General features: G+C 33.3%; 85 protein-coding genes (2 of these 85 running past the window's edge). 19 read left to right on the forward strand and 66 right to left on the reverse strand.

Annotated features, from left to right (window positions below):
- Window positions 1-619: the 3' portion of an RteC domain-containing protein gene (locus tag IW18_RS02770; protein ID WP_041516054.1), read on the forward strand. Its footprint begins 212 nt before the window's first position; 619 of the gene's 831 nt are visible here — the last part of the coding sequence; its start codon lies beyond the left edge, outside the window; it ends in the stop codon at window positions 617-619.
- 8 nt (window positions 620-627) lie between these two features.
- Here IW18_RS02770 and IW18_RS02775 read toward each other — a convergent pair whose 3' ends face one another.
- Both IW18_RS02775 and IW18_RS02780 read right to left on the reverse strand, forming a co-directional pair.
- Complete coding sequence (locus tag IW18_RS02775) at window positions 628-6,051, reverse strand: N-6 DNA methylase (protein WP_041516055.1); 5,424 nt, start codon at window positions 6,049-6,051, stop codon at window positions 628-630.
- Window positions 6,038-6,475, reverse strand: coding sequence for a DUF1896 domain-containing protein (locus tag IW18_RS02780; protein ID WP_041516056.1), 438 nt, complete (start codon window positions 6,473-6,475; stop codon window positions 6,038-6,040). Before IW18_RS02780 ends, IW18_RS02775 begins: the two co-directional genes overlap by 14 nt.
- 192 nt (window positions 6,476-6,667) lie before the next feature.
- Here IW18_RS02780 and IW18_RS02785 point away from each other — a divergent pair, with 192 nt between their 5' ends.
- Entirely contained in the window at window positions 6,668-7,426 is a 759-nt protein-coding gene (locus tag IW18_RS02785; protein ID WP_041516057.1) for a Swt1 family HEPN domain-containing protein, read from the forward strand.
- 26 nt (window positions 7,427-7,452) lie between these two features.
- Here the strand turns inward: IW18_RS02785 and IW18_RS02790 are convergent, their stop codons facing one another.
- The 14 genes from IW18_RS02790 to IW18_RS02855 all read right to left on the reverse strand — a co-directional run bounded on the left by IW18_RS02790 (window position 7,453) and on the right by IW18_RS02855 (window position 20,178).
- Entirely contained in the window at window positions 7,453-8,340 is an 888-nt protein-coding gene (locus IW18_RS02790) for an ORF6N domain-containing protein (protein ID WP_041516058.1), read from the reverse strand.
- The gene (locus tag IW18_RS02795) at window positions 8,340-10,424 is read right to left on the reverse strand and encodes a type IA DNA topoisomerase (protein ID WP_041516059.1); all 2,085 of its coding nucleotides are present in this window, start codon (window positions 10,422-10,424) and stop codon (window positions 8,340-8,342) included. Before IW18_RS02795 ends, IW18_RS02790 begins: the two co-directional genes overlap by 1 nt.
- Before the next feature lie 3 nt (window positions 10,425-10,427).
- The gene (locus tag IW18_RS02800) at window positions 10,428-11,894 is read right to left on the reverse strand and encodes a DUF3945 domain-containing protein (protein ID WP_041516060.1); all 1,467 of its coding nucleotides are present in this window, start codon (window positions 11,892-11,894) and stop codon (window positions 10,428-10,430) included.
- An 84-nt stretch (window positions 11,895-11,978) separates the two neighbouring features.
- Complete coding sequence (locus IW18_RS02805) at window positions 11,979-12,287, reverse strand: helix-turn-helix domain-containing protein (protein WP_034871390.1); 309 nt, start codon at window positions 12,285-12,287, stop codon at window positions 11,979-11,981.
- Between the two features lie 24 nt (window positions 12,288-12,311).
- Window positions 12,312-12,665 carry a helix-turn-helix domain-containing protein gene (locus IW18_RS02810; RefSeq protein WP_034871389.1) on the reverse strand — a complete coding sequence of 118 codons (354 nt, stop codon included), beginning with the start codon at window positions 12,663-12,665 and terminating at the stop codon, window positions 12,312-12,314.
- Between the two features lie 251 nt (window positions 12,666-12,916).
- On the reverse strand, window positions 12,917-13,762 hold the full coding sequence (locus tag IW18_RS02815; RefSeq protein ID WP_034871388.1) for an RteC domain-containing protein: 846 nt from the start codon (window positions 13,760-13,762) through the stop codon (window positions 12,917-12,919).
- 778 nt (window positions 13,763-14,540) lie between these two features.
- The gene (locus IW18_RS22590; protein WP_052480060.1) at window positions 14,541-15,290 is read right to left on the reverse strand and encodes a tetratricopeptide repeat protein; all 750 of its coding nucleotides are present in this window, start codon (window positions 15,288-15,290) and stop codon (window positions 14,541-14,543) included.
- A gap of 15 nt (window positions 15,291-15,305) precedes the next feature.
- On the reverse strand, window positions 15,306-15,713 hold the full coding sequence (locus IW18_RS02825; protein ID WP_123902531.1) for a hypothetical protein: 408 nt from the start codon (window positions 15,711-15,713) through the stop codon (window positions 15,306-15,308).
- A 108-nt stretch (window positions 15,714-15,821) separates the two neighbouring features.
- Window positions 15,822-16,925 (reverse strand): GapS4b family protein, encoded by a 1,104-nt coding sequence (gapS4b, locus tag IW18_RS02830; protein ID WP_041516062.1) that lies wholly within the window; start codon window positions 16,923-16,925, stop codon window positions 15,822-15,824.
- A 3-nt stretch (window positions 16,926-16,928) separates the two neighbouring features.
- Window positions 16,929-17,876: a GapS4a family protein gene (gene gapS4a, locus IW18_RS02835; RefSeq protein WP_041516063.1), complete on the reverse strand. Its 948-nt coding sequence runs from the start codon at window positions 17,874-17,876 to the stop codon at window positions 16,929-16,931.
- A 187-nt stretch (window positions 17,877-18,063) separates the two neighbouring features.
- Window positions 18,064-18,921, reverse strand: a complete 858-nt coding sequence (locus IW18_RS02840) for a hypothetical protein (protein ID WP_123902528.1) — start codon at window positions 18,919-18,921, stop codon at window positions 18,064-18,066.
- A 190-nt stretch (window positions 18,922-19,111) separates the two neighbouring features.
- The gene (locus IW18_RS02845) at window positions 19,112-19,354 is read right to left on the reverse strand and encodes a hypothetical protein (protein ID WP_041516065.1); all 243 of its coding nucleotides are present in this window, start codon (window positions 19,352-19,354) and stop codon (window positions 19,112-19,114) included.
- Window positions 19,354-19,632 carry a hypothetical protein gene (locus IW18_RS02850; RefSeq protein ID WP_041516066.1) on the reverse strand — a complete coding sequence of 93 codons (279 nt, stop codon included), beginning with the start codon at window positions 19,630-19,632 and terminating at the stop codon, window positions 19,354-19,356. The genes IW18_RS02845 and IW18_RS02850 overlap by 1 nt, the downstream gene beginning before the upstream one ends.
- 291 nt (window positions 19,633-19,923) lie before the next feature.
- Complete coding sequence (locus IW18_RS02855; RefSeq protein ID WP_041516067.1) at window positions 19,924-20,178, reverse strand: helix-turn-helix domain-containing protein; 255 nt, start codon at window positions 20,176-20,178, stop codon at window positions 19,924-19,926.
- A 513-nt stretch (window positions 20,179-20,691) separates the two neighbouring features.
- Here IW18_RS02855 and IW18_RS02860 point away from each other — a divergent pair.
- The 3 genes from IW18_RS02860 to IW18_RS02870 are packed head-to-tail and all read left to right on the forward strand — an operon-like array spanning window position 20,692 to window position 27,802.
- Complete coding sequence (locus tag IW18_RS02860; RefSeq protein ID WP_041516068.1) at window positions 20,692-23,724, forward strand: SusC/RagA family TonB-linked outer membrane protein; 3,033 nt, start codon at window positions 20,692-20,694, stop codon at window positions 23,722-23,724.
- A 15-nt stretch (window positions 23,725-23,739) separates the two neighbouring features.
- Window positions 23,740-25,146 (forward strand): RagB/SusD family nutrient uptake outer membrane protein, encoded by a 1,407-nt coding sequence (locus IW18_RS02865; protein WP_041516069.1) that lies wholly within the window; start codon window positions 23,740-23,742, stop codon window positions 25,144-25,146.
- A 13-nt stretch (window positions 25,147-25,159) separates the two neighbouring features.
- Window positions 25,160-27,802, forward strand: a complete 2,643-nt coding sequence (locus IW18_RS02870) for an alpha/beta hydrolase family protein (protein WP_041516070.1) — start codon at window positions 25,160-25,162, stop codon at window positions 27,800-27,802.
- Between the two features lie 39 nt (window positions 27,803-27,841).
- Here the strand turns inward: IW18_RS02870 and IW18_RS02875 are convergent, their stop codons facing one another.
- The 3 genes from IW18_RS02875 to IW18_RS02885 all read right to left on the reverse strand — a co-directional run bounded on the left by IW18_RS02875 (window position 27,842) and on the right by IW18_RS02885 (window position 30,354).
- A complete protein-coding gene (locus tag IW18_RS02875; RefSeq protein WP_041516071.1) occupies window positions 27,842-28,135 on the reverse strand; it encodes a DUF6520 family protein in 294 nt (97 codons plus the stop codon).
- 79 nt (window positions 28,136-28,214) lie between these two features.
- Window positions 28,215-29,726, reverse strand: coding sequence for a MauE/DoxX family redox-associated membrane protein (locus tag IW18_RS02880; RefSeq protein ID WP_041516072.1), 1,512 nt, complete (start codon window positions 29,724-29,726; stop codon window positions 28,215-28,217).
- 337 nt (window positions 29,727-30,063) lie between these two features.
- On the reverse strand, window positions 30,064-30,354 hold the full coding sequence (locus tag IW18_RS02885) for a hypothetical protein (protein WP_052480061.1): 291 nt from the start codon (window positions 30,352-30,354) through the stop codon (window positions 30,064-30,066).
- A gap of 638 nt (window positions 30,355-30,992) precedes the next feature.
- On the opposite strand from IW18_RS02885, the gene IW18_RS02890 reads away from it, so the two are divergent.
- From IW18_RS02890 to IW18_RS02910, 5 genes are all read left to right on the forward strand, one after another.
- The gene (locus IW18_RS02890; RefSeq protein WP_041516073.1) at window positions 30,993-31,385 is read left to right on the forward strand and encodes a plasmid mobilization protein; all 393 of its coding nucleotides are present in this window, start codon (window positions 30,993-30,995) and stop codon (window positions 31,383-31,385) included.
- Complete coding sequence (locus tag IW18_RS02895; protein WP_041516074.1) at window positions 31,370-32,674, forward strand: relaxase/mobilization nuclease domain-containing protein; 1,305 nt, start codon at window positions 31,370-31,372, stop codon at window positions 32,672-32,674. Before IW18_RS02890 ends, IW18_RS02895 begins: the two co-directional genes overlap by 16 nt.
- Before the next feature lie 17 nt (window positions 32,675-32,691).
- Complete coding sequence (gene mobC / locus IW18_RS02900; protein ID WP_041516148.1) at window positions 32,692-34,674, forward strand: conjugal transfer protein MobC; 1,983 nt, start codon at window positions 32,692-32,694, stop codon at window positions 34,672-34,674.
- Window positions 34,675-34,879: 205 nt separating this feature from the next.
- Window positions 34,880-35,392, forward strand: a complete 513-nt coding sequence (locus IW18_RS02905) for a DUF4062 domain-containing protein (protein ID WP_160113200.1) — start codon at window positions 34,880-34,882, stop codon at window positions 35,390-35,392.
- A complete protein-coding gene (locus IW18_RS02910) occupies window positions 35,389-36,891 on the forward strand; it encodes an RNA-binding domain-containing protein (protein WP_041516075.1) in 1,503 nt (500 codons plus the stop codon). Before IW18_RS02905 ends, IW18_RS02910 begins: the two co-directional genes overlap by 4 nt.
- 138 nt (window positions 36,892-37,029) lie before the next feature.
- On the opposite strand, the gene IW18_RS02915 is transcribed toward IW18_RS02910, so the two are convergent.
- Both IW18_RS02915 and IW18_RS02920 read right to left on the reverse strand, forming a co-directional pair.
- On the reverse strand, window positions 37,030-39,021 hold the full coding sequence (locus IW18_RS02915) for a DUF262 domain-containing protein (RefSeq protein WP_041516076.1): 1,992 nt from the start codon (window positions 39,019-39,021) through the stop codon (window positions 37,030-37,032).
- A gap of 8 nt (window positions 39,022-39,029) precedes the next feature.
- Window positions 39,030-40,682, reverse strand: coding sequence for a DUF262 domain-containing protein (locus IW18_RS02920; RefSeq protein WP_041516077.1), 1,653 nt, complete (start codon window positions 40,680-40,682; stop codon window positions 39,030-39,032).
- 647 nt (window positions 40,683-41,329) lie between these two features.
- Here IW18_RS02920 and IW18_RS02925 point away from each other — a divergent pair.
- Genes IW18_RS02925 through IW18_RS23160 form a run of 3 tightly spaced genes read left to right on the forward strand, consistent with a single transcriptional unit; the run spans window position 41,330 to window position 43,000 of the window.
- Complete coding sequence (locus tag IW18_RS02925) at window positions 41,330-41,728, forward strand: single-stranded DNA-binding protein (protein WP_041516078.1); 399 nt, start codon at window positions 41,330-41,332, stop codon at window positions 41,726-41,728.
- A 19-nt stretch (window positions 41,729-41,747) separates the two neighbouring features.
- The gene (locus IW18_RS02930; RefSeq protein ID WP_041516079.1) at window positions 41,748-42,809 is read left to right on the forward strand and encodes a DUF932 domain-containing protein; all 1,062 of its coding nucleotides are present in this window, start codon (window positions 41,748-41,750) and stop codon (window positions 42,807-42,809) included.
- A 47-nt stretch (window positions 42,810-42,856) separates the two neighbouring features.
- Window positions 42,857-43,000, forward strand: a complete 144-nt coding sequence (locus IW18_RS23160) for an RsfS/YbeB/iojap family protein (protein ID WP_147281376.1) — start codon at window positions 42,857-42,859, stop codon at window positions 42,998-43,000.
- A 523-nt stretch (window positions 43,001-43,523) separates the two neighbouring features.
- Here IW18_RS23160 and IW18_RS02935 read toward each other — a convergent pair.
- From IW18_RS02935 to IW18_RS02990, 12 genes are all read right to left on the reverse strand, one after another.
- Window positions 43,524-45,911, reverse strand: a complete 2,388-nt coding sequence (locus IW18_RS02935) for an AIPR family protein (protein ID WP_041516080.1) — start codon at window positions 45,909-45,911, stop codon at window positions 43,524-43,526.
- The gene (locus IW18_RS02940) at window positions 45,911-46,882 is read right to left on the reverse strand and encodes a PD-(D/E)XK motif protein (protein ID WP_041516081.1); all 972 of its coding nucleotides are present in this window, start codon (window positions 46,880-46,882) and stop codon (window positions 45,911-45,913) included. Before IW18_RS02940 ends, IW18_RS02935 begins: the two co-directional genes overlap by 1 nt.
- A gap of 2 nt (window positions 46,883-46,884) precedes the next feature.
- Window positions 46,885-49,725, reverse strand: a complete 2,841-nt coding sequence (locus tag IW18_RS02945; RefSeq protein WP_041516082.1) for a Z1 domain-containing protein — start codon at window positions 49,723-49,725, stop codon at window positions 46,885-46,887.
- Complete coding sequence (locus IW18_RS02950; protein WP_041516083.1) at window positions 49,722-51,191, reverse strand: ATP-binding protein; 1,470 nt, start codon at window positions 51,189-51,191, stop codon at window positions 49,722-49,724. Before IW18_RS02950 ends, IW18_RS02945 begins: the two co-directional genes overlap by 4 nt.
- A gap of 39 nt (window positions 51,192-51,230) precedes the next feature.
- Complete coding sequence (locus tag IW18_RS02955; RefSeq protein WP_041516084.1) at window positions 51,231-52,514, reverse strand: hypothetical protein; 1,284 nt, start codon at window positions 52,512-52,514, stop codon at window positions 51,231-51,233.
- 6 nt (window positions 52,515-52,520) lie between these two features.
- Window positions 52,521-54,656, reverse strand: a complete 2,136-nt coding sequence (locus IW18_RS02960) for an ATP-binding protein (RefSeq protein WP_041516085.1) — start codon at window positions 54,654-54,656, stop codon at window positions 52,521-52,523.
- Window positions 54,657-54,701: 45 nt separating this feature from the next.
- Entirely contained in the window at window positions 54,702-56,351 is a 1,650-nt protein-coding gene (locus IW18_RS02965; RefSeq protein ID WP_041516086.1) for a DNA cytosine methyltransferase, read from the reverse strand.
- A gap of 130 nt (window positions 56,352-56,481) precedes the next feature.
- Window positions 56,482-56,742 carry a helix-turn-helix domain-containing protein gene (locus IW18_RS02970; RefSeq protein ID WP_205625279.1) on the reverse strand — a complete coding sequence of 87 codons (261 nt, stop codon included), beginning with the start codon at window positions 56,740-56,742 and terminating at the stop codon, window positions 56,482-56,484.
- A 3-nt stretch (window positions 56,743-56,745) separates the two neighbouring features.
- On the reverse strand, window positions 56,746-56,988 hold the full coding sequence (locus IW18_RS02975; RefSeq protein WP_041516087.1) for a hypothetical protein: 243 nt from the start codon (window positions 56,986-56,988) through the stop codon (window positions 56,746-56,748).
- A gap of 27 nt (window positions 56,989-57,015) precedes the next feature.
- Complete coding sequence (locus tag IW18_RS02980; protein WP_041516088.1) at window positions 57,016-57,420, reverse strand: hypothetical protein; 405 nt, start codon at window positions 57,418-57,420, stop codon at window positions 57,016-57,018.
- Between the two features lie 520 nt (window positions 57,421-57,940).
- A complete protein-coding gene (locus IW18_RS02985; RefSeq protein ID WP_041516089.1) occupies window positions 57,941-59,110 on the reverse strand; it encodes an IS3 family transposase in 1,170 nt (389 codons plus the stop codon).
- Window positions 59,111-59,148: 38 nt separating this feature from the next.
- On the reverse strand, window positions 59,149-60,240 hold the full coding sequence (locus IW18_RS02990) for an IS3 family transposase (protein ID WP_041516090.1): 1,092 nt from the start codon (window positions 60,238-60,240) through the stop codon (window positions 59,149-59,151).
- Window positions 60,241-60,536: 296 nt separating this feature from the next.
- Here IW18_RS02990 and IW18_RS02995 point away from each other — a divergent pair, with 296 nt between their 5' ends.
- Window positions 60,537-60,821 (forward strand): hypothetical protein, encoded by a 285-nt coding sequence (locus IW18_RS02995; RefSeq protein WP_041516091.1) that lies wholly within the window; start codon window positions 60,537-60,539, stop codon window positions 60,819-60,821.
- Between the two features lie 339 nt (window positions 60,822-61,160).
- On the opposite strand, the gene IW18_RS03000 is transcribed toward IW18_RS02995, so the two are convergent.
- The gene (locus IW18_RS03000) at window positions 61,161-62,060 is read right to left on the reverse strand and encodes a DUF2971 domain-containing protein (RefSeq protein WP_041516092.1); all 900 of its coding nucleotides are present in this window, start codon (window positions 62,058-62,060) and stop codon (window positions 61,161-61,163) included.
- Between the two features lie 176 nt (window positions 62,061-62,236).
- Window positions 62,237-63,052, reverse strand: coding sequence for a hypothetical protein (locus tag IW18_RS03005; RefSeq protein WP_041516093.1), 816 nt, complete (start codon window positions 63,050-63,052; stop codon window positions 62,237-62,239).
- Between the two features lie 248 nt (window positions 63,053-63,300).
- Here IW18_RS03005 and dcm point away from each other — a divergent pair, with 248 nt between their 5' ends.
- Window positions 63,301-64,530, forward strand: a complete 1,230-nt coding sequence (dcm, locus tag IW18_RS03010; protein WP_041516094.1) for a DNA (cytosine-5-)-methyltransferase — start codon at window positions 63,301-63,303, stop codon at window positions 64,528-64,530.
- Between the two features lie 18 nt (window positions 64,531-64,548).
- Here the strand turns inward: dcm and IW18_RS03015 are convergent, their stop codons facing one another.
- The 3 genes from IW18_RS03015 to IW18_RS03025 all read right to left on the reverse strand — a co-directional run bounded on the left by IW18_RS03015 (window position 64,549) and on the right by IW18_RS03025 (window position 67,179).
- Window positions 64,549-65,259, reverse strand: a complete 711-nt coding sequence (locus IW18_RS03015; protein ID WP_041516095.1) for a PmeII family type II restriction endonuclease — start codon at window positions 65,257-65,259, stop codon at window positions 64,549-64,551.
- A 219-nt stretch (window positions 65,260-65,478) separates the two neighbouring features.
- A complete protein-coding gene (locus IW18_RS03020) occupies window positions 65,479-66,117 on the reverse strand; it encodes a hypothetical protein (RefSeq protein ID WP_041516096.1) in 639 nt (212 codons plus the stop codon).
- A 630-nt stretch (window positions 66,118-66,747) separates the two neighbouring features.
- Window positions 66,748-67,179: a hypothetical protein gene (locus tag IW18_RS03025; protein WP_041516097.1), complete on the reverse strand. Its 432-nt coding sequence runs from the start codon at window positions 67,177-67,179 to the stop codon at window positions 66,748-66,750.
- A gap of 1,094 nt (window positions 67,180-68,273) precedes the next feature.
- On the opposite strand from IW18_RS03025, the gene IW18_RS03030 reads away from it, so the two are divergent.
- Both IW18_RS03030 and IW18_RS03035 read left to right on the forward strand, forming a co-directional pair.
- On the forward strand, window positions 68,274-74,756 hold the full coding sequence (locus IW18_RS03030; protein WP_041516098.1) for an ATP-binding protein: 6,483 nt from the start codon (window positions 68,274-68,276) through the stop codon (window positions 74,754-74,756).
- Window positions 74,710-75,396: a hypothetical protein gene (locus IW18_RS03035; protein ID WP_041516099.1), complete on the forward strand. Its 687-nt coding sequence runs from the start codon at window positions 74,710-74,712 to the stop codon at window positions 75,394-75,396. The genes IW18_RS03030 and IW18_RS03035 overlap by 47 nt, the downstream gene beginning before the upstream one ends.
- A 516-nt stretch (window positions 75,397-75,912) precedes the next feature.
- Here IW18_RS03035 and IW18_RS03040 read toward each other — a convergent pair.
- From IW18_RS03040 to IW18_RS03130, 20 genes are all read right to left on the reverse strand, one after another.
- Complete coding sequence (locus IW18_RS03040; protein WP_041516100.1) at window positions 75,913-77,391, reverse strand: recombinase family protein; 1,479 nt, start codon at window positions 77,389-77,391, stop codon at window positions 75,913-75,915.
- Entirely contained in the window at window positions 77,360-77,530 is a 171-nt protein-coding gene (locus IW18_RS23165) for a hypothetical protein (protein WP_160113199.1), read from the reverse strand. The genes IW18_RS03040 and IW18_RS23165 overlap by 32 nt, the downstream gene beginning before the upstream one ends.
- A 1,209-nt stretch (window positions 77,531-78,739) precedes the next feature.
- Complete coding sequence (locus IW18_RS03045) at window positions 78,740-79,687, reverse strand: transglutaminase family protein (protein ID WP_041516101.1); 948 nt, start codon at window positions 79,685-79,687, stop codon at window positions 78,740-78,742.
- 4 nt (window positions 79,688-79,691) lie between these two features.
- Window positions 79,692-80,645: an alpha-E domain-containing protein gene (locus tag IW18_RS03050; protein WP_041516102.1), complete on the reverse strand. Its 954-nt coding sequence runs from the start codon at window positions 80,643-80,645 to the stop codon at window positions 79,692-79,694.
- A 32-nt stretch (window positions 80,646-80,677) separates the two neighbouring features.
- A complete protein-coding gene (locus tag IW18_RS03055; RefSeq protein ID WP_041516103.1) occupies window positions 80,678-82,114 on the reverse strand; it encodes a circularly permuted type 2 ATP-grasp protein in 1,437 nt (478 codons plus the stop codon).
- Between the two features lie 672 nt (window positions 82,115-82,786).
- A complete protein-coding gene (locus tag IW18_RS03060) occupies window positions 82,787-83,530 on the reverse strand; it encodes an SDR family oxidoreductase (protein WP_041516104.1) in 744 nt (247 codons plus the stop codon).
- Window positions 83,531-83,567: 37 nt separating this feature from the next.
- Window positions 83,568-83,846 carry a putative quinol monooxygenase gene (locus IW18_RS03065; protein ID WP_041516105.1) on the reverse strand — a complete coding sequence of 93 codons (279 nt, stop codon included), beginning with the start codon at window positions 83,844-83,846 and terminating at the stop codon, window positions 83,568-83,570.
- Window positions 83,847-83,864: 18 nt separating this feature from the next.
- Window positions 83,865-84,935, reverse strand: a complete 1,071-nt coding sequence (gene namA / locus IW18_RS03070) for an NADPH dehydrogenase NamA (protein WP_041516106.1) — start codon at window positions 84,933-84,935, stop codon at window positions 83,865-83,867.
- A gap of 79 nt (window positions 84,936-85,014) precedes the next feature.
- Window positions 85,015-85,401 (reverse strand): nuclear transport factor 2 family protein, encoded by a 387-nt coding sequence (locus IW18_RS03075; RefSeq protein WP_041516107.1) that lies wholly within the window; start codon window positions 85,399-85,401, stop codon window positions 85,015-85,017.
- A 5-nt stretch (window positions 85,402-85,406) separates the two neighbouring features.
- Window positions 85,407-85,952, reverse strand: a complete 546-nt coding sequence (locus IW18_RS03080; RefSeq protein WP_041516108.1) for a nuclear transport factor 2 family protein — start codon at window positions 85,950-85,952, stop codon at window positions 85,407-85,409.
- Window positions 85,953-86,234: 282 nt separating this feature from the next.
- The gene (locus IW18_RS03085; RefSeq protein ID WP_041516109.1) at window positions 86,235-86,870 is read right to left on the reverse strand and encodes an NAD(P)H-binding protein; all 636 of its coding nucleotides are present in this window, start codon (window positions 86,868-86,870) and stop codon (window positions 86,235-86,237) included.
- 19 nt (window positions 86,871-86,889) lie between these two features.
- Window positions 86,890-87,750: an AraC family transcriptional regulator gene (locus IW18_RS03090; protein WP_052480062.1), complete on the reverse strand. Its 861-nt coding sequence runs from the start codon at window positions 87,748-87,750 to the stop codon at window positions 86,890-86,892.
- A 615-nt stretch (window positions 87,751-88,365) separates the two neighbouring features.
- On the reverse strand, window positions 88,366-89,271 hold the full coding sequence (locus tag IW18_RS03095; RefSeq protein ID WP_041516110.1) for a carbohydrate kinase family protein: 906 nt from the start codon (window positions 89,269-89,271) through the stop codon (window positions 88,366-88,368).
- Between the two features lie 24 nt (window positions 89,272-89,295).
- A complete protein-coding gene (locus tag IW18_RS03100) occupies window positions 89,296-90,852 on the reverse strand; it encodes a glycoside hydrolase family 32 protein (RefSeq protein WP_041516111.1) in 1,557 nt (518 codons plus the stop codon).
- Window positions 90,853-90,873: 21 nt separating this feature from the next.
- Window positions 90,874-92,271, reverse strand: coding sequence for a DUF4960 domain-containing protein (locus IW18_RS03105; protein ID WP_041516112.1), 1,398 nt, complete (start codon window positions 92,269-92,271; stop codon window positions 90,874-90,876).
- 19 nt (window positions 92,272-92,290) lie between these two features.
- Window positions 92,291-93,982: a RagB/SusD family nutrient uptake outer membrane protein gene (locus IW18_RS03110; protein WP_041516113.1), complete on the reverse strand. Its 1,692-nt coding sequence runs from the start codon at window positions 93,980-93,982 to the stop codon at window positions 92,291-92,293.
- Between the two features lie 14 nt (window positions 93,983-93,996).
- Complete coding sequence (locus tag IW18_RS03115; protein ID WP_041516114.1) at window positions 93,997-97,101, reverse strand: SusC/RagA family TonB-linked outer membrane protein; 3,105 nt, start codon at window positions 97,099-97,101, stop codon at window positions 93,997-93,999.
- Between the two features lie 178 nt (window positions 97,102-97,279).
- Window positions 97,280-98,896, reverse strand: a complete 1,617-nt coding sequence (locus IW18_RS03120) for a glycoside hydrolase family 32 protein (RefSeq protein WP_041516115.1) — start codon at window positions 98,894-98,896, stop codon at window positions 97,280-97,282.
- On the reverse strand, window positions 98,859-100,217 hold the full coding sequence (locus IW18_RS03125) for a sugar porter family MFS transporter (protein WP_041516116.1): 1,359 nt from the start codon (window positions 100,215-100,217) through the stop codon (window positions 98,859-98,861). The genes IW18_RS03120 and IW18_RS03125 overlap by 38 nt, the downstream gene beginning before the upstream one ends.
- 230 nt (window positions 100,218-100,447) lie before the next feature.
- On the reverse strand, window positions 100,448-103,186 hold the full coding sequence (locus IW18_RS03130) for a substrate-binding domain-containing protein (RefSeq protein WP_041516117.1): 2,739 nt from the start codon (window positions 103,184-103,186) through the stop codon (window positions 100,448-100,450).
- 144 nt (window positions 103,187-103,330) lie between these two features.
- Between IW18_RS03130 and IW18_RS03135 the strand changes: the two genes are divergently transcribed.
- The gene (locus IW18_RS03135) at window positions 103,331-103,528 is read left to right on the forward strand and encodes a hypothetical protein (RefSeq protein ID WP_041516118.1); all 198 of its coding nucleotides are present in this window, start codon (window positions 103,331-103,333) and stop codon (window positions 103,526-103,528) included.
- Window positions 103,529-103,697: 169 nt separating this feature from the next.
- On the opposite strand, the gene IW18_RS22595 is transcribed toward IW18_RS03135, so the two are convergent.
- A complete protein-coding gene (locus IW18_RS22595) occupies window positions 103,698-104,510 on the reverse strand; it encodes a formylglycine-generating enzyme family protein (RefSeq protein WP_052480063.1) in 813 nt (270 codons plus the stop codon).
- Between the two features lie 76 nt (window positions 104,511-104,586).
- The gene (locus tag IW18_RS03145) at window positions 104,587-105,135 is read right to left on the reverse strand and encodes a hypothetical protein (RefSeq protein WP_041516152.1); all 549 of its coding nucleotides are present in this window, start codon (window positions 105,133-105,135) and stop codon (window positions 104,587-104,589) included.
- Between the two features lie 189 nt (window positions 105,136-105,324).
- Here IW18_RS03145 and IW18_RS03150 point away from each other — a divergent pair, with 189 nt between their 5' ends.
- The gene (locus tag IW18_RS03150) at window positions 105,325-106,161 is read left to right on the forward strand and encodes a winged helix-turn-helix domain-containing protein (protein ID WP_240475528.1); all 837 of its coding nucleotides are present in this window, start codon (window positions 105,325-105,327) and stop codon (window positions 106,159-106,161) included.
- 203 nt (window positions 106,162-106,364) lie between these two features.
- Here IW18_RS03150 and IW18_RS03155 read toward each other — a convergent pair whose 3' ends face one another.
- From IW18_RS03155 to IW18_RS03180, 6 genes are all read right to left on the reverse strand, one after another.
- Window positions 106,365-107,393 (reverse strand): TlpA family protein disulfide reductase, encoded by a 1,029-nt coding sequence (locus IW18_RS03155; RefSeq protein ID WP_041516120.1) that lies wholly within the window; start codon window positions 107,391-107,393, stop codon window positions 106,365-106,367.
- 41 nt (window positions 107,394-107,434) lie between these two features.
- The gene (locus tag IW18_RS03160) at window positions 107,435-108,682 is read right to left on the reverse strand and encodes an amidohydrolase family protein (RefSeq protein WP_041516121.1); all 1,248 of its coding nucleotides are present in this window, start codon (window positions 108,680-108,682) and stop codon (window positions 107,435-107,437) included.
- A 76-nt stretch (window positions 108,683-108,758) separates the two neighbouring features.
- Window positions 108,759-110,159 carry a RagB/SusD family nutrient uptake outer membrane protein gene (locus IW18_RS03165; RefSeq protein WP_041516122.1) on the reverse strand — a complete coding sequence of 467 codons (1,401 nt, stop codon included), beginning with the start codon at window positions 110,157-110,159 and terminating at the stop codon, window positions 108,759-108,761.
- A gap of 97 nt (window positions 110,160-110,256) precedes the next feature.
- Window positions 110,257-113,562, reverse strand: coding sequence for a SusC/RagA family TonB-linked outer membrane protein (locus IW18_RS03170; RefSeq protein WP_041516123.1), 3,306 nt, complete (start codon window positions 113,560-113,562; stop codon window positions 110,257-110,259).
- A 98-nt stretch (window positions 113,563-113,660) separates the two neighbouring features.
- On the reverse strand, window positions 113,661-114,863 hold the full coding sequence (locus IW18_RS03175) for a FecR family protein (protein ID WP_052480064.1): 1,203 nt from the start codon (window positions 114,861-114,863) through the stop codon (window positions 113,661-113,663).
- A 100-nt stretch (window positions 114,864-114,963) separates the two neighbouring features.
- A protein-coding gene (locus tag IW18_RS03180) for an RNA polymerase sigma-70 factor (protein ID WP_084607911.1) crosses the window boundary here: on the reverse strand, window positions 114,964-115,343 show its 3' portion. Its footprint extends 163 nt past the window's final position; only the last 380 of its 543 coding nucleotides appear in the window; its start codon lies off the right edge, out of view; it ends in the stop codon at window positions 114,964-114,966.

Genomic DNA, 115,343 nt, shown 5'->3' on the forward strand with positions numbered 1-115,343 from the left:
GTCCAAATTAATTTATTACAATGCTATTTATAAGATAGAAACCAAAAAGCCTTATGGAAATGGGAAAACAATAAAGAAGTATATTGACAATGAATTAGCAAAACTAAAAAGATTTTTTGATAACAACCTCGAATTTTATAAGTATTATAGAACCAATAGCATCTATCTTGATGAGAGGTATTTTGTAAGAGGTGGTTATGATGTGAGATTAAGCATAGATACTTACTATTTTGAAACTGATCACAATTTTACAACTTCACACGACTATAAAGTAGCTAAAATAATTGCCAATGATTTGATACAAGTATATCTCGAAGACCAACTGAATAATAAAAATCAGAAAAAAGTATTTGATTATTCTTCATTAAATTGGACTGGAAGTAAAACTGCTTTAACCGAATTGGTTTACGGCCTATATTCACAAGGAGTATTTGATAATGGTAATGCCGATTTAAAACTGATTGCTAAAACATTCGAATGTACCTTTAATATTGATTTGGGGGATTTCTATCATACATTTATGGAGCTTAAATCACGAAAAGTGAACAGGACAAAATTTCTTGATAGTATGCGTGATACTTTGATCAAAAAAATGGATGAGGAGGATGAAGTAAAATAACTTTCTTATTAAATTCCTCTTGATAGATGAATTGTAATAGCTTTTGTTTGTTCATTCTCTTTTGAAATTTTTATAGTTTGCTTCTGTTTTTCGGTTTGTTCTGCTGGTTCTTCTTTAGGTTCCGGAGTGATAGACAACTGTATCTTCCGTTCAACGGCAGCCAGTTCCGTTTTGAGTTCGCTCAATCGACTCTCTTTAGACCACATACCGTTTACCACGTTCTGAAGAACAGGTAAATCCTTCTGTATTTCCGCAATTTTCTTTTGCTCCTGCTCGATATAGCCCGGCAATTTCTCCAGTGCATTAAGAAAGTTCATAGCCGCCAGCTTCTCATCTTTAGCAATTAAACCGTTGTTGTAGGTATATTTGATATTGCCCTCTCCCTGCACTAAAAAGCGGTTTACCCGTATATCCACGCCCTCCTTTTCGGACATTTCGGTTTTGACATACAAGGTAAATCCGTACAGGCTTCCTATTTCTTCATACTGACCTCCGGTGCGGGCTTTGTCCGCAAGCTGGTTAAGCTTTGCACCGATTTGTTTTATATCCGCATTGGGCGGTAAACCGTCCAACTGTACAGGATTTGCAATTGTACCATCCGAACGTTTTTGAATACGCCCTTGTAGATTATTCCAATCAAGGCTCATACGGTCAAAGCGGGATTGGGCTTTATCAAGTTCAGCCGTATAGTCTTCCAATTTGTACTTCGCACTATACTTTGAACGGTTGAACGCCTGTTTTTCGCTTTCTAACCCCGCAATCTGTTTTTCTAATTTAGCTTTATCCAACAGGTCGGTATTTCCTGATAGGATAGCCACATATTCCGAAAAATTCATTCCCGATTTTTCGTCCATACTGCCCTCGTCAATGGTTCGTTTGCCGAGATTGTTGTTTTTCAATTGGTCTATGAATAGTTGTTTATTGTATAGTAGGTTAAACTTATAGCTGTCCAATGATTTTTCTACGGCATAAATGATTACATCTACTTTATTACCTGCGAAGAACTTGGCAATTTCATTGCCTTTGCGAACAGCTCTGCCGTCCCTTTGGGCAAGGTCACTTGGTCGCCACGGTGTATCCAAATGGTGAACAGCAACGGCTCTTTTTTGTGCGTTAACTCCTGTGCCCAACATACTTGTAGAACCGAAAAGTATGCGGATTTTACCTTCATTCATTCCTTTGATAAGCTCTTTGCGTTGCTTGTCATTTTTTGCTTCCTGAATAAAACGTACTTCGTTCGCAGGGATACCGTGGTCTTCCACAAGCTTGCGTTTGATTTCGGAATACACATTCCATTCGCCTGGCTTGTAGGTTCCCAAATCGGAGAAAACAAACTGCGTTCCTTTTTGTGCATTATATTGGTTGTAATATTTAGCAATGTTGTCCGCACAATGCGAAGCCTTATTGTCGGGGTGGTCATCATACGCACCGCTTACCATCCGCATATCCAAAGACATCTTACGGGCATAATCAGTAGCGATGAGCATTTTTGCCTTTTCTTCAGATGGAGATAAAGGAGCTCTTCCTAATAAAGAAGCATTTCCCGATTTGGCAAATTCCATTAGTTTTTGAATAAACACTTCCTGATCGGGTGTAGGTGGTATGTTATATAATACCTCATTCTTGTTAGGGCGGTCAATGCCTATATCCTTAGCCGTTCGGTAATCCGTTATTTCTGAATAGAATTGCGCCAACTCCGGCACTTTGATAAAATAGCGGAAACGTTCTTTTGCAACAATATTATTGGCAACCGAAAATTCATAATCGGTTGTTTTCCTTGCGTAAATAGCAGCCCAGGCATCAAAAGAATGAATGCCCTGTTTTTCCATTGCTCTTGGTCTGAGGTATTTGAATAATAGGTACAGTTCGGTTAACGAATTACTGATGGTCGTTCCGGAAAGGAAAGTTGCTCCCATATCCGCATTAATGCGTTCCTGAATGGTGCGGATAGCAAACAAAAGGTTGATTGCCTTTTGGCTTCCGTCAACATTACCCAATCCTGCAACTCTGGAATGTCTTGTGTTAAACATCAAGTTTTTGAATTGATGGCTTTCGTCCACAAGCAAATGGTCAATGCCCATCATCTTAAAATCCACTACGTCATCTTTGCGATTTTCAATATCGTGTTGCAGGGTTTTGAGTTTAACTTCGAGGTTTTCTTTCCGCTTGATTACTCCAGCAAGCATACCCCTGGTCACTTCCTTGCCTTGTGATTGTAGTGCATCGAGGTTTCGTTCTACACTATCCAATTCGATTTGGAGAATTTCCTTTTGTATTTCGGGCGATTGCGGTATCATCCCAAATTGGTCGTGTGTGAGGATTACGCAATCCCAATCATTGTTTTTAATATCCCCGAAAATCCTCATCCGCTTTTGAGGTGTAAAATCCTCTTTGCCTGGAAACAGAATTTTAGAGTGTGGATAGGCAGTGCGGTAGGCTTCGGCAATTTCGTGAACATTGCTTTTCAGCCCGATAATCATAGGTTTATGGGCTAAGCCCAAACGCTTCATTTCCTGTGCTGCGGTACACATTACCAACGTTTTTCCTGCACCTACTTCGTGGTCGCAGATAGCACCATTGTTCAGTTTTATCATCCAAACGGTGTCTTTTTGGCTCGAATACAAGTCTTCAATACCTAATGCCTTACGGTCTAAACCCGGAAAGTCCTGATGGCTTCCGTTATAGTTCGGTCGAACGAAGCAATTAAAAGTATCGTTGTATTGGTCGGTCAGCCTGTTTTTAAACTCATCGTTTTGGGCGTGTAGCCATTCGGTAAATGCGGTACGGATTTCGTCAATCTTGGTGTTCGCCATTTGTATGGCTTCCATATCCCGTACCTTGACTTCTTGGTCGCCAACCGTAATTTTTTTAGTAATATCAGGCGTGGTATTGACAAGGGCGTGTTTAAGCAGGGCAATACCGTCAAACGTCCGGCTTTCAGCTTTGACAGCGTATTTTTCCCATATATGCAAATTCTTACGGTCGCACTTTACGGAAAAGTCATCCGAACTTTCAGAATAATGAACTAGTACGTCCGTATCAAAAAGATGTGAAGCAAAACGGGCATAAATACCAGTGGGTATCCAGCGTTCACCTAAATTAAAATCGAGTTCCTCAAACTCAATTCGTCTTGGTCGGGCTTCTTCCAAAACAGTAAGGCTTGTTTTGGCTTCGATATCATTGGGATTGTTTTCAATGTAGTTCTGTATCTCTTGGGCTTTTTCTACCACGTTCCCTGCAATCCAGCGTTCAGATATTTCATATTCTTTTTGCAAAGGATTGTAGTAAATACGACCGTGTAATGCTTCTTTTAAAGCCTCGTCCGTCATACCGCTGATTTCGGACATATAGTCCAAATCCACGCTTCCGTATTTGTTCAGCGCAGCCGCTAACGCTTCTTCGGGATTGTCCGTTGCTATGGTTATGGTAGAAAAACTAACAGGGCGGCTGAATATATCGGCTTTGTGTACCACACCACCAACCACACGCTCCAGATAAGGGATCTCCTTACCGGAGCTATCCGTTTTTATGAGTTTGATGTTATCGGCACTGTTGAGGTTACCGTACTTTTTGACAAACTCATCATAAAGACGGTTAAGGTTTTCCCTTTCTCCTTTGTGTTCGGTCTGAAACTTTGCCTCTTTGTTGTAAAGCTCTTGGTAAACATCACGTAACGCAATGTATGCTTCGGCTCTTGCTTTCTGTGAAGTCGGTAATTGCAAAGGATGAAAAATTGCTTTTTCATTTGATGTATCTATATCTTGCAGATGACCGACCCAACCATTATCTGCGACTAGGCAATCGTTACGGTAGAATGGATGCAGTTTGCCACTATAAGGAGCAGGTTCTGGAATAGTATCGGGAACGACTGGCTTATCAGTTTGACCATTCCCGTTTATTGTTGAAAACAGGTCGCCAATAGCTTCCTGTTTTTTGCCATTGGTAGATGTATTTCCATTGGTGACACTATTAGTAACAGGTGGCGCATAAGGCTGCTGCATCGAACTACCGAACAGGTCAGGTTGGCGACCTATTGCACGGCTAATTTTGTTGATGCTTTGCCTTTTAACTTGTGTTGTTCTTTTGGGCGGAGCAACAACCATAACAGGTTCGTACGCATTTTCAAACAGGTCAAAAATGCTTAGCTGTTTCAATTCCTGTGTAGTGTCTTGATTACTTGCAGGAGTTGGTACAAGCTGTGGCTGAATGGCTACGGGTTCGACAATTGGAGGCTTTACCTTTGGAGTAGCGGGAATTTGTATTATAGGTTCATCGTTCCGTTCGCCTTTGTATAAATTCAAATTAAGATGCTTCCCAAAATCATTGATAAGCATTTGTTTGAGGTCTTTAGCAATTCCCTCAACCCCGTCTTTGTGTGTATAAATTAGTGCAGATTGTCCATAAGGGTCGGTATCTAATTTCCGATCGGTATGTACAATCCTTGCGCTATCCTGAAAGAGTGCATTGCCAGGAGTATTGTATTCTGTTTGCCTGCTTTGGCAAAACAGGTCTTCCCTTTCGGTCAGACTTTGTTTCGCCGTGTTCTTTTGCAGAATAATCAGATCGCTTCCGACCTCCGTTCCTGCATATTCCGTAAACAGGTTATTGGGCAATCGAACGACTGAAACCAAATTGTTATCCTGCATCAACGCCCTGCGTATCGGTTCGTTCTTTGGGCTATTGAGAATACCCTGCGAAGTAATGTAAGCCAACAAGCCACCCTCACGCAACATATCAGCACCTTTCAGGAAAAAATAATTGTGTATGCTTCGGGAAGCCTGCACTTTTGCACTGTCCTTGCTTCGGGAGTAGGAAAGGTCGAATACAGAAGTATCGCCAAATGGAATATTACTGGCGATTACATCATAGCTGTTTTGTTCCTTTTCGGGTATTTCCTCAAAACCACTTATACGGATATTGCTATCGGGATAAAGCTGATTTAAAATCTTGCCTGTGAGCAAGTCTTTTTCATAGGCAGTAACACTGGCTTTTTGATTTTCTGAAAAGGATTGTATAAATGAGCCGATACCTGCGGAGGGTTCAAGGAACTTATTAATGTTTAAACCGCTTTCACGCAAGGTTGCGGAAATCGTATCAATGATTTGTGGTGGTGTATAAAAAGCCGTCAGAACAGAGCTTTTCATACCGTCCACATACCTGCGGTATTGCTTTTCGTCTTCGGAATTTTCCTTGAGTAGCTGGTGGAGTTCCTGCGTAATCGGGAAAAGCTCATGTTCCGTTTTTCTCCAATGATTGATGTCTATTTCGTTCGCTATGGGGTTCAGCACGAATTTAAGACCGCCAAATCCGCTGTATTGCATCATTAGCAGTCTTTCGCCTACTGTGGCTTGTCGTTTCTCCTTTTCTAGTCTAAAAGCAATTCGCAGGGCATCAATGTTCTTTTGGAGATGTTGCTTCTTACTGAAGCCCATTTTCCTCTATCCATATTGCGATGGTTCCTGTTATTTCGGTATAGAGTAGGTCGTACTCTGTGTTATAAGCGAAATCATCGGTTAGTTGATAGCCGGAGAAAGCCGGCTCACAAACAGGGAACATTTTAAGAGCGAACGGTCGCAGTTCCTCATCCGCCATTATGGTATCAAACTCATTGCATACGACTTGGAAAACTGTATCGAATTTGGAGAAGTGCAAGCCCTCAAAAAGAATGTAATTGGCTATTTCGTTGCATTGTTCAATAGTATTTCCCGAACGAAAAGCGCCCTCGTAGGCATTAGTAGCCCACAAGGAACGTTGTTCAATAAATTTTTGGTCGTTTGCTTTTTCTGGGAAGCTGGTATTTAATAATTCTTGTAGTCGTAACCTGAAATATGATAGGTCTTTTTGTTGTGTATCCATACTATAATTTATTAGAGTTTTAAAATTATAACAGTTTAGAAGAGCCTTTGTATAAGTGGTAGAGTTTGGCTTCGAGAGGATGGATTTGGCGTGTACTTATAAAATACAGGAGAAATTAATTTGTATTTTTGTAACCATAGAACCACTCATTAATACAACTTATTTCAAAGTATTGATGATTATATCAAAAAAATGAATTACACAGACAATATTGAGCGTTTAAAAATACTTCTTACCGGTGCTTCAACTGATGTTTCTATATCAAGCGAAAATGAAGCAGAATACAAAAGTTTAAAAAATGAACTTAAACAATCGACCAAGTTTCTTTCTAACCAACCGAGAGAATTTAAAACTTGTGTTACACTTCAAGAATTTAGAAGAGAGATGCAAGCTAAAGGAGGATATGCTGAGCGCAGAAAATATATTAATGAGATATTCTATCCACTAATTTCTGATGAAAATTCTCTAATGGATAGTATAGAAGAAATACAACAAAATGTAAACTTTGGCCATCTAAATCTTTTACCTCAAGATATTCAACAAAAAGGAAGAGAAATGTCGGAAGTTTACTTGTATTTATATTGTATTGAAAATTCATTAAGAAAATTCATTGAAGAGATTATGAAGACAGAAACTGTAAATATTCCAAGAAAAGTACAAGACACAATAGATAAATTAAAAAAGAGCGAACAAGAAAGTAAATATTTACCATTACGAGGTGGTAATGATTTGTTTTATTGTGATTTTATTGAATTAGGTAAAATAATAGTTGGAAATTGGTCAGTCTTTGGAAAGTATTTTCCGAAGCAAAATGAACATTGGCTAAACGTAATGGTTGATGAATTATACAAAATACGTTGTTTGGTTGCTCACAATAGTTATGTTGGAAAAGATGAGCGGGATGCCCTAAAAGTTTATTATAAGAGCATTACTGCTCAATTACAAATATAATCAATAACCCCTCCAAATTGGAGGGGTTATTGATCATTCAAAATTTGTAACATCCTACCAACCTCAATATCCATTCTCGAAAAGGCAAACCATTTCTTGCCCAGGTCTTTGAGTGATGCCCCAATATGATAAAGTTCCGTACTGTCAATAATCAAAAACCGGTCGTGGGCATCTGCAAATAATTTAACTTCAATCTGAGGATATTGGCTGTTGTACCGTTGTACATCCAGCCGTAGGTGATTGCTGATGTTTTTGGTATATACTGTTGCCGTTACATTATTATTCCGTTTACCTAATAAAGTCAACACCGTATCGTCCACATAATTATCCAGCAAGATAATAGAACTTTTGGCACTTCGTATAATATCAGAAACAAAGCTATAAGCATCGAAAATCTGTCCATCATAGAAAATCCCTTTTTCGCTGTGGAGTTTATCGCTTTCCAAAGCCTTAAAAATCTCTTCAAATTTTTGGTCAGCTTCTAATTGTTTCAGTTCAATTTTATCCAGACGATGAAAAAGCGAAGCATTGCTCATTAGCATTCTTCGCATTTCAACAAAAGCATTCATAATCTCAATGCTGACCTTTATAGCTACCGTTGAGCGGAGTACCGAAGCCAGCATTGCAATACCTTGTTCAGTGAAAACGTAGGGCAGATAACGCCTGCCACCATAATTCAAACTTGAGGTCACAAATTGTGACCTCAAGTTGATGGCATCAAATTCCTCCTGTGCCAATTGGAAACGAAAGTTTTCAGGGAAACGACCTGCGTTACGTTTTACTGCCTGATTGAAGACTTTGGTCTCTACCTGATAAATCCTTGCAAGGTCGCTGTCGAGCATCACTTGTTGCCCTCTTACAGTATAGATTTGGTTTTCTATTTCCTTGCTGGTAATGATAAGTTTATTTTCCATCACTTTTTGTAGCTTTTATTTTTATCAAACTCAAAGGAACTTTCGGCATTTTCATTCAACACGATATAAGCATCGAATTTTTTTCCTGCTTTGCTTTTCATTCCTTTGATAAGTGAAGTTTTCTTTTTATTGACAAGATTTTCAATATCGGTTATGCCGATTTGTATACCACACACATTACGGAACTGAACCCAATTACAAGCCTCATCAGTACACTTCACGATTTTATCACGGATAATGAGTTGCTGGCTTTTGCATTTCGGGCAAATGAGTTTTGGCAAGTTGTTTTGGGCAATGGAAGTCTGCAACAGCTCATTGGTAATAGATGAGGCGTAATTTTCCATTTCCTTTTGAAACACCCTTGCATCTGCTTCGTTGTTTTCGATTTTCTGCAATGTGAGTTCCCATTCGGCTGTCATTGCCACGTCTGCAATTTTGCGATTTTTGACTAATTCGTAAACCTGTAATCCTTTCTCAGTTGGTATTAAAGATTTCTTATCTCGTTGGATATAATTTCGAGTAAACAGGGTTTCGATGATGGAGGCCCTTGTAGCGGGAGTGCCGATACCGATGTTTTGCAACGCTTTCCGTTCTTCTTCATTTTCTATTTCTCTTCCAGCACTTTCCATAGCTGATAAAAGTCCTGCTTCGGTATAAAGTACAGGTGGTTTGGTTTTCTTTTCGAGAACGGAAGCTTCTTTTATTTTGAGTTCATCGCCCTTATTTAGTTCAGGTAAATCCTGTACAGGCTCAATATCATCATCGGAGAAATTCCCTTTGATGGAACGCCAACCAGGTTCAATTATCTTACAGCCTTTTGCGGTAAAATCATAATGCAATGACTGTAAAGCAACATCGGTTATCTCCTTGATGCAGGCTTGTGAAAGGGCTTCGAGCAATCGAAAGGCAATCATATCATAAACGGAATTTTCCTTTGCATTCAGTGCTGAAGGAATTTTATCTGTAATCAACAAACCGTGGTGATCGGTAACACGCAAATCGTTCACAATACGTTTATTGAAGCGACCCCATTTCATTTTTGTAATCGCTTGTTTGCAGCTTTCTCTGTCCTGTAAAGCCCTTACAAGATTGGGGATTTCTGCCCACATATCCTCAGGAATATATTTGCTTCCGGTACGTGGATAAGTGATAAACTTCTTTTCATAGAGGCTTTGAGCAATATTTAGGGTTTCGTCAGCAGACAAATTCAGTTTTTTATTGGCTTCTTTCTGCAATCCGGTAAGATCGAATAGCAAAGGCAGTTGTTCCGTAACGCTTTTGGTTTCTACTGATGTAATTGTTGTAGTTTCGTTTCGTTGAATGGCTTTCAGCGTATCAACGGCAAGTTTTTGGTCTTCCCATTTTGTTTTGGAAATACTTTTAAAATCTATCAACTCTTTATTATGCGATAGCTGTATCTGCCAATAATTCTTAACCTTGAAATTCTTGTTTTCCAAATAACGTTTGCATATCAAAGCCAAGGTAGGCGTTTGCACTCTTCCGAGGGAATAGATACCATTTCCTGCGGCAATGCTCAATGCTTGTGTTGCATTAATGCCTACCAACCAATCAGCTCGGCTTCTGCCTTGTGCTGCTTGGTATAATCCGTCAAATTCTTTTCCTTGTTTTAGGTTTTCAAATCCTTGCTTGATGGCTTTTTCGGTCAACGAACTTATCCAAAGCCGTTCAAACGGTTTGTTGCATTTCAGGTATTCGTAGATGTAACGAAATATCAATTCGCCTTCACGGCCTGCATCGGTAGCCACAATAATGCTCTCGCTTTTATTGAAAAGCTGTTCAATAATTTTTAGTTGCTTTAACGCTCCTGTATCGGCTGTATAGCCTTTATCTTTTTTTACTTTGCGAACAGTTAATAAAAAAGAATTGGGTAAAATTGGTAACGCTGTTTTATCAAATCCCGAAATTCCATAATCTTCGGGCATTCCCAACCCTATTAAATGTCCGAATGCCCAGGTAACAAAATAGCCGTTGCCTGTAAGGTAGCCCTCCTTTTTATCAGATGCTCCCAAAAGTCCGGCTATTTCCCTTGCTACGCTTGGTTTTTCTGCAATGATTGTTTTCATACTTTAAGATATTTTTTTGCCTCTGGTTTTTGCTGGAGCTTTGGGCTTTTCCTGTTGTTCCTGCTGTTGTTTGTTTTTCGGTGTTTGTTGACCAGACTTCAAAGGCTCTTTGATATTTTTGGTCGCTTCATTGGTCTTGCCCTCCGAATTGACAGCAGTTTGCGTTTTATGGGCTTCGGTTGGTTTTACTCTTTCCTTGTATTGATTTGGAAATTCAAAATTGGTTTTTCCATTTTCTTTATTGAAAGTGATATAACCTTGATATGGTTGCCCTTTTTTATCTTTCAATCCATCAATGTAGATGGTTTGACCGGCTTTAAAATCCTTATGTTGATCATCGGTCAATTCTTTACCTCTGAATGTTTTTGGAGCTTCCTGAGATTGGTTTTGCTGATTGTTTTGAGTTTGTCCATTGCTTTGGGTTTGCCTGTTAGAATTGTTGCGGTCAAACAGAAACTCCACATATCGCTTGTCTGCATTGAATTGTACTGTTGCCGAAAATTCTGTTCCTTTGGTAGAAATCATACCCTCTAACTTTAGCGGTTTACCCTCCATTAAGGTTTGTTTCTGGGCATCGTCCAATTTCACGCCTTTAATTTCATCTGGAACTTTTATAAAATCCGTCCTCAATGCAATTACATCATTCGTTAGTCTGTCTATACTGATAATGGAAGGCATCAGTTCGCCAGTTTTGGAATTTTTCAAATCTACCACACGCCCCATATTACCAGTTTCGAGCAGGTTCTTTTTGTCTTCATCCGTAAACTTGTGCCCGAAAAATTCAAAATGCAAATTGGGTTCTTTTTTGATGCCGTGTATTCCTACCACAACTTTTCCGTCTTCGGCTTGCTGTAAAGACAAGCGGGCATCTGTACGAAGAATTGTACCACCGAGGTTGACACCAATCGGTAAGAGTTCATTCGTTTTGTAACCTTTCAATAAAGGTTCAAGTAGGTTTCTCTTTTCAAGGTATTCCTTGCTTAATCCGAGATTGGTCATAGTATCCCAATCAATCTGCTCCGGTTTGTAGCGGTATTCGCTTGCTTGCTGTGTTGTTTCTGTTGTTGCCATATTATTTTGATTTACTTGTTTTTTATCCGATTGCTGTTCTATTTTTACTTCGTGATCTTTCATTATTTTTTCGCCTTCAGGAGTTGGCTTGTCAACCTGCTTTTGCATTTCCTGTGCTTTTTCAACAGCGACAGGTGCAGGCACTTTAAAGAATGAAAAATTGGTAGGGTTCTTTAGCTGGCTGAAAAAATTGGAGAAGAAGTTCGAAAAGAAATCACCACTTTTGTCCACACGCATAAACTGGTTTTGGTTTTTCTTCGTGGGATCAACAGTTTCCATTTTCCCGTTTTCGTCTATACTCTTTACGGCTTGGATTTTCATTTTTTCTTTATCCAGCACCAGCAATATGTCCGATAACTGTTCGGGCATTTCCTGCTTATTTGTTGTTTCTTCACTCATAGTCTGAAAATTTTAAAATTCAATGCCGAATGTAAAGGAAGCCTTCACTGAATTGCATTACTTGGCACTCAAAGGCAGTGTTTGTCACTTATTGACGTTCATCTTAATTGTGGGTGGGTTAAAGCTATCTCTGATGAATTGATGAACATCAGACAATTTGTAATAAAGCTTTCCACTAATAGTATAATAGGGCAGTTTGCCGATGGAGCGATACCGTTGCAGGGAACGGTTGCTGATTTTCAGCATCTGAAGTAAATCCTGGTTATCGAGCAGTTCCTCGCCATCTATGCTATTACGTTTCTTCTGTAAATCATCTATATTATCGCCCAGCATATCAAGACGTCCCATTAAGCGTTCCATCCACGCCAAAAATTCCATTCTGTCAATATTCATAATGATATTTTTAAGGGTTCATACCTATTTTTTATCTGTCTTTAGCTTTCTGCCTTTTTCTATATAGCTTTTACCTTTTGCCATAAGCTCCTGTACAAATTCCTCACTACTCTGTATGGCGTTGGCATTAAGCATATCTTTTATGGATCCCATGGTGTAGAAATATTGACCGTAGATTTTTGAATAACTAATCTCGCCTTTGGTTCTCATACGCCATAAGGTTTTTTCGCTGATATGCAGGTATTGGCATACCTCGTGGTTATTGAGCCACAGGTCATCATAGCTTTTATCTTCCTGTCTTTTCAAATAGTCGGCAATGGCATTGATACGGCTATTTAGCTGTATCCACACGTCTTCTTCGATGGTTATTATTTTCATTGCATAGCTTTTTAAAGTTCACTATGCAAAATTGTGAAAGGTGGCAGTGTTTGTCTGCCAAGCCTTGCCAATTGGTTTGTCTGTTTTTTTAAAATTTTTACAATTAGGGAAAACCCTTGTTTAACAAGGTTTTTATGGGATTTTGGATATTTTGTAATGAAGTTTTGAGAGCATTTGCCAATTGGCAGATATGGGCAAAGAAAAAAGCAGTACGTTTTGGTACTGCTTTCAAACGGTTATTTTTGATATAGCTAAAGGTCTTTATCCATATATTCTTCGAGGGATATTTTGAGTTGGTCTAAAAATGCAGTTCTTGAACCTGCTCTTGTTTTCATTCGGTGGAAAGAATGATGAATATCATTTAAGGGAGTTCGGAATAGCACTTGAAAAATCAAAGCTAATTTTCGGATGCCTATTTTTCCGTATGCAATGGAATTTGAAGCATACAGAGCATATATCAGTTCGATAAGTGCATTTTGAGAATTGGTCCACGAAATATCCTTGTTTGTATCTAAATTTTGTAATATTGTATCGGGATTTTCTTCAGGATTTATTTTAGTAAGAGTGTAAGTATAAAGTAGTTCATTGGCAATAATATGTGCTATTTTGTTGTCGTAATATGTGGAGAAGCTAAGGTCAATTTCAAATACGCCACTCTTTAATCCATCGTGATAGTTAATCTTTCCGAGCCTGAAATAAGTGTGATCACGGTCGGTTCTGCCAGCACGGTAATATCTGTAGAAATCTTCATTGCAAATACTTTCTTTATATTCTAACTTGAGATTTTTTAAAACATTTTCATAATAACTTTGATGTATTTTACCATTACTCACGGGACAGGTAGTTTCTATCCGAAATACTTTATTGTAATAAATAAGTTTTCCAAGGATTTGCGGTTTAACATTCTTAAAGAAATCAACCTCTTGATCTTCATTTAAAAATCCAACTTGCAATACTTCAGTTTTAATAGCACACAACATTTCATTTAGAAACAAAGTCATTTGATATGCTTCATCAGATGACCTTATCATTTGAGAAGAAATTTTGTCCTCCTTATGCCGAATTTCTGATAATATTTTACTCAATATAATTTCCATAGCATAGATGTTTTTAAAGTTTACAGAATTTTATTCAGAACTCATCTAGTTCTTGGTATGCCAAAATTTGGAAATAATATTGAAACCAACACCACAGGTTCCCCCATATTGGGAAAGATTTTTTTGAATATTGTGTGCAAAAAGGGTAAAGCCTTATAGACTTTACCCTTTTATTTATTAAATTTGCAAAGATGATTTACAAGGTAATTCAATGAAAGTAAGCGCAGTGTGCACCATTACTAAATCGTTACCGATAAGGTTTTCAACTTTTGTAAACTGCTCTTTATTAGCCAATTTTGGCTATATTAATCTTTTTCAGTAAAAAATTTAAATAGTCAGTTAGTGTTTTTATGATTGTTTCTTTGTCTATTATTTGGTTGTCGGGTCCTGACCAATTTTCTCTGTCAACAGTAGCAACTGTCATATAATTTCCGTTTCAAAATCTGTATGGTCGTCTTATATTCTTAAAGCCAAATTTTTTTCAATTTTGGATTTAGATATTCTTTAAGTGTAAATATTTCCATTATAATTATGTAGTCTTCTTTTATAGTTTTAAAATTTCCTGTATTACATCGCTTTAGAATTAAATACAGGTTTTTTGATTTCTTAAGCAGTGTACTGGTCAACGCTAACTTTCTCGCGCTAAAAGCAGTTTGGGATTAAGTATGCCTAATCTTCGAATAGCACAAATTATATGGTACAAGGCCAACTCTAAATTAAGCCAAATACCCAAATTGCTTGTAATGTGCGTTAGTGGTTCGTTCTTCTTTACATTTCGTTATATTCCTAAATGTTTCAGATAGTCCAGTTTAGATTGTGCTTCTATCATCTTAATAAAATTGTTAGTTTCTCTATAACAGATTACGAGGTTTTTTAAAGCATCATCATTTATTGGGTATATTTCAAGAGCTTTATTGTAATGTATGATGGCGTTCTCAATATCATTATTTTCGTAATAATCAACTCCAATGTTGTTTAGTTTATCTGTCTTTTGAGCTAATTCTCCTTTTATATTGATAGGGAGTGTCTGAAATTTGTTTAGAAAAGTTTGAATTTCTTCAATGCCACTATTATTCGTTGAAGTAGCTTGCTTCAATGATTTTTCTTCTGACTTTAAATATTCAATGTCAACATTTCTGTCGTGCATGTGTAATGTCACTTTATTAATAGTACCATTGGATTTATGAAGTGTTAAGCCATAGTCAGCAAAAGAAGATCCCATAGCATCAGTACCAAAACCTAATAGAATGATTTTGTTATTATTATCTTCAACTAATTTCATTCGTTTTTCCGCCATTTGAATGTTATCTCCCCATACTGGATGGTTTTCATTCATATTATACATTGTCACGTAAAAAAATTTATTATCAGATGTTTTTACTCTAATTCCCCTCAAAGCTCCTTTATTGTTAGCGTTTGTTGGTCGTCCATTTTCATTTCTTGTATGGTCGTCTGATATAAATTTAAAGTCCATTAAATCAACAGATGGTTTATTATTTTCTGATTTAAAAAAGTCGAATAGCCCCATTGTATTTATTTTTGTTTATGAATAGAATTCTACAAGAGTATTTGGGTCGTGGATAGTGAAAGTAACTTTACACAAAACTCCTTGTTTATAAAAAAGAGAGGATATATCTGGATTATTTCTCTCGACTTTATCCGAAGAGTTAAAAATATCCTTACTCCACATAATGCGGTCGTTATTTGTTGAGATTTCCCCAAAAGAAAATTGACTTTTAATGTGATTATTAATCGATGCATCGTCAACGGTTACATTTAATTGTTCATTTATAACTTGCGCAATAATCTGTCCGTTTGAATTGCCAGCAAAAATACAGGTACCACCTTGCCAAACTTCAAATTTTTTGTAATTAAAAACAAATGATTTCTTTTCTATCGGTCCTAACATTTCACCGATGTTACTTGGAAATCTGTCCCAATTGTCAGCCATAATAATAGTTGTTTTTTTATGCTTACTCTGGTCGGTTTTCAGCATCCCCGTTTTTGTCAGCACGGTTGTCTTTAGCATGACCGCTAACGTGTGTTGGCAGATTTTTTTTTATTCAGTTTTGTATTCCTTATAGCTTTTCATCTTATTTTTTTCAACAAAAGGATATAGTTTTTTTCTTAAATGAGTTTCAGTTGCATCTTTTTTATGTTCTCTATTTACATTAAAATTTATTGAAATCTGTAACTCTGAATTTATATCTTTTTTACTTGAATAGTCAGGAAATGATATAACTATTGTGCAAAATCCTTTTACTCCATCAATATTGAAGCTATATTTTAGTGAAATTGAAGCAAAAATTAATTTATGATGATATTTATTATTCTTCAACAATAAATGATTTTGCAACCCTTTACCATTTAGTTTTAGAGAATCTATTTCGTCCAAAAAGATTTTAATATCTTGATGAGATTCTTCATTTTCATCTAAAATTAAATCGATATCTGTAATTGAAAGGAAATCAAGATAAATACAGAAATTTTTTGTGAAAGAATATAAAAATTGAATTCGAGATTCATTTATAAAATCGTTGAATTTAATTCTAATAAAATCTTCATTATTACTAATTAAATTTTGGTTTGAAAGTATTTTTTTTACTTCTCTGATAAATAAATCATTTGTAAATAATGTTTCTTTAGAGGTAGAGTTTTGTTCAATTGATAATTCCAAATTTCCGTCTGAAGATTTTGTAATAATAATTTCTCCTGTGTGATAAGTTTTATTATTTGTCCAATCTTCTAAAACGTTGTCTTTTTCAAGTTTATATTCAAAAATAACTTTATCATTTTCGAAATATGGATTAGGAGAACCTATTAATTTGAATGTTGGCTGATATTTGTGAGCATCAATTATTTTCTGATTTAAGTTCATATTTTCTGAAAATATTTCACTTAAGTCTATTTCTTTATTACATTTTATAGTCGCTGTTCTGAACTTTATTGTGTCTTCTTTGCTTTTTTGAGTTTGATATAACTCAATAAATTCTTCAGGACTTACAATAGTTTTCATTAAAATCGGAACTGAATTGTTTTTTTCATTTTGTCCTAAAAAAACTCCTTTTTCTCGTAACAAGTTATTAATATTCGCATTAGTAATATTCGATTTTGTTAGCAATTGTCTAATTCTATCGCCTTGAGGTAAAATTTCTTGATTCATCGACTATGATTTTTTTGTATTTCTGAAATCAGATAAATGTGTTTTTACAAATAGATTTTTTCCGTATTGATAATGGTCAAAATTTAGTAATTCAGATAAAATAATTGGTTCATCTGTCAAATCATTAAAATCAGAGAATGATAAAATAATATTATTTACAGAGTGCAATAAATCAAAACTTTTGGCGAAAGCCAAAAGTTTTGAAAAATTTTCTTTTGAGAAGTTTTCTTTTGAAAATATTATAAACTCAATCTCATTTTTATTTATAACTCTGATAGGAATAATATTTGAAAACAAGTAATTGGTTGGTAGAAAATCACCATAACTAACAGATTGTAAACCGATTGTATTTAGGTTTGAATTATGATATACAAACTTTACGTTTTCAGCTCCAAATTCTTTTTTGGCATTTTGAACAGTTTCAACAAAAAAGTTGATTCTATCGTTATCAACAATTATAATTTTATCAAATATTAAATCATTATCTAAAATTATATTTGAAACTTTTGAAATAATTTCTTCTTTTTGAGAACTTTTATTTGATGCCCAAACTAAAATTCCCGTAATATCTGTTCTGTTGACATTTGAAAATTTCTGATTTATATCTGAATATAACTTTGAGTTTTTAAAACACTCAATTGTAAATGCTAAATCAGCGAGATACTCTTTAAATAAAGTTTTCGGAGAATTTGGATAAATTGATGAAGTAAATTTTGAAGAAATAATTCCGATGTCTAATAAATTATCTTCTAATGGACTTTTCGCACTAATTAATGCGTCAATTCCGTGAGTAGTTTTATTTGATTTGGAAGAGTTTGATTTATGTTTTAAACCTTTATTACAAACTATACTTTCGTTACTTAAAATTGTTTTGTAACCTAAAATTTCGTTGAAAAAATAGTTGACAATTTCTTCTCCTTTTTCTCCAACAGTTTTTGACCATTCTCCCATATTTTTATTTTATTTTATTTTCGATTCTTGTCGGTTTTCCCAAAATATCTGCCAACGTCTTGGCGCTTTGCGTGGTTGAGGAATAAAAAAGCGAGATTTTCTATTAAACACAAATTTCCCAAGTACAAACCATCTTTAAATTCAGCCTAAAACCCCAATCACGCAACGGCTGTTACCAGCTGTTGATTTATTTCATTCCATATGTTTCAAACAGCATATAATCAAGGTCTCTTTTTTCTTCAACTAATTTAGTCCAAACCCACTGGTTATTTGGGTTATAACTTTCAGTTCCCAACGGACAATATTCGCCAAAAAAATAAGATGTTTTGGGTTTTGTATCATCAATTCCATTCATTTCCTGTAGTTTAACCTCAATAGCGTATCTCTTTGGTGTCGTGTCATCCCAGTTGACCTCAGCATTATTCACATTGAGAGTTTTACCTTTGTAGAATGAATCTTTGTTATCGAGTAAGTAATGGGTATATTGCGTAATATCATAAGTGTTTTTTTCTAAGGCAAAGTAGTAGTCATAAATAGAATCATTTTTAGGTTCATATCCTTCAGGAATCTTTGCTTTTAATACCTCTCTATCTTCTTTTAATTGTTTTATCAATATTGTTATGGAATCTAGTTTTTGTTGAATATTTTCATTGTGATAGTCGGCAATATCTTTATTACTTAAAGCCTTAGTTATGGCTATGTTCTTGATTTCGTAATATTTAAAGTATCCATTTTCTTTGATTTTGGATTTTACCTCATCAATGAGTTTGGTTTCAATTTCAATTTGTGTATATGGTTTAGGTTTAAGGGGTTCATTTTTTTTTGGTTCTGCAGCATCAAAAGCAGCAAGCCAAATTCCTTTTGAAGGAGCATCTAGTGAATTTAATTTGGTTACTAGATTTTTGGAAGCTATATTTTTTTCTGATGTTGATAATTTAGAAAACCATTGGACATATTCTTTAGCTTGTTGTTCGACAGTTTTTTTCTGTCCATAGCTCAACGAATAACAACATAAAACGCATAGAAGGAGTAATTTTTTTTTCATTATAATTTTTATAGGTTGTGTAATTTTTTTAAATAGCTGGTAACGTTCTCGCGCTACAAGCAGTTTGGGATTAAATCAGCGTTAACTTTCGGATTTACCAAATCTTCCAAATACAAACTAATTTTCCCATTAAGCCAAATCCCCAAATTGCTTGTAGCGTGTGTTACCTGCAGGCGTTTTATGTTCAACCTTATATCTTTCTGAATGTATTTGCAACTTTTTCAATTCTATCATTAGTTATACTATTGCGTTGATTTTCATAATCTTCCGCTATTTCACTTGACATATTAATTGCTCCATTAGTAAGTCTAACTGTATAACCAAAGTTTTCATTAATATAATGCTCTTGATATGAACCTATTTCAGAATTCAAATTTCTTGATAATGAAGTTATACCCATAACTCCACTTGAATTTTTAGTTGTTTTAATCATTACGAGATTTTTTTAGCGAAATATATTGTCACTTTATCAATTTGTTCTTTTATATGTTCCGCTACATAGTTTTTTTTGTATAAATATCCTAAAGTAATTTCTCTAATTTCAATAAGTGTAATTCCTTTGTCGAAAGCAAGTTTTCGAAATTCTTTTGCTCTTTCTTCATCACTTGGATGTCCTGCAAAAATACCGTCTGCAGAGCCGAAACTTCCACCTATTCTCTGTCTTAATATTTCCAAAGTATCGTGTCTTATAATTTTTTCTTCGTTAGTCATAATTATATAAATGTTTTGTTAATTATTTTTTTCCCTATTCTGCGATACGCTTGCAGGTAACTTGTTTATTCATGCCATATAATGGCGTACTACCGTACATTTTAAGATGGCTTTATGCCATTTTTAAGCTTTTAATGCCAAACTTAAAGAACCCCTTTCATTTTCTTTTACGGTTTTCCATAATTGTCACTTGATATGGCAAATTAGTTTTTTAATAAATAGAGAGACCGCGTATAAATACGTGTTTTTATAATTTCAATTAAATAAAAAAAGATGCCTAAGCATCTTTTTTTATGTATTGTCAAATATACCACTATCAAAAAAATCTTTAAGTGTAATTCCTAAAGCTTTACAAACTCTGCCGATAGAATAAATGCTCATTCCTCTTCCAATCTCCAGTTTTTCCCATGCCTGAAAATTTTGTCTATCTATCTCAACATCTTTCGATAGATTAGACTTATTTTGGCTTGCTTTTTCTCTTAACTCTTTAAGCCTTAATTTAATCTGATCCCTTAAAATTATATCCTCTGGTCTTAAATTTCCCATATAGCAATTTCATTTTTTTTTATATTTTTGACGTAATGCATTTGCATTACATATTTTTTTTCTATACTTTTGAATAGAATTATTAAATTTGCGATACTTCATTTGAAAATATTTGAAGCATTCGCTTTGAATCCTGCTCCTTAAAACTGGTAATTTTCGTACGCGCAGGACGATAAGTGTAAATGCTCACGCCTTAAAGGGCGTGGGCTCACTTATTCGCGTACGGGTATACCAGTACCTTAGGAGCAATAAGCTGAGTACCTGCCCTTTTTATTTTTAAGCAAATCCTTCAGTTTTCATTCATAGCACCAATCTTCATTGTTTTTTAGGCTCGTAAAAATTCTAATTAGTTTAACTAACCAAAATTTAGTGCCCATGATTTAACAAAAATGGTAGTCGATACCATAAACCATTCAACTTACCGCATAAAAAATGACCCTCTACTTCGTCTCGCAAACTAGTATAGAGGATCATAGCTAATCAAATCTTAGTTTAACTAACCAATCCAATATTATGAATAATTTTTCATTTTACAAGGATGGGAAAGGTCTTTATTGCCTATTCTTTATATGGCTTTGTTTTTCTTTTTCATCTCTTTATTCCAAAAACACAGTCCGGCATAGTACTATTTTTACTCAACAACATCAAATACAGGGAACTATAACCGATGGCATTAATCCTTTGCCTGGGGTAACTATTGCTGTAAAAAATAAAATTAATAATGCAGCCATTTCCGACTATAGTGGTCAATACACCCTTTCCGCCTCTGCTACCGATACCTTAATTGTTTCATTTATAGGTTTTAAAACTACCCTCGTACCAATAAAAGGACGTAAAACTGTAGATGTTCAATTGATTTATGACACAACAACTTTACAGGAGGTTCGTGTGAATGCTGGATATTATTCCGTAAAAGAAAGTGAACGTACCGGAAGTATTGCCCAAATTACTTCAAAAGACATAGAGAAACAGCCCGTAACAAATGTGCTTGCAGCTATGCAGGGCAGGATGGCGGGAGTAAATATTACCCAGACAACCGGTGTTGCAGGTGGAGGGTTTGACATTCAAATTCGTGGAAGAAACAGCATTCGAAGTGATGGAAACGCACCTTTGTATATTATTGACGGAGTTCCTTATTCTTCACAAACTGTCGGCAGCAGTCGCAGTACCGTTGTGCTTCCTTCTGCTTCTGATCCGTTAAATTCTATTAATCCTGCTGATATCGAAAGCATTGAAGTGCTGAAAGATGCTGATGCGACTGCTATTTACGGTTCGCGTGGAGCGAATGGTGTTGTTTTGATTACAACTAAAAAAGGAAAAGAAGGATTGACTCGTTACACAGTAGATGTACGGCAAGGTATAGGCAAGGTTACAAATTTTATGGATCTGTTAAAGACAGATCAATATCTGGAGATGCGCCGGGAAGCTTTTGCTAATGACGGTATTGATTATGGTCCTAGTGATTATGATGTAAATGGCACATGGGATCAAAGCAGATATACCAACTGGCAGAAAGAACTTCTGGGAGGAATGGCAAGTTATACAGACATTCAGGCATCATTATCCGGAGGTTCTTCAAAAACACAATTTCTTATCAGTTCTGCCTTTCATAAAGAAACAACCGTTTTTCCGGGAGACTACCACTATAACAAAGCAAACGTGCGTTTTAATCTTAATCATCAATCTGAAGATGGCAGATTTCAAATCAACACGACGGCAGGATTTACGGCACAGAAAAATAACCAGCCGGGAATTGACCTCTCACAATTTGTGGTTCTTCTGGCTCCAAATGCACCTTCTTTATACGATGAGTCTGGAAACCTTAATTGGGAGAACAGCACTTGGGAAAACCCTCTGTCTTATCTGGAGGGCAAATATAAAACTGCAACCAATGACCTGATTGCAAATACAATGCTGTCCTATGCAATATTGCCTAGTTTAACTGCAAAAGCAAGTCTGGGTTTTACCAATACAAATCATAACGAAACCCGCACCCAGCCTTCTACTATGTTTGATCCTGCCTATCAGCTCGGAAGCGAATATTCTATTATAACTGCAACCAACACCCAAAGGCAGTCATGGATTATAGAACCCCAAATCGAATGGCAGAAATCCTATGGGAAATTAAAAACACAGGCATTATTGGGTAGTACATTTCAAAAATTATCCGGCAGTCAGCTTATACAGGAAGCAACCGGATTTACAAGCAATGCCCTTATTTACAGTTTATCTTCAGCAACGCTTCTCAAAGCAATAGCAGATAATGAATCTATTTATAAATATCAGGCAGTATTTGCCCGTTTGAATTTTGTTTTTAACGAGAGGTATATTTTAAACCTGACTGGAAGACGTGATGGTTCAAGCCGTTTTGGTTCCAGAAATCAGTTTGCTAATTTTGGCGCTGTTGGAGGCGCATGGATTTTCTTTAATAAAAATCAAACTAAAACCAATAATCCTGTTATTAGTTTTGGTAAGTTAAGAGCCAGTTACGGAACTACGGGCAGTGATCAGATTGGGGATTATCAGTTCATGGACACGTATTCTACCGCCAGTACAAATTATGGAGGCGTAACCGGAATAGCGCCAACTCGTTTATTTAATGCAGACTTTGCGTGGGAAATTAATAAAAAAGCGGAAGCTGCCATTGAGCTTGGCTTTTTCAGGGACAGGATTTTCTTTACGGGTGCATGGTATCAAAACCGTTCCTCCAATCAGCTCGTTGGTATTCCATTACCTGGAACAACAGGGTTTCCCTCTATTCAATCTAATTTGGATGCATCAGTACAAAATAGCGGAGTTGAACTCACTTTAAGAACTGTCAATTTTGAAAAAGAGAGTTTTAAATGGATCACGAACTTCAATATCTCTTTTGCCAAAAATAAATTATTGTCCTTTCCCAATTTAAAGGGGTCGACTTACCAGAACCAATTTGTAATCGGTGCCCCCCTTACTATAATAAAAGCCTACCATTATACCGGAATAGATGCACAGACCGGAATTTACCAATTTGAGGATATTAATAACGATGGCCGTATAACATCACCCGAAGACAAGCAGACTGTTGTAGATTTCAGTCCTGATTTTTTTGGAGGATTACAGAATCAAATTAATTGGAGAAGATGGCAGGTTGATTTTCTGCTCCAGTTCTCAAAGCAAAAAAATTATAGTGAGGAATATAGTCTTGGCTTACCGGGAGCAAAGAGTAATCAAACAACCAGAATTCTTAACAGATGGCAGAACAGCGGAGACAATGCCGAATTTCAAAGATTTAGCACCAGTGCTGACGGGGAGGTTCTGGATGCCTCGGATAAATATTTCAACAGTGACGGAATCATTACCGATGCCTCTTATATACGCTTGAAGAACATCGCAATATCCTACACATTACCTGAGGACTGGATAAAAGGAGTCCGATGCCGTCTTTCTTTTGAAGGACAGAACCTGCTGACTTTTACTCCCTATAAAGGCAATGACCCTGCATTTAAGTTTGCCGGATATCTGCCGCCGTTAAAAGTATTTACAACGGGGCTTAATCTAACTTTTTAAACTAATACTAACATTATGGAAACTAAATTATATCTACGGAAGCAAATAACCCTTTTTAAAAGAATAATTATCTCTTTATTAGTGATTTCGGGTTACAGTTGTGAATCGTTTGTCGAGGTTAACAGCCCATCGGGACAACTTTCTACAGAAGCAGTCTTTGAAGATAAGGGTACCGCCAATGCAGCAGTTTCAAATATTTATGCCAGCCTGCGCGATTCGGGGATGCTAACTGGAAATAGTGTGTCGATAACCACAAAAATGGGTGCTTATACAGATGAACTGAATTTCTATGGTATTAGTTCAGGCACAACATTAAATTTTTACAACAACACACTGCTGCCTACTAATCCACAAGTTGTAAGTTGGTGGAAAACAGCTTATTCTCAAATATATGCCGCCAATTCAGTAATACAGGGAGTAACTGCTTCCGCTACCCTTGCCACTACAGATAAAAATCAGTTCATTGGCGAAGCCCTATTTATAAGATCTCTTTTACATTTCTATTTATTGAATCTATATGGTGATGTTCCTTATGTTACAGCAACAAATTACAAACAGAATACTACAATTGGGCGTAGCAGTACAAACCTGTTATATTCGAAAATAATAGAAGATCTTCAAACTTCGCATGCTCTTCTTCCTGAGAGTTATTTGTCCGCTGATCGCACACGTGCTAATAAAGCAGTAGCAATGGCACTTCTTGCAAGGGTTTATCTTTATTCCAAAGCATGGGCTGAAGCAGCCAATGCAGCTTCTTATCTCCTAAACAATACCGCAACATACAAATGGGAAAACGATCTGAATAAAATATTCCTAAAAGGAAGCACTGTCACCATCTGGCAGTACAAGCCGGGAGTTGAAGGTCAGAATAGCGCAGAGGGAGGATCAATGATTTTACTTACAGGACCACCTGCCGATGTAGCACTTAATCCAAACTTTGTCAATGCCTTTGAAATTGGTGACCAGAGAAGACAAAAATGGATTGGCTCGGTATCAAAAGGAACTTCCACATGGTATTTCGCAGCCAAATACAAAGTCAAATTAAAAACTGCCACTTCAACTGAATATTCAATAATCTTCAGGCTTGCCGAACAGTATCTCATACGTGCTGAAGCAAGGGCGCAACAGGGAGACCTGATAGGAGCCAAAGAAGACCTCAACAAAATAAGGCAGAATGCAGGATTAGGAAATACCCCTGCAGTTTCACAGCAGGAAATATTGGAAGCGGTTATCCGGGAACGCCGATTTGAACTATTTACTGAATCGGCCCACCGGTTCTTTGACTTGAAAAGAACCGGACAGCTGGATTCCCAACTTACAGGAGTAAAAAATGGATGGAATTCAACCGACAATCTTCTCCCTGTCCCTGAATCTGAACTGACTCTGAATCCTAATTTACTTCCTCAGAATCTAGGATATTAATGCCGTATAAAATATGAAAAAGGATTTAAGATTTGTTTACGGAGTGCTTTCCGTACTCATATTTGAATTAGTAACCTGTTCCGCTTCGGGACAGGGACTAATCAAAAAAAATATCAGTGATGCTGATTACAAATTGTGGAGTACCATGGAAACAAAAAAAATTTCAGAAAATGGACAATGGTACACCTACAGTTTATCTTATGAGCAAGGTTCTGATACACTGTTTGTAAAAAGTACCCAGAAAAATAAAAACTATGCCTTTTCAGGCACTCTGACAGGAACCTTTCTGAAAGAAAAATGGTTTTGCAGCCGAAACGATCAAAATGAACTTTCACTGCTTCATCTGCCTTCAGGGAAAATTGAGATTACAAAAAATGCAGATAACTACTTATTTACTTCAGACGAAAAATATTTGATTATTTTTCTGCGTACAGACAAGCAAAAAAAAATAATTATTAAACCATTAGATGGTTCTGCATCTTATGAAATAGAAAATGTCAAGGGATATGCTTATAATCAAAAATCAAATCAGCTGATCTACAGCAAATCTGTATCCAATGGTTGCAGTGTTTCTATTTTAACTATAAAAGAAAAGTTCTCAGAATCAAAAATAATAGAAAGCGACAACTTTAACTATACAAGTTTTGTCTGGCAGCAAAACACCGGATCCGCAGTATTCACAAGGTCAAAAACTGATGTAAATACAGATTCTTCAGCAGAGGTAAAAGAATTGGTTTACTACAAAACCGATACACAAAAAATGTTTGTTTTCCAGCCCGACACCACTTTTGATTTTGATAAAAAATATGTAATAAAGTCGGAAACTGTTTCAGATATGATGATATCAGAGGATGGGAAAAGCGTGTTTTTTAAAATTAAAGGCCGAAATCCGAAATCCGAAAAAGCAGCAAAAAAAATCGTGCAGGTATGGAATGCAGATGACAAATATTTAGAACCTGCTGAAAAGGAAAAAGACGGCAGTGTTAAAATGCCCAAGACAGTTGTATGGTGGCCTGAAAAAAATAATTTTAGAATACTGACAGATACTGTTTTCTCTAAATTGATGCTTGACACCAATAGAAAATTTGCAATCACATGGAATCCTGTCGCCAATGAACCACAGTCAAATCTTCATGCTGCCAGAGATTACAAAACAATCAATCTTGACACTGGACAGGAACAATATTTTTTAAAAGATTTTAATTATGAAGTTGATAAAATTGCCTTATCTCCAGCGGGAAAATACGTTACCTATTTTAAAAATAATCATTGGTGGATTTATAATATTGAGAAAAATATTCATACTAATCTCACTGCAGCTTTACAGGAATCTTTCTCTGTTGAAGATTTGGATCGCGGGGACGGTCCTCTTCCATACGGAAATCCCGGATGGACACCTGATGACCAATCAATTCTGCTCTACGACCGGTTTGACATATGGGAAATATCAATCGAAAATTTGAAAGCACTAAAATTAACACATGGAAGGAGCGAAAAAACAATATATAGGATAAGGCCAGTTTCAAATGAGCAAAAGCTAAAAGGTAATTTTGATGGTGTAACAAACGCTGTAATAAACGTAAATAAATCAATTATACTTCAATCAAAAGCTGAAAATGTGAATGGATTATGGTGGTATAAAAAAAATAGTTCCATACTTCCAATTATATTGAGCAAAAATAAAATCTCAGATCCTGTAATGGCTTTGAACACTGAAACTGTGATCTACAAAGAAGAAAGTTTTGAAACACCACCAAGGCTTGTTTTACAAGAAAAAAAAGAAAAAAAAGCACAGACACTTTATCAGAGTAATTATCATTTTAAGCATTTCAATTCAGGAACCTCCTCAGTAATTCATTACCGTAATAGGAATGGAAATAATATTAAGGCTGCATTATTTTATCCTGCAAATTATAATCCTGAAAAACTTTATCCTATGATCGTTCATGTGTATGAGAAACAATCAGAAACTGTACACGATTATATTAATCCATCGCTTTACAGTGGCAATGGTTTTAATGTCAGTCACTATACAAATACTGGCTATTTTGTTTTGCTCCCAGACATTGTGTATGAGTTTGGCAATCCGGGAAATTCTGCTGTTGATTGTGTTGTTGCAGCAACGAAGAAAGCATTGGAAATTGTTCCGGTCAACCCTAAAAGGATAGGCTTGATTGGGCATTCATTTGGAGGGTATGAAGTAGATTATATAATTACGCAAACTAATATTTTTTCCGCTGCCGTAGCGGGTGCGGCAATCACTGATCTTATAAGTGGCTACCTTTATGTTTCGTGGAATTTCAACCGCCCCAATTTCTTTCAGTACGAGTCTGGTCAGTTTCGAATGGACGGCTCGATTTTTAAAAATTTCCTTAGTTATCTGGCTAACTCGCCGGTGTATTATGCAGATCGGGTAACAACTCCGCTTTTATCATGGGCAGGTGAGGCAGACAGACATGTACATTATTATCAGACTATAGAATTTTATCTAGCCTTGCGCCGTCTTGGTAAAAAAAATGTAATGCTTCTATATCCGGATCAGCAGCATGTTTTAACTGATAAAGAACAGCAAAAACATTTAACAGAATATGTGATGCGGTGGTTTGATAATTACTTATCAGCAAAAAGTAACCCTGAATTTGTTAAAGTTAATTAAAAAATAAATGCAGTTCTTTTGGAACTGCATTTACCGTTTTTATTGTTGCGGTCTATAAACTTCGACCGTACAGGCACCATTAGCATTTTTTGCATATACCTGTTGTGAGGCTGGATTAGCTGACACTCGGCAAATTGCACCGAAATTATCAGTATCACATTCATAAGTCTGCTCCTCATTACATAATCCGGCCGGATTTAGCCTTACGTAACCATCAATCAATGCTGTAGATCTACTATTTTTCTCCATAGCATTAGTTGTAAAAGCACCTGCTATCGCAAGGGCAAATACGGCAGCAGGAATAACCACCTGTTTTGAAAAAATTGTTTTCATGATTTAAATAATTTATGGTTAATGATCTACTCTATCACAGGTTTTCGATCTTCCCCTGATACTGCGCTGTATATTATAATTACTTTTTGTAATGTATTGTAATGACACTGCTAAGCACGTAACTGACCAAATGAGTCCCGATAATAGCATACAATTGATTGTTAATCACAATAAAATCTTTTAGCTTTTTATTTTCAATATGGTAGATGTAAAAACTGGATACATAGGATCTGTCATTTAAATTGTATACATCTATTACAGAGGCCTGATTCCACATTTTTTTATCTTCATATCTTCCAATTATTCCTGAGTTTATAAACAGCAGATTTTTATGAATAGCAGCAGATTTATTGACAATTACTGGTGGAGCGGCAAACTTTTTTTCGCCTCTGCTGCTTAGATAAGCAACTTTTACTTTTTCAGGACTAAGTGTATCGATAGTATTGCTTCTAAAAGCAAGATTTAAGTTTTGATCTGCAACTATAAACTCATTACGGTAATAATAGATGTAAACATGTTTCTGGGAATAAAAGTCATAATAAAATCTTCCGTCAACATCAAACATTCCATCAACTTGCTTTTGTAATAAATCAGACTTTATAGTTATTTTAGAGGGATTTCCAAAGTATAAAGTTCCTAATTCACTTTGATTGCTTTGTTTGTCAATAGTTCTAAATGATATATGAACCGAATCAATGACCTGAGGCTGTGTGAATCGAATAGAGCCATTCCATTTATATCTTGCCTTCCAATTTGAAATACTGCCTTTAAATATTGAAGCAACATTTCCATCAATCAAATAAAAAGAAGAGTCAATAATTTTTAAGCGTACAGCGGTAGACAAAAGGTCACTATTCACTGTGATTTTATGTTTCGCATTACGTCTGAGTAAAGAATCCCATTCTGTTACCAGCAATGGACTACTTGTATTACCCAGATAGATTTTACCCTTTGAGAAACCTGAAAAATAAAAAGAATTGTATTGTATCTGTGTATCATATTTTTTTTCTGTACCCTGAGGATAGCGCCTGATAAATGAATTATCATAATGCATCATATTTTCTGACTTGATAAATAATCCGGCCATTAGCATAACTGCCAACAAAGCACAGCCTGCAAGAGAGAGAGATTTTCGTTTTTTTTCTTTTCTAAAGCCTCCCTCTGCAGGATTTTTAAATGGGATAAGCAATATTGCAACTGCGGATATAATAACAAAGAAAATATTAAAAACCAGATGCTCTTTCCAATTTAATTTTTCCAGTATGCCTCCACAAGAACAAGGTATAAAAGAACTGTAATTTAAAATAATGTATATGTAAACTGTAAACATGACCATCAGCCCAAAAGCAAAATATAATGCCAGTATTCTGGTTCTTTTAAATACAAGTAAAACTGAAATCAAAAGTTCTAAAATGATAACTCCCCAGGAAATTAGTCCGGCAAATGCACTAAGTAATGGAGATTGCGCTAATTGTATTTGAAAATTCTCAAAGTCAAGCATTTTACTTACTGCTGCATAGACAAACAATAGTACCAGCAATAAGCAAATTGAGTCCAAAATTATAGTCTTAAGTTTTGCATTTGATTTCATTATATATTGCAATTAATTAAACAAAGCATTTAGTCAGATTTAAAACAATAACAATTCTTTAGATTAGGTTTATGTAAAACCTATTTTAGTTGTAGCATTTAATAAACTTCAAGTGTAACAGAAAGTAATAAATTGTAATTAAAAAATTGATTTACAATGTTATGAACAAAATTAAATCACTTGCTGATATTAATTATTATCAAAAACAAGCCAAGATTTTTCAATAACAATCAATCGTAGTTAAAAAACAGAATAAGGTGCAGTTTATAATTAAAAAGAAGCCATTAGAAAAATAATTTCTAATGGCTTCAAGTAATTTGTTGATTTCTAACTGTCGCTACTTTATTGTATCTCCAAGTACACTTAGTTTTTCACTGAGTTCAATCAGCCCCGCTTTTTGTAAACATTCCTCTCCAAATAGTTTTAACTCCTGAAGATTTTCTTCTTGAATACTACTCATAAGAATCGATGGTTTATCATTTCCCTTCGCAGATAATCCACGTTCAATAACATGGTTTAATAGTAATACATTTTTTCGTGAAATTTTCAAATCAATCTTCACTACATCATTCATGCCTGGGATACTAAGTACAGTATCAAACACCTTGGCCACATCATTTGTTGTCATAATCTTCACGTTTTTAATTAATAATTTATTTATACAAAGGTATAAAGCCAGTCCTAAAGTGTCATGGACATAATATGTCCATCATATGTAAAATCCATTTTGCTTACCTAATTTTGTATCTGAAATGAACAAGAAAGGTTAAAATGAGCAATCAAAAACCTTCCCTAAAGCGGTCAGAATTTTGTTGTTTTGAAATTGGTTTATTGCTTTGAAAGAGCACGTTTTCAATCTAAAATTCGGAAGATAAATCGGCATAATAGCTACCAGGTTATAACAGTTCTGAATTTTATGCAGTGTGCACTTTCCTTGAGTTCTAAAAATAAAAATGAAATGGATTTTAGAAAAAACATTAAAAATTTAATGACTGTCTTTATAGTGTATTAAGTTCTAGGAACAATACAGTTAAAATATCAAATTGTCCAAAAGAGGTAATTATTGGATATTTTGAATTTTTAAAATCTTAGAAAATACTAGAATGTCTAAAGAACATTAAAGTATCAGGAGGATTGCCACGTTCCTGCAATCGGCAAGATGTCCTGTTGTTAAACAACAGCCTTCTTGCTGCTCTACACTCGGAACTCGTGAGCAGTGATAGTGAAAGGATAAATAAGGTTTGATAACAATGAAAAAGAGAGAAAATGAAAAGAGAAAATTCAAACAGAACACGCATAGTTGGGTTACGCTTTACTCCCGAAGAGTATACGAAAATTGAGAAAAAATGGAAAACTAGTACTTGCCGCAAACTGAGTGATTATATTCGCAGGCACTTATTTGAGAAATCTATAAACACCATTTACAGGAATCAGTCTTTAGATGATATGGCCCATGAAATGATGCAGTTATTCAAGCAATTAAATGGCATTGGAAACAACTTCAATCAGGCAGTAAAAAAACTACATACACTAAATCAAATTCCGGAATTTAAAGTATGGATAATAAGTGCTGAACTGGATAAGAAAATCCTTTTTGACAAGATTGATGAAATCAAAAACTACATCCGGAAAATCTCCGAAAAATGGTTGCGATCATAAAAACAGGATACTCTATCCACAAGGTTTTCTATTACAATGAAAACAAAGTAAAAGAAAATGTGGCAGAGTGTATAGGTGCCGGAAATTATCCAATTGATGTTGATCAAATGGGGCTTACTGTGAAACTGAACCGTTTTTTAAAACAACTGGAACTAAATGAAAATGTAAAGCGAAACAGTGTACATATTTCGATCAACTTTGATCCTTCAGAAAATCATTCCAAGGAAAAATTAATGGCTATCGCGGATACTTATATGGAAAAAATCGGTTTTGGTGAACAGCCTTATCTCGTGTATCAGCATCACGATTCCGGGCATCCGCACATCCATCTAGTCTCCATAAATGTTCAAAGAGATGGTAAACGAATTGACATGCAAAATATTGGCAAAAACCGATCTGAACCGGCAAGAAAAGAAATCGAAGAACGCTTTGGACTTGTTAAGGCGCAAGGGAATAAAAACAGTACTGATTTTACGCTTAAGCCAATCATCTCACAAAAGATTCAATACGGGCGAAGCGAATCGAAAAAGGCTATTACAAATGTACTCAATCAGGTGCTTTCATCGTATAAATATGCCAGCCTTCCGCAGCTCAATGCAGTGCTCAAACAATACAATGTTTTAGCAGACCCAGGCAATGAAGATTCAAAAATGTTTAAAGCAAAAGGATTGATGTATAGAATACTTGATGATGACGGTAAACCTATCGGAGTCCCCATAAAAGCCAGTCTGTTTTACAACAAGCCAACACTTAAATTTTTAGAAGAAAAATTTGCGTCTAATAAAACAAATGAAATCTCAAATATAAGAAGGGTAAAAAATGCCATTGATATGGCATTCTTTAAAACTCAAATATCGCTCGCAGAACTAGTTCAAGTACTGCAAAAAGATGGAATCAATACTGTTTTTAGAAAAAACACAGAAGGATTACTTTATGGGATTACCTATGTAGATCATACCACAAAATGTGTTTTTAATGGCAGTACACTTGGCAAACAATACAGCGCTAAGGCAATACAGGAACGCTGTGCATCCGTTAATCCGGCCGAACAAAAAATGACAGGTTCAGTTAGTGAAAAATTACACGAAATCACATTTGAAGCACCTATATCAGAAATCCTTACAACGCTGTTTGGTGATGATTTCAGGAATAACAAATACGTAGGATCCAACACTATAATGGGCCAATTAGCAGAGATACTCACGCAAGCTGAACAACCAGCTAATTATCTTCCATACGAGCTGAGAAACAAAAAGAAAAAAAGAAGGGGACAGTCCAATAATCGATAAAACTTGAAATCATGGCTATGCAGACAGGAGAAAACGAACAGGCACTGAGAAAGATCTTGGATATGACAAGACTCATCAGCATCATTATTTTACTAATCCATTTTTATTATTACTGCTATGCTGCCTTTAGACAATGGCATTTGGTCAGCGGGTTCAGTGATAAAATCATGGGTAATATTTATCATACAGGATTATTCAGTAATTTTCATAAATCCAAACTATTTGCGTTGGGATTTTTAATAACCTCGCTAATTGGAGCTAAAGGGCGAAAAGATGAAAAGCTGAATTATAAAACAGCTTTTGCTTATATAATTACAGGTATCCTTATTTACTTTATAAGTTATCTTTCACTATACCTGAAAATAGAACTGATGCTGGCGGCAATTGCCTACATGACCATAACCTCCAGTGGCTTTCTTCTGATACTTTCCGGTGGTACATTATTATCGCGTATTATAAAGAACAGGCTCAATAGTAAGGATGTTTTTAATAAAGAAAATGAAACTTTTCCTCAGGAAGAAAGACTTCTGGAAAATGAATATTCTATTAATCTGCCAGCCCGATATCACTTAAAGGATAAGATAAGGGACAGCTGGATAAATATTATTAATCCTTTTCGGGGACTGCTGGTTTCCGGTACTCCTGGAGCCGGAAAATCCTATTTTGTCATACGTCATGTGATTACCCAGCACATCCGTAAAAAATTCACCATGTTTGTCTATGATTTCAAGTTTGATGACCTGACAAGAATTGTTTATAATACCTGGCTTAAATACAAACATCTCTATCCGAAATTACCTCAGTTTTATGTCATTAATTTTGATGATCTGACCCGGACCAACCGTTGTAATCCGTTAGAGCCGTCAGGTATGAGTGATATTACGGATGCTTCAGAATCGGCACGTACCATTTTGTTGGGACTCAACAGGGAATGGATCAAAAGACAGGGGGATTTTTTTGTAGAATCACCGATTAATTTTCTTTCCGCCATAATATGGTATTTACGAAAATATAAAGACGGTGAATTCTGTACGCTTCCCCATGTAATTGAACTCATGCAGGAAGATTACGATAGTCTCTTTACACTGCTCAGAACCGAAAAAGAAATCGAAGTACTTATTAATCCCTTTGTGAATGCCTACCTAAATAATGTTATGGACCAATTAGAGGGGCAAATTGCTTCTGCAAAAATTGCCATGGCACGGCTTTCCTCTCCACAATTGTATTATATTTTATCGGGTAGTGACTTCACATTGGACATCAATAATCCGGACGATCCTAAGATCGTATGTATGGGCAATAATCCGCAGAAAATCCAAATATATGGAGCTGTATTGTCACTTTACGTAAACCGATTGGTAAAGCAGGTGAACCAAAAAAATAAACAGAAAAGCAGCTTGATCTTCGATGAATTTCCAACTATTTATCTCAATAATATGGATAGTTTAATTGCTACAGCCCGAAGTAATAAAGTAGCAACTTGTTTGGGTATTCAGGATTTTAGCCAACTGCGTAAAGATTATGGACGAGAACAGGCGGATGTGATTATGAATATTGTCGGAAACATAGTAAGCGGACAAGTTACAGGTGATACTGCCAAACAATTGTCAGAGCGTTTTGGAAAAATTATGCAGGACAGGGAAAGCCTTTCCATTAATAGCGGAGATACTTCTATAAGTCGTTCCAAACAATTGGAATCGGCAGTACCTCCATCCAAAATTTCCGGACTTAGTTCCGGTGAATTCGTGGGTATGGTAGCGGATGATCCTGATTGTAAAATTGAACTCAAAACATTTCATTCTGAAATAGTAAATGACCATAAATCATTAAAAAAAGAACAGGATCAATATGTCGATATTCCTACTATTCGCAAAGTTGATAATGCAATGGTACAGCGGAATTACTTACAGATAAAAAAGGATGTCAAGGATATTATTCATGCTGAAAAGGAAAGACTACTAAATGATATTGAATTAAGCCATTTAGTAATAAAGAAGTGATACTCTCGATTGAAAACAATGAATATACAATGGCTTGCGTACAGATATTGATTATATAAGTAATATTAGCTTAAATTGTTATATTTACAATGCAGATGAATTATTTGTTTTGATTTAAATTTCGTTGATATTGATCTTTTCTTTCTCTTAATCGAACTAAGAAATAAACAATAAAATTACCCGGATGGTTAGTAAACTTAAAATAATGGTATCGTCAACAGTCTACGGATCTGAATCTGACCTTGACCAGATCAAATATATATTAGAAAATTTTGGTTATGAGGTAATCATGTCCAAAGAAGGTAATATCTATGTTCCGATTGGTAGTAATCCGGAAGCAGCTTGTCTTAAAGCTGTAGAAAATTGTGATTTATTTTTAGGAATTATATTTCCGAGATATGGTTCCGGAATTACCCATAAGGAATTTGAGAAGGCTGTCGAACTTGATAAACCCCGCTGGTTTGTAACCCATAAATATATTGAATATACTCGAAAGTTAATGCATCAATTCATGCATGCAGAAGATGGAAAAAGAAATGGATTTGATATAAAATCAACTTCTGTTTTGGATAGTGTTAAAGTTGTAGATATGTATAATATAGCCAGAAAAGATTGGTGCCAACCCTTTTTTAATACAAGTGAGATACATCTTTTCATTAGTACACAATTTCACGATATATCACTTAGGAAGAAAGAATTACAAAATAGAAAAAAATGAACAACGAAGAACTTATAGAGAGCTTAATTAGACAAGGCAAAAGCGATCAACTAGAATTTCTACAAGTTGTGAATAAGGAAACTATTGGTAAAACCATAGGTAGCTTTTTAAATAACGAGGGAGGTCAATTACTAATTGGTATTGGAGAAAAAAAAGAAGTTCTTGGAGTTGAAAATGCAGAAAGATTGAAAGCAGAATTAACTGAATATTTAAACACAGAAATAATTCCGGAATCCCCTATTATGATATCGGTTGAACCTCTACAGAATAAGAAAATTATATCAATTAAGGTATGGACTGGTTCCAAACAACCTTATATTTTTAATGGTGGAATTTATTATAGAAAAGGTAATCAAACAATCAAAGCTACATCAACCGAAATTTCAGAATTAATCCATAATAGACAGTCAACGGAACTGCATTGGGAAAGACAGTTGGCAATGGGTATTGATCTCGAAGATTTGGACTTAGATGAACTACAGAAAACAATTAAAGAAACGATAAATAAAACCAAACTAGAAGAATATAAAAAAGAGCCGATTGCTTTTTTAACTCATTTTGGACTATATCAAAACGGAAGTTTTACCAATGCTGCTGTTATTCTTTTTGCAAAAAATCCAGCTAGGTTTATTCCGCAATCAAGAGTTAGAATTGCATTTTTGGAACAAGGTAAAACTGGGGACAAATTCCTTGATGATCAACTTTTGGAAGGTAATATTTTTAAAAATATTGAATCGATACTGAAATTTTTGGAAAAACATCTAACCACTTCAAGTAAATTTAGCGATAACGACTGGAAGCGTAAAGACAATTATATATTCCCTATGTCTGCACTACGGGAAGGTATTATAAATGCATTAGTGCATAGGGACTATTTTTCTATTTCCGGATCGGTTTCGATACTAATTTATAAGGATCGTTTAGAAATATCAAATTCCGGAAAATCTCCACTAAAAGCGGCTGAACTTAAAAAAAATCATTTATCCATGCCTGTAAATCCGGATATTGCTCATATTATATTCCTGAGAGGTTTTATGGAAAAGATTGGAAGGGGTACTCTGAAGATATTAGATGCCTGTAAAGAAGCTGGTCTTGGAGAGCCAGTATGGAGAACTAATGAAAATGATGTTAGACTTACATTTTTTAGTAATGTTTACTCTAATGGTGATAATGCTAGTATTCGTAATCCTAATAAAAAACCTGAGGGAGCAACTGAGGGAGCAATTGAGGGAGCAATTGAGGGAGCAATTGAGGGAGCAATTGAGGGAGCAACTAAATCTTTAAAACTAAAGTTAGTAATCCTATTAAAAGCTATTGCAGATAATGAAGGAAAAAGAATCCCTGATTATGAAGTACTAACTAAAATAAATAAAAAGACTATTGAGCGTTATATAAGCCAGCTTCGAGATGCAAATTTGGTAGAATTTAAAGGCGAAGCTGCTCAAACCGGTGGATACCATTTAACTACTGTTTTAAAAGAAAGAATAAAGGCGAAATAATAAAGTGACTCTCTTTATAGAAGTAGTGGATATGATATTTTCATATAAATTCCTATTGCACACAAATTATAAATCAAAAGATATTAATTGTCTTAAATTAAAAACGACACTCATGTTGAGTGTCGTTCAGAACTATAATTACTTTATTGATTTACATTTTTTTGCTCCTTCTTTATTATTCGCCACTTTACTCTCAGGAATTAACCAACAGCATTCATCTTCTTTAATAGCTATATAGTGCTTCTTACTATAATCAAGTAGCCCTTTTTCTTTGATTAATCTTTTTTTCCAATTGGGCATATCATTTGGAATTTCGTAACCTTCTATAATTTCATCTAATCCTTTCTCAGTCAACTTTTGTAACAACCCAATTAAATATTTCTTGAAATTGGATTTATAAGCAAAACTTTTTAAATCATTGATACTTCCTATCATACATCTCTTAGGGGCTCCAACAGCATATAACCATGATGTATCCCAATAATTATAAAAATGATTGTCATCAATAGTAAATAAACCTCTTCGGAAATCATTTGAGATATCATTATCGTCACTTAAATGATATTGTAATACTTTTTCAATTTTAGATAATTTATCTGATGAAAAAGATCCTATGCTATTCTTGTCAAATTCTATACAATCAAATGCAAAAGTAATTCTCCCTCTACAGAAATTTGTATCTTCTGTTTTGAAAATGATTCCTTTATAAGTATCATCAAAACCGATTATTCTTGACTTTATAATTTCTTCCTTTACTTGATCTTTAGCAAATTCAGATTTAATACTGTTTTCTGAAAGATACCTGTAGATATCTTTGCTTCCAATTGATAATTCATTTATTAATCGAATTGCTCCGGTAAAAGTTTCCGCACTATCAATAGTTGAGTTTACAACAATATTTCTCACTACTCTTATCCAATCTGAGAAATTTGTATTGTCAATTTCTTCGTTATTTAGCAGATATTGGGTTTGGGCATAAAATAATACTATTTTTTGGTATTCTATTTTATCCCCTTTTGCTATTGTATCAAAAAAGTTAATTTCATTATTTAAGTAACTCCAAAGATTGAAATCTAATTGTATTTTATCTTTTATACTTGAATATGCGTCAAGCGCTTCTTTCAAATAACAAAAAGAATTGAAGTCAAAATCTTCTGGTTTAATAACATTTGGTTGGTTTAATATTTCGCGAATACGTCTTTCTTTCGAATCTTTATCTTTTTCAGATAAAGATAAACAACTCATCAAAATAGAACTTATAATTTTTATAGAAGGACTATCTGTTAAATTGTCTCCATCTTTGACAGTCCAAAACAAATCAGTCCAGATTGTGTCTATTTTATGAGCAAATTTTTCAGTTGGGTTTGTAATTTCTTTTTCCCAAAATTCTATTTTGATTTTATTTTCAAAGGAAGCCTTAAAGTTTTCGAAATCAGTAAGAGGTTTTCCCCTTGCATTCATCTTAATGTATAAATCATCTGAAAGTCCAAAATCTTTCAGTTCGATGTAATTAAATGTTATGGTATGATCTTCGGTAAATTTAGGCCAAAGGTCTTTTATGTTTTCAAACTTTTTATCAGTTGCTTTTTGATTAATAGCATCTAACATAACGAGCATTGCTTTTATTGTCGGGTCTTTTTTCCAGGAAAGAAAAAACCAGGGAGAATCAATTATAGTTTTAGAAAGTTGGTTATTTTTAGGAACACCATTTTTGTCAAAATCAGTTTCCAATAGATTCTTGAAATTGATTCCTTTCTGTATCAGTTCAATGCAGAATTCGCGTGAAGTAGTTCTGGTTTCGTATGTGAAATTTTCAAGTATAGCTTTACCTGCCAACTTATCTTCTTTATATGCAACATACCAATGTAAAAGAAAAAGAGTAGTTAATCGTTGTTGGCCATCCAATGGCTGCATAAAATCATCTATTACACTTCCATAAATAAAATCTAATTCAAGTGGCTTATTTAAGGAAAGAGCACTAAATATCGAATTTAAAAATCTTTGTCTTATTTCTGATTTGTCTTCTCTTCCCTGAGCATAATCTCTTTGAATAATAGGTATTTCTATTTTATGTAATTGTAATAATTGCCAAAAAGACATTTTTTTTGAAGTTTCTATATCTGCCCTCATCTTTTGCTCTATTTTTTAAAAATTTCTAAAGTTGTTAAAATGTCATTTAGGTATGCATTTCTATCCTCTTTTCCCCAAATACTCATCTGACTAACATCTTTGTTATAAAACTTCATAAATACATTTTTTGTACACAAAGGAATAAATGTGCCCGTTTTTTCACGCTCTATAATGGTACTTCGTTTTAGAGGAAAAACAGCGTTTTTATAGCTCCTGTTTGTTGCGGAATCCAATAACGTAAGGTTCGATATATCATTAATATCGTTACCTTCGGTAAAAAAATCTGAGATTTCTTTTGCTGTTTTCAAAAAAGAATCTTTATCGTAATGAATCCATTCGGGTTTTATTTTTTCTTTTGGTACAAACTTTAATGTATCTCTTAACCAATCTTCCTGATGTTTCTCTGTAGTTAATTTATCTGCAATTGCTGTTATATGCTCTACATCCCATTTTTCTTTTTTGTATCTATCAAAGGGAAAACGATTAGTTTCATTTTCATTATTTAACATAGATTGTATGTTATGCAGCAGTAATATGTTTTTAATTTTCCATGTATCATTACCATATTCTAACTCATCAATGTCAACTGGCAAATTAGAGGTAATTTGAGCGTTTAATTCTTTTAAAAATTCATTCTTGGATTTGTTTTCTTTCAATTTTAAAAGTTCCTTTATCTTGATTCCGTTAACAATAAGGAAGCCAACTTTATGGTATAGTTCTCTCTCAGAAAACCATTCTTCTAAAATTTGAAAATATTTCTTAACATCCTGCCAATTAGCATTTATTTCTTGTGTTGTTTTTTTTTCGAATTTGCCACTAAAGTATCTGAAAGTAAAATGGTCGTCATCTTTATCTGTTTTGTTTGACATTAAATCGAAAATAAACTCAATCCTTGTCGATAGTTTGTTTTCTTTTTCGTTTATAAACCACCAAAAACTCTCATTTTGCAAACTGTATTCTATTTTATCCCATTCCGAAGCTATTTCTAATTGTCGCAATTTTATTTTTTCAAGATCCATCTTATTAAAATTAGAACTATTTAAAAATAATGCTTTGATTAGCTCTCCATTTGTCAAAGGGATTTTTCCACTATTAATTCTTGTGAAAATTTCTATTGAATCATCACCGACTGATTCATACCAAATCACTTTTGTGTGGTGCAGTATTTTTGATTCAAAGGAGGATATATCAAAATTTGGTACTTGTCCCTGTGTATAAAACCATTTTGAAATTGTTTGGTAGGCTTCAGAAATAAAAAAATAGTCAATATTAGAATCATCAATATAACCATCCGAAAGTTTTGCTTTTAGAAAATCAGTTGAACCTTCTCTTGTTTCGTAATCTAAATCAAATAGTTTCCTTCTTCTATTCTCTACATATCCCTGATTAAGATAATGTAGTATTAAATAGATCGTAGTTAATCGCTGTTGCCCATCTATAACTTCCCAAACACTTTCATGTTTTTTTACTACAACAGGCTGTAAACAGTACCATGTTTTATCACCTGTCACTAATTCTTTAGGAGTGAAATTAGAAATGTCATTTAATAAATCTATTACTTCTCTACCAGTCCATCTGTATCCTCTTTGATAAGATGGTATAAAAAAACTATCAGGCAATAAATGTCCGATAATCTTTAATTGTATGCTGTTTGTCTCCATTTTTATAATTTATTGTATATCCTATTTATTAAATGTAATTATTCAATTTATTTTAAATTACTCAAATACAAACCCTTATAAGTCTTTTTAGCACTTAGTACAGCGTTACGATTCAAGGGTATGTTACTCGAACAATTTAGATGTTTTAAAATATAAATCTTACAATTTCAGAAAATATTTCTAATTTTTATATCTGGCGAATCTTTAAGCTATAGCATGAGCAGTTTAAAAATAAATTGTTATAAATGAATATTACCTATTGAAATCGTCTCTCCATTTTAGCTATTCTACCATTAATTTTCTTTTAATCAATTTAGGAAAACGAGACAATTGAATCTTATTTAGGATGCCCTATTTCAGTTTTTTTTGACGATTTAAGATTCCCTTATTAAAGACACTTAAGAGATTTTACTTAAAGCTTTCACTCGAAACGGACTAAAAGGGCAGCTAAGATAGTGACTTAAGCATGCCCCGTGCGCATAATGGCGGCGCTCCCCTTGCCACCCTTTGGGACTTATAGCACGTGCACATCCTTAAGCCACTTGCATCTTGCTTTCTTTTTTCCCGTTTTTTCGTTTTGAAAACAATTTTTGTTGGAGCAGGATTAGAGAGAAAGTAAACAGTAGTAATCATTAAAAATTAAAATTATGGAAATCACAGGACGATTAACAGCAGATGCAGTAGTTCAAAAAGTGAACAGCGAAAAACAAGTGGTCAATTTCAGTATTGCTATCAATGACAATTACAAACCTAAGGGCAGTACCGAAGTAAAGGAAGCCGTTACCTATATCGATTGCTCCTATTGGTTAAATACCAAAACAGCACAGTGGCTTAAAAAAGGAACACTCGTACAGCTCTTTGGACGTATTGGTATCAGTGCATACAATAACAGCGAAGGTATAGCGGTGGGCACTCTGACGTTTCACACCAACAATATTAAAATTTTGGTTTTTGCCAAAAAGACAGAAACTGATACCGCAAAATTCAGCAGTAAAGGAAAAGAAATCAAAAAAACAGCAGACGTACCTTTTTTAATAATAGCGTAATCACTTAAAAATTAGCATCATGGCACACAATATAAATTACAACGAGAAGTGCGGAAAACACAGTTTTTTCAGTACTAAGGAAAAAGCATGGCACAATTTGGGGCAGATTATTACCGACTACCCAACAAGCGCCGAGGCAATTACCTACGCAGGTTTGGATTATGAAGTAGAAAAACGTAAACTGTTTACAGCCGGTTCAGCCGAAATTATTTTGGATAATGAAATCATTCACAATAATATAGAAGTACCAAATTACTACAGTACGGTGCGAACCGATAATGATGCTGTACTCGGTGTGGTAGGCAAAGATTACCAAATTGTACAAAACAAGGATGCCTTTTCTTTTTTTGACAGCATCGTAGGCGGTGACGGTATCCTATACGAAACTGCAGGGGCACTCGGAAAAGGGGAACGCATCTTTATAACAGCAAAATTGCCAGATTATATTAGGGTTGGTAACGATGATTTGATTGAGAAATATTTGTTCTTAACAACCTCACACGACGGAAGCGGAAGCATAACGGCTGCATTCACGCCTATCCGTATCGTTTGCAACAATACCCTTAATGCCGCTATGAACAATAAAACCAATACCGTTCGTATTCGTCACACTTCTAATGCCAAACAACGTTTGGAACAGGCGCACAAAGTAATAGGCATATCCGATATGCTCTCCGCGCAGATGGAATCCATTTTTAACCATTGGACAAAAATCCCAATCACGGACAATGAAGTAAAAAAACTAATACAGTCTGCCCTTGTTCCCAATAAGGAAGTGCTGAAAACTATAAAAGAGGGTAAGGAAGATGAATTATCAACTTGTTTTACAAATATGGTAGATAGTGCTTTTGAGTATGCTATGAGCGACCCGACACAGCTTATGGATACCACCAAAGGGACTGTATTTGGGGCATACAATTCTTTGACAGGCTATTTTCAGAATGTGAGAAATTACAAGAACGATGAAGCCAAATTAACCTCCCTTTTGATGGGGGGTACAGGGCAAATCCGTACACAGTCGGCTTTTAACCTTTGTGTGGATTTTGCCAGTAAAGGCTCGGATGCCTTGATTTTCAATTAGCTAATCAGGACAGGCAGATTATGCCTGTCCTTTTAAACCCTGAAAACATGATACAAATAGAAGATAAAAATGGAGAGAATATTGAGGTTTTAAATCTGGCAGAGGCAATCAAGCAGGCAGATTATTTCAGAAATTTTGCCCATACGGACAAACTCTTTGAAAAGTTTGACCACAAACGACAAGCCTATTAGCAGGATCTTTATGAGAAGCTAAAGAAAATTAGTGATTTAGATGTACAACAAAGTAAAAATAGGGATCAATTAAAAACTATTTTTGAGAAAATGAAATATAAATAAACATTTTATTAATACTGGGCAGTTTGCACTTGCAGGACTGGAAAAAATGGAGGAGTTACAATAAAATCAATTTATTATAAATAGAACGTGTGTACGGGAATCCTTAATATTATTTTTGGAAAGTTTAATATATTTGAAATAATGAATGATAGATATCAAGATATAATTGACCGGGAAAAAGCCAAATTAAATTTAAAATTGGCCAAAATTGATCGTATCCATAAACGTACTATGTTTACTATCTACTCAACTTTTTTAATTGTTTTAATTTGCTTGATTTGTTTTTTTTACATCGTTTTATAGATTATAATAGTAGAAAATATAGCGCTCCTTTTTTTTAGTTTAACTTTAGCTTGGAGGCAATCAGTTTCTTTCACCAAGTGATAAAACATTTTATCTATTTAACTTAAATAGAAATTTAATGATTAATTCCAAATTTTGTAAGTTTTCTTATAGATTTCAATGCGTTTATAATATTTATTTCTTTAATGCTTTCATTTTTAGAAATAGATTTATGAACTGACTTTAGATTTGAAAGTTCAAGATTATCAAATATTTTTGTTTGTTCTCCCAAATCAAAAATCTTCGTCCAATCATTCTTACTGATTAGTTTTAATCGGTCAAAAATTGCTTTTATATCGATAATTTCAATTTCAATTTCATTAGAAAGTGATTTAATTTGATCTATGTCAATTTGTTTATGCTCTATGTATACCATAAATTTATTTCCAATAGAAATATCTCTAGCATTTAGATTTTTTGAACGTTTGATTTTATTCGCAATTTCCCAAACATCTGTAGACATTAATTTGAATTCATCAATATTTAAAATATATTTAGACATTCCATCCCAAAATTTATTACCAAGTCCTAGTATTTTGGAAATATTCATCAAATTATTTTCTGATTTATTATCTACTTCTTCTATTTCAATATCTCTTGACAAAACCAAGTCTTCTGCTATAAAGCAATCACTATAATTACCGATATTAACAATATAATTCTCTTCTTTTAAAAGTTTCCAGCTTGACTCTTTTTTGGCATATTCTGAAATTAAAGAGTTGTTTGATGCTTTAACTAAGTGATTATAAACAAAAACAATCAATTTTTGTAATTCATTAATTATTCTGGCATCTAAATATTGTTCCTCATAGATTTTCCATAAATCAAGTCTATTATCAGTTAGATAATGAAAATAAGATAATGTGTAGGCAACAGTAAATGATTTTAAGTTGGTATCACCAATTGCATCAATATTTTTTCTTCCAAATAGTTTATCGACTGTTTTAAAAAGAATTGCATTTGCAATTAGCTTCTTATAAAAATTTTCACCTGGCAATTTATTCTTCTTTACTAATTCGTTGGTTTTTTTAGTAAAATGATTGAAATTTTTCTGAGCTCCTAGAGAAACAAAATGAGGCTCTAATTCCCAAATGTTAATATATTTTGCAATTTCAGATTTAACAATTTTTTGATTAGTAGGATTCTGTTCTTTAAATTTATTTTGTTGTTTTTTGTCTTTTAATTTGTTTAATGACTCTCTAAACTGCCCATTAACACGCTCAAAATACCATAATGTTGATTTTGATTTATTATTGAAGTCAGTAACATATTTCCTTCTAGATAATGATTCTATCTGGACAAAAAATGGATTATTTGATGAAAGATCTAAATCTGTAACTTTATTTTGACTGTTCGCAAATCTAGCTATATTTGGTACTTCAATATTCTTTTGATCAATATCCTTAATTACTGTCAATTTCATTTGAACAAATACTTTGCTTATATCAGCATCTTTATATTTCCTATTGGTATGAAATAATGATGCAGTCGTTTGGCCTCCATTAACAATTTGAAAATCATTCATTTTTGTTAAATGAAGTTGATTATCAATCATTTCTGTTTCAACAATTTCCGCTGTTGCAGTGATACCATTGTTGTAAGGTAAAAACATTTGAGGTTTCTCTCTAATAGTATCTCTAATTCCTTTATTATATTTTCCAGCTTGCCCTAAAAATGCTCTTACATTACTTTCTAATAATTCACTAGAATGCAAATCATACAATTTCGAAAGAACATCTCCGGGAATTATTGCTAAATAGCATTCATATAATTCATCCAAATCAGGCACTTTAAGACATTGAATTCCCAGAAGATCATTTGTTAAAAAATCTTTGAATTTAATCTCTATCGGTTCTCTATTACTAGAACTTTCATTTAATTTATAAAATCTTTGAATATCCCAAACATGAATGTAAATTTTCAAATCGTCATATCCTTTGATAGTGGTTGTGTCTAGATTATGATTTGAATTACCATTGATTAAAAAGAAAACATTTATTCTAACGAAATTTGTTTTTTGTTTTACTATAATTTTCAAAAGTGCATTTAATTCTGATTGTGCAGGATCTATATAATCGATATGCCCTTTTAACGCTGCATTTAGAAATTTTTTGATTTGATTTATATTCTTATCAAAATCACTTTTTTGAATATTAAAATCATAAGAGGTATGATTAAAATGTGTGATGAAAAGGTCTAAAGTTTCAAAATAAACTTTGTTATCATCGTCCTTGAATTCATCCTTTAAACAATATCCATTTATTTTCCAATCAATCCTTCCCTGCGAATCTGGATGAACATATGATAAAACACTCGCGCCTTCTGATTTACCTGCACTATCTAAAATTTCTAAGCAATGTTCAGTGAATTTATCTTCAAAACTAGCACCTTCACCATCTGAATAGACTAAGGCTGCTACATCAGATTGTATGGATTCAATATAATTTTTTAATCCTTTTACCATTAGTTTACTAATTCAATAAATGATTCAACATTTAACTTAAAAGTTTCGATAGCAGATAATTCAATATAATATGAAGCATTATATATTCCAGAGGCCAAGTCTGATGAAATTATTTTTGGAAAATCATTTTCTACTGAATATTTATAACACATTTTAAGAGCATATTGACTATTATAGTTTTCAAAATCTTCATCAGAGTAGCCAACTACTATTAATCTCTCATTAAAGAATTTCAGAGCATTGTGATTGCTAGATATTCTATTTCGGATTTGTTCAACAATAGAGTTAAGTGAAAACCCTCTGTCCTTTACTTGTTCGGCAACAAAAAGAATTAAATATAAGTGAGATAAATTTTGAGAGTCTAATTGCCTTTCACTTGTTATCCTAATTTTTGGAGTCTTTGAAGAAGTAAATTTTACTTCAATACCTTTAGAACCAAATAAGAAATCTTTGTCTTCATAATCTGGACCAGTCCAGCTTTCTAGCAAGTTCTCAATAGGAAATTTTTCATCTAAAAACGAGTTTATTAACAAAAGTTCCCCTATTAATCCTTTCTGATTTTCTAAAGTTAGTCCTTGAAAATTTATCTTATCAAATAATTTTTTCCACTTTAAAACTACATTTGAAGTTTCAATTAGAGCCTCATTTTCTGTAACACAATCAGCAATTTCATCCAGTATGTTTTCAATAAATAAACTAAATATATCCTTAAGTTGATTGTCTAAAAGATAAATATTAAGCTCTTTATAATCAGTAAAATCAAATACTTGAATCAAAAGCCCTTTGAATTTAAAATTTTTAAATTCAGGAATTTTAGCATTTTTTGAAGTTTCTATGATAAAAATATAATTTCCTGCTATATGGTCAGTTGCAGCAAAGCATTTGCACGGTAAAATTTCTTCAAGTCTAGTTTTAATTATAATTTCATCAGTGGGGGTTTGACTTGCCCAAATCAATTTAATATCTATCATAATTATTCGTTTTCAGGATTATCATCATCTTCCATAGGTTCATTTTCAAAATCAGCTTTCGTAGTTGCCATATAAGAAACTTTAACCTCATCGTTAATTTTTGGAAAATGAAGACTATAACCAATTACAGGTATACCAAAATCAATATTTGAAGTTCCTCTTTCGTCAAGAGCATAAATTAACAAAAGACCTTTTTTTTCTTTAGATCGTTGAAGCTTAATTTGTTCATTTGTTTTTAACTCTTGTATTGATAAGTCAACCTGTCTATCTTTCAAATCATCTATTTGATTTTTTGAGATTAAATAATTCTCGCTAGATCGTGATATACCCTTTTGATTTCTAATATTACATCCCAATTCAATTACTTCATTTTTATACGTTAATTTATATAAATTCACTTTCTCATTCGGTTTTCTACCATCTTTCGAGGCTGTTCCATTCCAGTCTATAAAAACATTTTCATCGGTATTTGATACTATACATATATTCCAATTAGAAATGCTATTATTTTTATTTTGCTCTATTATATAATCCGTTAAAGTTCCATTTTTTATGTTTGGTTGGTCAATCTTAAAATTGTTTAAAAAATCACATATTATTTCAATTTTTTGATCTCTATAAAGTAAATATTTTATCTTTTCTTTTTTCTTAATTCTGTCAATTTCTGATGGAAATCCAATTTCAGTAATTAAATCTTCATATACTTTAAAATTATTTTTGATTGCATATTCGGATTTAAGTAATTGATATGTTTGTGGATTTGAACCAGAAAATGAAATAGTTATGTTTTGGGCCCAATATAATTTTGCAACACTTGTTATTGTCATTAACCCATGATGATTTCGAACCTTTAGTTTAAAATCTTTAGGTTTTTGATGAGTTGCTGTCATTTCATCAAAATCATTTCTCATTTCTTCTGTGGCCATAGTAATGTGATTAAACCACTCGTAAATTTGTTCTGTTGTATAAAGTCTGCATAAGTCTACATAACCCGGTCTATAACCGAACCATCTCCCCATTTGCATTAAAGAATCATACATTTTTGTGGTTCTTAAATAATAACTAATTGAAAGACCTTCTAAAGTAATTCCTCTAGCGAGTCTACTACCGCCAACTGCAATTACTGACAAACCATTTTCATACCTGCCATAATCAATCTCTTCTATATTATGGTATTCTAAGTTAGTGGTAGATCTTGTTCCATGAACAGACCTCACATCAATTTTAGACACAGCACTTTTTAATTCTGTAATAACATCTTCCCAAAGATGATTTTTTATTCTTACATCAGTATAGTCTAGATTCTCTAATGTAGTTATAGTGGTTGGTTCGAAATCATTTTCAAATAGTTCTTTTAATTCCTGAATAAATTTCGAATCATTACTTTCTATTTTATTTTTAAATTCTCTGATTTTTTCATTTACTAATAATGCAACTCGATCAATCCATTTTACATATAAAGCAACGTGAACTAACATTGAATTATGCTTTTTATCATGACCTCTTAATCTTCTTATTGTACATGTCAGAATAAATGACTTAATCGCTAGCTCCAAACTTTCCGGTAAGTATTCCGGCAGATCATCTTTGTTATTTTTGTTTATTATTTTAAAAAAAGGAGGGTCATAATCATCAATTTTTCTAAATACATCAAGAGACTCATTAATTTCTCCTGTTATGGGATCTTCCAACCCAAAAACCTTTGCAGCTCCGATATAGTTTTTTGCAGCTTTAATATTTATTATAAAATCCCGAGGAAATAAATCATCACCAATTAAATATTCTTTCCCTTTTACTACTGTTTTTAATTCATAATTATATTCCTGAGAAATAAATAAGTTAGCATATGGAGTTGCAGTATATCCAATAAATGTATTTTGATCAAAAACATTTAATAAAGTTCGAATCAATTTGTTTATTGTCTTTACTTCATTGATATCTTTTGTAGTATTAACAGAAGCTGCATCTGCTTCATCATCGATTATTAATACTGGCACATCAAATAATTTTGGATGACCGTCAATTGTTTTAATTTTTTCATTTTTAGAAAACCAATCAATTAGATTTTCCAAAATTCCTTTGTTTTTTTTGACAACAAAAACTACTGGATTTTTTCCAATTGGGATATTTAACCTATTGGCAATTGCCTGATTAAAATCTCCTTCATCTCCAGTCTTATAATAAGATGAGGATAAAGAATAAATATCTGTATCCACTTTATATTTACCTGCTCCGATAATTTTTGTTTCTCCATTGTTATTTATGAAAGCAGAACTACTTCTTCCAATATAACCCTCATCAATTCTTTCTTGGGTTTGTCTTCTTAAGGAGCTTATTGTGCCTGCAATAACTATAATTACTTTATATCCTGCATCAGTTGCTTTATTTATTAGTCCAACATAGTTTGATGTTTTACCTGATTGAACGTGCCCAACAACCATCCCTCTTCTATCCCATGAACCTTTATTATTTGGATTGACGCATTTGTCTAGAATTTTTTCTGTAAAATCGTCTAAATCATTAACTGGAAAAGACGGATCTTTTTCAGCCATATAGGATTTGTATCTATGCCATAATTCCCAATTAATATTTGTTTTGTTTTCTTTCACCCAGGGCTCAATATCTTCTGACAACATTGTTATTGACCCTTTACCAATACTGAAATCCGCCATTAATATTTCAAATAGCTCATCTTTATCAATTGGCTGTGTTGGGTCAATGTTAATTATACTAACCTTTTCAATAATTAGTTTAATTATTTCTGGAGTTAATTCCCCTTTGCTTTTCTCATGATTAAGTAAGGTATGCGAGATAGCCCTTGCAGAATGCTTTATATCGTTCATTTTAAATGATCATTGATTAATGGAAAAAGATTAAATGGGGTTGAATTCATTATTTGTTGTCTTGATAAAGATTCAGGTATTCCTTGAGATTTATAAATTTCAAATAATTCAACTGCTAATTTTATTAAATCATCACTAGGCGTTTCTATCATTTTTTCTAATTCATGAAATGATGGGTCTTCATTTTGATTGTATAAAATCAGCTCTAATGGAATGTTTTCTTCTAGTAACTTTATAGCTTTTGAAAATAGTTTATTAGTACTATCTGTTTGAAGGAGCTGCTTTATTATAGGATGCTTTTTGTTTATTTTATATTTTTTAATTCCCTCTCGGTTTGTTTCGTCTTTCCATAAACTTTCAAATGAAGTATTTCTAATATCATTAGTAATTGTGTTTGGACCTCGCCAATTGTAAATCCTAGCAGATTTCATAACTGCTATCTTTGCTATTCTTCCTAATTCCCTTCTAATTTCAATTGGTGGAGTTGCGGTAGATTTTTTTATGTCTAAATTCCAATCAAAATCATTTGCATTAGGAAAGTTGACCGCAATTCTTGCCAATTTTGAATATTCACGTTTCTTTTCAATTCCTAACCAATCTCCTGAAACTAATAGTCGATCTCCTCTGTACACATAAAATCCTTGTTGTTGATACCAGCCTAATGGACCACCTGATTTTTCATAATCTTCAATACTTATTTTTGACATATGAGGCAATATGAAATACGTAACTTCAACATTATTAATAAGTAATTCTGTTTGTCCCATTTCCGGTTTGGGATTTAAATTTAAAAGAAAGGGATTCCAAGGAGCAATTTCATAAGTGTTTGAATAAATTTTTATTTTTTTATTTTCTATGAATTTATGAAATACAAGACCAAGGTGTTCTTTAACAGTAATCATTTCCTGATAAAAAGCATTTTTCACCGACTCATTTTCTTCTTTTGCATTTCCTACAATTCGATCTAAACATTCCCAAATTATAAGTGTACCACTTACTAATTCATCAATTTTTTTTAAATAAGTATCATCTGAAATATAATCCAATAATATCCATTCTTCTTCTTGGTTTATAAAATCAATATCCCAGCATCTTTTTATTGTATTGAATCCTTCTTTTTTAGTAACAACTGTTAATCTTTTGCATTGGGAAAACGAAGCCGTTTTCAATCCCATTCCAAATCTACCCAAGTCTTTTTCATCTCTCAAATCTTCAGGGTCTTTGCTTCCTGGAGTCATTGCAATAATTAACTCTTCTAAATTCATTCCTTTACCATTATCAAGTATGGAAATGAATGAATCTTTCCCTTTCCACAAATAATCTATAGTTATTAGGCTTGAAGATGCAGAAATACTATTGTCAAGTATATCTGCTATAGCAGTGGATAAATTGTAACCAAAACTTCTATAAGAATTGATAGTGGATTTTGGATTAGGCTTAGCGTTTTCGGCTTTGTATTGGTGCATAGTACTTAAAATTATCTTTTAATTCAATATTTTAATTACTTATAAAAATAAAATACCTTGTCTACTAATGTGTCTTGCCAATTTTGATTGAATTTCTGATAATATCTGTTGTCGCAACCTGAAAATAGGCTTTATATTATCATTTGGTTGAATATCATCAGTGAAGAAATGTCTAAAGTCAATTACAAGAAAATATGAAATATTGTTATATTGAAAGTCAGGTGAAAAAAATAAAGCTTCAGATTTATCATCTAAGTTCATTCTGAATTTTGTTTTTATTAAAATACCTCTAATTAACCTATCTGTTTTTTGTTTTTGTTGAACAAAATCACAAAGGGGAGTAACATTTACAATTACATTTAATAAATTTTCTCTGAGTTCATTATTGAATGCTTCTAAATTTATTGGTTTAATTTTTTGAATAGTTAATTCATCAACTACATTTATCGTTTCTTTAATTTCGTATAGAACAACACCAGAATATTTTAAATTATCAGTGTCTTCAGAGCATAGTAATTTTTTATTTAATTCCGGAACAATATCTTTATTAATAATTTCAGATTCTAATGACTGTGAATTTTGGATATTATTTAAATTTACATTATACTCTAAAGTATCTAAAAAAATAGAGCTCATTGCGTGAAAACAACTATTTATTTTTTTACTTGGGGAAGATGAATCAAAATGTTTTCCAGCATAACTTTTTCCTAGCTTATTAAAAATGTAATTTGCTTCTTGTTCCCATGGGTTTATTGAATTGGGAAAACTAAAAATTTCTTCGAGTGTATTATCTGCAGATATGTGTATTAAATTTTCCCAATGTAATAAATATGAAAAAGCAGGTTTCTCATTTAATAAACCATCAATTTTTCCAAACAGTTGATTTATGGATTGTTCTTGCTCTTCTGTTGGTGATCCATCTCCATTAAAATAATTTAATTTGCTTTCTTCTAAATAACCTATTGGTTTTCTATCTTTTAAATCAGTATCAAAAATATCATTTATTAAATGTTTATGATTTTCATGTCTACTCCAATAAACTATTACAAATGGAAAATTTACTGGAGATATAACTCTCTGTAAGACAGGTACTAATTTTGCTTTTAAGACTTTGTCTTCGTGCTCTCTATCATCAATTAAATTTATATCTAGAAAAACAACTCTAATGTCATTACAAAAATCTTCTTTTGAAGGTAAATATTTTAATTCACCAGAATAATATGTGAAAGGATATTGTTTACTTGACAAAACGTCCATAAGAGGTTTTGCTTGAATTATGTTATCGTCTATAATTGCTATTCTACCGTTTATTGGAAAACTCATATGTGGTTATTTTTTTAAGGCAAAAACTATTGTTGCTCCATTTTTAAATTCATCTGGCACTTCAAAATCACCCACATTAGGGAAGATTAACTTACCTTTTTGCGCTAACATTATTTCATTAGAAATATGTAAACCTAATCCTATACCATTAGGTTTTGCTGAGACAAAAGGTTCTACAATATCTTCTGTTGGGATTAAAAATCCTGTTCCATTATCAGTAAAAACTAAATTTAAATAATTCTCTTCCTCAATAATATTTATGAATATTGATTTTATTAGACTTGGTTTGGCATCATTTGCTTTATCTAACCAATAAATAGAATTATCAATGACATTCATTAAGCTGCCTATCAACAGATTTTTGGCAATCTTAACTTTAGTTCCGCCATTGTAATTTTTATATTCTTTTATTATTTTTATTTTATGTGCTGCTAATCTATATTCAGTATTAAATAGAGCCTGATCAATAATTTCAATAATATTCTCGTTATTTTGATTTGATTTTCTAATGATTTCTGCATAGCCATCTATTAAAGAAGACAAGTGTTTAACAAGTTTTAATACTCTGTCAGAAGCATTTTCCGCTGTCAATACCTTCATTACTTCCCCGATAATTTTATCAACTTCATGGACAACAATACTCATACTTAAACCAGCTCCCGCTGCCTTGAGTAGATTTTCGTTAACTCTTTTATAATCTGCTTCAATCTTATCTAAAAATTTTACAATTTCTTTCTTAACACTTTCATCTTTTACATTATTTTCAACATAGTCTTGTGCATCGGCCAATAGACTCATAACTGGTGCTGATTTAGGTGTCGGACCATAAATCTCTTTCAATTTTCTTTTATCACCGATTCTTAATATTTCTACGCAGTCAAAAATATGAAGTATGGAATTTTTAAAAGCTTTATAAGCATCGTTCTCAATAAAACCTTCTCGATTTGTTTTTTCAATCAAATCTTTACTATCTTTTCTATTAATAAATACTGCTCCTAAAATTAAATTATTACTAATTGATTTAGTTGGAGAATTAAATCTTCTATAATCTAAACCAAGCCAGTCATTTTCTGGCTCTCCATAATCATAAACTCTTAAACCATCTCTAAATACACTAACTCCTCCAGCATTCTTCATATATTTCCTAAAACCAGTCTTATCTGAAACACCTAAACTCAAAATATATGAATCCAGATCAAATACATAACCTTCGAATGTTATCTCTCCTATACTAAAGTCATCTAAAGAAAAACCGATTTCTTTATTTTTTTCATTAATGTATTTCAAGTTTTTGAATGATTTTACTAACTTGTCGTCTAATCCTACTTCCTTTAATTCCAACTTTGGCATTGAAGCCCAAGGTGTAAATTCATATTTAAAACTTGAAATTTCATTACCCTTCATTGAAGCTTTGAAATGGTATAATGACAACTCTTTTACCTCTTCCCATTTTAACAGACCGTCAAACCAATCAGGTCTATTAAGAATATCAAACTCAGGCTTAAAAGAATCTTTTGTTTCAAAAGGAGAAATTAAAGATGTTATTGCTCTTTTGATTTCACGAGCAACACCTCTTTCCCATGTTTTATGAAGATTACTTATTGTTAATTGTGTTCCTGTTTTCCCATTAGTAAAGTAAAGGGGGATATCTCTTTCAAATATTTTAATTGGAACATCTTCCAAGTATTTATATTCGTTAAAGGTCGACCAATCAATTTTAACATATACCTCCTTAGAATTCTCAGCTTTTGTAACTAACTCAATAATATTACCAAGCTTATGAACTCCAAATCTTCCTATACCTTTTTCCCCAATAGGTAACCTCTTATATTTAGGTGAAACTTCATTGTTCTCAATTTTCTTAGTTTTGAAATCACTACCAGGTTCCAGCCAAACATTTTCAACAATATCTATAGGCATACCATAGCCATCATCTTCAATAATAATTGTACCATTGCTATTATCATCTGGAATATCCATTAAAACATTTACAACATTAGCGTCTGCATCATAAGCATTCTTGACTAATTCAATTAAAGCGATACTTTCGTTTTTAATTAATTGATCTCCCAGTTGCAATAAAAGTCTTGCTCTGGGTTTAAATTTTGCATTAATGAATGTTCCTTCAATTTTATTAGTCATATTTTTTTAATATTCAAGTTATGGATATCTTTCTTTTATAAAGTTTTATTTTTCCAGAATATGTGGATCCTTTTGTATATTGGTAATTCCTTCTTTAATATTATATTTTATAAATACATTATTGACTATTTCAGCAATTTGATAAGCCAAATAAGGAGGAACTGCATTTCCAACTTGATGATATTGTGCCGTTCTTGGCCCGCAAAACAGGTAGTTATCTGGAAATGTTTGTATTCTGGCAGCCTCTCTAACTGTTAGACTTCTGCACTGATCAGGATCATAATGAATAAAATAATGTCCATCTTTTGAAATATGACTTGTTACTGTTGTAGCAGCACAATCAGGCATTTGAACCCTAAATCTATCTGCAAATTTTCCACTTAATGCACTAACGTGATCAGGCATTAGTTCAGTACTATGAACTTCATAATCTCGAAGTCTTGGAAATCGCTTAAATTTTTCGGCATATAAACTACCAAATAAATAGCGTTTTAAATCTTCAACTAAATGTGTTCTTGTTTCATGATTACTTACTCCTTTTAAATTTTCATCAGAATACCATTCTAATAATGGATTATCCTTTGACGGTGTTTTGTATTCAATGTATTCTGACCCTAAGCCATAAGAGGAGACCTTCACTTCTTTGAAAGGTAATTTTGATTCAAATCCTTTCCACGAAAGTATCTCGCGTTTTATATCGTTGATTTTCTGTTCCCAATTCAGATCTGAATCTATCTCATTTTTATATATTCTTTTCTTTGTTCCATTGACAGTTTCACTTGATATTATGGATCTTCCTAACCCACTTCTTACCTTAGGAAGATCACCAATAACACTCTTTAGGTCAGTTTCTTTTAAGCCTTCGTTCAAAATCGAAGGTAATACATCAACATCTTCTCGAATACCTAGTAAAATTACTCTATGTCTTTTTTGTGGTATTTTGAATTTTTCAGATTGAATTAAGTAATCTCTATCGTCCTTGTATAGAGGATGACCTAAATTATCAATACGCTCTGGCTTACTTGAGAGTGAATATATTTTGTACTTTGGAGAATTCGTATCTTTAAAAACTGACGAAGGGTCGCGAAGATCATTTAAAATCCAGTCAAATACTTTTTCTCCGTTAACATTTGCAGATAAAAGTCCTTTTACATTTTCCATTACAAAAACTGTCGGGTGATGAACTGCTATAATTCTTAAATATTCTTTGTAGAGATAAACACGATGATCTTCGTCATCTATTCCTCCAACTCTTGATCTTCCAACCAAAGAAAAGGCCTGACAAGGAGGCCCACCAATTAAAAGCCAGTCTTTTTGCCCGTTCAAGGACTCTTTAATTCTTTTATCTATTTTTGAGGATGGAAAATTATCGCTCCCTAATTCAGCTAGCCAAGCTTCTTTTTTTGCCTCGAATGATTCCTTAGGGAATTTTTCATATAAGTCTAAAATTAAGCTTTCTCTTTTAAGTAGTTTTTTTTCTTTTAAAACCTGATAATACTCATTTGGTACTTTTCCTTTTTCGAATTTTCTAAAAAAACTTCTTAATTCTAAAGTTTTGTGTGCATTAGCATCCTTTTCAATTGAAAGTTTTATATCAAAAACCCTTATTTTATTGCTAAAAACAGAAGAAAATCCTTCCCCTAGACCTCCCGGTCCGGCAAATAAATCAATTATAGGAATTTTATTATCTATCATAATTAGTTCACGTGAAAGTGAGTTTTTTTTAACCGTAAGGTTTAGAAAAAAGTGAAACACACTATTTTCACCTTGTAAATGGAATTTTATTTGTATTTCAGACTAAATATTAAAGTAAAATTAAATCTGATCATTTTCTATTAGTAAGTATAGAGATGTTGAAATCTAAAAACCATGAGAATTTAGAAAGATAATCTATACTGAAATTAAATTTACCATTTTCAATTTTAGATATAGTAGTTCTGCTCACATTCATAATGTCAGCTAATTGTTCTTGATTATATCCTTTTTTTTCACGGATTTCACGAATAGTTTCCCCTATCTTTAAGCGACAATCATGGAGATGTATTTCCATATTGTTATCTAACTCTTTAGCACTTCTATTGATCATTTATTATGCTTGTGTAATTTGTCTTGAGATTATTTCAATAGCTTCTTCTTTACTAACAATATTACCAAATTCTTGCAAAGAATCTTCATCTTTATATACACCATTGCGATCATTCCAACAAAGCCATTCTATTAAATCTAATCGGGACCAAGAATTTAATTCAGTTTCCAATAAATCCCCACGTAGTTCCATGAGCTTATAGTATGGATGATTCAATTTTTCTTCTTCAGTGATAATTGTACTCATTATTTTTACTTTATTTGGATAATAATTTTAGTCTTGATTAATCAGCAACGTCCCTAAATGTTCAACTCCCTTATTATCAACAACTGTAAGCCAAACATTAGTTTCTACACCTTTTGCCCCAGTAGATAGATTCAATTCTATCTTTTGTTCACTAACTTTGATTACTCTTCCTTCTACTTGTGAGTCGTCTGATTTATTTATAGTTACTTTGTGTCCCATTAGATCACCAGTACCTACCTCAACAACCTCTAAATCAGATAATTTAACTTTATTTATCGGAGGAAAAGGTAAGCCTGTATTTAGTGCTTGAATTTCTGCTCTAGAGCTTTCTTGATCTTCAATAACTTCTAGTACCACATATAACTGGTTTGGGTTTTCATGTGCCAATGGGGTATGAAATTTTACAATTTGCCCTTCTTTAACTGCTTTCATGATTTTAATTTTACTTATAATTTATGCATAAAAAATATAAATCAAATATAATAAAAAAGTTCTTCCAAAGGTGCAATATATTGAACATTTTTAAAAAGCTAACTTGTGTAATTAAAGTATAGATTTACCTAAGTAATTTATTTGTTGCAGAGAATTTAATAAATAAAATAATTACAGCAAAAAAGAAAAACAGATCATAAGTCTAAAAATATGAAAAAAGTAAAATAAAAAATATGCTTAATTGTTAGTATTCGTTATCTATTTGAGTCAACTTCAATTTTAGCTTTATTTTTTGTGATCAATATTTCAAAGATATTAAATTGATTAAATTTTCTTTTACGGATTCCCATAATCGGAAAGATTTTTTTGAATATACTCTAAGTTGTCTGGAAATTTTTCATGCTTCTTAAGCACTTTTTAAAAAATAGATTTGCTCAAAAAAAAATTTAAAGAAGTTCTGCGGAGAATAAAATAGCTGTTTATATGTATATTTTTCTAAAGCAAAAGTCAAGAATTACAATTACAAATTAAAATAAATTTCATCAAATTCTTCGATTGTTTTATATCCTAAAAATGAATGCCTTCTTTTTTTATTATACCAATTTTCGATGTATTCTTTTACTTGTATTTTCATTTGTTTCCTCGATACCAGATTATTTCCAACAAGCAATTCAGTTTTAAAATAATAGAAAAAACTTTCACAAACTGCATTGTCAGTAGAATTTCCTCTACCACTCATACTTCGTCTAACCAATTTATAAGAGTCCAATTTATTGGTAAACATTTTATTTGCATATTGAACACCTCTATCGGAATGGAATATTAATTCTTTGGTAATTTTCCTATTTTTAACAGCCATTTTCCAAGCACGGAGAGTAGTTTGTCTGGTACTCATTCCGTAGCTTAAACTCCATCCAATAATTTTCCTGTCAAATAAATCCATAATAATTGTGAGATACATAAAGCCTATGATAGTTTGTATGTATGTGATGTCTGAAACCCAGGCACTAGCAGGCTCGCCAACTGTGAATACTCTATTTAATACATTTGGAGATACATAATGATTATGGTACGAATCAGTTGTTACCTTAAATTTTCTTTTAACTTTGCTGCGAAGACCTAGCATTTTCATGTAAAATTTTACTGACGGGTATTGTATTTTAAATCCCCTTCTTTGAAGTTCTTTTGTAATTTTAACACCGTCATATTTTTTCTTAAATTCATAAAATATAGATGTAATTTCTTCTTTATATAAAATTATTCGGGTTTCTGTATCTGTAAGCTCTTGATTTTTTCGATTATAATATGTAGTTCTTGATACTTGCAATACGTTACATATTTTAATTATTGAAAATTTAGATTTATTATTTTCAATGAAATCTTTTGTCTTTACATAGCCTTGAGAAACAGATTCAGTTCCTTTTTTTAAAATTTCCAGTGTTATTTTTGAATCTTTAATTTTCTTTTCAAGGTTAGTAATTATGGTTTGCTCAGGAGTTAATTTTAAATAACCCGTTCCACAAAAACTTCCTGTTCCAAATTTTTTATATTCCTGTCGCCATCTGGATAAAATCTTTGCGGTTATTCCAAGCTCTCCTGCAATAACTTTAGTTTGACTCTTGCCTCGCTCATAAGTTAATTTAACTGCGTTCTCTTTGAAAGTCCGGTCGTAAATTTTACGTTTTTTCATAGGCTTAAAGTTTGGTAATTTATAATAGAATGCCTTTTTTAGTGTAGATATTCAAATATTTTATTCCTCATCTGTTTTTTTGTTAGAAGAATCTTTGAATCTATGAGTTCAGATTTAAGGGAATTAAAAAAGCTCTCAGAAATAGCGTTGTCAGAATGATTTCCTTTGCGACTCATACTGCGTCTTATAAACTTGTAAGAGTCTAATATACTACTTAGCATTTTGTTAGTATATTGAATTCTTCTATCAGAATGAAATAGTAAATCCTTCTTTATTGGTCTATTTTGAACAGCCATTTCCCAACATGGTATAATAGTCTCTTTGATAGTTAATCCATTACTAAGGCTCCATCCAATAATTTTCCTGTCAAATAAATCCATAATAATAGTCAAGAATAAAAGTCCATTCGCCGTTTGCATTTGAGTTATCCCGGAGACCCAGACCATAGATCGTTTTTCAACATTGAATTGCTGATTTAAAACATTAGGAAATGCATAAGGATTAGCGGGTAGAATTCTTTTAAATTTAGCATTTCTTCTAACTTTGCTAACCAGACCTAGTTTTTGCATATGTACAGAAACTTGGCCTGTTTTTATTTTAAACCCTCTACTTTGTAATTCGGCAGCAATTTTTGAACATCCATATATCTCATGGTATTCAAAAAATATGGAAGTTATCTCTTCATGTAACAAATTTACTCTACGTTGTATTGTCGATATTACCTGATTGTTCCAATTGTCATATGTAGTTTTTTCTGTACCTAAAACTTTACACATTTTTGTAATCGTGTACTTATCTGTATGGTTTTTAATAAAATCGTAAATTGTAAGTTTTCCACCAAAAGTATATTTACTTGCATTTTTAAAAATTTCAAGTTCAAGTTCTGATTCTTGAAGCTCATGTTTAAGTTTCCTTTTTAGTTTAGAAAATTGTTTTTGTTCTGGGTCTAATCTTGTGGAGCTACGACCACAAAAACTTAATGTTCCAAATTCAAGAAATTCCTGTCGCCATCGACTCATAAACGCAGTCCTAATACCCAGTTCTCTTGCACCTTTTGTAAGACCTATTTCAAATCCTAATTGGACTGCTTTCACTTTAAATTCTCGGTCGTAAAATTTACGTTTCTCCATTTCTTAAAGTTTAGGTTCTGTTTCCATGTGAATTTAAGAAATATAATAACGTATATGTAAACAATATAAGATAACAAAACGCACTTTATTTCATTATCTTTTTATCAAGCAACTTCCTCAGTATTTAAAAATTAATGTATAACGTAGGTATTATTATATAAAAGTATTATTAAGGAAAACAGAAAATTTCCAATTCAATTGATTAAATAGTTAAATTTGTATGATCGTTAAATTTGAATATACATCGTTGATATTTAATTTAATTAAAATTTTATTTTAACTTTAAAACAAACATTATGATAACTAAAATTCTAACAATAGAGGATGTTAAGCAATTTGCAAAACAATTGACAGCTGAAGGATTAAGTTTTCATCCAGATGATGATTTTAATGATTATATAAATTTTACGACTAACACACCTTCTTACAATAAAGAAGATGCTCAGTTAAGAAATGAATTGATGAATGAATGTTTTGATGTATGTGAAAACGAGGGAGTTGATATATATGAAATTATGATGGAAGAACTATTAATAGAATCAGGTTTGGATAAAATAATACCATTGCCGTCAAAGCAATAACATAATCGTGAACTAATTATATAGATTTATTGTATTGTAGGACTTAATCAAAATTATTAATGATTGACAGATAATTAAGTTGCGAATGAAGACCGAGTGCAAAAATCGCTAACATTAACCATCTTGTATCAAAATCAATTGACTACCGAAATTGGTCCTATGTAACCATCTATCTATTCTTGATTTCACTAAAATCCGTACCAAAACCGTTCTGGTACGGGTTTGGGACTAAATTAGCCCATTATGTCAGATTTTCGAAATCATACCAAATATAAGCCATTTTTTCAATTAAGCCAATTGCCCAAATCCGTTATAGTGACTATATAGGTGACGTTATTTTTATTCAGTAAATTCATTAATTATTACACCAAATTTACCTGGAATTCGTGTAGCGATTTTTACGGAAATATCTTTTGACTTCGAACGGACAATATTGTAAAGTGTTTGCCTTTGCATTATTGGCATTTTTTCTCCTATAATGACACTTTTTAGTGATTGGATAGGATATTTTAAAAAAACTCCTGCTTTATCTAAATTTTCAGTTTGTAAAATTATTCGAAGTTCTTTTTCGTATTGCCATTCAATAGATTTAGTAGCAAGCATTTTTTGATAGATTTCTCGATTTTTGGAATGGACTGAATCTAGATATTCTTTGTACATATGAATTTCAGAATGAGCATTTTCTTTTTGTTCATCAGTTAAATTTGCATATTCGAGTCTTTTTTCAGTTTCATAAATTGCATCTTCATTATAGTCAACTTGGTCAATTAAAACTGCACTTACTGCTGTATCGATTGTGGTCGGCTTTAATTCATATAAAACCTCAAATATGTCGGCGTCAATATCTTCCGTAATAATGGTTTCATGATCAAATTCCAAACAAAAACCACGAAGACCATTGGCGTAATGTGCCCACATTAATAAATTATCTTCAGTTTTGCTGAAACAGCATATTCTAGCACTTTCAATTGTTTTTGGAACACTTGGCTCTGTATCTTCTAATGACAATATTAAATCTTCATAATTTGCCAATGCACTTACATCATTAGCATCATCAAAACCCCAAGCTCTGATAATTTCTCCAATCCTTTCTGAATTTGAGTCTTTGTCGGGAAAACCACTAAAGATTTCGCACCTGCATTCAAAGGGATCGTTGAAGCTTTCATAATGATTTAAGTAGATTTGATCGTTTAATAAATTTACAAGAGAATATTCTGAAAATAAAGTATATTTAAACATATGTTTTGTTTTGCACAGATCTTATTATAATGTCAACTAACGTTCGCTCGCTACAAGCAGTTTGGGTCTAAATTAAGCCTATTATTCGGATTTGTCTAACTTCCAATTCAAAACAATATTTAAATTAAGCCAAATCCCCAAATTGCTTGCAGTGTGTGTGTTGGCAGAAGTTTTTTTTATAAATTGAAACGTTCTTTGTTTTCAGGAAATTTATCCGTCATAAAAAACCTGCTTTTGTTTGTTTCACGATATGTTTCAAATGTATTTATAAGCAATTTTTTAAAAATCGCTTTATAATTAATTTCGTCTTCTAGTTTTTCAAATTTTATGTTATTCCTTTCAATTCCTTTGTTTGCTTGTTGCTCAATATCTTCTGCTGAATATATTGTTTTGAGGTTTTCGCATACAATATTAAAAACTTCTTCGGAATCAATGTACGCATAAGTTGATATTTCTTCTGAATTGGATTCAATTAAACGTTTTGTTGCAGAATATATATCAAAAGACTCAAGTAATTCGTTGTAAAACTCGTTATATCTAATCATCAAATCATCAACTCTAATTTCCTCAAAGGCGCCAATAAAGCCATAGAAGGGTGAAGGTCTTTCAATTTCAATTTGACGCATTAAATATGCACCATTACAAACTGCTAATGTGAGAAAAAGATGGTTTCCCAAGTGCATATTAATTTCAACCAACATTAAATAAAAGTCGTACCAATTCAAAAATTCTTTAGATTTTAATTCTAATCCATTTTTGTTTCCGTGAATTTCAATATGTAATATTGGATAATAATCGAATTTTTTATGTTCTTCGATAATATGAAAAATTGCATCGTAAAATTCCAATTTATCTTCAACTTGTATAAGTTCAACTTTTAAATTTTTTGATTCTTTCCATCTTAACAAATCATCATATAATTGTTTCCCAGTTTGCTCTTTTGGATTTAGTGATTCAATTACATAAATTTTATTGAAATTAAATGGAGTCATTAAATTATTTTTTGAGGTAAAATTTCTGCCAATGTCTAGATACTACAGCGGGTTTGGGACTAAATTAAGCCCTATTCTCGGATTTGCCAAATTATTCAAATACAAAACCAACTTTCCTTTAAGCCAATTGCCCAAATCCGTTGTAGTGGCTGTTATCTGTCGTTCTTTTTTTTTCTCATTTTGTTTTGGAAGTTTGAAATATTTTCTATTATATTTGTAACCAATGTCTAACGTTGTGTAATTTGGTTATGAGTGAATATTTAACTATTTCAGAAACAGCAAAGTTGCTTAATAAGAGCACAAAAACACTTCGCCGTTGGGATGAAGAAGGAAAACTTTCTGCAGTTCGTGAACCTATGAGTAATTATAGAGTTTATAGAAAAAAAGATGTTGAGACTTTATTTGCTGATTTTCTTCAGACAGATGTCCGAGAAACAATTTCCAATTTTGTCGCTCCTGAAAATGAATACAAGGTTTTGGAGTTATTTGCTGGTGCTGGTGGTTTGGCTGTTGGAATGGAAAAAGCAGGATTGAAATGTGTTGCTTTGAATGAAATTGATAAACACGCTTGTGCAACTTTAAGAAATAATCGACCAAAATGGAATGTTCTGGAAGGAGATATAAAGAATTTCATTTTTTCTGAATATTACAATCAAGTGGATGTTGTTACTGGAGGATTTCCTTGCCAAGCATTTAGTTATGCTGGTAAAAGATTAGGATTTGAAGATGCTCGAGGAACTTTGTTTTATGAATTTGCGCGTGTTATCAAAGAAGTAAATCCGCCAATTTGTATCGGAGAAAATGTTAAAGGATTATTGAACCACGATAATGGAAAAACTTTACAAGGTATGATTTCTATTTTGGATGAAATTGGTTATAATGTTGTTCCTGTACAAGTCTTAAAGGCTATAAATTATAAAGTTCCACAAAAAAGAGAACGTCTTATTTTAGTTGGAATTAGGAAAGATATTGATTTAAAATATGAATATCCAAAGCCCTATAAAAAAATCTATAATCTTTCAGATGCACTCAAAAAAGGAGAATTGTTTGAGTCTAATGTGCATAAGTCTAGTGGAGCAAAATATCCCGAAAGTAAAAAAAGTGTTTTAGATCTAGTTCCGCCTAAAGGATATTGGAGAGATTTACCAATAGATATTCAGAAGGATTTTATGGGTGCAAGTTTTTATTTAGGTGGTGGAAAAACTGGTATGGCTAGAAGAATAGGTTGGGATGAACCTTGCTTAACCTTAACTTGTAGTCCAGCCCAAAAACAAACTGAAAGATGTCACCCAGACGAAACTCGTCCGTTTACAGTGCGTGAATATGCTAGAATACAAACTTTTCCAGATGATTGGCAATTTTCAGGACCAATGGCTCAACAATACAAACAAATTGGAAATGCTGTTCCTGTAAATTTAGGTCGTGAAGTTGGTTATTCGATTATCAAGTTTTTAAATGATTATTATAAAGTAAAATAGAAATCATAGATTTCTATTTTACTCAAAATATTTTGCTTGAATTTCTAACGCTAGATTTGAAATGGTTTCTTCTACAATATGACTTCCATCAACTTCTAATGCTACGTCTCCAATTGCATCAATCAAGTCAAAGTAAAAATCCTCTTTCCCTGTAAGTCTATACCAAAATTCTTTTCCTATTATTACAGGAAATGAATTAGATATTTTCTTATAATGTGAACTTAATTCAGCTTCTTCGCCGTAAATAACTCCAACTATCATATCATTTATTCCAACATTTAAGTTATTTGTTCTTGCTAAATTTCTAACACCATTGAAGTGATTAATAACAGTTACTACATCATCGTGATTAATTGTATTTGGACCAGCTTTTAGTTGACAATATTTTCTGCGTCCATCTATAGCATCAATGAATTCAATATCAATTCCTGTTGTCGTTGAACCTAATCCTTGAAATAGTTGTCCTATTAATTTTTGGATTTTCATTCCGAATGATGTGTTAATTGATGAGCCTAGAATTCTCGGTAAAACTAAAGCTCTTGCTATGCTTTCTGCATTATCATTTCCAGTTAGAAAATTTGCTAAATATTTGAATAAAAAAGGATTTACATTATATTCAGATAATTTACTTGCTCGTTTACAAGCTCCTTCAATATGGCTAGTTACAATTTCACTTCTGAAAAACTCTTTAGCATTGTTTAATATTTCGATTCTTTTTTCTTCTGTCATTTTTTTAAATTGGTTTTCAAAGATAGTAATTTTTGTTACGTCTTGTTTTTTTATAGAATGAAAGATAACGTTCTGGCACTACAGCGGGTTTGGGATTAAAAATGCGTAATCTTTCGGTTATGCCTAAATTTCCAAATACAGAACCAATTTTACATAAAGCCAAATGCCCAAATCCGTTGTAGTGGCTGTTATGGGCTGGATTTTTATTTATTCCAATTTCTACACTTTTAGTTTCAGAAAGTAAAACTCATTTATATGCTTCCATTTAAATTCATAATCTTGGTTTAATTTTAAATCTTCTCCGTAAGGTTTACTTGTTTTATATTGCAATACAGTTCCCGATTTATATTTATGATTATCTCTAAAATTAAAATCTGCTGTGTCGAATGAATAATTTTCTTGATTTACATAATGCAAATGATCAGTTGCCAATATGAAATAGCAAATATCAATTCCGTTCTGTTTATATAATTCTAAATTTGAAATGTCTTTGAAAACATCATATCGATTGTTTGGTTCTCTATGATTTCCTTTTTTAAAAAACTTTAATTCAATTGCGGTTTTCGTAATTGTTTCGTCATCTTTATATTTCAATAATAAATCAACTCTCGCTTTATTACTTTTACTTTTCACACTTTTATCACTTAAATCTATATAAGTCTCAAATTCTAAATGAAATTTATCTTCAAGCCTAAATTCATATAATTGTCCGAGCGTTTTCAAAATGTGACCAAATTCAAGTTGAAACGAAGCTTCGTTTTTTGCTGTTAATCCACCAAATGCTAATTTATTGATTAATAAATGAAAAGCAGTTTCAATAATTTCTTCGGATAATTTAATTTGAGTTTCTTTATTCATTTTTAACTTTTCGATTACGTTTCGGTCTTTTAATCTAGCTCATCACTTGTATATATGTTTGAATATATCAGGGTTATACACCCTAAATTGGGGTGCTATGTCTGACAAATGTCAGTATTTATTTATTTTCAAAAATAGGATCTTTATTTCATAAACCACTATGCGGACTTTTATTTAATACTTTTCGTACTAACAATCAATATAAATTTCGTTGCTCTTGCTACCTTTATCAATTGGAGAGAACACGATTCTAACTAATAGTTATATTAAATTCAAATAGCAAAATTATACATCATTTAAAATCTTTAAATCTTCCTACAAAAGGTTCGAATTCTGTATCATCGAGATCTATATTTATTAATATTTATATTGACCATTATGGGATTTGAACCGAAAATTTAATATTGCTTGATATTTATTTTATGTAAATCATCCAAAAAATGGTTCGAGAATTGTCCCGTTAGGCTACTGAATATTGTACGGTTGGGATAATTTCTAGGTCGATAATTGCCGCAACAATTGTTTATTTTTAATCTTTGATATCATAAACATTTAATGGATGAAGGTTAAGTGACCCCTAAATCGAGTGGTTTGAAACTTTTTTGAGATGCTTAATTCTTTTTACATTTTTCACATTCTAAATCCTCTTTTTCGATCAGAAAGTTTTTGTTGAGAATATACAGAAACCTGTTCAATAGCTTCCTCTAATGTCGGAATTGAACCTGTTGAAAGGTTTTTTAGTTCTGATTTTTTCAAAAGTTGTCCGTATCTGTCTTTTCTTATAATTTCCATTTTTTGTATATCAAAAACGTCGTTTTCTTGTCTTATCAACAAATTGCATTCAATCCTATCTTTATCATCTCCTGACCATTGCAGATAAGTAGATAGTGAAAAAATTCCGTCTTTATAAGGTCTTTCTGTACCATTGTTACAGGCTTCCAGATATTTGGTAATACTTTCTTTTAACTTTCCTGAATAGGCTGAATCTGTTTGAAAGTAACCAGTGAAGCCTTTGTCAATTAGAATTTTCACGAATGCGTCTAAATTAGGCAACTGTTTCATAATCTTAAGTTTTAGTTTATTATTCTATTTTTTAATATGTTGATTTTTTAATGTTGAAACTTTTCGAGTTATTACATATATAAATACAATGTTATTAAACCGAACCTTTCGATATTACTGGAACAAATGGTAAATTTTCTTGTATATTTACTTGATGTTTTTAAACTGAAGAGACTTTGTACTTCATAAAATTAGATGCATCATCTGTAAGCTAGGGCTCGAACCTAATAATTGCGTAAGCTAATATCCTCACCGAAAAAATGAGACACTATGGTGCGGTCAGAAAATTGTTGAACTATGTGCAGTAAAACAAGAAGTTTCTTTCGAGTCAACAGGTAAAACTTGGAATTTTTTACTTTATTGAATTAAAATTTTAATATTTTAAATCATAATTTTAAGCTATCAAGAAACGTTAAAACGGGAATAAGCTGTTCGATTGTAGCCCCATCGACTCCACAAAGGCAGAAAATAATATAATTTTCTGCCTTTTTTTATGTTAAATACCTAGTGAAATAAGGCACTCCCAAGTGTTCAATTTCACAGTTTCGTAATTTAAATAAAACTAACGATCCCTTTGTTTTCGGTACTTTACATTTTTCACTTTATTAAATTTGCTCAAAGTTGTCGAACTCTTTTAAAAAAAAGTTAAAAAATATAAAAAAAAACTTAATTTCATAAATAATAACGTAAAAAGGTGTTCGACTGCTAAAAAAGACTATTTTAATCTCGTAAACTATATAAAATTAGATGTAAAGAAAAAAACTTTAATTTTATGGTGTAATTGTAGCAAATTGCTTTCTGTAGAAGTAAAAACTCGGCATTGAAAAAAAAAAAACAGTAAAGATCTAACTTGTAACACATTAAACACCTTTATACATCTATTGGCACTCCTTTATTTGAGGTGTTTGCAAAGTTCTACCAGAATGGGTCTCAAAACATTGGTTGGGGATGATATTGCAGATTGGCATCTGGATGCTGCAGTTGAAAAGTGAAGACAATTTAAAACAATTTCTTAATATTTTATCTTATTTTTATGCTGTTTACTAATTAGATTTTTTTACTAATTTTTATTGTTATACAGCTGCTGATACTATATGGATAAACCTACTATATCTGATGCCGACTTATCAAGTGCGGGAGATGATTTTCACATACTTTGGACTATTAAAAAATCACTGGAATTATTAAACTTTGATAATTCAGGCCTAAAGGCCGTTACAATTGAAGGCTTCGAAAAAAACCTTTCACAGAAAATTGATCCTACAGGCGAGAAGTTTTTAGGAATTGATTTAACGGAATACTATGGAGGTGAGAATTTTCTGAGTTCTGACTCTATTGTCATATCACAATTAAAATACAGCACTAGACGCTCTAGCGAAAATTTCACCTTTTCAAAACTGTACGAAGGCAAAAAATCAAGCTCGTTTCACGGTTCTGTCATTCACAGACTTGCCGAAGTGTACAAAACATTTTTGTGTGAATTTGGGCGGGAAAAAGCTTTAGAGAAAATAACAATAAAACTGGTCACCAATAGGAATGTTAATGCTTCGCAATTATCGCAAATAATACAGATTCAAGATTTCCTAAAAAGAAACAAAAGGCCTTTAAGCATTACTTCCGTTTTAAATGAGTTCCCAAAATTTGTGAAAGAACCGTTCGTTAAATTACGTAAAGCCTCCGGACTTACTGTTTATGAATTCTGCGACTTTCTAAGGCTACTGAATTTTGAGGATTCAGGTACAGCATCAAGACAGACACTGAATTTTGAATTAGTAAAATCAATTGCCAAAACAAGTATCAGGTCTAAAAACCAGTTCAATTCACTTTTTAAAATGATATGGGACAAAATGATGCCCGAAAACCGTGATGAAAGAACCTTAACCTTAATTGATACCCTCGCATGCTTCGGATTCAGCAGTATTGAAAACCTGTTTCCTGTATCTCAAAATTTTGAACATAATCCAAGTGTGATCTTAAGGGAGCAGCTGCAGGAGATTATTACTGTAATTCACAAAAATACTTCCTATAAGCCAATCTGCATTCATGGCGGAGCCGGCATTGGAAAATCTACCATAACGCAGCAGATAAAAAATGAGCTTCCTGCTCATTCACAATGCATTTTATTTGACTGTTATGGAGCAGGCAAATACCAGAATCCAGAAGACAAGCGTCATTTACATCGAAATGCGATTATTCAGCTCTCTAACGAAATGGCAAAAAAAATCGGATCAGAGTTTCTACTTCTTCAGAATGAATCTGATGACGTTTATTTAAAAGAATTTATCAAAAGAATCAAAGATGCGGTAGCGGTGCTGAGAAATAGAGAACCTCTATCTTGTCTTGTTCTTGTTATAGATGCTGCCGATAACAGTATTACTGCCGCTGATCAATGTGGAGAAAAAAGTTTTGTCCAAGATCTCCTTAATATGGAAATTCCGTCAGGATGCCACATTATTGCTACTTCAAGGACTTATAGAAAAGAAACTCTGAACCTGCCCTCGAAGTATATCGACATTGAATTAAAACCATTCAGTATCGTTGAATCAGCGCTTTTCTTAAAAAATAATTTTGCTAAAATTACAGCTGATGAAGTTTTAGAATTTCACAATTATACTAAGGGAATCCCACGTGTGCAGTTTTACTCACTACATCTTAAAAGACAGGGAATAAATGAGGTAATAAACTACCTTAAACCAAATGGAAAAGCAGTAGAAGATTTAATTCTGGATAAAATTGAACAAGCTCTGCTTAGAGTAGGAAAAGACAAAAGAAAACTCATTGAGCATTTTTTCAAACTACTAATTTCACTGCCAAGACCTGTGCCGATTAGCTACTTATCAGAGATAATGAAAGTCGATTCCAAATTTCTTGAAGACCTGTCCTCTGACATCTGGAACGGGCTGATTTTGGACGGGGAACTTTTTAGCTTCAGGGATGAAGATTTTGAAAATTATATTAGGGAAAGCTATCAGATTTCTTTTGAACATCTTCAAGAGACGGCACTTCTTTTTTTTAACAAATCAGACCAAGATGAGTATGCCTCAGTAAATTTAGGAGGGCTTTTATTTAACGCTGGATTCAAACAAGAACTGGTAGACATTGTATTAAACAGAAAAGCACTGGTCTTTCCTAAAGATCCTATTAGAAATAAGCAAGTTTATATTAATAGAACCAAACTAGCTTTAAAAGTAAGCAGAGATATTGGCGATGAATTAACATTCTTCAAACTTCTATTTATTGCCGCCGAAGAATCAAAAACTGATAAGGCGTTAAATCAATTATTGATTAAATATCCGGACTTAGTAGCAAGTTACGGAGATGACCTTTCTCTATCCCGTCTAAAATTAAAATCTGATGAAAAGCCATGGGCTGGGGCATTTCACTTAAAACTTGCTGGGATATGCTCACGAAAACCTGAAAGCAGAGAAACAGCAATAAAGCATCTGAAAACAGCAAAGGAATGGTTAAACTGGAGAAATAAGTTAAAAGATGATCAGCGGAGAGATTATCCAATCACCAGTCTTGATATTGCATACGAAACAGAAACAGTATTACGATTATCTGGAGTTAAAAAAGCAATAGACAACCTCAATAGATGGATACCTCGGGAAATACGTTTATCCGCAGGAAATTATCTGGCCGAAAATATTTTGGCTTTTTCTGATAATAACGATATTGAAAACTGGGGTAAGTACACACATTTCCGAATAGATGTAAAAATCTTTCTAATCTGCAGACAATTTCAATACAATCTGCCTGTTAGCACAGATTTAACTGTTGTTGCCCGGCATCTCTGTGCTGTAATGGCAAGAAAAAAAATTAAGTTTAAACACAAACTAATAAGACTCGTTGTCCAGTTCTGCGATATATTAGCCTATCATAAAGTGGATCAAAAAATAACCTTAGAGATTCTTGATTTTATCAAAGTTAAGCCTGTAGAAAAAATTCCTTTTTTCTACAGTGACTACTCCGATAAGCATGAAGAAATTTTAATGGACATCTGCTTAGCAAAAGAAACTCTTCTACTGTCTTTAAAAAGTCAACAAAGTACTATTGATCATTTTTTACCCGATAAATTCAAAAATATAGGTAAGATAAAAGATACAAAAGAAAGAAATAGAATAGAGGACGACAAACGTGAATTTTTTTTATTTTTCAATTGCGCCATTCCTATCTACCAATTATATTCAGATTTGCAGACTAGACGAATTTCTGCTACTGAATGCGAGGAAAAATTCGAAGAAATATGTAATACTGTAGCAAAAAATTACGAATTTAAGCATCAATTTGGACATTGGTCTAACGATAGATTTTTATTTCTTGCAGGAAAATTAGTTAACTCTGCACTTTTACTTGATAGCACCCCAGAAAGAATAGATTTTATTTTGAAATCATTTGACGGCCAGACTGGCAGGTTAAGAATAAGATTTGAAATACTGCGCACAATAATTTCACACCGGGATCTGCTTAAAACTTCTTATAAAATTTTGGATGAATGTGACCAGATGATAAAAAATTCTGAATTATCTGCAAAAGAAGCTACTGATGATTATATCAAATGTCTGCTTTTCAGCAGAAAAATTGACAATTCATTTTCAAAATATTTTTTTGATGAAGCTGTTAAAGCAACTTCAGAAATAGACTATGAAGCTTTTATACAGATCCAGAGTATATCTTATCTGTCTGAATTGGGAATACCTGCATCAAATCCAAAGCTGGCATTTGAATATGCCAGATTTATAGAATACTGTGATGTAAAACTTAACGCTTACGACAAAGATCACCTGCCCTACACTGCAGGGCTTTTGGGAATTGGAAATCTCGACATGCCTTCTTTATTTGCTGTTATATGCAGGTGGCATCATAGAAATATCGCCGAAATTGACCAGCAGATAATTTATCTTATTGATAAAGCACTTGACAAAGAATATTTCAATCAAATTAATGCTGCATCACTGCTTCCTTTAATGACAAATTATCGCTACGATGAATTAGAGGAGGTTTATAAGTGTTTGATTGAAGAATTTGATAAAGCCTTTGATTCTGAACAAAAAAACAGGTTTATAAAATTGTTATTTAGCGATTTAAGACTAATAAAAGATAAGCATTTTATCAGAAAAATTTATGAACAGGTAAAATCCGGAAAATTTCTGCATAACTCCATATTAACAGATATTAAAAATTATATCGACTTTTTAGATAGTATTGATAAAAAGATCTCAGATAGCTCAGAGCCGGGTACATTTAAAAAAGAAACTTTTCGCCATGATATTGATATTCTACAGTTGGATTATACATCAGCTAAGCAAATTGAAAAAGCAATCGACTGCATTATTATCAAAAATCAGGAAAGCTATAATCACAGATGGAGCATACAGAATCTTCTGACTGACATTATAGAGCACTGCCAACCTGCACAATACATCCAGTTTCTAAATGCTTTAATTGATATCAGTGACAAATTACTGGATTTTGATTCTCTTGAAAATACCTTGAAGGAAGCTTTTAAGCAATGGTCTTACTATCCTGCCCTTAAAATTTGGAAAAAGGAAAAATTTAAAATTGTTCTACAGAGCAGATTGAAGCATTTTAACTTCGTTGAACATCTCAGTATATGGTCAATTCGCCAGTTTGGAGTCATGTTCTCTGTTGAAGATGCTGAATTAACAGATATCATGGTAGAAATCTTACCTACGAAAATAGATCTTCTTTCTGATGAATCCATATATAGCTCGCTGGAACTAATCAAGACTAAACTTTCACCAACTGACAATGAAAATCTTTTAACATGGATTTTACAGCGATGGAATTCAAAAATTAAACCTGATTTTGCAGACGGCTGCTGGAGAGAGGAATTAGCAGCGCCTGTAGATTCATCTGAGAATATAGCATATTTGCTGCGTTTTATATTAGGTCATCCAGACAAAGTACTGCGTTGGAGAGCAGTTCACACTTTAAGAAGGCTAGCCGAATTCAAAAACACCACAGTATTAACAGTTTTACTGGAGCTTCAAAACAAAAGGGATGTTCAGCCCTTTCAAAACGAAAAGTATCACTTTTACTGGATGTCCGCCAAATTATATCTGTGGATAGCTATTGAAAGAATATCTATTGACAATACAGAAACGCTGATTAAATTTAAAAATCTCTTTTATGACGAGTTGCTAGACCCTGCACTGCCACATGTTCTTATACGGCATTATATCAAAAATACCTGCTTAAACCTGTACGGCTTTGATAGCTCAACATATACAGAAGTAGAACTGCAGAACATTAATGCTGTAAATAAAAGCCAATTGACGCCTAATAAAGTAGAAAAATCAGATCTCCGGAATAAAAAAAATGCTCCGGATCCTGAAAAAAAATGGAATTTCCGTTTTAATTGGATCGAAACACTGCCATACTGGTTTAAATCGGTTGGTAAACCTTTTGGTCTGACCCAGTATGATGTTGCAGATATAGCAGACAGGTTCATTACAGAAAAATGGGGATACTCTGGTAATCCCGATGATGATGATTATCTGCGAGGGCAGCTCTATGATAGAGAATACAGTAAAACCTATAACCGTAAGGGAAATAACCCCGAAATTGAAAAACTGTCCGTTTATCTAGAGTACCATGCAATGTATTGCGTAGCAGGATATCTCATAGAGAACAAGCCCTTAGTACAATCAGAATATTACTGGGAAAAGTGGAATTACTGGCTCAGTTCAGAGGCAAATGCATTTGAAAAATTCTGGCTTTCTGACCTGCGTGACCCCATTCCTATGGAAGATTCTTACTGGAAAAATGAATTCAACACATTTGATAAGCAATGGTGTAATTCAATTCATGAAGAATACTTTGATAAAACAGTTGGTCTTTTGGATAACAAAAATAATTTTTTAAAGGTTTTTGGAGGAATTTCTAAACATATAGGCACCAATGAAGAAACAATAACAATCAGATCTTGTTTAGTTTCAAATAAGGGAGCAGATGCTTTACTAAGGGCTCTGCAAACTTCAAAAGACAGTTATGACTATACCCTGCCCTTCCAGGAAGAGGAAGAGGAAGAGGAAGAAGTAGATGATGAACAATTGGAGGAAGACAGTATTAATGAAAATGGTTTTGTTTTACAGGGATGGCTCAGGGAAATAACATCTCCATACGAAGGGCTTGATTCTCATGACCCCTTTTTTTGCAATACTTTAAAAGGTTACATAAGCTTTGGTAAATCAATTAATTCACAGTTTGACCTTATATACGATGATTTATTCAAAACAGGACATCATAAAAACAGATTAATCAGTATGTACAAGAACTGGAATGACATCTCAGATGTAGACAGTCATTACAGAAAATATAATGATGCGGTCGAAAGCTCAGGAACAATTTTAGAGGCGGACGGCGAATTCATACTTAAAATCTTAAAAACAGTAAAGAAGTCTTTAATTGTACAGTGCGTTGTAGAAAGACAGCTTGAAGAACGAGAATATACATACAGATTAGACGACAATAGAGCTCATGTAAAATTATATTTAATAAAAGAAGATGGAACAGTTAAAACACTCAGAGGAACAGATTATAAAATTGGGTAAAAAATTGATTAAGGAACTCGATTTGGTTTATTCTGTAAACACCATGGCAAGATGGATGTCACATTATCTGGCTGAATTAATTCACAATGCTGAATCTGCAGTTAACATTGAGGAAAAAAAAATACTTCAAAAGGAATGCTGCGATATCATACTCAAGATTTGGAGAGAAAAAGATGTACTCCCAATTCGCAAGCCCCTCGATGACCTTAGTCCGCTTGTAGAAATACTGCAAGTTCTTACCGAGGAAAAAGAAATAAGAATACTTCCAAGATGGGTAGAATATCGCAGTCTTCCAAGAAAAAATCAATGGGCGTCTTTTGTAGATGTGGTCAAAAATAACACTGAAAAAGTCTTTGATCAGGTTATGCAGATGCACATTCATAAAGATCTTCTAGCTAAAGATAAAGAATGGATGCAGAATAATATGGAATTTTTAAGCAGTGATCAGATTAATTTTATAAAATATATTGATTTACTTGCTGGATATGATTTCAAAAAAGGATTAATAAATTTAAATGACTTTCAATTATCTGATGATAATGAGGAAAGAATGACATTTATATTTAACAATCTTGAGCAGCTACTGAATGAACAGAAAAATGAACTGATTAAAATTAAAGAATCCTATTTCTCAAAGTAATCCTCCTTATAAACAGTTTAGACTGGATGTGCAAACAAAAACTGGAGAATGAGAAAAGAGAATATCATTCTGATTTTTACTCCTATTTTTGTTTACACATCCACTGATATCCAATGCATTTATTTTGAATTGTATTCTTAAATTACTGATCCATTCGTTAAATCCTCTGCATTTTTTTTAAAATTACATTAATGGTAACTCCATCAGCAGAATTAGCTCGTACAGAGTTTTTTGATAGCATGGAATTAACTTCATTAAACTTTTAGTCATTTTATTATTTAGATGGAATTTATATTATAATGGAAAAATTGGCCACTTCAACCATACTTTTTCTTTATGGCTTGATCAGCATATTTATAACTCCCTGAATATCAATATTTATTATTAAATTTTAAGAAGAAATCAAAAAAAATAAACCCCATTTAAATTGTCATTCCATTTTGACAAATAGTGGTCAATTGCATTGATTTTTTCTCCTTATTTTTTTTAGTTGCAAATAAAGGAGGATTAAAAAAATTATAATCTAAAAAGACCTTTACTTTTTAATAACGATTCCTTATAAATAAGCGATTCGTCAATTTCACTAGTATAATAATTACCGTTGTGATAATATAAATTGTTATTAAATAAAATTTTTATCAGTTCACGCTTTTGTAATAAAGAAGCATGACCGAAAATCTGCTTCATATCAATTAGTAAATCAAGGTGTTCTTCAAATAATTCAATTACTTTAGTTGTAAATAATTTCAATCTTTTGATTGACGCTCTTTGCTGTTCCATTTTGCTATGATATTCTAAACTCCATTTTTCAAAAGTCTTGGCACTTATTTCACCAGTAATCCATTTTTCTTCAAGAATAGTAAATTTAATCTCAATACCTTTGAGCTGATCTTCTTGTCTTATCATTTTTAGTCTTTTAGAACTTGCTTCCCTATTTATTTTCTTTCGACAACCTCTTATAATATTGTCAATCATTTTTTCAGAAAAAGTTATTAATTCTAATATAGAAAGAAGCTGATCATGAATTTTCACAGCACTTAGATTATTATGTCGTGGAAATTTACATTTATAATAGTAAAAATATTTTCCAGATTTACCTCGTGATGGTGCACCTGTCAAAGGATTACCACAGTGACATCTTAAAATCCCTCTCAGCGGCAACAGTTCGTCTAAAATAACTCTTGTTCCTTTTGGCTCATTAATCTTATTCTGAACTAATCTCCAAGTTTTATTATCGATAATAGCTTCATGAACAGCCGGAAATAATCCTCCAGGCAGATCTCTAAATGATTCTACTTCAAGCAATCCAGCATAAACAGGGTTTTTTAATATTTTTTCTACGGCAACATTTCCTTTCCTGTCAAATCCCATATCATAAACTTCTTTTTTAATAACATACAGAGGAACATTCTTCAAATAGCTTTTGTAAATAAACTTTACAATTTCAGATTCCATTTCATTGATCACTAAATGTCTCTGCTTGCCTATTCCACTTTTTCTATACCCGAATGGAGGAACACTGCCTATAAAACGTCCTTCTTTTGCTTTAGCTGTATATAGTCCTTTACGCACTTTAATACTTCGATTTATGTTATCTTCCTCCGCTAATAAAAACTGTAGCCCTGTTCTAAAAAAGTTTCCAGGAACTTCATAATCAAAGGTGATTCCTTCTGTAACACTTACAACCTGTATCTTATATTTTTTCTGAAGCTCTTTTATTAATGTAAGCGCTTCTCCAGCATTCCTGCTGAATCTGTCCATTTGATCAACAAGCAGATAATCTACTATTTTATGATACTTAGAAACAAATTCCTGTAATCTAATAAAATCAGGCCTTTCAAAAGTTTTGGCACTTTTACCTACATCAATAAAAGTGTCAACTAATTCTACATTATTATTTAAAATCCATTGGTCTGTGCATAATTCTTGCGCTTCTATCGAACTGTTACTTTGTCCAAGACTACTAAATCGTAGATATCTGATTACTTTCTTCATAGCATTGGTTTAAAATTGATTCAACAAGAATTTCAATAACTAATTCTGTTAACTGCTCCTCTTTGTCATTTTCAAATTGTTTGATACAATTTAATATTTTCATATCAATTATATCTTCTTCTGTGTATTCACTTAGCATAATTTAATTTTTGGTGCAAAATTATTTCTAAGATTATTTCTACACAACACCTTGTACTAATGTATATAGCACAAGGTGTTCAACTGTCGAACACCCTGAGTCAATCATTTTATACATTTTAAATAAAAAAAGGGAACCATTTTGGAAAAAACATCCAAAAAGAAAAAAATAATAAGGCTTTAAAAAAAACACAAAACAAACACAAATCCTTTTTAAATATAGGGATTTAGGACTTTTTTACAAGCCTATCTATAAACATTAATATAGGAATTAGCTCTTCGATTGTGATCCCATCAACTCCACAAAGGCAGAAAATTATATTATTTTCTGCCTTTTTTTTTGTTAAAAATCAATAAAATAGAGGCTTAACAAGTGTGCAATTTTACAATTTCGTAATTTAATAAAAACTAACAACCTCTTTGTTTTCGGTACTTTACGGTTTTTATTTTAATAAATTTCCAAGGGAGATTCGAACAGTTTTAAAGAAAAGTTAAAAATATTTTAAAGAACCTAATTTCACTGGTTGGAGCTACCTCTAATTTTGTTATAAAAGTTAAGTCATTTTTTTAAAGATACTTTACCAGTGTATATGTTTAGTGCTAAAATCGTAGTACTTGCTGTTTCAAAAAGCATAATCTTAATTTACATAAAATCAAAATCTAATTCATAATATGATTTACAAATATTATGGTTTGAATCCATTCGAGGTCACAACAGCCAAATGGCGCCAACTTAAGACAAGTGGCGCCATTTTTTATTTAAAGATCTATCAATAAATATTATCTGATTTTTTGTTTTCGTTTACTTTTTTTAAAGACATAAGAATCAGATAATATTTTACAAAAAAAAATATCTTTCAATAAATAAGCAAGAGTAATTTTGAATTTAAAGTGCAATAACTTAACAGGATTCGAACACAAAGAATGGAAAATTAATTAAGGTTCTATAATATCCTAAATTCTTTGCAATTGCTGTTCAATGGTAAATAATTAAATCTCATTTAGAAAATAGTATATCATTTAATCATTACTAAAATCTTCCCCTCGCATATCTGCGATTATTAATTGTTGCTCAACTGAGGTTGAAAATTAATTCATTTCTGTATTCTCCAAAATCATTATGTTTAAAATAAAAAAGATCCATCGAACCATATATTGATCAAACCACTACTAAATTCTTAAAATGAAATAAATTGCTTATTTTTTATGGTTATTGCTGTTGTTGCTGCAAATGATCCATGTAGTCTAATTGTTCCTGAACTCGAGTAGAAACCTCCTGAAGTTGTACGTCATTAATTTCTTCAAATTGTCGGCCGTCTTCGTAACCAATAGAAACGCAAACGGAAAGTGTTTGTCTTGCCAATCCTTTAAAAGTTCCTTTTATTGGACTACAATCGGCAAAATTTCTACCTACAGAAAGCCGAACATGATTGTCCATTGTCCAAATATTATTAGTAGGATCTAAACCTAGCCAGCCTTGTTTTGGCGTATAAATTTCAACCCAGGCATGCGTTGCACCTTCGCCACGAAGACCACTTTCGTTAGGGCAAATATAACCGCTTACATAACGAGATGGAATTCCCGCAGTACGCAAAAGCTGTAACAAAATGTGTGCAAAATCTTGGCAAACACCTTTTTTTAGCGTAAGAATTTCATCTACCGTAGTTTCTATATTGGTAATTCCTTTGGTGTAAGTAAAATTCTCAAACACATAAGTATTACATTTCTGCGCTATTTCTATTATTGATTTATGCGCAATATTGATTTTGTTTAAAATCTCAATAATTTCATTTTGTTTCTCAATTTCATCGATATAACAAAGACGTAATAGTAAAATACTCCTTTGTTTCTCTTCCTGAATATCCTCCACTGAAGTGGCATCTATATCTGGAATTTTAAGAGAATGATTCACACGAACCAACATTCGGGATTCTATCGTCATTTCGTTATGAGCATCCAAAACATTGAAATTTCCAACACGATTTCCGTAATAATCTACAGAAATATCAACATCAGGATTGTGTGTGATTAAAAGCTGATACTGAAGTACTTCTTGATTTTCAAAATGATGCGGAAATAATCTGATTTCGTTGATGCTTTCTTTTATAGGATAATTGTATTGATATTTTGTAAGGTGAACTATTTTGAAAACCGCCATATTTTTAGGTGTAAGAAAAGAATAATTTTGAAAAATCTGTCGAAAACTGAATGAGCTGATTTTTTGTATTTTGCAGCACTTCCTCTAATTCCTGATTGGTTAAATGCTGATAATCTGTAAAAGCAACATAACTTTTCAAACGCCCAAACTGGTTCATTAAAGTTCGGGCTTCACTTAGATCATTGTCTTTAAATAAACAATCCAAATAAGTATTAATAAAGTCGAGCGTGTAAATTACAGAGTGTGCAAAATCTTTATTGAAAATTACCTGATGTACTACTTTGCGGTTGTGCGAAATATTGCTGTAACTTTTCAAATACAATTCATAACCAGAAAGTGACAATAATAAACGACGCCAATAAAGCAGATCTTCTTCTCCTTCCAAATTATAATTGATGGGGGCAAAATAAGCCTGAGTCATTGAAATGGTTTGTAAACATCTCTCGATATGTTTGCCAATACTCGAAAAACACCAACCCAATCCTCTTGGCATCGTAACTTGAAGAATCCCATTGTAGAGCAATAAATCCTTGTTTAGTTTGGTAATAATTTTAAGTGCATCTGTAGTTTCCAGTTTTTTAGTTAAATCCGGTGAGTTCATATAATGATACATCGAGTTAATATGTTCCCATAATTCTTTGGTGATTTTATCTTGAGAACCGCGAGCATTTTCACGAGCCTTAACCACTAAATTTTTAACTGAATTATCATTTTGATTGTCACAAATAATATATTTTAAGACATAAGTGGTGTCGTATTGTATAGAATAAATTTTATCCTGAGATAAATTAGTGTAATATTCTAAAAGCGGTTTGTAACCCTGGGAATCATTAATTTCTTTATCAAAAGATAAAATATAAGAAGTATTTAAAGTAAGCAGCATTCCGTCTGTACGTTCCATATATCGGTTGAGCCAGAACATTCCGTCTGCAACTCTACTAAGCATATTTACTCCCATTTTTTGAATATTTTTTAAGGTTAAAAAATGATCTATTTTATAATCCAGGTGTCTTTACTGCCGCCGCCTTGTGATGAATTTACGACTAAAGAACCTTCGGTCAGGGCGACTCTCGTTAATCCGCCGGGAACAATTTGTACACCTTTTGGTCCGCATAAAGCGTAGGGACGTAAATCGACATGTCGCAATTGAAGTTTTCCATCAATCAAACACGGAACTGTGCTTAATTGTATAATGGGCTGTGCAATAAAGTTTCTAGGAGTTTTGGTAATTGCAATTTTGGCAGCATCCAATTCCTGTTGCGTTGCTTTATTGCCCATAATCATTCCGTAGCCACCACTTTGATTGGTTTCTTTAATAACCATATTTTCCATGTTGGCAAAAACATGCTCCCGTTCGTCTAGATTTTCCATTCGATAAGTCGGAACATTTTTTAAAATCGGTTCCTCATTCAAATAGTATTTTATCATATCGGGCACGTATGCATAAATCGCTTTATCATCGGCAACGCCATTTCCTACGGCATTTACAAGTGCGACATTTCCTTGTCTGTAAGCGCTGATTAATCCCGGAACGCCAAGTGCACTGTCTGGTTTAAAAACCAATGGATCAAGATATTCATCGTCTAAACGACGGTAAATTACATCAACTTGTTGCAAACCTGAAGTGGTTTTCATGTAAACGCGGCTATTATTGACTACTAAATCCCGACCTTCAACTAAAGGGATTCCCATTTGGCGCGCCAAGTAAGTATGCTCATAATAAGCTGAATTGTAAACACCCGGAGTTAGTAAAACTACATTTGGATTTGAAATACTTCGAGGAGAAAGTGAAACCAGAATACTATGAAAAATCATAGGATAATTACTTACCATACTGACATTGTTTGAGGACAGCATATCTGGAAAAATACGTTTGGTAATTTCTCTATTTTCCAACATATAGCTCACTCCGCTGGGACATCTCAAATTATCTTCGAGTACATAAAACTCTCCTTTTGCACCACGAATTAAATCGATTCCGGCAATATGAACATGAATATTATGTGGCACTTTTATACCCTGAACTTCTTGTATGTAATGCGGACATGAAGCAATTAAACCAGCAGGAATAATTCCTTCTTTTATAATATTCTGCTCGTTGTAAATATCTTCAAGAAATAAATTCAAAGCAATTAAACGCTGCTTTATTCCAGACTCTACTTCCAGCCAGTCTTTTTGAGTGATAATTCTTGGAATAATATCGAAGGGAAAAATACGCTCAATTCCGTTGTCATCATCACTGTAAACAGTAAAAGTTATACCTTGATTCATAAACAAATCAGAAGCCTGCTGTTGTTTGCTGGTTAAATTTTTATGACTTAAACCTTGAAGCGTTTTAAAAACCTGACTATAAGAATCTCTCACACCATCTTTTGAAAACATTTCATCCCAGCCGTTATCATTTAAAGTGGGTGCCAATTTCGCCATATAAAAATTATTAAATAAATTACATTTTGATATATCTGTTAAAAAATATTCTTTTTTTTAACTAAAATAAAGAATTAAAACACAACAAACCTCCTGATTAATAAAAATTAAATCATTTATACAAAATTCATTATTTAGTGTTTCAATTTTGAAAATAGTATTTTTTATAACTATCTTTTTTTTGAATTTTACATTCTGACGTGGTTCAAGGAATTGTTCCATCACATTTGAAAAAAAAAATTAAATTTCAATTTCTAAAATCATCACCAAATTTTGAACTGGATTATCTTCAAATTATATATTAACTTTATATAGAACAAAATTCAACTTTCATATTGCTTTAAAATTCTATTGTTTGAAAATTAATTTAAAAAATTGGTTCATTAATAAATCAGAGATTTTACAGTTTTTAAATATTTAACCCTTACGATACATACAAACCGCTCATAATTAAAAATTCAAAATAATTATCATACAAATCAACTTGAAAATAAGCCAATTTCTTTAAATCTTGCATGAAATGATTTGTAAATTGTTCAGTAAGGGTCACAAAATTAAAAGCCCATTTCTTACGAAATGGGCTTTTTTTTATGCTTTTTACCTCTATTTAACCAAATAACAAGGGAGCAAACAGCTTTTTATATTTATTCATTGCTTATTTTTTATTAAACATTACCAATCTTGCGAAGTTGGACTTATCACAATATCGTTCACATTAACATTATCCGGCTGGTCAAAAGCGAACAATACTGCATTTGCAATATCTTCAGGTTTAATCGCTTGCTTATTCAACTCGGCTGCAATTGCTGCACCTTCTTTGTTGGTTACTTTGTCTGCCCATCCTGTATTGATTACTCCCGGACTTATCAGGCTTATTTTAATTCCTTTATGCACAGATACCTCTTTTCTTAAACTTTCGGTAATCGCCCGAACGAAAAATTTGGTTCCGTGATAGATACCTGCTCCTACACCAATGTTGATTCCTGCCACAGATCCCATATTGAGAATATGACCGGATTTTTGCTCTAATAATTTAGGAAGAACTGCCGCAATAGCATTCAAATAACCTTTGATATTAGTATCAATCATCGCATTCCATTCCTCAATAGCAACGTCTTTCCATTGAGAAAACAGCATTAATCCGGCATTATTAACCAAATTATCTATTCTCCCGAACTTCTTAATTGCAAAATCTGCCATAGCTTTCATTTGATCAATGTCTGTTACGTCTGCAACAAATATTTCGGCTTTACCGCCTTCAGCTACAATCTGTTTTTTTACTTTTTCTATTTTATCATCAGCTCTGGAGACCAAAACAATGTTGGATCCGGCTTTAGCTAACTTTAATGCTGTTGCTGCACCAATGCCGGAAGATGCTCCGGTAATAATGGTTACAGACTCGTTTAATTTTTTCATATTTCTAATTTTTTTAAACAACTATAAATGTTGCTAACTACTTGGATCGATAAATAATCGGTTGTTCCTGCAATTTGTCAAATGATACGAAAAACGCCTTTGAATACGGTTGTTGATTATGAAGACTTAATCCGTCCAGACTTTCCCATTTTTCATTTAGAATAAAAATGTTTTCATCATCAATGCTTTGGTGAACATCATATTCGATGCAGGTCTCTTCTTTGATAGATAATTCAGGGAGACTGTATAAAAGTTTTTTGATTTCTTGCTGATGCTCAGGTTTTGCTTTTACAACAACAGTTAAATAAATACTCATAAAATTTGTTTTTTAGTATTAAAATGCAAGTTCATAAGGTTTGGGAACAGGAATTTCTGAACGAAGCTGTTTTGCCGCTTCTAAAGAAAAATAAGGATTTCGCAAAAGTTCACGACCTATAAAAATAAGATCGGCATCTTCATTCGTCAGGATCGTTTCTGCCTGATGTGCATTGGTAATCATACCTACCGTTCCCACCAATAATTGATCTTTCAACTCCCGCTTAATGGCGCTTGCAAATGGCAATTGATAACCGAAACCTACTGTGATTTTAGCATTTGGAACTGTGCCGCCCGAAGAAACATCAACAATATCAATTCCTTTTTCAGACAATTTTTTGCTTAGCCAAACTGAATCTTCAATGTTCCACCCTTCTTCCATCCAGTCTGTAGCCGAAATACGCACGGCAATTGGAAGATCTGAAGGCCATACCTGTTTTACTTTGTCGATAATTTCGAATAGAAATCTTGCTCTGTTTTCTATACTGCCGCCATAATGATCTGTTCTTTTGTTAGGAATAGGCGATAGAAATTCATTAATGAGATAACCGTGGGCACTGTGAATTTCAATCATTTCAAAACCCGCCATTAAAGCCCTCACTGCAGCATCTAGAAAAGCTTGTTGAAGTTCTTCGATATCTTGTAAGGTCATCTCGCGGGGCGTTTGCATTGTTGATGAAAACGGTATGGCAGAAGGCGCAATAACTTGCCATCCACCATCTTCATCCGGCATCAAAGGGCGACTTTCACGTCCTGAAGCCCAAGTACTTCCTTTTCTACCGGCATGAGCCAATTGAATAGCAGGAACACTTCCGGTACTTTTTATAAAGGATGTAATCCTGGTAAGCATTTCGATATGCTCGTTTTTCCAGATTCCTAAATCTCCTACTCCAATACGTCCGTCAGCTCGTACCGCTGTTGCTTCGAGCATTACTGCACCTGCACCTCCAATCGCTCTTGAGCCATAATGAACCAGGTGCCAGTCGCTTGCAAATCCATCCTGAGCCATATACATACACATTGGCGAAGTGATAATTCTATTTCTAAACGTAACTGATTTAACAGTCAATGGACTGAATAATTTTGACATTTTTATTTTTTTTTAAACGCAAAGCTCCACTGGAAGCAGTATTTTGCTCCCAGTAAAAACTTTACGAAATGATTTTTGATTATTTAGTGTACAGATGAAAAAGCTTTGCCACTACTTTCCATTCACCATTAATTTTGATTAACGAATGGTAATCTGTGAAATCTTCATCTGCTGCATCGTGTTCCATTTCAATGCGAACAACTGCTGTGGTAGGTGTTTTGTGTAAAACCGTAAGATTGGTTTTGATGTTGGGTGCTGCGCCAAATTTCTCTACGTAGGTGTACAGATTGTCTATACTTCCTTCTGAAAGGTCATCGCCTAAATGACCGTACATTATCGCATCGTTATGAAAAGTCTTTTTTAATGCTGCAACGTTTCCTGTTTTTAATCCGTTCACATAACCTTCCATTGCCGCCAGGACATCTTCATAATCCTGAACGGTATTGATATTTTGATTTGCTGACATAATTCTTATTTTATAATTTGATAAATTTTACTGATTATTTTCCAATCGTTTCCGTCTTTTACAAGGCTAAACATATCGGCATATTTGTTTGGTCCAAATTGTGATTCGATTCTCACTATTGCAACATCACCTCCTACATCCAGAGTAGTCAATGTGTAATTCGCTTCTGTTGGCTCAGCGGCAGAAAATCCATCAAATAACACTTGAATCGGAACACTTTTTAATGCTCCGTTTTCAGACCACGACATTGTTGCGGTTGACGCAAATGCTGGTTTTGCAATATTGCCATCGCCTTTTCTTCCTGCTTCTACATATAAATCTATTGCTTTCAGGATACTTTCTTTTTGTACTTGATTGTTTTGCATAACTTCTGTTTTATTGTTTTGATTGTTTTTATCCTGGCAGGAAGCTAATAATCCGCCAATGGTTAAGGCTGAGATAATAGCTAAAGTTGGGACTGAGGAAAAGATCTTTTTCGAAATTTTTCTAATATCCTGCCTAAAATCTGCGGAATTTCGAACTGCGGTTTTTCTTTCGGGAATATTTTTCATAAATCGTCTTGTTTTAGTTGAAAATTGCTAATTTTTGAGCTTAATTTTCTGTGCTATTTGACAGAATAGTTAAGCTCTATTTCTAAAACAAAGGTACAAGGACTAAAGCGTGACGTTTTTTCTAATTAGCTCAAAGATTTTGTCTAATTAGTCCTTTTTTAAGGATTTAAAATTATTCGTTGTGGAAGTTTCCCTATTAATAAATTTGTTATCAAACCTTTTTAATGAGCAATTGAGAATACACAGAAATACTAATATTCAAATAATTGAATGCCTAAATTTTTATTTGATTTGATGTAAAGCTTCAACAATTGGAGTATTGCCATCCTGCATTAAAATGACTTTACCTATAGTAGAATTATTTTCTGATACTGATACAAGAGTATCTACAACATTAGCAATAGAATTAGATCCGGCGTTAGTCACATTGGTCTCTATTTTTCCTGTACCTTCTTCTTCTATTAGCGCTCCGGGTTGCAATATAGTATAATCAAGTTGGGTTTGAGTCGTAAGGTAAAGGTCAGCATAATGCTTGGCAATATTATAATCTTTTAAGGTACTCAGGAAAGATTCATTCCAACGCTCCGGTTGCAAGGCGAAAATAGAACTTAGCATAATATAACGTTTAACTCCTGCTTTCTCTGAGGCTTGCATCGATTTTATCGCCCCGTGTAAGTCTATCTGTAAAAGGTTTTTCCCTCGTGAACCTGAGACAAAATAAACGACGTCTACACCAGTCATACTTTCGGCAATCGTATCAACATCGCTTAACAAATCAATATAAACTTGCTCAACATTATCCAGATTATTTTCTGGCTTTCGGTTTCTTGAACCCGATAAAACTTGATGTTGAGAAGCTAATTTAGTAACTAAAAGAGATCCAACCCTTCCATTTCCTCCAATAACGAATACTTTCATAAGCTTAATTTTAAAATTACTAACGAGAGATACTCGGTGCCTGTCCGTGAAATTCTTTATATATTCTTGAAAAGTGAGAAACATTTTCGAACCCTAAAGAATAACAGATATCTGAAACCGACAAAGCTGTAGTTTCCAGCATATCTTTTGCTTTTTCTAATCTCTTTTCTCTAATCCAGGTTGCAGGTGCAACATTGTATATATTTTGAAAATCTCTCTTAAAACTTGACAAACTTCTGCCGGAAAGATACGCCAGTTCAGAAACTGAAACTGGTGAAGCATAATGCTGTTCTACCACGTTACGGATATCAGTTTTTACAGGTTCGTGCAACTGAAGAATTTGTAAAAACATATTTCGGTTACATTCTGCAACATCATAAAGTAATTCCATTATTTTCAGGCGAAGCTGTCCGGGATGAACCACAGAATGATCAAAAAAATAAGGCTTCATGGAATGTGCAAATGCAACTAAACATTCATTCATTGGGTAAACTCCTGTTTTAATTTCTCCCTCAGGTTTTGAAACTTTAATTTCTGAGGTTGATAAAAACGACTTTAAAAGATCATCTTTAATACTAAACATTAAACTATCGTAAATATTATCATTTTCAGCATTTCCGAATTTATGATACTTTACGGCAGTTGCTTTTTTCAGCAAAATCATATCATTCTTGAAAAGCTTATATTCTTGTTTTCCATAAGTCAGAACAACTGATCCTTCTAATACAATTAGAAGTAAATGCTGTTCGAGGTACATTGTTCCTTTAACTTCTGTACTGTGTATGCACTGCTCAATTACTGAGCAGCCATCTAGCATCAGAGAATTTTGGGGAGCATCACCGCCAATCAAAGAAGTTGGAACTTTAATCATTTTCTTCATAATAGAATTATTAAATCTATAAAGCAGTTTTAATTTATTTTGGAATTAATACAAATAGTAAAAACTTCTATTACAAAAATACAAGCATTAAGAACAATATATTTTTCTTTTTAGTCCAAATTTTTTGCTCTTTTAGTCCTTAAACAATTTATGCTTAAAATAGTAGGCAAACATCAACTAGATTTACCTTCACAAAAAGATATCAATCCCCAACAGGACATCTAAACCAAATTTACAAAACCAATAGAAGACAGACTCTACATGTAGTACGCCAATTTCTTCAAATCATTCAAAAAAGATGTTGTAATTTGTCCCGTTGAGGTCACTACAGCCAAAAGGCGCCAATTGAAGACAATTGGCGCCTTTTTTTCATATCCTTATTAATAAATGAGTTTAACTTATTTTTTTGCTGTATTTTTCTTTTTTAAAAACATACCAAAATAAAAAAAAGACTATAATAAATAAGTGTATACATGAAAAATTAGGTAAATTTAAAATTAGCGTTCTATTAGACACTAAACCACAATAAAAAAAGAGCATCTTTTTTGATATCACGCTTAACTTCAAAAAAAACAATTTCAATTAATCGAATACGATGATCCTTTTGTAAAAAGATTAAATTTTAATTACAGCCATTAAATTTTCAATTTTAGAATTAGGAACTTCCGGATTTGCTCCAGGCGCTTCAGCAACAAGAGCACCAACTGCACAGGCAAAATCAATTGAATTCTGAGGTTCTTTTCCTGTTAGCAATGAAGTGATCAAAGCCGCCAAGAAAGAATCTCCGGCACCTACCGTATCAGCAACTTCAATTGGGTACCCACCATTTTCATAAATTTTTCCTTCCCACAACAACAAAGCTCCGTGTTTACCTTTCGTTACACACATTGCAGTTGCTTTTGTTTTTTCTTCAATGAAAGCCATATTTTCTTCCAGACTTTCATAAGGAGAATTCATTGCTTTTGCAATTTCAAGCAATTCTTCATCATTAAATTTAATAAAATCAGCCGATTGCATAAGCTGGTTCAGGATTTCATACGTATAATGTGGTTTTCTTAAATTCACATCAAAAACTTTATAAACATCATTTTGAAGCAGCTCTTCCAAAGCTTTTCTCGAAACGTTATCGCGACAAACCAAACTTCCGTAAATCAATACATCAGCCGATTTTACCGTTGCTTTTGCTAAATCATTCAATTCAATTTTATCCCAGGCAGACGGATAACTGATTTCATAAGTTGCCGATCCACGTTCATTTAAGGTAACGTTGACCAAACCAGTCGGGAAATCTTCTGAAATTACGATTGTATCCGTTTCAAGTCCCAGTTGTTTCACTTGATTTTTTATTGCTTTCCCATCTTCATCATTTCCTACACAGCTTATCATGGCCACTTCGCAACCCAGCGTTTTCATGCGCAAGGCAACATTCAATGGTGCACCGCCAATCTTTTTTTCATTGGCAAAAACATCCCAAAGTACCTCTCCGTATGCCACCGCCTTAAGGTTTTTTCCGTTATTCATTCTAAAATATTTTATTATTAATTTTTATTCAGGTTGCGTTATCTGAAGATTTGAGATTGTGCTCGTTTGTCCTTCAGCAATTAAACTCCATTTGTTTTTGTCTCTTCCGTAAATGCGGTTGGTGAGCGCCGTTTTTCCGTTAATATAAACTACGACAACACTTCCTTCAGCAATTATTTCAACATCATATTTTACATTTGTCTGAAATGCAAATGGCAAACGCGTTACTTCCTGTGAAGCCGAATTAAAACCGCTTATTTTTCCATTAGCAATATCCAAAACCACTTTATAATAACTTCCTGTATCATTGGTATGAAAAACAAATCCGGTTGTTCCGCTAGCTTTCGCTAAAGTGACTTCGGCTTTTATTTTAACTTTCTTTCCAATGCTTTTAAAAGTAACCATTGCTTTTTCTGTTTCTCCGGATAAAGAATAGGTTCCGTTATTGGCTGTTGCGTTGGCTGAAATTGCATCTACTTCTGCAGTAGCATTCTTTTTCGAAAATAAATCCTTAACCGATTTCGGTGATTGCGTTCCTAAAGTTCCATCTGAATTCTGAATCAATTCATGAATAACCATATTTCCTGCCCAATCTTTATTTCCTAAATCATTCTCAGGTGTTTTTCTGGCATTCCATCCAAAAACATATCTTTTGTTTCCATCAGAAGCTGTTTTTCCTGCATAAAAATATTCTCCGTCAATTCTGTCATTTTCCGGTTTTGTCCATGGACCATTTATTGATGAAGAAATTCTGTAATGCGTTCCTTTATTGCCACTCCAATTCTCCGAAAAAATTAAATACCAATTGCTTCCCATTTTGAAAATATCCGCACATTCCATCATCAGATAATTATCTTCAGGCGTTGTGATATAAATCGGAGCTTCAACATTCCATTTTCCTGATGCAGGATCAGCGCTTGTAAAATGCAACAAAACGGCTTTTCTTCCAGGTTCTGTCTGTGCGCTGACTAACATTGAATATTTTTTCAGTTCATCATTATAAAACACATGCGGATCTCTGAAATCATAGTTGTAATATCCCGCCGGAGCTGTAATTTTAAAAGACGGAACCTTTGTCCATTTTTTCAAGTCACTACTTGTTGCACACAACACACTTTCTCTCGCATTCGACTGAACAAAAACCGGATTTTCATTGTGCCCAGTATAATAAAAGTAATAAAGATTACCCACTTTGACAACTGATCCAGTGCCAATAGCAAAATCAGGTTCAAGCGTTGTACCATACGGAATAGTTTGACCTTCATAAGTAAAATGTGCCAAATCTGTACTTTGATATTCATGAATATCATGAAATCCTTTTCCGGCAGGTTTATTCTGCGCATCATGCAGAAAGTAAATATGGAATTTTCCGTTATCGAAAAAAGGCATAATATCTCCGGTATAACCTGCACTATAATAGGGATCAGTCGTGCCCATCCATTGTGCCGGCGGAACAGGAAAAATACTTGTTATTTCAGAATTGCCTCCTGAGATCGAACCTCCAATATAATTTTCATCCTGACTACACGAAACCAGCGAAAAGAAAACAGATGCTATTGTGATTATATTTCTATATTTCATTTTAATTAAATTCAAGGTTATTTACTTTGCCGCTAGATAATTGATACTGTTTTGTGTCAGCAGTTTAATGTTTGTAATAAACTCGTTTGCCTGACTTGGCACTCCGCTGCTATTGGTTTCATTGTACCAATCGTAAGCTACCATAGAAATAACAATTACATTTTTATTTGTGCTTGTATTTGGAAATTCTGCAATTGTAACTCTTCCGTTAAGTTCATTATCCCAGGCTTCACTTGCCAGATTGGTTCCTCCTGTTTGGTTTCTCCAGCCTTCTCCATTATTGTATCCGCCCCATTCCGGTAAAAACCACCACGCTGTATGATTTAATCTGAAAGTTCCGCTTTGCAGTAAATTGGCTTTTCCGGCTTCAAAAATGGTTAAACCTTGGAAAATTGGGTGGCCTTCATGACCAACGAATGACATTCCCCATGAATTTCCGTCCACAAATCCATTTGGAAGAAAATCTCCAAAAACATTATTTGGTCCTTTCCCTGACGGAACAATTCCTAAAGCATCAACATATTGCGAAGCAAATGAAGTCAACAACAGATTTCCTCCATTTGTTCTAAAATTTTTCAATGCATTTGTAACCGCAGGATTATAAGCCACAGAAGGTAAATTTGCAGCCGAATCAAAATGCCACCAAATGACGTCGATATCACTTAAATCGGCACCGTTTTGTATACTTTCGAAAGAAATATATTTAGCACCTGGAAAATTATCAAACAACCAGTTTGAAGCTGTAACTTCATCCATATTTGTAATTCCGGATCTTGTAGCGGCAGTTCCTAAAAATGCAACTGTCAATCCTGCAACCGGAACTCCAACATTTGCCGTATAGTTAACGCTTTTTCCATTTGATGTTATTACAAAAGTGACTGCGTTTGTAAAATCAACGGTTGCTCCTGAAGCTGGTGAAATGGTAACACCTGTCGTAACTTCAATTACGGGTTTAAGCGCTGTCAAATCAGTATTTTCAGGAAGCGTCATATTGATGGTTTTGCTAATGTCGTTTACAGTCGCTGCAACACCATTAATTGTAAAACTCTTAATTGGACTTAAAACGGTTGTAGTTACTATATAATCTTTGTATAAATTACCATTAACCACTCTGAATTTTACCGGATTTGTAAAATTCATTGCCGAATTTAATTCCGGATTTGATGTTGTGCCATCGACAAAAACAACTTCTGGTTTTATAGCTGTTATGTCAGATCCGTAAGGCATTACAACAGTAATTTTTCCTGTTGTCTGATCAATGTTTCCTGAAACTCCATTTAATTTGAATGACAGTACATTTGAAGGCGAACTCACATCAAATCCGCCAGTTTCAAAACTGTTTTCGCAGGCAGTAATCATAAAAATCATTGCCAATACTATAAACACTTTGGTCCAATATTTATTTAAAGCTTTTTTCATATTGCTGATTCTTTAAAGATTAATAACCTGGATTTTGTTTGTACAATCCCTGACTGAAATTAATTTGCTTCAACGGAATTGGGCAATACTCCTCTTTGTGCGCATCAAAAAAGGCATCCTGATAATACGTACGTTTTGTTTTTTCTTTAGCATAAAAATCATTCATAACTTGATCTGTGATTCCCCAGCGAACAAGATCGAAGAATCGGCTTCCTTCCATCGCCAATTCTAAACGACGTTCCCAACGCAATGCTTTGCGGGCAAAACCCTGCGTCCAGTTACAATTGCCACCATCTACATAGGTATTTATTTTGAAGTTTTTCACGTAAGGCAATCTTCCTGTACTCTGCGCCGCTCTTTCTCTGATTTGATTAATTAATGGCAAAGCTTCAGATTGTCTTCCTAATTCAATCAAAGCTTCGGCACGCATCAAAATCACATCAGCATAACGAATCTGTATTCTGTTTTTTGAATTTCCATAAAACGGATCAATATTTACCACGCAGCTGCAATTTGGAGCAACATTTTCTTTTAAAGAAGCAAAGTAACCATACGTCCCTGGAGAACGTACCCAAGCTTCAACATATAGAAATTCTGGATCATATTTATAAGGCAAGCCCGGCATTGCAACGGTATGATACAATCTTGGATCAACTGTATTTGCATCTATATTTTTATAATCAAAATCTTCATTGTTGTACGTATCAAACTCAGGCAAACCATTGGCTCCCGTTTTAAAAGCATTCACTAGATTTTGGCTTGGTTTATGAAAATCACAACAACCTAAACCTTGTGGTGTAGAAAGAACATCAGAAAAATTCAATCTTCCATATAAAGTTCCATCATTATCAGAAAACTGAATCGAGAAAATAGATTCCGGTCCGTTTTCGTAAGTTCCTGGCAAGAAATTGTTCGCAAAATCAGGTTCTAGAGTCGCTTTGCCAATAACTTTATCAGTCGCTGCAATTACTTCCTGCAAATGCTGTTGGCTAATTCCGGTAACCTTAAATGTCTCGTCCTGTGTATAGGCCTGATACAATCTTGTTTTTGCCAAATACGCATAAGCGGCTTTTTTAGTAGCGCGTCCTATTTGTGGCTGGGCATCAGGTAAATTGTCGGCCGCAGCCTGAAAATCTTCAGCAATTTTGGTCCAAAGCGCTTCGTTTGAAAGCGCTTTGTTTGAAATTGTTTTATATTTTTCTATCGGAATATCTTCTGTAATATAAGGCACATTTCTAAACATGATTTTCAGCATAAAATAAAAATGTCCTCTCAAGAAACGCATTTCAGCCATTCTCGTTTTCTTCAACGGATAATCGGCTTCTGAGATTTGTTCCAAAGCTTTCAATGCTTTATTAGCTCTTGAAACGCCCACATAACTGATGTACCAGAAACTATCCAATTCTCCAAAATCCGGGCGGATATTATTTGAAACTTCAAAAAAATGAAAATCCTGAATATCGTTTGTACCGCTTCCGCCTTTGTAGGCATCATCAGAACGTACATTTCCAAACGGCCATAAACTGTACGGAGAATCGTAATGATCATTTCCTAACTGCGCATAAGCCGCATTCATAAATCCTTCAACCGACTGCGGTGTAACAATATCTTCTTCTGACAACACACCACGCGGATCATTTTCTAAAAAATCGGAACAGGAAGCGAAGAAACACATCACTGCAAATCCTGCTATATATAATATTTTTTTCATTTTTAAATCTTTTATTATAAAGTAAAATTAAGACCAGCAGTAAAAGTTGTCGGCTGAGGATATCCAAAACCTGCATTTTCCGGATCAACACCTGTGAAGCTTTTCGCATCAATAATCAATAAGTTTTGACCGCTGATATAAAACCTGAAACTTTCCATACTAAGTTTTTTAAGTAAATCCTTTGGCAAACTATAGCCAAACTGTAAAACTCTAAGTTTTAGATAACTTCCGTTTTCTACATAATAAGTTGAAAATCTAGATTCTGCATTTCTGTCAACTGTTGTCAGTGCCGGAATGGTTGAATTTGGATTATCCAAAGACCATGCATTCAGCAGACGTGTTCCTTTGTTTGATCCCACATCATCTACGCTCCAGAAATCAGTCTGATATTTGGTATTATTGATAACATCCACGTCGCTTGCACCTTCCCAGAAAGTGGTAAAATCAAAGTTTTTATAAGACACGTTTAAATTAATTCCATACAACAATCCCGGATTTGGATTTCCGATCCATGTGCGGTCTTTATCTGTAATTGTTCCGTCGCCATTTAAGTCTTTGTAACGAATTCTTCCAAGGCCTTTTCCTTCCTGAATTGCCGAGTTGTCAACTTGATCCTGACTTGTAAACAATCCGTCAGTTACATAACCGTACATTGAATTTATTGGTCGTCCCAAAATATTATCATTCAGTCCGTCGCCCCCGTAATTGTTTTTTACTTCATCCGGCAATTGTGTAATCTTATTTTTGTTTGCCGAAATATTTCCTGAAATATCATATTTCAGTCCAAATGAAGTTTCATCATGATAGCCTAGAGAAAACTCCCAGCCTTTATTTTCCATAGAAGCTCCGTTTACCCAACGATTTCCACCTTCTCCAATAACTCCTAAATAAGGCGGCAACACCAAAATATCATCTGTTTTCTTGATATAATAATCTATAGATCCGCTTAATTTTTGTTTGAATAAACCAAAGTCCAAACCAATGTTGGTTTGTGTAGTCGTTTCCCATTTTAAATCATCATTTCCTGATTGCGTTGCGATAAAACCAGACGGAAGCAATCCGTTTCCGTTTCCTGCAATATCATAAGCTGTTCCGTAGGATGTTGCCCAAGTTGGACTTCCGCCTGCGTAACTTGCCAGATAAAGCGAGTAAACTGCCGTATTACTGATTTCTTGATTTCCGGTTTGTCCCCATCCCGCTCTTAATTTCAAATCAGAAAAAACAGTAGCATTGTTTTTAATGAAGTTTTCGTTGCTGATTCTCCATCCTGCAGAAACTGCCGGAAATGTTCCGAATTGATTATTTTTTCCAAAACGAGAAGAACCATCACGACGAATTGTAGCCGAAACCAAATAACGATTATCAAACTCGTAATCTGCTTTTCCAAAATAAGATAGCAAAGAATATACGGTCGAAGTTCCGCTGGTAAAAGATTCTCCTGTTCCTGCATCCGGATACATATAATCCGGCGTTTCGATCAAAAAGTCATTTTTACGCAACGTATTTGTATCATAAGTATCTTTATACATCTCCGTTCCCGCCATCAAATTAAGATTGCTTTTTCCAAAGTTTAAACTATAAATCGCAGTATTAGTCCAAGTCCATTTATCACTGATTGACTGATCGATAGTTACAGAAGTCTGATCGTTTTGCAGATAACCTGATTTGTAGCTTCTCTGTAACGTGCGTTTTTTATAAAAACCATAATCCATTCCGAAACTGGTTTTGATGTGCAGGTTTTTAATGATTTCCAAATCCGCGTAAGCGTTACCAAAAAGGCGCAAATAATCGTATTTGTTGTCTTTATTATATTCTAAAAGTCGAACCGGATTTTGTCTGTCGTTCATTCCTCCAACAGGTCCTCCCCAACCAATTCCGTCTACAGTATGCACCGGAATAATTGGTAAAGCTCTAAGTGCCGGATCTAAAACGCCCGGATCTGTTACTTCGTTCGTGCGGTTTAGACTGAAGTTTTCTCCAATAACTAATTTGCCATCAAAATATTTATAAGAACTGTTCATTCTGGCAGAAATTCTTTCGAAATCTGTTGTTTTTACAACACCTTCGTTTCCATAATACCCTAGCGAGAAAACATAATTTCCTTTATCCGAAGCATTCGATACAGACAAATCATAAGAATTGGCAACTCCGGTTTGAGAAATAGCATCGTACCAATCCGTGTTTGAAGCTTTTATGGTTTGCTGTGCATCTAAATATTCCGGAACCAAAACTTTATTCAATTGCGGTTTGTTGTTATTTACTGACCAGTCAAACTGATAACGCAAATTGTTGTTATTCGGATTTAAACCGTCGTTAATATTCGCCTGCCAAAGTGCCTGTCCAAATTGGTTCGCGTTTAGAACATCCAACTTTCTAGAATAATCAGAAAAGGAAGCATAGGTACTGAAATTGATTCTCATTTTACCTTCTTTTCCTTTTTTGGTTGTAATGATAATCACACCGTTTGAAGCTCGGGAACCATAAATACTTGCCGAAGAAGCATCTTTCAAAACCTGAATGGTTTCGATATCATTAGGGTTTAATTCGTGCATTCCGGATTTTGTCGGCATTCCGTCAATAACGTAAAGCGGATCTGTGTTGTTTAAAGTTCCAACACCACGAATGACCACTTTTGTATTTCCTCCGCTTGGCGAACCATCAGACGATACTTTTACTCCGGCAATTCTTCCCTGTAAAGCTTTGATCGGATTTGGTTCCGGCTGTTTCATAACATCTTTCATGTTCACAACCGCAACTGCTCCTGTGATATCCGTTTTCTTTTGTTTTGAATAACCGGTTACCACGACTTCATTCAATTGATTGTTGTCTACTTTCAACGTTATATTGATTGTTTTTTGCTCTTTAACAGAAATCGATTGCGGGGCATATCCTATAAAAGAAACTATAAGTACAGCGTCTGAAGCGACATTTGGGAAAGAAAAATTTCCATCAAAATCGGTGACCGAACTGGTATTTGTTCCTAAAATAATAACTGTCGCTCCAGGAAGCGGCATTCCGTCATCAGACGAAATTACCGTTCCTTTAATTCCGTTTTCCTGCGCCGTCATCATCAGCATCGGAAAGAAGAAAAATAGAAAATAAATAATCTTACTTTTCATAAATTAATTGTTTTGGTTTATATTTAATTGGTTAATTACGTAGTTAGTATTTCGCTTGCGATAAGCAATCGATAATTTTCAGAACAAAGCATAAAAGGTCAGAAAGGAAAATCTTTCGAGTATTTACAAGCTTTAGCTGTGGATTTTTAAGAAGAAAAAATAATTCTGCTATTCTTTCTTAGTGCCTTTTTGAGACATTTAATTCCTGAATTATTACATTATTTACTTCCATTTTCTCTTTTGAAGTAATCGAAAGTGAAGTAAATGGTTTATTTAGAAAAAAGATTTCCGTCATTACTTTTTCGCCATTATTGTAGAATATTTCAATTGAAGTTTTATCCAGAATAATTTTAAAAGCGGCACTTTTTTGGCTTCCTTCCAAAAATGCTTTGCTTACTGGTAAAGCAAACTTATCTGAAAAATCCATTTTACCGGCTTTAGAACGATCAACAAATAAGTAATTTTCTTTGTTGTTTAAACCGAAACTTAAAGATTCTCCATTTGCATTTGAAAGTGTAAAAGCATAATCTTCCTGTTTTAAGTTTTTTAAATCTAAACTAATAACTGTCTGTGTTAAATCTACTTTTCCGTTTTCAATTAAATTCAAAGTTCCTTTTCCGGTTTTACTTTTTGTTTTAATGGTTTTAGAAACATAATTATTGATTTCTTTTACCGGTGTGCTAACCAAATTATAATGGTTTCCTTTTTTAACCAGCTTCAATTCACGCGGAATGGTTGTACTGCTTCTCCATGTTGTTGTTGGAACTTGCTGTGCATAATCCCAGTTTGACATCCATCCGATAAACAGTCTTCTTCCGTCTGAAGTTGGAACATTATTCCACGTTACTCCTGCATAATTATCTTTTCCATAATCTGCCCAAACTGCTTTTTCATTTTTCACTCTTTCGGCAAAACTTTGATCCATCATAAATGTTTTTCCGTCAAAATCCCCAACAAAATATTGAACTCCTGAACCTCCGTTTGGCCCACCCGGATTAAGATTTACGATTAAAACCCATTTTTTTTCTTTTGTACCTTCAACTTTTATTTCGAAGAAATCAGGACATTCCCAAACACCGCCATGAGCACCAATATTTTTTCCGAATTCAGATGCAAATTCCCAGTTTTTCAGATTTGATGATTTGTAAAAATGAATTCGATCCTGTGCTGCCAAAGCCATAATCCACTGTTTGTGCGTTTCATCCCAAGAAACTTTTGGATCTCTAAAATCTCTAATTCCAGGGTTTTTCACGACAGGATTTCCTTCCTCAAATTTCTGCCATGTAAAACCGTTATCATTAGAAAAAGCAATATCCTGCTGCTCCACATCAATTTTGCCAGCTTTTTCCTTTGCCATATCATGCAAAGTATAAATAGCAATAATCGGAGCTGTTTTTCCCGTTCCTAAACCAGATGTGTTATGCGTGTCGACAACGGCACTTCCGGAGAATATATACTTGTCTTTATCCGGATAAAGCGCGATAGGCTGTTCTTCCCATTTAATTAAATCTTTAGAAATGGCATGTCCCCAATGCATTGGTCCCCATGTATTTCCATCAGGATAATGCTGGTAAAACAAATGATAGTATCCGTTGGAAAAGAACATTCCGTTAGGATCGTTCATCCAGCCTTTTTTTGGCGTAAAATGAAAATTTGGTCGATACATTTGTTCTTCCGCTGTGTTCGATACAGTTACGGCAGCAGTTTGTGCAGTTGCAGAAGACGGTTTTAATCCTACTATCGACAGTAAGGCAGCACTATAAAGAGCTAACGGCAGATGTTTCTTTGATTTCATTTTTGTGGTTATTTTTTTTAGTTAGTGTTTCGCTTAAAGCTTCTAAAGAAATTCCTTTTGTTTCCGGCATCAGAAAAATTACAAATAACAATTGTAAAACCATCATTAAAGTAAAAATAAGGAATACAACTTCTGGTCCGATTTCTGAAAATAACATCGGAATTAAAGACGGAATAATCGCTGCCAAAACCCAATGTACTGAACTTCCAAATGCCTGTCCGGATGCACGAATATGATTTGGGAATATTTCTGAAATAAAAACCCAAATGACCGCACCCTGACCAATTGCATGTGAAGCAATAAAAAGGAAAAGGAAAATAGGAACTGACAAACCTCCCCAATTGTAATAGAAAGAAGCCGATACTAATCCGAGTGAAATAATATATCCAACAGAACCAATGTACATTAACAACTTTCTTCCTAATTTGTCGATTAATGCCACACCAATTAAGGTGAAAATAAGATTTGTAACTCCAATTCCGATACTGCTTAACAACGCTGTATTTTGCCCTAAGCCGGCTTCTTCAAAAATTCTTGGCGCATAATAAAGAAATGCATTGATTCCCGAAAACTGATTGAAAAAGGCAATTAAAAAAGCCAGAATTAAAGGAAAACGGTATTTCTTCATGAAAATATTTTCGTGTTTGGTAATACCGTTTTCACGGGAATCATCCATTAAATCAGAAATATTTGCAGACGGATCAATCGTATATAAAACTTTACGTGCTTCTTCGTCACGATTTTTAGACAAAAGCCATCTTGGACTTTCGGGAATTGTCAAAATAAAAAGAATATAAATCAGAGAAGGAATTGCCTGAACACCAATCATCCATCTCCAGGCGTTTTCTCCAATATCTTTTAAAAAGTAATTAGAGATAAAAGCAATTAAAATACCTAATACAATATTAAACTGATACAAAGCAACCAATCTTCCTCTTTTGTCTGCCGGAGCAATTTCTGACACATAAGCCGGAGCAGCAATAGTAGAAGCACCAACTCCTAAACCACCAATAAATCTAAAGGCAGCAAAAACAAACGGATCATTAGCGAAAGCGGCACCAATTGCCGAAGCAAAATATAAAATCCCAATCCAGAACAAGGTTTTTTTACGTCCTATTTTATTTGTTGGGATTCCTCCAAAGATTGCACCAACTACAGTTCCCCATAATGCCATTGCCATAACAACTGAACCATGAAAGGCATCTGACGAGTGCCACAGAAGCTGTAATTGTTTATCAGCTCCAGAAATAACTACGGTATCAAAACCGAAAAGAAAACCTGCCAGTGCAGCAGTAACAGACCAAATCAATATCTTATTCATTGTACATGTATTAAAAACTTGTTGCTAAGATATCTGCAAAAAAAACAACTTATTTTTAATGATGTTACAATTTATTTCTATAAATATTGATAGTTTAGCATTTTAAACTCAAAACCTTTATTTACAAGGTTTTACGTAAATTAAAAAACTTTTACGAAAACCTTGTAGTTTCGATTTTGTTACATCACCTTCAAAATTGATACTTTAAAAGAAACAATTTCAAATACAAATTAGCTGGACGTTTTATATTCTTTAGGAGAAATTCCAAATTTATTCTTAAAAGCTGTAGAAAAATAGTTTGGCGAAGAGAAACCTAGCGAGTAGGCAATTTCAGAAATATTCATGTCATTTGACTTCAAAAGCTCTGCTGCTTTCTCTAATTTGACATTATTAATATGATCGCTAATATTAATTCCGATAATTGCTTTCACTTTTCTATACAGCTGAACTCTCGAAACACCCAATTTATCCGCCAAATCTTCAACTGAAAACTTTGGATTTTCGACATTCTTTTTAATAATGTCATTCATTTTGGTAATAAAGGACTGTTCCTGATTTCCAAACTTAGATTCAGGTTCAACTCGGTAAATATTATTGGTGTAATAATAACGTAGTTTTTCTCTATTGAAAAGCAAACTCGATAGAGATTGTTTTAGAATCGAAAGGCTAAAAGGTTTTGTCAAATACTGGTCTACTCCACTCTGCAAACCTTTTAAAACAGATTCTTTGTTACTTTGTGCCGTTAGAATTATAATTGGAATATGAGAGGAACGAAGATCTTTCTTTAGCTCTTTGCTGATTTCGTAACCGTCTTTGTCGACTAAATTAATGTCGCAAATAATAATATCCGGGATAATTTCTAAAGCTTTTTCAATTGCATCGCTTCCGTCAGAATTATAAACTACATATTCATTAGACAGTTTTGCCTTTAGAAAATTAACCAAATCTACATTGTCTTCTATTATTAGCAAAGAATGCTTTTCAGCATCTGAAATAATATTTGATTCTTTTAAATCGGGTTCTATGTTTAAATTATCGGTAATTAAATTCGGAATACTGGTCAGGCTTTCGACTTTCTGAATAATTTCACCAGGCTGTAAATGACTGTTTCCTTTTAATAAAGTAATCACAAATTCGCTGCCTTGCTTTGATTTTAGCTCGATAGTTCCCTGATGCAAAAGCACAAACTCTTTAGACAAATGCAAACCAATTCCGGAGCTGTTTTTATTATTATTTGAAGCCCTGAAAAATGGATCAAAAACATTTGAAAGCTCATCGTCAGGAATACCAATTCCGGAATCTTTAAAATGTATCTTTACCGTATTATCCTGATTTTCGACAATTGAAATACTAATTTTACCATTGTCGGGCGTAAATTTAAAAGCATTTGACAATAAATTGAAATAGACTTTATCCATTAAACCGCGGTCAATAAACAATTCTAGATTTTTGTTTTTACAGCTTAATTGAAAATCAATATTTCTTCGGGCGGCTTCGCCTTTAAAATTAGCCATGACTTCATTTGTGAAATCATAAATTTTTGTATTCGAAGCTCTTAGCGTAAATTTTTGCTCTTCAATTTTCCTGAAATCCAATAATTGATTGATCAAACGAAGCAATCTGTTTGAGTTTTTGTGAATCAATTTTACTTCATCTATCAATGCGGTTCCTTTAATTTTCTCATTTTCAATTAAAGACTCAACGTAACTCATTATTAGAGTAATTGGCGTTTTAAATTCGTGCGAAAGTCCGGTGAAGAAATTCAGTTTTGCTTCGTTGCTTTTAGCTGCAATCTGAGCCATTTCCTGAATTTCATTGTTTTGGTCAATTACCGTTTGATTGATTCTTTCTAATTGTTTTTTCTTTTTTGAAATCGAAATTGTAGAATAAATACTGTAAATCGTTAAGCTCAAAATAATGACAAGAAAAAAGCTAAGCAGTCTCACTAAATTATTCTGCGAAGCATATTCTCTTTCCTGAACTTTAATAGCACCTTGCTGTGATTCGATTACTAATTGCTGTTGATCGACTTTATCCATTTGGTTTTCGATAATTTCAGCATTGTTTTTATCAATAACAATCGTATTTAATATATTGTTTCTGGAAATCGATTCTTTGTTGTACATTTTTAATGCCAGTTTTAAAGCTTCGTTTCCTCCGGTTGGATATAAAATTGTTCCATCAAGAACGCCACTTTTTACCAACTCAATACCACCATTTACGGAGTTTAAGGCATCCACACCAATAAACTTTATTTTCTTTTCAAGTCCCAGGGTTTTAGCAGTTTCCCAGGCGCTTAAAGCCATTCTGTCGTTATGAGCGAAGATATATTCAACATTTGGATTTTGCAGAAGAATGGCTTTCAAAGGTGCTTTAACCGATTCTTTTTCCCAATCGCCCTGAATGGTTTTTACAATCTTAAAACGTTTATTCTCGTTGATAATCTGATTAAAACCAAGCGTTCTTTCGTAAGCCGGAGATGATCCGCTGGCGCCTGTAATTTCTATAATATTGCCAGAACCTTTACTGTGCGAGATAATGTAGCGACCGGCGATTCGTCCAATTTCAATATTATCTGCTCCGAGATAAGCAGTATAACTTTCTCCTTCAATTTTTCGATCAAAAACAAGAACAGGAATTCCAGCTTTTATAGATTTCTCTACAACCACTGTTAAAGGTTTTGACTGAATTGGCGATACAATAATAACATCAACTTTATTAGAAATAAATCGCTCGATATCTTCAATTTGTTTTCCTACATTATTATTGGCGTCTTTAATTGTCAAATCGACTTCAGGTCGCAACGAAGCTTCGATTTTTATAGAACTGTTCATTTGCTTCCGCCAGTCGTCAGTTGTCATCGCCTGAGAAAAACCTATTTTTATTTTGTCTGCCTGTTTTTGTTTACAGGATATTAAACTTAAGGATGCCAAAAAAAGCATCAAAATATATTTTACAAATTGATACATGAAATTTTGAGTTTTGTAAATAAAAAAATAAGCACTTTAAATGCATTCTTTAATCGCGTTTGTCTAAATAATTAGGAAGGATTATTTTTTAATGACAAGCGGAAAAAGTGTATAGTTTGGAAAGTAAAATTAAACTTTTATTTCATGTACACAAATGAGCAAACGATATATCTGATGCAAAATAATGAAAATGATACTATTCGTTTAATCAATTTAGAAATCAAAAAGATTTTTGCATCAATCCCCAACAGGACATCTAAACCAAATTTACAAAGCCAATGGAAGACAGAAACTACATATGGTATGCCAATTTCTTCAAATCATCCAAAAATGATGTTGTAATTTGTCCTGTCCCCCTCACTACAGCCAAATGGTGCCAATTGAAGACAATTGGCACCATTTTTTTATTTATAAATCTGATCTCATTAATTAAATCTGACCATATCTGCAATTATTAATTGTTGCTCAGATGAGTCTAAAAATTGGTTAGTCCCCTGTAATGAACAGGTTTCTATTTATTTTTCGCAATTCTAAATCCGAATCCATCATTTCGTGTCCCTTTTGGTGATTGATATCTTACTTCTGGCATATGAATTCCATATTTTAACGGTCTTCCTCTCTGATCTTGTGTTTCGTAAAACCAACTGACACCTTTTGAAATTTTATACTGTCCTTCTATAGGTCCTTGAGGATTTCTTTTACTAACCAAGCTATCCTTTTCGGGGTTATACCAATCAAAAACCCATTCGCCAACATTCCCTGTCATATCATATATACCAAGCTCATTCGGTTTAAGAAGTCCTACTTTATGAAATGTGCTGTTTGAGTTTTCTTTAACCCAGCCAACTTCAATTGGATTATTACTGCCGCTATAATTATATTTTTTTGTTTTCATCCCACCTTTAGCCGCGTATTCCCATTCTGCCTCTGTTGGAAGTCTTCCTCCTGCCCATTTTGCAAATTCATTTGCTTCGTCCCAAGTTGCAAGCATCGGATTTTCGTCTATCCACTTATAATAAACTTTAATACCATGTGCATTTTCAATAGGTGGATCAGGCATTTTTCTACCTGTTTCTTCACAAAATTGTTTAAATTGTTTAACCGTTACTTCATATTTACCAATGTAAAAATCATCAAGTTCAACTACTCTATGCGGACTAGTAAATCCTTTTATAGAGTCGCCCTTCGGGCTTACAACAATCTGGTTTTTACCTTGTTCAAAACTTCCGCCTTCCACAAAAATCCATTCAATTTTCTCATCATTTTTCTTGCAAGAATTGAGAAATAAAAATCCAATTAAGAATATAAATGTTCGTAAACTCATTTAAATATTAGTTAATGTTTATTAAAATTACTACCAGCTCGTATATATAACCTAACAAAAGTTTGCAATTATTTACTCAGCAACCGTCTTTGCGAGGTGCACGTTTAAAAATTATCGTACTATCTCGTTCTACATAGTCGCCAGATATAATTGGGTACAAATACTTGGGCGCGTGAGATACACTATGGCTTTTTATAATTATTGTGTCATTAACTCTCAAGTTCCTTAAATGCTGAAATTCATTGCTGCCAGACTTTTCTAATCCAAAACTAAGTATATAATCATAACTATTAATCTTTACCATAATTCCAAATCCTAATCTTGACCCTGACGGAAGAGAAAGAGAGGTTACAACTCCCTTCATATTGACATAATCTTTAATAGATTTTCTTATTTTAGCTTCACTAGCATACACTTTTTTACCTGCGGGAGATACTTCCCATTTTTGAAACATTATGCCATCAGGAGTATCCTCCCATTTTTTTAGTACATCTTTCTTTTCAGTATTAGAAAGGTTTTTAACTACTGCCTTTTTAGAAATTTTATTTTTAATTTCACGATTAGCAAATACCAACCCACTTACTACAACCAAGAATAAGACTAGCACATAAATGATTTTTTTCATACTTTTTAAAGCTTTAATTAATAACATAGTTTACCTTCTTTTTAAAGTTTATGTAGCAAAATTACTTTGATATATTTCGGCTTGAGCGATGAAAATTGTAAATAAAAATGTAAACTTTGTAAATAAATTATTGACAATATGCTTCTTAGTCGAAATCTGATCTCCGGAAAAAATAAATATCTTTTTGTATTGACATTTATCTTGTTTTCTGTTATAATCTGCGCAGCCTTCCGTACGGAAGATAGTGAAGGCTTTAACTTTGCAAGAAGAGAAATTTTACTTCGAAAAATCGGACATGAATTCCTTTTGCAATCAGGCGACAGTACATCAAGAGTACTCCCTGTGAAAAAAATTTCAGAAAATGAATATCAGATTAAATTTGAGAATGATTTTAGCTTTCAACCAGATTCATTGGTAAATATTACAAGACATTTATTAGTTCAAGACCCGTTCGCAAGTTATTTTATCGTTAACGTTCTAAATTGTGGTAACTCTAATGTTGCTTATGGATATGTTATATCCAAAAATGAAAAAGATGATATTGTAGCCTGTATAGGAAGAAGACAGCCCAAAGCCTGCTACATGATTAACATTAAATTCAAACCAACAGAAATAATTATAGCAGACAGCAAATATCTTCTGGGAAGTCTGTCGATTTTAGCATTCATCAGTTTTATTTTTGTAAAATCTTTTAAGTCACGAAAAGAAATACCTGATAATCAAAACAGTGGCATTTATTCTTTAGGATCAGTGTTGTTCGATGCAAATAGTCGAAAGCTCACTATAAATGGAAATGTAATAGACCTGACCGCAACAGAAACAAGGGTATTGGTTATTTTCGCTTCTTCTCCAAACAAAACAGTAGAAAGAAACCGCTTACAAAAGGAGATATGGGAAGATGATGGCGTAATTGTGGGCCGTAGTTTAGATATGTTTATATCTAAGCTTAGGAAAAAACTTGAATCTGATCCAAATATCAACATTGTTGTTGTACGCAGCAAAGGTTATAAACTTGAAATTAACTAATAGGAAATATTTTACAGAAAAAAGATCTTCACTACTTTTATTTTTAAAAATTACATCTAATAGAATAAATAGGTTAAGTTTTTTTCTAATCACTATCAAATTATGTTTATCACTTTTTTTTCCGTTCCAACTTTGACTTTACTAAGATGCCTTTAAATGCAAAAGGGATAGCAAAATGCTAATCCCTTCTGAATGTAATTTTTTTAAACTCCCACTTCTTTTAACCATTTTTTTATTCCTTCGTCAGATGGTCTTGGCGCATCTGGATCAATAATATTACCTTGTGGATCTAATAAAATGAATCGAGGAATACCTGCTACTTCATAAGCTTTCTCAAAAGAACTATCGCCATTGGCAAATAACTGCATGCCTGTCAATTGAAGATCTCCTACCATTTTTTTCCATTTATCATGATCTTTTACACGGTCGACAGAAATACTAACGAAGCTTATATTTTGATCGTGAAACTCTTTCTCCAAAACTTTAAGAAAAGGGATTTCTTTTTTACAGGGTCCACACCAGGTAGCCCATAAATCGATATAAACAAACTTCCCTTTCAGATCATCTAAGGATGTTATACCTCCATTGTAGTTTTCATAATTGACGAATTTTGGAGAAACCATTCCTTTAGGTAGAATTTTATCCTGATGCTTTTTCAATCCGGTAGTTTTATTATATCTGTCTACACTGCTTTTTTTAAAATCTTCAAAATCCTTTTCTTCAAGAGCAATAAACGATGCATCTAAACCTTTGGTTTCTTTGAGGATTTTTTGGTAACCCGCCACTATTTCATCTATTCTTTTTATAAATTCATCGTTATCTAATTTAAATATAGATTTATCGGCAGTTGCTTTTTCAGAGTATAAGGCTTTCCTAAACAGATATTTGTTAGGTATAGCGCCCTCACCTTTAAATTCCATTGTTTCGTCCCATTGTTTGGTATCAAAAGTAATTTTCAAATTATAACCATTTTTGAAATAAAAAAAGCCTTGTTCTTTACCATCAAAAATGCCGTAAAAGCCTTCTTTTACTCTCAATGTGTCCGCAAAAGAACCATCTTTGTTAACATTTATTCTTTTTATTTTAGTTCTGCCTTTGAATACCAATAAGGAATCTGAGTTTTTCTCTATTATTTTTCCGGAAAGACGCACATAATCAGTTGTTGCTTTTTGCGCAAAAGTATGTAGATTCAAAACAAGGGCTACAATACCTAAACAATACCATTTTTTCATTATACTTTTAATTTATTTCGTTTATATAGTTTTAGAATTATTTAAATTTTATTTTCGGTGTAAGTAATCCCGGATTTAATGGTCATAAAACCATCTTGTAAGTTTTCAATTGCCTTTGACGGATCTGAATTTGTAATATAAAAATCTGCTCGTTTGCCTATTGCTATAACCCCTCTATCTTCTACTCCAATACTTTCTGCCCCCACTACTGTAACACTTATCAAAGCATCTTTATTGGTAAAACCACAGTCGTTAGTCAGAATTTTTATTTCTTTGAATAAGGGAACAACATGATCTTTTTCAAATAAATAAGGCCAATCTGTTCCTGCAGAAACCTTGACACCAAGCTCATGAGCTCTTTTAGTTACCTTCATACCCACATAAAGCTTATTATTATTTCCAATATAATTAGTAGCATCCAATATAACGTTGTTGGTTTTCATGAGTAATAAAAGCTTATCCAGCTTTTTTTCATCAATATCGGGTCTTTTAGACCTATTCATTTTTTCAGTAGTAAAATCATAAGGAATATCAAATGCATGCGACATGCTGTTTACTTTTGCATTGGCAATATCAGTGGGCGTGGCAGGAAAAACTGCAGCATGGCTCCAACATTGTAATCCCTGAAGTTTTGCCTCTTTTACAATTTTTTTAATAAGATCTTGAGTCAAATCAGAGTATATTTTTATTCCGGTGACACCTGCTCCTTTAGCTTCTGCAATGGCAATTTTCATATCTGTTTTTTCCGTAATAGTTTGCTCCCAGGGTGTATCGCTTTTATCTTTGGAATACTTTCTCATTGAATCGAAATAGGCTGCCCCTCCAAACTGAGCTGCATAAAAAATGGACGGTGCCGGCAATTGATTAAGGGTGCTGGCACGTTTATAGTCTGCAAGAATAATTGCATTTCCGGTCATGTCTCTTACAGAGGTAATTCCGGCATAGATCATTTTCGAAAGTTGATCCTGCATATATTTATTATTTTTTTCTCTATTCAAATCGGGTACTGTAGCTAAATGAACATGTGAATCAATTAGCCCAGGCATCACATATTTTCCAGTAATATCAATTACATCAGCTCCTGGATATTTAGTAAGATCCTCAGTATACAAAATGTCTTTGATCTTCTCGCCATCTATTACAATACTCCCTTTCTTACTATCAAATTTATCGTCAAAAATAAATCCGTTTTTAAGGATGGTCATTTTTGAGTTTTCTTTACTTTGAGAATATCCCATCAATATTGAACAGACTACAAACCAAAAGATGAGAACTTGTTTTTTCTTCATTTTTTAAGGTATTTATTTTTTTTAAATGTCATTATGAGTCCACTTTTTTAACACAAAGTGGACTCTACTTATCTTTTTAATATCCGGGGTTTTGTGCAATTCCCGAACGATCAATTTCTGTTTGTGGGATTGGTAAAGCAAATCGATCTGCTTTTGGCGGTAAGCCATTGCCTCCTGCTCTCGTTAAACCTAAACCTAATCTCTTTAGTTCTGTAAATCTGAATCCTTCAAATGCCAGCTCTCTCCTGCGTTCGTTTAGAATTTCTTTATTGAGATCTGCTCCAGTAAAGTCACCTAAGCCTCTCGCGTTTCTCAGTTTATTCAAATTCGCTAACGCTGCAACACTGTTGTTTTCCTGTAAATATGATTCTGCTAGTATTAGATACAATTCTGGTACTCTTATTAATTTAAGATCGATGTTTCCCGGATCAAATGTCGCGGCATTTGTTGTTCTAGTTCCAGCCTGCTTCTTTGGAAAATAGCTTCCTTTGATTGTAGGATGACTTTTAAAATATACCGAGAATCGAAAATCTTTATTCTGATCGTATAGGCTAAGCAAATCATTCGATACCACATATGGGTAGCTGGACATTACAGGTATTGCAAAAATTCCTGCGGTATACTGCACCTCTGTATTTTCAAAACGAATTCTAAACATAATCTCGCCAGAATCATCCTTATCCCATTCTTTTTGAAGCGCTGCAAGCGTAGTATCTAATTTATACCTTGTATCAGTCAAGGCTAAATTAGCATATACAATAGCATTTTTGTAATCACTTGTTTCATGATACACACGTGCCAATAATGCATAAATAGCCGTTTTAGATATTCTGTAAGAGTTAACCACATTGTTGGCAAGAGGTGCGGCTTCATTTAAATCGGCCAGAATGTAATTGATAACTTCAGCCGAAGTATTTCGAGGTTTACTATCTAAGAGAGCATCTGTTTCAAATCGGTACGGAACTGCCAATGCCGTTTTATTGGTATTGTAAGCCGGCGCATAAAAGCGATATAAATTGTAATATATGAGTGCTCTTATACCTAATGCTTCTCCCAAAAAAGCATTTTTATTGGCAAGTGTACTTTTTCTGGCTTGTCTAATAATGGTATTTACATTGTTGAGAGCCTGATAAGAAATTTTCCAAAATCCTTCAATATTTCCTGTTGTGCTGGTATAAGCGAGCGGATAAATATTTTCTAAGCTGCCATCAAGGGAATAGTCCTTTGAGTCAGATGATCCCACCAAATCATCGCTGATGGCTTCCGGAATGGAATAAATTCCATGAGAATAGCCAAAGAAATCCTGTTTCATAACCCCGTAAACACCATCTAGAGCACTTCTAAAACCTCCATCTGTCTGAAAAAGAGTTTCGGGCGACAATTCATCTAAAGGCTCTTTATTTATAATATCATCAGTACAAGCACTTAAAAAAGTAACCAGTACTGTGGCAAAGAATAATTTTACATTTGTTTTCATCTATACTATTGTTTTTTTTATCTGTCCGATAGAATTTGATTTTCCTCTTGTTATCTACGCCTTATTATGAAAATGCGTATTTAGACCTTTCTCTTTCTTAAAAATTAACATTCATCCCAAATGAGTATCCTCTAACAATCGAAGAAGAGAGTCCAATACCTCCCGCTGCAGTAGCATATTCAGGATCAGTATAACTAACCGCCGATTTGGTGAAAAGATTTTGCCCTTGAAGAAAAAATCTAAGACGTTCTACTCCAATTTTTTTTGCAACTTCTTTGTCAATAGAGTATCCAATCATAATATTTTTCAATTTTATATAGCTCGCATTTTCAAGAAATTGAGATGATGCCTTATAATCTGATACCATTGATGCTGTTGGTCTTACCAAGTATACTTGCCTTATTGCCAAATCAGACTGGTCACCGGGATTTTTCCACGCATTAGCTACGTCAACATGCTGGTTAAATGCGGGATTATTGTATAAATTATACACTCCTTCATTTAACACATAATGTCCTGCGGCATACGAAATCAAGAAGGACATATCTACATTTTTATATTTAAAAGTGTTTGTTAAACCTCCATAGTACTTAGGAATCGAAGTTTTATTAATAACCTTTCTTAGGTTGTTAATTTCGACAGTGTTAGAACTGGTTCTGTTAGTATTAAAATCTACCAATTTTCCATCTGCTGCTGTATATTGATTAAAGCCGGTTACTGGATTTACTCCTGCCCAATCCACAATATAAAAAGATCTAATTGCACTTCCGGCCTTAAAAACTGTAGATCCCGAGTTTGATAAAATATCTTTGTCGTCTGACAAGGATAAAACCGTTCCTTTATTGTTTGCAATATTAAAATCCGTTGTCCATGTAAAATTCTGATTTTTAATATTTACACTGTGCAGGCTTATTTCTATACCTTCATTTCTGAAATCTCCAATATTAGAAACAAGTTCTGAGAAACCGGAAGTAAGCGGTATTGGTTTATTGTTCAACAGGTCTTTTGTAGTTCTAACATAATAATCAACTGTTCCGCTAATTCGATTATTAAAGAAACCATAATCGATACCAACGTTTATATTAAAGTTTTTCTCCCATGTCAAATCTGCATTTTCACCTCTGGTTAGGTATGGAGCTGTGCTTCCTGCATACGTAATCTGACTTCTGTAACCATACAAGGACTGAGAGGCAAAATCACCAATAAAATCGTTTCCGGAAGTTCCAACACTTGCCCTCAATTTTAAAGAGCTTACTGTTTTAATTCCATTAAGTAAATCTTTATGCATATCCCAAGAAGACCCTACGGACCAAAAATTAGCATATTTGTTATTGTTCCCAAAGCGAGAGGAGCCATCTCTCCTAAATGAAACCGAGAGGTTGTAGCTATTATTGAACGTATAATTTAATCGGGAAAAATAAGAAAGAGAACCAGCCTGAGATTTTCGCTCTGTGATCGCACCAACGCTTTTTGCAGCACTTATCGTCTGCACTGCGTCAGAGCTAAAATCCTTTGCTGTAAGGTTAAGACTGTTGGTCTCACTCTCGTTAACTTCATAACCCATAACCATATCAAATGCATGTTTTTGAAATGTATGCGTTAAAGTTGCGGTCAGTGTTCCTGTGTAATTGTTACTATCACCCGAATTGTAGGTCAGCGCACCTCCATTGACGATTACATTTTCATAACTATTACTTTTAGAGGTATTGAAGTTAGCCCCCAAAATACCATTTAAGATTAACCATTTTACCGGAGTATAGGTAAGGTTTGCACTTCCGCCAATGTTTTTTCGGTTGTTATTCACAGTCGTATTATCTCTTACAAATATTGGGTTGTAAGGAACTCCGGTAGAATTACCAATATCTAATAGTCGTAATGAATTTCCGTTAGCATCTTTAATTGCCAGCCAAGGATTTAAAAGAAATGCGTTTGAAAAAGGTGATCCCACTGTACGTCTATCTTCCTCATTTACGTTTCCAAAATTTCCAGAAAATCCCACTTTTAACTTTTTGTTCAAATCATAATCTACACGCATTGACACTGTGTATCTTTTGTAATGACCTCCAAAAATATTATCGACATTGTTGTAAGTAAGCGAAGTGTAGTAATTAGCCTTGTCTGAACCACCTGAAAAAGAAATATCATTTTCACGGTTAATTTCGTTAGTTAATAATAAATCTGCCCAATTTACGTCCTGACCAGAAGCTCTTCTTTTTTGAAGTAAGGCAGGATTCGTTTTGTAGAAACCCAATGACTCTTCAAAATCTAATTTTTGAGAAGCATTCATTAAGTCGTTAGTAAAAGACCTATCTGCATATTTAACTCCTAAACGGCTGTTAAAAGCCACTTTAAGTTTCGTATTTCTGGAGCCTCTCTTTGTAGTTACAATAAGAACTCCATTTGTTCCTTTAGATCCGTAAATAGAAGTCGCTGCGGCATCTTTCAGAATACTAATATCCTGTATGTCGGCTGCATTTAGCATAAATGAATCTAATCCAGATCTTGGCATCTGCACGCCGTCTACCACAATCAATGGCTCTGTACTGGCACTTATAGAGCCCACACCTCGCAACAACATAGTTGGTGGTGAATCTGGAGAAGAAAAACTTTCCTGAACAAACAGACCGGGAACTACACCAATCAAGGCATCGGCAAATGATACATTCTGGGTATTCTGCAATACCTTTGTGTCCAGTTTTGTTACAGCGCCTGTTATTTTATCGCGGGTCATTTTTCCATATCCTACTAAAACAAGCTCATTCAATTCATTAGTAGTGGGTTCAAGAGTAACGTTAAGTATTACCTGATCAATAATTTTAATTTTTTTTGTAGCAAAACCTAAAAAACTAAAAGTAACAAGATCGCCCTCATTTGCCATTATTTGATATTTTCCGTCAAAGTCAGAAACTGTACCTTGCTTGTTATCATTTACCAGAATTGTTGCCCCAATTATGGGCATTCCCGTATTATCTGTAACTAATCCGGAAATTTTCCTTTGCTTATTGGCTTGAATGTTACCATTAGCAGATGAAACCGCAGCTTTTGTGTTTAATGCAATAACAATCAAGTTATTATTTACAAATTCAGCTTTGTAATTATCACCAATCAATACTTTGATAACGGCCATTATTTCGGCGTTATTTACTGCAATATTTACTATTCTGTGTGAATCAAAAGTATCATCACTATAGAAAAATTCTACATTGGTCTTTTTGGTAATTGTTTTTAAAACAGATGCTACTGACTTGTTTTTTGCGTTTAGAGTTATCTTTTGGGCAGAAGCAAAAGCAACTATATTAAAAAGAAATATTGACAATATTATGGATTTCCTCATGATGCTAAGAAAATTATCCCAAAGTGCGGATTTTACCCTGCAATCTTTTGCGGATAGGTTTTTTTTCATACTTTTAAAATGTTTTGGTTGGTTAATTGGTTTCGAACTCTTTTTTTCGACTGAACAAATACTAGCCGGGAAATGGTGCAAACATTTTCCGGTTTTTTTTACTTACTAATGGTTACTTCATACGTTTGGTTTAGTTTGGTTATTTTATATTTCACATTCGATGTTTTTCTAATTATATCCAAAAATTGATCGATTGACTGGTCTTTTAAAACAATTCCGGTGAATTTAATCTGCTCTAATGATTTTTGTTCGAACCTTACATTAAAGTTGTACCATCTTTCCATTTTGTCTAAAATATTTTTCAGATTTTCATTTTCAAAATAAAACTTACCATCTTTCCAAGCGCTGGAAACAAAAGGATCAACTTCTACTACTCTCAAAACTTCATTTCGTACACTAGCCTGCTGCCCTGGTTTTAAAACAACAGATTCGTTCTTTTGGGTTTTATTTATTGGAGAAATTTTTACTTTCCCTTCTGCAAGTGTAGTTTCAAATTTCTTGTCTTCCTGATAAGCACTTACATTAAAATGTGTCCCTAAAACAGTAACATTTCCAGATTTGGTTTTAACTGTAAAAGGACTATGGGGATTTTTGCTCACTTCAAAATAAGCTTCACCTTCTAAGGTTACATCTCGAGTATTTCCGCTAAATATTACAGGATATTTTAAAGATGATTTTGAATTAAGCCAGACCTTGGTTCCGTCTGAAAGTATAATAGCATAAATACCACCAACAGGTACAATCAAAGTATTCTCTCCATTTGAAACCATTCCTTTATTAGCTTTAGCATCATAAACCAAAACCTGATTTACATTTGAAATCACGCCATTTTTCGAAATGATCTTTTCTTTCTCAGGTTTTAAGGAAACAACTGTTCCATCTGCAAGAACAAGTGTTGGATTGTTGTATTTCGGTTCAATATCTTTTACAACTACTTCTTGATTTTGCATTTTAGCATCATTATTGAGGAAGTAGAAAATAGAAGAAATTGCTGCTAAAAAAACTAAAATTGCTGCGTATTTCAATACGTTTTTATAATCAAAAAGTGAAATTATTGGTGCTTCTCCAAAATCAATTTTTTCTTTAATTTTTTCAAAAGCTAAATCTGTATGAACCGTTTTATAAAATCTTTCCTTAGATTTTAAAGTTTCTACATTAATAACTTTTTGGTAATATTCTTGATTTTCGGGTATAGAAAGCCATTCCTGCAAAAGAGCATTTTCTTCAATCGATAGTTCTCCCGTAAGAAGTTCCTTTCTTATAAGAGCAGTGATTACAAATTCTTTCTTTCCTTGAGACATGTTTTTTGATATTTAAGTATCGGTTATTAACACTTTAAGTAATGTTATATAACTAAGAGTATAAAATATCAAAAATGGGTGGAAAGATTTTTTATTATTTTTATAAAAATAATAAAAGGAATAAAAGTTCTGAATGATTCCTGAGTTTAACCTTCAATAACTCTATTGCACGGGCACGCTGAGACTTAACTGTATTTATCGAAATATTAAGCTGTTCAGCAATATCTCTGTATTTCAATCCTTCTATACAGGAAAGTTCAAAAACTTCTTTGCATTTTTCCGGTAACGAATTCAAAGCTTCAATCAAAGTCGCATATAATTCTTCTTCCAGGATATTAAAATCAAAATCTAAAGTTTCATGAGATAATTCATTATTCAATTGAATACCTTTCTGTTCATTTTTTAAGATCAAAAATGAACCATTTCGAACCATGGTGTAGAGATAAGACTTAACATCAATTATCTTTTCAAATTTTACAC

This window comes from Flavobacterium hibernum (genome assembly GCF_000832125.1).
GTDB classification, from domain to species: domain Bacteria; phylum Bacteroidota; class Bacteroidia; order Flavobacteriales; family Flavobacteriaceae; genus Flavobacterium; species Flavobacterium hibernum.

What these genes read in the sequence shown, in the direction of transcription:
- IW18_RS02775 (WP_041516055.1), bottom strand. Translation starts at nt 6,051, where the DNA reads ATGGGCTTCAGTAAGAAGCAACATCTCCAAAAGAACATTGATGCCCTG.
- IW18_RS02780 (WP_041516056.1), bottom strand. Translation starts at nt 6,475, where the DNA reads ATGGATACACAACAAAAAGACCTATCATATTTCAGGTTACGACTACAA.
- IW18_RS02785 (WP_041516057.1), top strand. Translation starts at nt 6,668, where the DNA reads ATGAATTACACAGACAATATTGAGCGTTTAAAAATACTTCTTACCGGT.
- IW18_RS02790 (WP_041516058.1), bottom strand. Translation starts at nt 8,340, where the DNA reads ATGGAAAATAAACTTATCATTACCAGCAAGGAAATAGAAAACCAAATC.
- IW18_RS02795 (WP_041516059.1), bottom strand. Translation starts at nt 10,424, where the DNA reads ATGAAAACAATCATTGCAGAAAAACCAAGCGTAGCAAGGGAAATAGCC.
- IW18_RS02800 (WP_041516060.1), bottom strand. Translation starts at nt 11,894, where the DNA reads ATGAGTGAAGAAACAACAAATAAGCAGGAAATGCCCGAACAGTTATCG.
- IW18_RS02805 (WP_034871390.1), bottom strand. Translation starts at nt 12,287, where the DNA reads ATGAATATTGACAGAATGGAATTTTTGGCGTGGATGGAACGCTTAATG.
- IW18_RS02810 (WP_034871389.1), bottom strand. Translation starts at nt 12,665, where the DNA reads ATGAAAATAATAACCATCGAAGAAGACGTGTGGATACAGCTAAATAGC.
- IW18_RS02815 (WP_034871388.1), bottom strand. Translation starts at nt 13,762, where the DNA reads ATGGAAATTATATTGAGTAAAATATTATCAGAAATTCGGCATAAGGAG.
- IW18_RS22590 (WP_052480060.1), bottom strand. Translation starts at nt 15,290, where the DNA reads ATGGGGCTATTCGACTTTTTTAAATCAGAAAATAATAAACCATCTGTT.
- IW18_RS02825 (WP_123902531.1), bottom strand. Translation starts at nt 15,713, where the DNA reads ATGGCTGACAATTGGGACAGATTTCCAAGTAACATCGGTGAAATGTTA.
- gapS4b (WP_041516062.1), bottom strand. Translation starts at nt 16,925, where the DNA reads ATGAATCAAGAAATTTTACCTCAAGGCGATAGAATTAGACAATTGCTA.
- gapS4a (WP_041516063.1), bottom strand. Translation starts at nt 17,876, where the DNA reads ATGGGAGAATGGTCAAAAACTGTTGGAGAAAAAGGAGAAGAAATTGTC.
- IW18_RS02840 (WP_123902528.1), bottom strand. Translation starts at nt 18,921, where the DNA reads ATGAAAAAAAAATTACTCCTTCTATGCGTTTTATGTTGTTATTCGTTG.
- IW18_RS02845 (WP_041516065.1), bottom strand. Translation starts at nt 19,354, where the DNA reads ATGATTAAAACAACTAAAAATTCAAGTGGAGTTATGGGTATAACTTCA.
- IW18_RS02850 (WP_041516066.1), bottom strand. Translation starts at nt 19,632, where the DNA reads ATGACTAACGAAGAAAAAATTATAAGACACGATACTTTGGAAATATTA.
- IW18_RS02855 (WP_041516067.1), bottom strand. Translation starts at nt 20,178, where the DNA reads ATGGGAAATTTAAGACCAGAGGATATAATTTTAAGGGATCAGATTAAA.
- IW18_RS02860 (WP_041516068.1), top strand. Translation starts at nt 20,692, where the DNA reads ATGAATAATTTTTCATTTTACAAGGATGGGAAAGGTCTTTATTGCCTA.
- IW18_RS02865 (WP_041516069.1), top strand. Translation starts at nt 23,740, where the DNA reads ATGGAAACTAAATTATATCTACGGAAGCAAATAACCCTTTTTAAAAGA.
- IW18_RS02870 (WP_041516070.1), top strand. Translation starts at nt 25,160, where the DNA reads ATGAAAAAGGATTTAAGATTTGTTTACGGAGTGCTTTCCGTACTCATA.
- IW18_RS02875 (WP_041516071.1), bottom strand. Translation starts at nt 28,135, where the DNA reads ATGAAAACAATTTTTTCAAAACAGGTGGTTATTCCTGCTGCCGTATTT.
- IW18_RS02880 (WP_041516072.1), bottom strand. Translation starts at nt 29,726, where the DNA reads ATGAAATCAAATGCAAAACTTAAGACTATAATTTTGGACTCAATTTGC.
- IW18_RS02885 (WP_052480061.1), bottom strand. Translation starts at nt 30,354, where the DNA reads ATGACAACAAATGATGTGGCCAAGGTGTTTGATACTGTACTTAGTATC.
- IW18_RS02890 (WP_041516073.1), top strand. Translation starts at nt 30,993, where the DNA reads ATGAAAAGAGAAAATTCAAACAGAACACGCATAGTTGGGTTACGCTTT.
- IW18_RS02895 (WP_041516074.1), top strand. Translation starts at nt 31,370, where the DNA reads ATGGTTGCGATCATAAAAACAGGATACTCTATCCACAAGGTTTTCTAT.
- mobC (WP_041516148.1), top strand. Translation starts at nt 32,692, where the DNA reads ATGCAGACAGGAGAAAACGAACAGGCACTGAGAAAGATCTTGGATATG.
- IW18_RS02905 (WP_160113200.1), top strand. Translation starts at nt 34,880, where the DNA reads ATGGTATCGTCAACAGTCTACGGATCTGAATCTGACCTTGACCAGATC.
- IW18_RS02910 (WP_041516075.1), top strand. Translation starts at nt 35,389, where the DNA reads ATGAACAACGAAGAACTTATAGAGAGCTTAATTAGACAAGGCAAAAGC.
- IW18_RS02915 (WP_041516076.1), bottom strand. Translation starts at nt 39,021, where the DNA reads ATGAGGGCAGATATAGAAACTTCAAAAAAAATGTCTTTTTGGCAATTA.
- IW18_RS02920 (WP_041516077.1), bottom strand. Translation starts at nt 40,682, where the DNA reads ATGGAGACAAACAGCATACAATTAAAGATTATCGGACATTTATTGCCT.
- IW18_RS02925 (WP_041516078.1), top strand. Translation starts at nt 41,330, where the DNA reads ATGGAAATCACAGGACGATTAACAGCAGATGCAGTAGTTCAAAAAGTG.
- IW18_RS02930 (WP_041516079.1), top strand. Translation starts at nt 41,748, where the DNA reads ATGGCACACAATATAAATTACAACGAGAAGTGCGGAAAACACAGTTTT.
- IW18_RS23160 (WP_147281376.1), top strand. Translation starts at nt 42,857, where the DNA reads ATGATACAAATAGAAGATAAAAATGGAGAGAATATTGAGGTTTTAAAT.
- IW18_RS02935 (WP_041516080.1), bottom strand. Translation starts at nt 45,911, where the DNA reads ATGGTAAAAGGATTAAAAAATTATATTGAATCCATACAATCTGATGTA.
- IW18_RS02940 (WP_041516081.1), bottom strand. Translation starts at nt 46,882, where the DNA reads ATGATAGATATTAAATTGATTTGGGCAAGTCAAACCCCCACTGATGAA.
- IW18_RS02945 (WP_041516082.1), bottom strand. Translation starts at nt 49,725, where the DNA reads ATGAACGATATAAAGCATTCTGCAAGGGCTATCTCGCATACCTTACTT.
- IW18_RS02950 (WP_041516083.1), bottom strand. Translation starts at nt 51,191, where the DNA reads ATGCACCAATACAAAGCCGAAAACGCTAAGCCTAATCCAAAATCCACT.
- IW18_RS02955 (WP_041516084.1), bottom strand. Translation starts at nt 52,514, where the DNA reads ATGAGTTTTCCAATAAACGGTAGAATAGCAATTATAGACGATAACATA.
- IW18_RS02960 (WP_041516085.1), bottom strand. Translation starts at nt 54,656, where the DNA reads ATGACTAATAAAATTGAAGGAACATTCATTAATGCAAAATTTAAACCC.
- IW18_RS02965 (WP_041516086.1), bottom strand. Translation starts at nt 56,351, where the DNA reads ATGATAGATAATAAAATTCCTATAATTGATTTATTTGCCGGACCGGGA.
- IW18_RS02970 (WP_205625279.1), bottom strand. Translation starts at nt 56,742, where the DNA reads ATGATCAATAGAAGTGCTAAAGAGTTAGATAACAATATGGAAATACAT.
- IW18_RS02975 (WP_041516087.1), bottom strand. Translation starts at nt 56,988, where the DNA reads ATGAGTACAATTATCACTGAAGAAGAAAAATTGAATCATCCATACTAT.
- IW18_RS02980 (WP_041516088.1), bottom strand. Translation starts at nt 57,420, where the DNA reads ATGAAAGCAGTTAAAGAAGGGCAAATTGTAAAATTTCATACCCCATTG.
- IW18_RS02985 (WP_041516089.1), bottom strand. Translation starts at nt 59,110, where the DNA reads ATGAAAAAACGTAAAATTTACGACCGGACTTTCAAAGAGAACGCAGTT.
- IW18_RS02990 (WP_041516090.1), bottom strand. Translation starts at nt 60,240, where the DNA reads ATGGAGAAACGTAAATTTTACGACCGAGAATTTAAAGTGAAAGCAGTC.
- IW18_RS02995 (WP_041516091.1), top strand. Translation starts at nt 60,537, where the DNA reads ATGATAACTAAAATTCTAACAATAGAGGATGTTAAGCAATTTGCAAAA.
- IW18_RS03000 (WP_041516092.1), bottom strand. Translation starts at nt 62,060, where the DNA reads ATGTTTAAATATACTTTATTTTCAGAATATTCTCTTGTAAATTTATTA.
- IW18_RS03005 (WP_041516093.1), bottom strand. Translation starts at nt 63,052, where the DNA reads ATGACTCCATTTAATTTCAATAAAATTTATGTAATTGAATCACTAAAT.
- dcm (WP_041516094.1), top strand. Translation starts at nt 63,301, where the DNA reads ATGAGTGAATATTTAACTATTTCAGAAACAGCAAAGTTGCTTAATAAG.
- IW18_RS03015 (WP_041516095.1), bottom strand. Translation starts at nt 65,259, where the DNA reads ATGACAGAAGAAAAAAGAATCGAAATATTAAACAATGCTAAAGAGTTT.
- IW18_RS03020 (WP_041516096.1), bottom strand. Translation starts at nt 66,117, where the DNA reads ATGAATAAAGAAACTCAAATTAAATTATCCGAAGAAATTATTGAAACT.
- IW18_RS03025 (WP_041516097.1), bottom strand. Translation starts at nt 67,179, where the DNA reads ATGAAACAGTTGCCTAATTTAGACGCATTCGTGAAAATTCTAATTGAC.
- IW18_RS03030 (WP_041516098.1), top strand. Translation starts at nt 68,274, where the DNA reads ATGGATAAACCTACTATATCTGATGCCGACTTATCAAGTGCGGGAGAT.
- IW18_RS03035 (WP_041516099.1), top strand. Translation starts at nt 74,710, where the DNA reads ATGGAACAGTTAAAACACTCAGAGGAACAGATTATAAAATTGGGTAAA.
- IW18_RS03040 (WP_041516100.1), bottom strand. Translation starts at nt 77,391, where the DNA reads ATGAAGAAAGTAATCAGATATCTACGATTTAGTAGTCTTGGACAAAGT.
- IW18_RS23165 (WP_160113199.1), bottom strand. Translation starts at nt 77,530, where the DNA reads ATGCTAAGTGAATACACAGAAGAAGATATAATTGATATGAAAATATTA.
- IW18_RS03045 (WP_041516101.1), bottom strand. Translation starts at nt 79,687, where the DNA reads ATGGCGGTTTTCAAAATAGTTCACCTTACAAAATATCAATACAATTAT.
- IW18_RS03050 (WP_041516102.1), bottom strand. Translation starts at nt 80,645, where the DNA reads ATGGGAGTAAATATGCTTAGTAGAGTTGCAGACGGAATGTTCTGGCTC.
- IW18_RS03055 (WP_041516103.1), bottom strand. Translation starts at nt 82,114, where the DNA reads ATGGCGAAATTGGCACCCACTTTAAATGATAACGGCTGGGATGAAATG.
- IW18_RS03060 (WP_041516104.1), bottom strand. Translation starts at nt 83,530, where the DNA reads ATGAAAAAATTAAACGAGTCTGTAACCATTATTACCGGAGCATCTTCC.
- IW18_RS03065 (WP_041516105.1), bottom strand. Translation starts at nt 83,846, where the DNA reads ATGAGTATTTATTTAACTGTTGTTGTAAAAGCAAAACCTGAGCATCAG.
- namA (WP_041516106.1), bottom strand. Translation starts at nt 84,935, where the DNA reads ATGTCAAAATTATTCAGTCCATTGACTGTTAAATCAGTTACGTTTAGA.
- IW18_RS03075 (WP_041516107.1), bottom strand. Translation starts at nt 85,401, where the DNA reads ATGTCAGCAAATCAAAATATCAATACCGTTCAGGATTATGAAGATGTC.
- IW18_RS03080 (WP_041516108.1), bottom strand. Translation starts at nt 85,952, where the DNA reads ATGAAAAATATTCCCGAAAGAAAAACCGCAGTTCGAAATTCCGCAGAT.
- IW18_RS03085 (WP_041516109.1), bottom strand. Translation starts at nt 86,870, where the DNA reads ATGAAAGTATTCGTTATTGGAGGAAATGGAAGGGTTGGATCTCTTTTA.
- IW18_RS03090 (WP_052480062.1), bottom strand. Translation starts at nt 87,750, where the DNA reads ATGAAGAAAATGATTAAAGTTCCAACTTCTTTGATTGGCGGTGATGCT.
- IW18_RS03095 (WP_041516110.1), bottom strand. Translation starts at nt 89,271, where the DNA reads ATGAATAACGGAAAAAACCTTAAGGCGGTGGCATACGGAGAGGTACTT.
- IW18_RS03100 (WP_041516111.1), bottom strand. Translation starts at nt 90,852, where the DNA reads ATGAAATATAGAAATATAATCACAATAGCATCTGTTTTCTTTTCGCTG.
- IW18_RS03105 (WP_041516112.1), bottom strand. Translation starts at nt 92,271, where the DNA reads ATGAAAAAAGCTTTAAATAAATATTGGACCAAAGTGTTTATAGTATTG.
- IW18_RS03110 (WP_041516113.1), bottom strand. Translation starts at nt 93,982, where the DNA reads ATGAAAAAAATATTATATATAGCAGGATTTGCAGTGATGTGTTTCTTC.
- IW18_RS03115 (WP_041516114.1), bottom strand. Translation starts at nt 97,101, where the DNA reads ATGAAAAGTAAGATTATTTATTTTCTATTTTTCTTCTTTCCGATGCTG.
- IW18_RS03120 (WP_041516115.1), bottom strand. Translation starts at nt 98,896, where the DNA reads ATGAAATCAAAGAAACATCTGCCGTTAGCTCTTTATAGTGCTGCCTTA.
- IW18_RS03125 (WP_041516116.1), bottom strand. Translation starts at nt 100,217, where the DNA reads ATGAATAAGATATTGATTTGGTCTGTTACTGCTGCACTGGCAGGTTTT.
- IW18_RS03130 (WP_041516117.1), bottom strand. Translation starts at nt 103,186, where the DNA reads ATGTATCAATTTGTAAAATATATTTTGATGCTTTTTTTGGCATCCTTA.
- IW18_RS03135 (WP_041516118.1), top strand. Translation starts at nt 103,331, where the DNA reads ATGTACACAAATGAGCAAACGATATATCTGATGCAAAATAATGAAAAT.
- IW18_RS22595 (WP_052480063.1), bottom strand. Translation starts at nt 104,510, where the DNA reads ATGAGTTTACGAACATTTATATTCTTAATTGGATTTTTATTTCTCAAT.
- IW18_RS03145 (WP_041516152.1), bottom strand. Translation starts at nt 105,135, where the DNA reads ATGAAAAAAATCATTTATGTGCTAGTCTTATTCTTGGTTGTAGTAAGT.
- IW18_RS03155 (WP_041516120.1), bottom strand. Translation starts at nt 107,393, where the DNA reads ATGAAAAAATGGTATTGTTTAGGTATTGTAGCCCTTGTTTTGAATCTA.
- IW18_RS03160 (WP_041516121.1), bottom strand. Translation starts at nt 108,682, where the DNA reads ATGAAGAAAAAACAAGTTCTCATCTTTTGGTTTGTAGTCTGTTCAATA.
- IW18_RS03165 (WP_041516122.1), bottom strand. Translation starts at nt 110,159, where the DNA reads ATGAAAACAAATGTAAAATTATTCTTTGCCACAGTACTGGTTACTTTT.
- IW18_RS03170 (WP_041516123.1), bottom strand. Translation starts at nt 113,562, where the DNA reads ATGAAAAAAAACCTATCCGCAAAAGATTGCAGGGTAAAATCCGCACTT.
- IW18_RS03175 (WP_052480064.1), bottom strand. Translation starts at nt 114,863, where the DNA reads ATGTCTCAAGGAAAGAAAGAATTTGTAATCACTGCTCTTATAAGAAAG.